This window comes from Runella sp. MFBS21 (assembly GCF_029433105.1).
Lineage (GTDB): Bacteria > Bacteroidota > Bacteroidia > Cytophagales > Spirosomataceae > Runella.
Genome location: NZ_JARNTW010000009.1, coordinates 173,014 through 272,748 on the forward strand (window position 1 = coordinate 173,014; position 99,735 = coordinate 272,748).

Consider the following 99,735-nt stretch of genomic DNA (forward strand, 5'->3'; position numbering starts at 1 on the left):
GGCTGGAAAAAGCACTAGAACTAAGAGCACTTTTTAAGGACAAATTTGGCACTCTTTCTAAAATTTTTCCAACTTCTTTTGCTATTGATGTAACGGATATTAATACTCTTTTAAGTTTGAATGGCGGGGAGGGCAGGCTAAGAATGTATCCAGTATACGAAGAACGCGTTGTTAATAGATCGGGCAGTCCAATTTTAAACAAATTTAGCTGGGCATTTGTGGCTGAAAATAAAAATAAGGAAATTATTACTACATCAGTAATTGATGTTTTAGAGCCTTGCCCTCCTGATTGCCCTGCTATTGACGTTTTAGCCTAATATTTAATATATATGGTAATCTATCGTATTGTATACTATATTATTATTGGGATAGGAATTATCACAGGACTTTATCGCTTTTTGAAATTGAATAAAAGTAGTAAAGTCCTTTGGTATTTACTTATAATGACGATATTTACAGAGCTATTGGCACTTTACGCAGGGAAGAAGTGGCGTAATAATTGGGCTATTTATGAAGTTTATCAATTGTTAAAGTATATATTAATTGTTTTTGTTTATTCACAAGAATTGCCACATTTTAGGAAATGGATACTATATAGTGCTGTAATTGTTGTTTCTGTTTTCGTAATAGAAATCTCCTATTATCAACAAAAATATGCTTTTATTTGTCAGACGATAGAAGGGGTATTTATTGTTTTATGGATGCTGATATTTTTTCGAGAGTTATTGAGAAGCAATACAGAGAACCCTTTTGTTAGTTATCCACTTTTTTGGATAAGTGTAGGTTATTTGATTTTTGAGGTGTCAGTGCTTTTTAATTTTAGTGCATTTAATTTTATTTTAAAATATGGGAAAGAATATTTGCCTATTCTAAAAAATATTAGAATAGCGGCTAATTATGCCTTATACAGTATGTATATCGTAGCTTTTATGACAAAGCAAAATAGTCTAAAATAGTGCTTTATAATGCATCCTGAAATTATTATATCATTTATTGCTTTTTCAATAGTATTTCTTCTTTTAGTAGGTTTTGTTGTTACTTTCGGATTGCTTTTCCAACGCCGCCAAACCCAAAACCGCCAAGAAAAAGCCGCCCTTCACGCCCAGTACCAGCAAGAAATCCTCCAAGCGCAGATTGAAATCCAGAATCAGACCCTAGCCCATGTGGGTAAAGAACTTCATGACAATATCGGTCAACTCCTCTCGGTGGCGCGGCTCCAACTCAATATCCTAGAATCAGAAGAAACACCTACACTTACTCAAGTAAAAGAAGTAAACGACGTAATAGCGCAGACTATTGATGAGCTACGCGCCCTCAGCAAAAGCCTTGACGGTGATTTTGTCAAAGATTTTGGCTTGGTCGAAAGCCTTTCGCATGAACTAGGAAGGATTCGGCAAACGGGGAAATATCACACCGAAATCATCCACCAAGGGGAGCCTTATCGCTTAGAAGGTAAAAAAGAAATGGTGATTTTTAGGGTAGTGCAAGAAATACTGAATAATATCCTCAAACATGCTGCCGCCAAAAATATCAAAGTACTGCTCCAATATCAGCCTGAAACGTTTGTGCTCATTGTACAGGACGACGGTCGGGGATTTGACAAAGCCCAAGTGCTAGACAAAACCTTGGAGGTGTCAGGTGCGGGTTTGCGCAATATACAACGCCGTACGGAGCTGCTAGGCGGCAATTGCCTGATTGAATCTACACCGGGACTAGGTACCAAAGTACAGTTGGTGCTGCCTTCTTCCAAACCAATACCGTAAAAATCCCCTGCTAAAAGGGGAGATTTCCCCTTGTGATTCAATGGGCTGTATTCTATTTTCGCTGTACCTAAAAAAGCTAGCTACTTTCACCTTTCTAGGGGCATTGTTTTGGCCACACCATTTTTTTGCATTTTACAAATTTCGCTAGTTTTTGAGTGTTTTGAAGTGCCCACTATCCGTTCATAATTTTAATTGATTTTTTCGTTATCAACACCCCAAAGAAAAGCGGTGGCTCATGCTACTTGGCTTTATTGTAGTATTTTATTAATATTGAAATACATTGTGAGACAGCAACTAAATCGTCGGCCGAAGAATATTATTCTGATGAACAATTTCCAGCAGGAAGTACTAGAGGCGCAAGTGGAAATACAAAAACAGGCCTTTGAGCGTGTAGGCGCAGAACTCTACGACAATATCGGGCAGATGTTGTCGGTGGCTAAGTTGTATTTATACGCACTTGAAGACAGTCCACTTGATGACCAACAGCAAACCTATGTAAAACAAACCAACGACATTGTAGGACAGTCGATTACAGATTTGAGATCATTGATTAGAAATTTGGAGTCTTACTTGGTTCAAGATTTTGATTTAAGTAGTAGCCTGGCATTAGAAATACAGCGCATCCGCAAAATAGACCGAAAAGAGATAGAATTGGTGGTCAAAGGAACTGTTTATTCTTTAGGGTATGATAAAGAAATTGTACTTTTTAGGAGTATTCAGCAATTGCTATTTATGGTTTGTGCCGCTTGTGAATTCGCTCCATTGGCGATTTTATTACATTATAAGCCAGCCAAGCTTGAGATTAGTATACAAGCTCAGCTTTGTGAAGGTGCGCAAATAGAAAATTCAAAAGAGTGGAGTCACATTCAAGAACGTTTGGGATTGATTGAGGGGGGATGTAAGTTCGAAAATGTTGACGCTAAATCAGCTCTATTAGAGATGAAGGTCTCGGTAGATGTTCTATAAAATCAACGAAGAAACAACTCATAACCATCAAAAAGCTATACTACACCCTTTACTCCTTATGAAAACCACTCTTGCTATTGTAGACGACCACGAACTAATGGCCAAAGCGCTATCGGGATTGATACAAAAATACGAGGACTATGATGTAATGTATGAAGTGACCAACGGTCGCGAATTGCTCAATCGTATCAAACTCAGAATGATACCAGAAATAGTGTTATTGGATATTAGCATGCCCGAAATGGACGGTTTTGAAACGGCTCTTTGGCTCAAAAACAATCATCCAGAAGTGCGAGTATTGGCACTTTCCATGAATGATAAGGAAGAATCAATCGTGGGGATGCTGCGCAATGGAGCGCGGGGCTATCTTTTGAAAGGCTGTAAACCCTTCGAACTCAAACAAGCATTGGATGCTATAGTTCAAAAAGGGTATTACTATACCGAATTTGTGACGGGACAATTGATTAAAAACTTAAATCCTGAACAAAACAGCAGCCCCGCAGCTAGCTTGGGTCTCAACGACCGTGAAATGGAGTTTATTAAGTGGGCCTGTAGTGAACTTACCTACCAAGAAATTGCGGATAAAATGTGTGTAAGTCCCCGCACGGTAGATGGCTATCGAGAGGCGGTATTTCAAAAAATGGGTGTGAAAAGTCGCGTAGGAATGGTGATAGTTGCAATACGCCTCAAATTGGTGGATTTGTAAAATAACCCTATTTTTTGTAAATTCGTAAAGTGAAAAAAAGAAGGAAAATAGAACTTGATTTTTTTTGATAAACTGACTAACTCAATTGAAAACCTTGTAACAGGCGAAGTTTTTGATACAGAAATTATCAGATTAACAGCTGTTGATGTTAAGCAGATCAAGAAAACAGAATGGCAATTCAATTGGCAGAAAGAACTCAAAGACAAAAGCAAAGAAGTTTACAACAGTTAACAATCCAATGATTATTCAAGGACTGTTAAGTATTGAAGATAAGAAAGATCATATTTTCATGCATTTGATTGAAAGCTCAAAGTTCAACAAAGGAAACAGAAAAGTTTATTTGGGCGTTCCAGCTAACTTGGTGGCTTATGCTTGTAAAGTTTCTGTTGACAAGGGTTACGAAGGCTTTCTTGCGTTTGATGCAAAATCTGTTTTAATCAAACATTACGAACAAACGCTTCATGCGACCCATTTTCGTGGACTTAGAATGTTTATTGAGACAAAGGCTGCATTAAGACTTATATCACAATATTTTAAAAGTTAGAGATATGGGACTAATAAAAGAACAGAAAGATATAGATTTATCAACTAAATCTGAACCATGGACAGAGCAAGAACTTGCTGACTTTCGGAAGCTAATGCAAGACATAAAAGCTAAAAATGCAAAGCGTAAAGAACGAATCCTACGGACAAACGCTAAACAGGAACAACTTGCCTGACAAAAAGAAAGGCAAAGGTATTTCTATAAATGCTTAACTGTAATGCTCAAAGCTAAACCTTTTGTTGTTTATCTATTTGATTAGTAAATGCATAGATAAAAGATTATTTTTTTCTTTGTTGAAAATAGCTTTCGATTTCGGTCAGTGAAAGGGCATTAAAAGTCATTGCCTTGGTCAGCCCTCCTTTGCGTGCTACTCCTACGCCATAGTGCATATCATAATACCCTTCTTTTTCGTGGGCATCAGGGTTGATACTCAGCATGACGCCTTTTTCCATACAATAACGTATCCAGCGCCAATCTAAATCCAACCGCCAAGGACTCGCATTGATTTCAATCACTACGCCGTATTGGGCACAGGCGTCGATGATTGTTTTGTGGTCGATAGGATAACCCTCTCGAGCTAGCAAGAGCCGCCCAGTAGGATGCCCCAAAATAGTGGTAAAGGGATTTTCGATAGCGGTAAGCAAGCGGCTTGTGGCTTTTTCGATACCCATATTGAGATTGCTATGTACCGAGGCCACTACATAGTCGAAGGTAGCAAGGATTTCTGAAGGATAATCGAGCGAACCATCTCCCAAAATATCCGATTCTATTCCTTTAAAAATCTTGAAAGGTGCAAGTGTTTGGTTGAGTTGGTCTATTTCTTCGTGTTGGATTCGGATGCGGTCTTCGCGTAGGCCATTGGCATAAGCCGCTGATTGAGAGTGGTCGGCAATACCTAAATACTCAAAACCAAGTTCTTTACAAAATCTTGCCATGGTTTCGAGGCTGTGTTTGCCGTCAGAGTAGGTACTATGGTTGTGCAAAATACCTTTCAAATCATTCCACGTAATAAGGTCGTCATTTTGATGTTGGGCGAGCCATTCTAATTCACCCCAGCCTTCGCGCATTTCGGGTACTACATAGGGTAGGTTGGCTTTTTGGTAAATCACCTCCACATTTTCTACGCTATCGCTATTGGCTATTTGGAAGAGTGTATGACCTGAAGAGGTGACAAGTGCCAAATGTGCTTCGCTACTTTCAAAAATAAAACGGTCGTTTTCAAATTTCTCAGGAGCTGTAAATATAATTTCAACGTGAGCCTCAATAGTCTTTTTTACTTCGATTTCTTCGCCCTGTGGGGGAAGTTCGTCAGTAGAGGCTGTGCGGTCTCGTAAGCTGCCTCGCCATACAAAAGGAGAAGATTCTTTAGGATGCTGCACCAGCCATCCAAGTTGGTTGATAGTACGCGCAGCAGCTACGGGCGACTCCGTCGCTACCAGCAGCTGAATGGTTTCGACAATTTCGTTTTTGCGGGCTACATCTCCCGTAATCGCCACTTTACTAAAATGTTTTTGCAATTCTTCTAAAACGATAGCCGCCAATGCTTCTCCTTTATCCATACGGAGCTTACCAGCTTGGCTTTCCATGAAGGCTAATGAATCCAATATTTTTTGCTGCGTACCTGCCCCAAATCCTTTTAGCTTGGCGATTTGGCCATTTTCACAAGCTTCTTTTAGGGCTTGAATAGACTCAATCCCCAAGTCGCGCCAAATGGTTCCAATTTTTTTTGGGCCAATGCCCTTAATTTTGAACATCTCAAGTACGCCTGTGGGGGTTTGGGCAATCAATTCATCTAACTCTGGCAAATGGCCTGTTTGTACCAATTGCACAATCTTCTGAGCCATGCTTTTGCCGACTCCTTGGATTTTTACCAACTCTTCAACTGGTAACTCAGCCAAATTGGCGGTTTTGAAGCGATCTAAATTGAAAGTGGCATTGGCAAGAGTGCGAGTTTTGAAAGTATCAGTATTATGAAGCTCCATAAGCTTCACGGTGAGTTCAAGGATTTCGACTATTTGGTCGTTTGACATGGCTTCTGACTCAAGTTATGATGGAAATAGCCGTGAAGTTACGTTACAAAAGTTTGCGTTTAAAATCTTTCGACAAGCTTATATCAAAAAAGCAGTGAGTTAAGCCATGGTAAGCAAACCCTAATTATACTAAATGAGATGGTGTTTGCTCGTTTTGGGAAAAAAGCTCTACATATTTATTGCTGACTCACTCCAAAATCACGGTGGAATAACTTTTTTTGAATAATGGCAGAACCATCCTAATTGATAATTTATACATGACTCATTGCTTTACTTTCTATTTAACTCATGTTTCACTAATCAAACAATTACAATTATGGAAAGCAACCAGCAAAACAAGGGCACATTCGCTTGGGTAGGATTGGTTATTATGACGTTGGCCGCGGGGGCTTTTGGCTTTATGTATTTCGATAAGAAAGAGCTAGCTGAGAGCAAAGAGGTAGTCATTTTGGAAAAAGCAAAAGAACTTGCTTTTACACAAACCAGATTAGATTCTGTCTCACGTTCTCTAGACGCTAAAATTGCAGAAGTTCAGCAACTAGGCGGTAACATCGAAGAGTTGACTAAGATGAAAGCCAAACTTGAAGCAGACAAAGCCTCTTTGCGCAAAAGTAATAAGTTTGAAATCGCCAAATACAACACAAAAATTAAAGAATATGAGCAGTTTTTGGCTGATAAAGACGTAGAAATTGCCAAGCTAAGAGAAGAAAACACGATGTTGGCTACTTCAAATCAAACTTTGACCAGCGAGAATACTACCCTAAAAACTGAGAAAGAGACATTGTCGCAAGAAAAACTTGCTTTAACCGATTCCGTAACGACTTATAATAGTCGTAACCGTGAATTGAGTGAAAAAGTGGCCATTGGAGCTGCTCTAAAAGCTGAAAACATTAAGGTTTTGGCCGTGACTCCTAAAGGCAAAGTGAAAAACAGTGATTCTTATCGTTCGAAAAGAGTAGATAAAATCAAATTGCAGTTTACGCTTCCCCCAAATCCACTCACTGTACCTGAAGAAAAAGAAATCATTGTTAGAGTTCTTGATCCAGAAGGAGCTGTTATTTCGGATGAAGCCATGGGCTCTGGTAAATTCTCATGGAAAGGACAAGAAATGGTGTTTACTACCAAAGATCGGGTAGCTTATCAAAACACCAACCAGACCGTAGAAATGACTTATGACAATGCTCAACGCTTCCGTCCTGGCAAATATAGCGTAGAAGTATATGCAGAAGGATTCCGGATTGGTTCAAGCAACTTCACCATTAAGTAGATAAAGTTGACTCTCCGATTTGGGGGATTCATCTATCAAAAAACGAACTCTATCAAAATGCGGTTGGGCATCCCCCAGCCGCATTTTATTTTTGAATCATCAAACAACAGCCTCCTTAATTGAATCACAACAAAACCCTAAACTATCTTACTCACATGGAAACACCACGCGATCCCCAGCTTTGGAAAATGGCCAAAAAAAGAGCCGCTTTCAAGACGCATTTACTCATTTATCTGTTAGTCAATACAGGGCTCTGGACACTCTGGGCCGTAGGCGTATACATGAGAGGCCAAAGCTCATATCCTTGGCCTATTTGGAGCTCGTTGGGGTGGGGAATCGGGCTAGTGTCTCACTACCTCAGTACTTACGCTCTCAACGAAAAAGAGATGATAGAGCGAGAATATCAGAAATTACTTAACAAACAATAAACCTAGGCACAAATATGGACTCTCGGGACGAAAAACTGTGGAAAATAGCCCGCCGTCGAGCGCATTTTCAGCGTGATTTGGTGTCTTATTTGTTTACAAATGCTATTTTGATTGTGATTTGGTATCTCACTAGTGGTTCTCATAGTTATTTTTGGCCAATCTGGGTTTTGGCTTTTTGGGGCATAGGAATACTGACTCAATACTACTGGGCCTATATTAAACCAAGCGATTTGAATCTGGCCGAAAGAGAATACCAAAAGCTAGTGAACCAACAAACCAGAGAACGAAATGGTCAGTAATGCTTCTTATTTCTCCAGGTTTTTACCATTCAATTTCGCTTAAGCCTTTGCTTCTTAGATAATTGTTGGTTTGACTAAAGTGTTTGTTACCAAACCAACCTCCAGCATTGGCCGACATAGGGGAGGGGTGCTTTGATTTTAAAACAAAGTGCTTTTTGGGATCTATGATGCGGCCTTTGTCTTGGGCATATTTTCCCCACAACAAAAAGACCAAACCTTCTTTTTTGTCATTTAATCGTTGAATGACCGCATCCGTAAATCGCTCCCAGCCGTGGCCTTGGTGTGAGCCGGGACTTGCTTCTCTCACAGTAAGGGTTGCGTTCAATAAAAGCACTCCTTGTTCGGCCCAGCGTTCAAGATTACCAGTTTTAGGAAAAGGTTTTTCAAGGTCATTCTGAATTTCTTTAAAAATATTGATAAGCGACGGCGGCATCGGGATACCATCGTTTACCGAAAAACACAAGCCATTGGCTTGACCGCGTCCATGATAGGGATCTTGGCCTAGTATTACCACTTTTACTTTATCAAAAGGACACTTGTCAAAGGCATTGAAGATAAGCTTCCCGGGAGGGTAAACCTGCTGAGTCTTATATTGTTGTTTGACAAAATCGATAAGTTCAGCAAAATAAGGCTGTTCAAATTCGGTTTGTAGCAGGGCTTTCCAAGAAGTTTCAATTTTAACGTCCATTTTTTCTATTTTTTGCGAAAAGTATTGGTTTTTTTAACTTATACAACCTAATTTTGGTTGTAAAGTTAGGAAAAGCCTTAGAAAACATGACATCAGCGATTACAGAAGGCGTAAGAGTAAGCGTATTAACGCAATATCAGCCCGAATATTCGAGCCCGATGCAGGCCCATTTTGTATTCACTTACCGTATCACCATCGAAAACCACAGCGAGCACACGATTCAGTTGTTGCGGCGGCATTGGTTTATTCATGATTCCAATGGCACTATGAGGGAAGTAGAAGGAGAAGGGGTTGTAGGTCAGCAGCCAATTCTGGAACCAGGCGAGGTGCATGAGTACGTATCGGGTTGTAATCTTCGAACTAGCATAGGAAAAATGGCAGGAACCTATCTCATGGAGCGAGTGATGGATGGTAAGCAGTTTAGAGTCACTATTCCTGAGTTTATGATGATTACGCCTTACCGTCTCAACTAAAATCCTTTCTTATTCATTTGTTATTGATCTTCCATTTTGCTTATTAGGTCTGCCTTCCGCTATTTTCTGAGTGCCCAAAACGAGCACGGTTTGCATTCTCCTTTTGTGTTCGATTTGTATCTGAATACTATCAAAAAAGATCCAATTAATGCCGAGTTTGAAGTGATTGAGTCGATTCGGCAGCAGATGCTTCAAAGCCGACAGCAGCTTCGTATTACTGATTATGGGGCTGGGTCTAAAGTCAATGTTTCGCCTATTAGGGAGGTAAGAGATATCGCCCAAAACTCCAAAAAATCGGCCAAATTAGGACGCTTGTTTTATCGACTAATAAAGCAATTTAACTACCAGCACATTTTTGATTTAGGTACGTCGTTAGGGTTAACTACGCTTTACATGGCAGCCGCTAATACTGATGCTCAGATTACTACATTTGAAGGCTGCCCCGAAACGGCAAAAGTAGCAGAACAAAATTTTCAGCGAGCACAAGAGACTTATCGGGCCATGAATCATGATATAGCCACGGATATTAGGACCATTACTGGAAATCTTGATTTATCACTTAGATCACAGGTGGAGGGTTGTTCTAAAATAGATTTCGCATTTTTTGATGCCAACCACCGCTATGAGCCTACAATAAAATACTTTGAAACCTGCCTCACCAAAGCACACGAAAATAGTCTGTTTGTTTTTGATGATATTCACTGGTCTACCGAAATGGAAGCGGCTTGGGAATACATCAAAGCTCATCCTTCGGTTACGGTCACTATCGACCTACTAGCGGTGGGTTTGGTTTTTTTTCGAAAAAAACAACCAAAACAAAATTTCATTTTGCGATGGGGATTTTGGCAATAGGTTTTGTTGCTTTTAAAAATCCTACGTTATTTTGTAAAACAATTATTAGCAGGCTAAAGCTTGCCATACAGCGACCCACATATTTACTAAACCAATGACACATCCTTCCGACTCTCGGGCATATTTTTTTAAGATTGATACTACTATCAAGAAAATCCGAAACGTTTTACAAAAGCGTTTCAATGAATCTGGCTTTGACTTAACGGTAGATCAATGGGTGCTTATTGACCATGTGGCTCGCAATCAGGGTATTAGTCAGAATACACTCGCAGAGCTTACTACCAAAGATGCACCTACTGTAACTCGTATTTTGGATTTACTGGTTAAAAAAGGCCTTGTTGAGCGCCGCATGTCGGAAGAAGACAGGCGTAAGTTTAATATTTACCTTCAGCCAGAAGGAGTTAAAACTTTTGAGACGGTATTGCCAGTAGTAAAAGAAATCCGCCGACAAGGCTGGGGCAGCCTCAATGAAGAAGACTACGCCCACTTTGTCAGAATTATGGATTCTATTTATCAAAACTTTAGTGAATACTAGGTGATTTTTCGGCTCAGTAGTAGCATCACGCTAAACAACCCTACCACAAAAAAAAGCGCAAACCGCAATCCTTGCCAATCTGCTAAAAAACCAATAACAGGCGGGCCAAACAAAAATCCAAAATAACCTAATGTAGTAACCATCGCTAGTCCTACTCCATTGGGAAGAGAAGGGTGATGACCTGCTTGACTATATACTACTGGGATGATAGTCGAAAGCCCTAATCCCACCGCAAAAAGCCCTACAATAACCCCCCAAACGGACGAAAATGCTAAGGCTACTATGAGTCCTAAGGTAGCAAGGAGGGAATTGAAAAAAATGAGTTTTCGATCGCCTAACCAAGTGCGTACTTTATCTCCGCCAAACCTACCGAGTGTCATGGCTGCTGAGAAGGACGACAAGCCTAAAGGAGCTAAAGCGTCGGTAGTATTGATGACGTTTTTGAGGTAGTTTGTACTCCAATCGGCCATGGCTCCTTCGCCCAGCATGGCACAAAAAGCAATAATTCCCATCAATAGGAGTGCCTTGCCGGGCCATACGAGTTTAAAACCTTCATCCGTAGGCTCAGCAGCATCTTTGACTAAATAAGGAATACACGCTATAGTGAGTATTAGACAGGCACCAGAGACAATAAAAAAATGCGAATAAATGTCGTATTGTACAAAGAATGAGCTTGTAAGGGCTCCTAACATCATCCCAATGCTAAAAATAGCATGAAACGACGACATCATAGGTTGAGTGGCACGTTGTTCTAAAGCCACTGCTTGAGCATTCATAGCTACATCTAATGCTCCCGTAAAAAAACCAACGATATAAAAGAAAATACTGAGTTGCCAAGTATTTTGGGCTAAGGGAAATAGAAACAATGTTCCACAAAACAATAATGCCGAGAGTGTAGTCGAAAATTTACTACCTCGTTGAGCCACGAGCCATCCTGTCAGGGGCATAGAAGTCAAAGACCCAATAGCGACACATAACAGTACAAGGCCTAGGGTGCTATTGGAAAGGTCAAATTGAGCTTGGATATGCGGCAGGCGGGTGCTCCAATTGGTATAAATATAACCACACACCAAAAAAATCAGACTAATTGCTAATCGGTGACGTATCATAGGTGATAATGAAAAAATGGAAACTGCATAATTGAGGGTAAATATACTTAGAGTTAGTGACTAGAAGGGAGCTTGGCACCGCGTAAAAACTCCTCAATACCCATTCTTTTTTTACCCTCAAGTTGTAAATCTTCAATGGCTAGCCAGCCGTCGGAGGTTTTGAAATGAAGAAAAGTCTTGTGGTCGGTTTTCCACGGGAGTTCAGAAGGCTCTGTAGATATCTCAGCCACAGTAGCTCGAAAAATCTTGCAAGTTTTACCATTGAGGTAAGTCCATGCCGCTGGATAAGGCGACAGCCCTCTGATAAAATTGCGGATAGCTTCAGTAGGTTGGTTCCAGTTGATTTCGCAGGTTTCTTTAAATATTTTAGGTGCATTTTTAATAACCTCTGAGTGAGGTTGGGGAATTTGGGGATAATCTCCCTCTTCGATGGCTTGCACGGTGCGTACTACCAACTCCCCGCCTTTGCGCATGAGTCGCTCGTAGAGCGTCCCCACATTGTCGTCAGGATGAATAGGCTCAATTTCTTGGAAAATGATTTTGCCAGTGTCAATCTCATGTTCAAGAAAAAAAGTAGTAACACCAGTTTGAGTTTCACCATTGATAATAGCCCAATTGATAGGGGCGGCCCCTCGGTATTGTGGGAGAAGTGATGCATGCAAATTGAAAGTGCCTTTGGTGGGCATATTCCACACTACCTCAGGTAGCATTCTGAATGCCACTACTACCTGCAAGTCAGCTTTATAACTTTTTAGTTCCTCCAAAAATTGAGGGTTTTTTAGGCGTTCGGGTTGGAGTATTGGAATCCCTTGTGAAAGGGCATAAGCCTTGACAGGTGAGGGAGTGAGTTGGAGGCCACGTCCAGCGGGTTTGTCGGGAGCAGTCACTACTGCTACTACATGGTAGCCCTTTTCAATAAGTTTTTGCAAGCTCTCGACAGCAAATTCGGGAGTCCCCATGAAAATAATTCTGAGTTTTGTCATGTTTATTAGATTATCGGGATGTTTTTTTGGACGTAACCGTTACGAGTATTGATTTCGATTGCAAATATTGCTATTTTTGTCTTTCAAATTTCGACCATGAACCGACACACAGAATACTTTTCGGTCTTAAGGAAGAAGTGACAGATTCTACAATCACTTTGGTAGAGCGGTCATTTCACCGTTCTTTTTTTTTGCCCTAAAGTGAAGAAAATATTGCTACTATTACATAAAACCATTAACAATTAACGTATAAGAAAGCAAAATGGCTAAGATACAGTACTACACCGAAGAAGGTCTGAACAAGCTTAAGGCTGAGTTGCAAGACTTAAAAACGCGAGGACGTCAGGAGATAGCAAGGGCAATAGCTGAAGCTCGCGATAAAGGTGATTTAAGCGAAAATGCTGAATATGATGCGGCCAAAGAAGCCCAAGGGTTGCATGAGGCAAAAATTGCGAAATTAGAGGAGATTTTGGGAAATGCACGAGTACTAGATGAGACATCAATAGACCTATCGCAAGTGTCGATTCTTTCAAAAGTAAAAATCAAAAACCGCAAAAATAATGCGGTAATGTCTTATATGTTGGTAGCAGAAGAAGAAGCCGACCTTAAACAAGGAAAGATTTCGGTAGGGTCTCCTATCGGAAAAGGTTTGCTCGGAAAAAAAGTAGGAGATGCCGCCCAAATCCAAGTTCCGGCGGGAATTATGGAGTTTGAGGTATTAGAAATCTCACGCTAAGATTAGATATATTTTGCAAAAAGTGGGTAGCTTCTTGGTTGAGGCTACCCACTTTTTATTTCATACTAAAATTGTTTTTATACGATAATTAGTTCTAAAAATGAGGAAGTGGAATGATTTTTTGGTGGATAAAGATTAAACACTATGCTGACGAGACCAATTATTTGTTATTGAAGGGCTTTTTGCTTAAACTTACTTTAAATGCAAACTATTGAACTGCTTCGAATAGTTAAATTTTTTATAAAAAAAATTATGAATTTTGATTTTAGATTGCAATTATTGTTAAAATTTTAGCGTTTTAAGTATAAATGCTAAGTATTCCAAAATCAGAACACTAGAAAAAATGAACTATCAACCAACTATATTTCTCACACCCCATCTTTATATGACCAACGAGGAGGTGGCCATAGTAGATGGGTTAATAGACCATGATGAAATGCCTCGTCAGTTTGATACCGACCGGGTTATATCGTATTTTGAGGGTCAAAATTTCTGCCTTGTGCTATATTTCTCTAATCAAAATGATAGAGGATTTCAGAAATATGTAGTCAACGATTTTTCGGTGAATATCGAAGAAATGTATATGCTCTCCAATTCTTTCAGTAAAATGATTGAACAAGGCTATAGCATTCATTTATTGAGTCAAGCCAAAAATCGTGTCGACCATGTCATTCACATGGCTGGAACATTCCGAGCTTTGTTTGGCAAAAAACAACCCGACGAAATGGCCCAGTGGTAAACGCAATAAAGGCTCAAAAATCTAAATTTTTGAGCCTTTATTGTAAATATTAATCTTAGTAGATTTAGACGTTGAAACGGAAGTGCATGATATCCCCGTCTTGGACTACGTATTCTTTTCCTTCTACCGAAATCTTCCCTGCTTCACGACAACCCGCTTCTGTTTTGTACTGAGCATAGTCGGTGAGCTTAATCACTTCTGCCCGAATAAATCCTCTTTCAAAATCGGTGTGAATGACCCCCGCCGCTTGTGGGGCTTTCCAGCCACGTTGGATTGTCCAAGCACGTACTTCTTTGACACCCGCCGTGAAGTAAGTAATCAAATTGAGAATGGCGTAAGAAGCTTTAATGAGTTTGTTGAGGCCAGACTCACTCAAACCATATTCCCCCAAAAACAAGGATCTTTCGTCGGGGTCTTCCATTTCGGCAATTTGAGATTCTATCGCCGCACACAATACGATTACTTGGGCACTTTCTTCGGCTATGGCAGCTTTGAGCTGCTCTACGTACTCATTTCCGGTGAGGATAGAATTTTCGTCGACATTGGCCACATAAATCACCGGTTTTATAGTGAGTAGTTGGAGGTCGGCGATGGTAGCTTTTTCTTCTTCCGAGAGTCCTACAGCTCTTACACTTTTGCCCTGTAGTAAGGCGCTCTTGACCCGATTCAGAATATCTAATTCGACTTTGGCTTTGGCATCGCCTACTCGTGCTGCTTTTTCGACACGGCTAAACTTCTTTTCGATAGATTCTAAATCTTTCAATTGAAGTTCCAAATCGATGATTTCTTTGTCACTTACAGGATTGACACGTCCTTCGACGTGAACGATGTTGTCGTCCGAGAAGCAGCGTACTACATGTATAATAGCATCTACCTCACGAATATTCGCTAAAAATTGATTACCTAGTCCTTGACCTTTGCTGGCACCTCTCACCAGCCCTGCGATATCTACGATTTCGACGATAGTAGGAACCAGTTTTTGAGGTTTTACTAAGCCCTCTAGTACCTGTAAGCGTTCGTCGGGCACCTCTACTACGCCTACGTTGGGTTCGATGGTGCAAAAGGGGTAATTGGCGGCCTCGGCTTTGGCACTAGATAAAGCACTAAAAAGGGTGGATTTGCCGACGTTGGGCAATCCCACAATACCACATTGAAGAGACATTTCTGGATTTAATAGTTTGGAATTTGAGGTTTATACAGATACCTCAAAAGAGTTATGGATGATTTTGATGAAGCAAGGTTGAGTATTGCTTCATCAAAACGCCCGCGAAATTACGATTTTTAGAGATAGCTACAAAATCGAAAGGCCTCTAGTAAGAACTAGAGGCAAGATATATAATTTAATAACCTAGGGATTATTCCCACTTCAAATCGCTCCCAGTGTAATCTTCTTCTTCGCGAACGGCATACTGAGAAAAGTCAACATGAGGCATCAACTCTGATTTGATGTGATCTACAGTTTCTTGGAGAGCATCTACAAACTTGTCAAAATCCTCTTTATAAAGAAACATCTTATGCTTTTCGTAAGCAAATCCGTCTCCTTGAGGAAAACGACGACTCTCTGTGATGGTTAGGTAGTAATCATTAGAACGTGTCGAACGCACATCAAAAAAGTAGGTTCTTTTGCCGGCTTTTACGCGCTTAGAGTAGATTTTTTCTCTGTCTTTATCTTCCACTATCCTTATAAGGTTTTAGGTGTATCCAAACGCTAAAGTACGGGTTTTGTTGCTTGCTATCAAAATTTTCTTAAAATAAAGTTATGGGTTTTTACGTTATTACTTTTACGCCTTTAAAAGCAAATTTGTAAAAAACATAGATTGTATAACTTTTTTGCTTAATTTTCAGCCCCAATTCCAAAAAGGGGTTGCATTTTTTTGAGTAGGCTTCGAGGGAAAAGCTCAGTGGGAAGACCATTAATTGTAGAATTAAACCCGAAAAAACCTATGTATTCGACTACATTTTACGTACTTTTATTGTTGTCGTTTTTGGGAAATAATCCAGCTTCGGCACAATTATTGGGTAAAGAAGAGCAAGGAACAGCATCTTTTTATGCCCAAATGTTTAATGGACGCAAGACCTCCTGCGGCGAAAAATTTAATCATAAAGAATTAACAGCTGCACATCGGTCGCTTCCTTTCAATACCATGATAGAAGTTACAAATCTATCAAACAATCGCTCGGTGATAGTACGAGTCAACGATCGAGGGCCTTATCATCATACAAGGCTGATTGATTTGACCCGTGCCGCTGCCGAACATATCGGTATCCTCAGGTCTGGAATCGCCAACATTAAATTGAGGGTAGTGGGTATGGAAGGCATGGTTTTGTTAGGCAAAAACGAAATCATCACTGATACGGGCGATATTATAGAAAAGGTGTTTTCGCATTAATAATCCTCCAACTAAATCGTTAATCAAAAAACGACTTAGTATTGCACCTTTCAACCTTAACATCTCATCATGAGCACCCGTAATTTAGACATCGCAAGCGTAAGACAATACGGAAATTTAGAGTTTTTGGCTCGACAGCTTGTCGAGGGTTTTATTACGGGGCTTCACAAATCCCCTTTTCATGGGTTTTCGGTAGAGTTTGCAGAGCATCGCCTGTACAATACTGGCGAAACTACCCGGCACATTGATTGGAAGGTATTTGCCAAAAGCGATCGCCTTTTTGTAAAACGCTACGAAGAAGAAACCAACTTGCGGTGTCATTTGCTAGTGGATACCTCCTCTTCGATGTATTATCCAGAGCCCAATCACGATAAAATCACCTTCAGCGTGATGGCTGCGGCGGGGATTGCCAATTTGTTGCAGAGGCAAAAAGATGCCGTCAGTCTCACTACTTTTTCGGAAGGAGTGGAGGTGCAAACCCCTGTCAAATCTACCCCATCGCATGTGCACAAAATATTTTTGGAGCTAGAACAAGTGCTTCAAAAACCTAAAACGCCACGTAAAACCACCGTAGCTGACGTACTGCACGAAATTGCCGAAAAAATCCATAAGCGCTCATTGGTAGTTATTTTTAGTGATATGTTTGAAGATGTCAATCAAGCTGACAAAATCTTTTCGGCGATGCAACATTTAAGACATAATCTCCACGAAGTACTTTTGTTTCATGTGACCGACCGCCGTACCGAAGAAGAGTTTGCTTTTGATGATCGTCCCTATGAATTTATTGATTTGGAATCGGGCGAACGGGTAAAGATTCAGCCCGGACAAGTCAAAAGACAGTACCAAGAAGCCGTCAAGAAGTATTATCAAGAGCTACGCCTCAAGTGTGGTCAGTATAAAATTGATTTTATTGAAGCTGATGTAGCCAAAGGCTATGATCAGATTTTATCTGCTTACTTAGTGAAGCGCAACAAAATGAGATAATGAGAAAATAGGCAGGAAATAAAAAGAGTTTGTATTTACCTTTAAATAAGAGAATATTGATTCTGTGATTAATAAAACTAGGATGTCTACCAATAGTTTTATTATTGTATCATATTACACTGAAATTTTACTCATTTTTTATGAAACATCCGTTTGTTCTGATTGCTTATGTTTTAATCTTTACTTTTATTGGGTGTAAGTCGGCCAAGAAAGCTTTTAAACGAGGAGACTATGAGGAGTCTGTCTTTAGAGCTGCCGAAAAACTTAGAGACAGCCCCAATAGCTCTTCATCTGCTGATATACTTAAACAAGCTTATCCTTTGGCTATTCAGCAAAATCTTGATGATGTCGCCAAATATCAAAATTCTTCTGAGCCTTTTCATTGGAAACCTGTTGTAAATGCCTACGACCGCCTCAACAAAATGTATGATGCCTTGCGGAGATGTCCTGCATGTGAGCGATTGGTCACGGTACGAAACTTCTCTAATGAAGAACGGGCTGCCCGCGACCAAGCTGCCGCCGACCGCTACGAAGCAGGAATGAAGGCCATGAGCAATAAAACTAATCGACAAATGGCCCGCGATGCTTACAATCACTTTGAGGTTTGTAATAGTTTAGTAGGAGGATTTAGGAATGTGCAGCAGCTGTTGGAGGAATCTTATGACTATGCTTCGTTTAAGGTGGTGGTAGAACAGGTGTTGGTTACCTCACGAATGTATCAGCTTAGTAATGAGTTTTTTCAGAATAAGATAAATGAATTTTTAAACACAAACCAACGTCTCAATAAATTTGTACGGTTTTATGCCCCTCAAGAGGCGTCTAGTATCAAACTCAAACCTGATCATGTGATTAAGTTAGAATTTGATGATTTTGTGGTAGGCCAAACCCTTGTACAATCGAATACTGAAGTAGTAACAAGCAAAGATTCGGTAAAAGTGGGAGAAACTACCGTGGGCGGAAAAAAAATCCCTGTTTACAACAAAGTAACGGCCAAATTGACCCGTACCCGTAAATCGGTACTTTCGTCAGGACTGTTGGACATGCAAATCATGAATTTTAATAGCAAGACAGTAGTGACGCAAGAGAAGTTTAGGGGAGATTTTAATTGGTTTTGTGAATGGGGTAATTTTAATGGTGATGAGAGGGCTCTTACAGCTGACCAAAAACGTATCTGTAATGTCCGAGAACTTAATCCTCCTCCTCCTCAGCAACTATTCATCGAATTTAGTAAACCTATCTATGATCGATTGACAAATAAGATTCGAGATTATTATAAAAACTATTAAAGACGAGTCATTCTGAATTTAGCTAATTCTTAAAAGACCTTTTGTTTACATTTGAGTAGGTACAGACTCTCAGACATAAACAGAAGGTCTTTTTATTATAAGCTGAGGTTTTTAGGGGCATCTATTTGACCACAAACCTTTGACACTTCTTAGATGCTGCCTGTTTTGCACTCACATCCTCAAAATGACAATGTTTTAGGATTGAACATTGTTATTTGGCAGAAAGGGTCTGTTCATGATAATCCAAAAAGCCTTCTAATTGCTCTACTGGAATACGGCGAGCGATAATTTTTTTGTTTTTGTCCAATACATAAATCATCGGAGTATTGTTGACGTCATAATCTTTGCGGAAGTTGATTCGGAAGCTATAGTCATAGCCGTGTACCCAACTTTGTACCCCAAAATCACGGATGTATTTTTTCCATTGTTCGGGAGCTCGTGCCACCGATGCCGCAAAGACTTGTAAATCTAAGGTAGTTTTATATTTTTCCTGCAAAGCTTTTAGGGCTGGAGTGGATTGTCGGCAATGACCGCAATCAGGGTCATAGAAAAACAAAATGACGTATTTGCTTTTTAAATCATTGAGTGAAATAGCTTTTCCAGCAGTATCGGTAAGGGAGAGAGCAGGCATTGTTTTGCCGACTAATACAGGCTTTATCGTGTTTACTTTTTCTCGGATGTTTTCGACGGTAGTGGGATCCGTAATAGGCATGAGTCCACCGAGGTAATATTTGTCGGCTAAATGCACAAAAACCGCATCTCCGCCAATGATAGTGGGGTTTTCGGCCTGATTGGTCAGGTACCAAATACAATAAGCTTGCATTTCTTTATTACCAGCCTTGAGGGCCTTTTCGATGATAAAGTCGGCTGACTGAATGAGCGAGTCGGTTTGTTGTAAAGTAAGCTCTTGCATGTAGCGGTCAATTTTGCGCTGAAGTATAGGAGTACGAACTAACCGCTCCTCCGAAAAATCAAAATTATCCCAAAAATGAGCTTTATAATAATGAAACAACCAGGCCGAATCGGGCTTGCCATCGGGGCGTTTGGGAGGAGTAGGTAATTCTACTTCGGCACCTGCCCGCATTATTTTTCCCGTAAGACTGTTGCTATTTTCTTGGGTAAATTGTTTGTAATACTCCATCAATTGACGCCGAAGGTTGTTGATTTTGGTCGTCGTCATGAGGTCCTGTCTGAATTGTAACTGTCTCTGTAGTAGGTTTATTTCAGAAGTGTATCCTGATACGTGCTGTTGATATTTATAATATAATTCGCTGTCAGGAGAACCTTTTACTTGCATATGTCCGATGACATTGGCCGTATCGGTACTAAAACTGAAGTGTTGCTCCGCACCAATGATGAGATCCATTACCCGTTTTTTGGAAGGCGAGAGAATCATATAAAGCCCTCCGGGGAGTGCTTGAGTCCCTTCAAAGACCAAGTTGCCATTGGCATCTGCTTGCGCAGTATCTTTGGTGATGTATTGGCTTGCACCAAAATAATGCGCCAAGGTAAACGCTTCTGGTTTGATGCCTTTGACATTGCCTTTGATATGATAGCCCGTTTGCCCCAAAGCTGCGAAGCTTATCCAAAAAGTCAATAGCGAAAAATAGAGTTTGTTCATGATGTAGCTTGGAGAAAAGTCTCCAAGATTTGTCTCTTTTTCAAATTTGAGAGACAAACCTCGTAAGAATGTTATTGACGACTAGCGGTTGAGGGTTTGCGTTCCATAGCTAATCGTTTTTTGTACACGTTCAAAAATGGTTCCAAATCTTCAACGCCAAGTCTACGGGCAATAATTTTTTTGTTTTTATCAAGTACATATACCGTGGGAGTAGAAAATACATCGTAATCATTGCGATATACTACCTGACGCGAAGCCACCATACCATAAGTATTGACAAGATTTTCGAGCTTGAATTCTTTGACAAATTTCCGCCATTCTTCTTCGCTGCCCTCAATAGCAATAGTCATAACTTCCACTCCTTGAGGTTTAAATTTATCATGGAATGTCTTGAGTTTGGGGGCTGATTCGCGACAGTGACCACAGGTAGGAGAATAAAAAAACACAACTTCGTATTCGGCTTTGGAACCATGAATATAATCAAGGCGGTCAGGGGCGCGGTAGCTCATTACGCCCAAGTCAGGGATGACTTTATTAACCAAAAGTGGTTTAAGCACTTTGACTCTCTCTTTGACGTTTTGGAGCGTAGAGCTATCAGAGACTGGCATGATACCCGTGAGATAATATTTTTCAGCCATGTGTACAAATACCCCGTCGGTACCTACGATTTTTGGGGTTTCGTACTGATTTGTGATAAACCAAATTGTATACGCGATGATGTCTTTTTGTTTTCCATTGATGGCTTTTGACACTACAAAATCAGCTTCTTTGACCAAAGAGTCTTCGACTTGCACCGTCAGGTCTTTGATGTATCTATCAAGTTTTTGGTGCAAAAAAGGCGTCATTAACATACGGGCGTCCGAAAAATCAAAATTGTCCCAAAAATGGCTTTTATAATAATTGAATATCCAGGCTGAGTCGATTTTGCCATTGGCTTGTTTGGGGGCTGGGGGGATTTCAGGATCGGCAGAGGCTTTGAAGAGTTTGACGGTAAATGTACCCTCGTTTTGCTTCATGAAATTGTCATAAAAAGTTTTGCGTTTGTCTTGAAGGTCTTTAAAACGCTGGTTTGTTTCGGGAATTTTTTGCGCTTTTAGTTGCTGGTATTCATCTTCCGTTTTTTTCATAAACTGCTGAAATTCATAGAAAATTTCATTGTCTCGGCTGCCCGTTACTTTGGTTTTGCCAATGATATCGGTAGTATCGGCAGAAAAACTAAAGTTTTGATCTTCCGTAATTAAGACCCGCAGCAGGGTTTTGCGGTCGGGTAATACAATTTCATAAATTCCTTGCGATAGAGGTTTATTGCCTTCAAATACAAATCGTCCGTTGGCGTCGGCTTGGGCGGTATCTTTAGCATAAATTTGGGTAGCATAATAATTGGCAAGGAAACAATTTCCACCACTAAGCCCTTTGATTTGTCCTTCGATGCGATAACCTGCTTGTGCAACTGCATCCGTATAGATAGCGACAATGAAGAAGAAAAGAAGAAATTTTAATTTCATCGTGTATTTAGTTTTACTCAACCCAAAATTAGAAGATTTATTTTTAGTCATTTAAACGAAAATTTTACGTTTTTAGCGTTCCGATTGAACCTTAATCAACTTTAGTTATCAAACACTTTCTATGTTTTTTATATTATCTAAGACCTTTGACGTGCTGATGATGCCGTTGACTATGGTATTTATGGCGATAATCTATGCGCTTATTACCAAAAACCGTGCCCGAAGTCGTAAGATAATCATAGGTGCTTTGATAGGGCTTTATTTAATGAGTAATGATGTATTGGTAAATGGTCTTTTAAAACGTTGGGAGCCTAAGCCTATTTTACCAGCAAAAACCTATGAAGTGGGAGTGATACTTTTGGGCGGAACGGTCAAAAAGTATGATACCTTATCACACAATCTATGGCTTGGAGAGAGTGGAGATCGGGGTATTCAAGCCTTGAATCTTTATAAATCAGGTAAGATAAAAAAGATTATCATCAGTGGGGGCGAAACTTCGCTCATTACGGGTCAGTTGCACTCTTCCGAAAACGAAGGAATACGTCACTTGCTTGTTTCTGCTGGGGTACCCGAAAGTGATATTATTCAGGAAGGAAGGTCTAAAAATACCCGCGAAAATGCGACTTTTTCAGCTCAAATTCTACAGCAGAAGTTTGGGCTAAAGCAGTGCGTCATCATCACATCGGCATTTCATATGCGGCGTGCTATTGGATGTTTTGAAAAAGCAGGATTGGAGGTAATTCCTTTTCCGGCTCACTACTTACAAACCAAATCTGAACCGTGGTTTGACCAGCTTTTTCCTTCCGAAAAGTCTCTCGCGATGTTTACGTTGGTTTGGCACGAGATGATAGGGTACGTAGTATACCGAGTAGTAGGTTATATTTAATACTTTCTAAGTCGACTGACTTAGAAAGTATTAAAAAACACACTAAGTACTCAATATTTTTACCATGCGTAGCATATCTTCGTTAATGGGTTTTGGCAATCGAATCGTATCTCTGAAAGGAGTATAAACGATTTCGTTGTTGATAAGCCCCACCATTACGTTTTTCTCACCATTCATGAGACCTTCTACTGCACCTAAACCTAGACGACTAGCCAAGATACGGTCGTAGGCGGTAGGGATTCCTCCGCGCTGAATGTGTCCAAGGGTAGTGACCCTAATGTCCATATCTACTTCCAAACGAGCCTTGATTTTATCGGCTACTTCGGCGGCGTTTCCTTCTTCGTCACCTTCGGCTACTACAATTATAGACGAAGATTTAGAGCGATTCCAGCCTTGTTTGAGGGTTTCGACTACTTCGGAGATAGGTGTTAAAACCTCGGGAACCATTACTATTTCGGCACCCCCTGCAATACCACATTGGATGGCGATATAACCTGAGTCACGGCCCATTACTTCAATAAAAAACACACGGTCGTGGGAGTCGGCGGTATCTCTGATTTTGTCGATAGCTTCGAGGGCTGTATTTACAGCGGTATCGTAGCCGATTGTATAGTCTGTTCCATAAAGGTCGTTGTCGATAGTGCCTGGAGCACCTACAGTCGGAATCCCAAATTCATCATAGAAGGTAGTGGCGCCCGTAAATGTTCCATTTCCGCCAATAGCTACTAAACCTTGGATTCCAAATTTTTGAAGTTGTTCGAACGCTTTCTGTCTGCCTTCTTTGGTCATAAATTCTTTGCTACGGGCCGACTTGAGAATGGTACCACCACGTTGAATTATATTACTGACCGAATGAGACGTCATCTGATAGATGTCACCAGCAATCATGCCATTATAACCACGGCGAATGCCAAAGACTTCGATGCCATAGTACATAGAAGTACGAACTACGGCGCGGATGCAAGCGTTCATACCGGGGGCGTCACCGCCAGAGGTAAAAACCGCAATTTTGTTGATCATAAGTTAGGTATTAAGGTGGTTTTTATTTTCATAGGGTACAGTAGAGAAACTACTGATTTCTACTTCAAACACACAAATTTATTTTCTATTTCGATGAAATACCGAATATTTTAAAATTTTCTTAAAAAAATAACCATACTTTAAAATAACACTAGGATAATAGGATAGGTGATTTGCTTCCTATATTTGCAATATGAAAATTGCTGTAAACTTACCAGTAGGTGAGAGATTTTATAATGCTATTGCTCTGACTATCAGTTTATTGGTGGTTGTTTTTTATGCCATTGTTTTGGCGATATATAGTTATAATTTCCCTTTTTATGATGATTATATCGCGGTATTGGAGGTGGTAGAAAAATGGCTTTCTTCTACTCGGGCCTCAGAAAAAATATCGGTCTTATTTGAACAACATAACGAACATCGCATTCTTTATATTCGACTTATCTCTCTTTTTGACTACTATCTACGGGGCAGTATTCACTTTACTGATTTGATATGGGTCGGAAATATCAGTTTGCTTGTTTGGTTGTATTTACTTTTCAAGAGTATTGATTTTTTTCAAAACAATCTAAAGTATTGGGTACTCATTCCGGTGGTTTTGTTAGTATTTCAGTTTCAATCTTGGGACAATACCTTCTGGAGTATGGCGTCATTGGCTAATTTTGGTATTCATGCTTGGGTAGCTTTGGCGATTTATGGGGCTGTTAGGTCGGGAAAGTGGGCTTGGTTAGGTACTGTCTTTAGTACCCTCATGGCTCTAGGAACGATAGGAAGTGGTCTTTTCTTGATACCCATTGTGTTGTCGGTTTGGGCGATTCAGAAGCGTTTTAGAGAGATTGCTTTTGGAGGTATTTTCATGGTTTTGGCGGTGTTAGGATATTTTTATGGGTATCATCAGCCGCCCAATTATCCTTCGATTGGGTATACCATAATGCACGCTCATTGGGGGCAATTGGCCTTGTTTTGGGCTGGTTTTTTGGGTTCTAATTTTTATCATCCAGCTATCCCTTTTGTAGCTCCTCTATTAGGAGGTACTGGGATTTTGTGGTTTTTGTTTTTGACTTACCAAAAATATTTTTTAAAAAAAACGTATTTATACGCTATTCTGGCATTTTTAGTGCTTACAGCGGTGGTAGTAGCACTCAATAGGTACGGAAGAGGCATAGAAGGTGCTTATCCATCGAGGTATCGCATGAATTCTTCTTTGTTTTTAGCGCTTTCGTTTCTGACGGTGGTAGATTGGGTAGCCACTCCTCTGAAAAAGTGGGTGATTGGTCTAGGTATTATTGGTACGGCGGGCCTTTATGCAATCTCTGTAGTAGTGTATCTGCCTCGTATCGAAAACAATAAAGAGCTCCGAGTTGCCGATAATTGGCTGTATCAGCATGGGTTGCCGATAGGGGGTAGTTATCGCTTAAAAGATGCCAATGACATGCTGATTAAGTCGGTAAAGGAAGGGCTTTTTTTGCCTCCAGCCTTGCCAAGCTTATTGTCTGAAAAAGAGAATTTAGCCCAGATAGAGAAGGGTATAAAAGTGAATGTTGACACGATTCTACAAAATAAGCTTGTAGAATATGATATAGATTGGCTTAAAAACGTTGATAATCAAACCGCTTTACGAGGTTGGGTGAAATTTAATCAACCTGGCGTGGTACTCAAAGAAGTGTGGGTGGTGAGTGGTAATAAAGTGGCTTATTCGACTTTATTCCAAAAACGGTACGATTTGTTTGAAAAACATCACAATGTACAATACCAAGATACGGGATTTTTAGGAGTTTTGCCTTCGGGTGTATCGCTATACTCGCCCAACCGCTGGTATTTAGTAGCTTTGGGGAGCAATGGGCAGCGTGTAATTTTGCCCCCTAAATGATTATTTTTGCCGTTATTGTGAAAATATTAAAAGATAAAAACTCTTAACAAAGTAATTTTATGACGGCGGCTTTTAAACCGCAGTTGAGCATCACCTAATCTGTAAATACCAATGAAAAAATCCTTTAATCTCAAAGCTTTATTGCCGCATTTGTTGGTGATTTTGGGCTTTGCAGTGCTTTCTTGGGGATATATGAGCCCCGTATTGAAAGGAAAAACGCTGATTCAGAATGACCCTTTGCAAGCCGCTGCGGCTTCTCATGAAGCGGCTGAGTATTATAAACAAACGGGTGAATGGACCGGCTGGACCAATAGCACTTTTGGGGGAATGCCTACGTATTTTATCTGGGGGCATCATTCAAAAGGGGCCTTGATTCCGCTCGGGACTTTCGTTAATAAATTTGGACAAGGAGGGTATATTTTCTTCTATCTTATTGGTATTTATGTTTTGTTGATGGCGCTAGAGTGTGGCTTGCTCACTAGTGTACTGGGCGCAATTGGCTTTGCCTTTTTTACATACAATATTCAAATCATTGAAGCGGGGCATATCTCTAAAGTGCATTCTTTGGGATTCGTCCCGATTATGTTGGCAGGTTTGATATGGGCTTATAAAGGTCGGATGTGGCTTGGAGCAGCGGTTTTCAGTGTGGGATTCGGTCTCAATCTATGGGCCAATCACACTCAAATTACGTACTATACGGGGCTTCTTATTGGGGTATTAGGAATTTTTGAATTGGTAAGAGCGATTCGCCAGAAACAAGCGGCTTCTTTTATAAAGGCAAGTGTACTTATTGGATTAATGGCCGTAGTGGTAGTAGCAAACGACTTGTCGGTGTTGTGGTCTACCTATGAATATAGCAAAGAAACCATCCGTGGCAAATCTGAACTTAGTCCTAAAGTAGGAGCAGGAGGCGAGAAAAAATCGAGCGGAGGGCTAGATCGCGATTATGCTTTTGGGTGGAGCAATGGCAAATTAGAATCGCTTACTCTGTTGATTCCGAACTTCGCGGGAGGAGCTTCGAATGGTGAATTAGATGAAAAATCGGAAGTATATAAAGCCCTTACCCAAAAATATAACATCCCTGGCGAAACCGCTTTTCAAGTGGCTCGTACTATGCCTTCTTACTGGGGTGATCAGCCTTTTGTAGGGGGCGGAGTGTATGCAGGTGCGATTATTTGTTTTTTGTTTGTGTTAGGGCTTTTTATTGCCGACAATCGATACAAGTACCCTTTTGCGCTGGGAGCACTGATTTTCTTGATTATTTCTTGGGGTAAAAACTTTAGTGTAGTCAACTATTTCTTGTTTGATTACTTCCCGATGTTTAATAAGTTTCGGGCGGTAAGTATGGCATTGTCACTTGTTCAACTTTGTGTAGTTGTAGTTGCGGGACTGGGACTCAAAAAAATCATCGAAGACCGACCCGATTGGAAAGTGCTACAGCGTCCATTTTTAATCAGCTTGGGGCTTACTGGCGGGGTAGCATTGCTATTCAGCTTAGTTCCGGGCGTTTTTGACTTTCGTTCTCCCAACGATGCCGCATTAGTTAATAACCTGACCCAACAGTTTGGCAATAATAGTGTCGCTGCCAATGATATTTACAATGCCTTGCTTTCTGATAGAGTGGGTATGTTGCGTAGCGATGCTTTTCGCACTTTGATATTTATTTTGCTGGGAGCGGGGCTTTTGTGGGCTTATGTTACCAACAAACTCAAAAACGGGTTGGTGGTAGTAGGAGGAATCGCCTTGTTGACTTTGGTAGATATGTGGACTGTCAACAAGCATTATCTCAATGCCGATAGCTTTCAGCCTAAATACTATAGTCACGATGATTTGTTTCAGCCGTCGGCAGTGGATCAACAGATTTTGCAAGACAAAGATCCTAATTATCGGGTGATTGATCTCACTACGAGTCCTTTCCAAGATGCGCGTATTTCTTATTTTCACAAATCACTTGGCGGATATCATGGTGCTACACTTCGCCGCTATCGTGAAGTAGTAGATGCGCATATGACCAAAAACAACATGGCTATTTTTAACATGTTGAATACGCGTTATTTTATTGTGCCTGGTCAAGACGGACAGCCTATGGTACAGCGCAATCCTGAGGCTTTGGGAAATGCCTGGTTTGTAAAAGAAGTGAAGATTGTAAATAATGCAGACGAAGAACTAAACGCATTGGAAAAATTTGACCCTCTTCAGACGGCTTTCGTAGATAAAAGATTTGCGGAACAATTACAGAATGTGAAGCCGCAGGCCGACTCAACCAATAAAATAAGATTGACCGATTACAAGCCTAATCATCTTACGTATGAGTCAGATGCGAAAACGCCGCAAATCGCTATTTTTTCGGAGATTTATTATCGGGGCGGTATCGATTGGAAAGCCTATGTTGATGGTCAAGAAACACCTCATTTCCGGGCCGATTATATCTTGAGAGGTATGGTAGTGCCTGCCGGAAAACACAAAATCGAATTTAAGTTTGATCCTCCAACCGTCAAAACAGGTCAACAAATTGACAGGATTGCAGCTATTGCTTGGGTGTTACTGTTGGTAGGTGCTGTATTTATGGAATATCGTCGTAAATCTTCCGAGTCTTAGTCAAAAAACATACATTATTTTATTCATAGAAATCGGCATCAAAGTGATTTGATGCCGATTTCTATTTTAGGTCTCTTTCTTCCTTTATAAAATATAAAATTGTCTTACAATCTATTGATTCTAAGGATGGCAGCGCCGCTTAAACTCTACAGGAGTAAAGCCCGTGATTCGTTTAAAATGACCAAAAAAATTAGAACGATTGTTGAAACCACATTCAAAACATACTGCTTCTGTAGTCACCGAACTATCTTCTACGAGCAGTCGTTGGGCATGACTGATACGGATTTCAATCAAGAAATCATGAAATGTCTTTTTAGTGACCATTTTGAAATAACGACAAAATGAGGTCACACTAAGATTGGCCACAGAGGCGATTTCTTCGAGAGTTAAGTCTTTTTTGTAGTGTGTTAAGGTATAATTATAGACTTTATTGAGACGATCAGTCTCTTCTTTATTGGGCTGATAGAGAGCGTCTTTGGTAGAAATAGGATACAATTCTTCACTTCTTGAAAGTGTTTCCAACATGGTAAGAATGAGAATCATTCGATTCAGACCAGTGGTTTTTGCGGATTTAAGCATAAGTGGAATGAGCGCTTCGCGCGTATGACCCGTAATGATTAATCCTGCTTTAGCTTTATCATACAAACTCAAAATGGCGTCTGCTTCTGATTTTTTTAAGAAATCATTTCCTACAAAATCAGGCAAAAATTGCACTACCACTGCTTCGGCGGAGATAGTGGGGTCTTGCCTGAAATATTCTTCATTGCAGCGCCACATATGAGGGAGGTTTTCGCCTAGCAGCAATAGCTCGCCCGCATTAAAATTGCTGACATTATCTCCTACAAATCGTACACCTTCACCACGCACAATATAGTGCAGTTCTAATTCGGGATGATAATGCCATACGGTACCGAAGTTGGGTAGGGTATGATGGCGTGATACGTGCGAACTTCGAATGTCTCTGGGGACTAAATAAAATTGCGGTTTCATGGAGCAATCAAGCTAAGTTTCCGAATTGTGTTAGCAAGTTTACTATAATTATATTTTACCTCAAAATACCACAAAAAAACCTGCTTTGTGCTAATAAGGATATTTTTTTGGTAATTATTGCGATTAGAGGTCATAAAAACGCACAATTAGGAATATGATAAAATTCCATTGAAAAGTGATATGATAATTTTAAGGACATAGTGGATAATTAATTGGACGGTGCTTAATGAGCTTTGGCTGAAATTTGCAACCACATCTGATTCTAGTTGTTCAAATCCAAACGAAGCTATGTTAAACCCTTTACAATCAAGAGTATTGCTTAAACCAACGCTAAGGATATGCACCTTATCGTTGCTTCTTCTCTGTTCTTTTATGGCTTCTGCTTCCGACCGCCTATTGCGCGGAACTGTACGAGATGCAGAAAACAATGCCGCTTTACCGGGTGTCAATCTTATCATCAAGGGTACACAACGGGGAGTTATTTCGGACGTCAATGGCAAGTATGAACTTCGTATTTCTGAGCAAGACGCTCAGTTGGTGGTGAGTTTTGTAGGCTATCTCACCCAAACCATTGAGATTGGTTCTAAGACAGAAATAGACATCAATCTGAAAGTGGATCAGAAAGCCTTAGACGAAGTGGTAGTGGTGGGCTATGGTACCCAATCGAAGCGTTTTGTGACGGGGGCTGTTACGAAGGTAGAAATGAAGCAAACCGAAAACTTGCCTAATACCAATGTAACCCAAGCTTTGCGCGGAAGAGTAGCGGGAGTACAGTTTACAGACAACGGCCGCCCAGGGCAGGGAGGCTCTATTTTGGTGCGTGGACCTCGGTCGTTGAGTGGGGGAAATAATCCGCTTATCGTATTAGACGGTATCTTTTTTAACGGAAATTTGGCTGACATCAACCCCACAGATATCGAATCTATGGAAGTGTTGAAAGATGCTAGTGCAGCGGCTATTTATGGTTCACGGGCGGCAAATGGGGTAATTTTGATTACTTCAAAGAAGGGCACAACCGAAAAACCTACTATTCGTTTTAATATGTTTAGTGGGGTTTCTGATTTTAGTTATAAAGTAAAACTTCTAACGCCAGAAAGATACCTTCAAAAGATATTAGATTATCGTCAAGCTGCGGGACTGACCCACGATCCAGCCCAAATCAAATCGTATTTGCAACCTTCTGAATTAGTAAATTACGAAAAAGGACAAACAATTGACCCATGGGATTTGGTATCTCAAAATGCAAAAATAAACTCTTACGATTTGAATATATCAGGCCGTACAAGTAATACCAACTATTATGTGTCGGCTTCATTAACAAACGAAAAAGGGTTGATGTTCAATGATAATCAGAAACGTTTATCATTCAGAACTAATATTGAAAATAACTTAACAAAATGGCTGACTATTGGGATGAATGCAACGTATGTGCGTCGTGATCTTTCAGGAAGAGAAGCTGATTCTCCGTATAGTGTCAGCCCTTATGGCACTCCTTTTTACGAAGACGGTGAGCCCACACAGTGGCTAGTGCCTGAAGACCAAATTTCTGGTAACCCTGTACGTAGTGCGCTCTTGACTACAAACGAAGAAATTTCTAACAACCTCTTTGCAAATTTTTATGTACTCTTTAGTATTCCCCAAGTGGATGGATTGACGTACCGAATTAATTATTCACCTAATTATAGATGGCAACATAATTATAATTTCTTTAGACAAGACAAGCATTTTGCTGGAAATACTACCTCGGCAAGCAAATTTAATCGGGAAGACTCTGATTGGGTGCTTGAGAATATTCTTGCTTATAATCACCGATTTAATGAGAACCATGCACTAGATGCGACATTACTTTATGGTCGAAATCACCTAGGTTTTGAATCAACTACTGCCAATGCTTCGCAATTGTCTTCGGATGCTCTTGGTTGGAACAATTTAGGGCTGGGTGGTATTCTGACCAATACCTCGTCGGCGGCCGCTTCTGATGGTGTATCGTCGATGTTTCGTTTGAATTATAGATTCAAAGATAAATACTTGCTTACGCTCACTGCTCGTCGTGATGGAAGCTCAGTCTTTGCTGCCAACAACAAATATGCTACTTTTCCTTCAGGTGCTTTTTCTTGGATTCTTTCAGAAGAAAAGTTCATGGAAAGTATTCCATTCATTGATATGATAAAGCTTAGAGCTTCTTACGGGGCTGTTGGTAACCAAGCTATAAGTCCTTATCAGTCACTTAGTCTCTCTGCTACTACTCGCTATGTGTTTGGAGACGGGGGAGCTTCTTCGCTAGGTGTTTATCCGTCTTCTATGGCCAATGCAGATTTGAAATGGGAAACTACCTACACCTCTAATGTAGCCGTTGATTTCGAGCTTTTTAAAGGACGATTGGGTGGTACCTTCGAGCTTTATAACATGAATACAAAGAATTTGCTTATGGAGCGCTCTTTACCTACAATGACTGGATATAATTCTGTTTGGACAAACTTGGGAGCTACCAACAACAGAGGCTTAGAAATTAGTCTCAATTCTACCAACTTCCGCAAAGGAAAATTTGAATGGAATACTAATGTAGTATTTTCTACCAACAAAAATAAGATTGTACACTTATATCAGTCAGATACCAATGGAGATGGTTTAGAAGATGATGACCTTGGCAATAAATGGTTTATTGGACAGCCTGTCAATGTGGCTTATGATTATGTCTTTGACGGCATTTATCAAGAAGGAGACCAAATTCCGTCTGGTTTTAAACCTGGCTATGTGAAGCTAAAAGATCTGAATGGTGATGGTAGAATAACAGCTGCTGATGACCGCACAATCATAGGACAAATGGGACAACCAAAGGTTCGGTGGGGAATCACCAATACATTTAATTATCATAACTTTTCTCTTTCGGTATTTGTCAATGCGATGCAAGGATGGATTGCTACACTCAACGAACTTGACATAGAATATTTTTTGTCAGGCTCAGGAAATTATCCTAATCGCCCCGTAAATCGTTTGGATGCTGGATGGTGGACTCCACAAAATAAATCTAATACCCGCCCTTCACTAGGCTATCCTAATCCATTTTTACACAACTATTATCTAAGTCGAAATTTTATACGAATTCAAGATGTGTCTTTGACGTATAATGTTCCGAAGTCGATTTTAAATAAAATAAAACTGGCCAATGCTAGAGTTTTTGCTAGTGGAAAAAACCTAGCCACGTTTACAGATTGGTTGGGTACAGATCCTGAAAGTGGTGGTACAGCCAGAGGGTTTCCTGTGCCTAGAAGCTGGACGCTTGGATTGAATGTTGGATTTTAATAGCTCTCAATAAAATGGAAGATAACATGAAAATTTTTTTGAATAGTCGGTGGAAAACACCTAGATTCTCTCTCTTTATCCTCTTCTTGGTAGGGCTTTCCCTCACTGCCTGTGAAGATAATTTCTTAAATGAAAAACCCTTAGCTTCGTTAAATTCGGAGATTGTGTTGACTTCAAAGGCAGGGTTTGAGACTTATATCACCGCATTGCATATGTCTGCTCGGGAAGAACTTGGGAAGTTTGATTCTTTTGGATGGTATATTAATCAACAAATGGGTACAGACATCGCCTGTAGTGGTGAGAATGCGGCTGCTAATTTTCGTAATTATGACACTTACCTCACACCCGCCACTTTGTGTGTACAACGATACTGGGATTGGGCTTATTCGGATATGCTCTTGAAAGCCAATACGATTATTGTCTATGCCAACAAACCTGAGTTAAGTAAAATTTGGACCAATGAGGCAGAAAAAAACGCTATTATAGCTGAAGCATGTTTTTTTAGAGCCTATACTCACAATTTTTTAGCAAATCTCTATGGTGGTGTACCTATTGTGGATACAATTTATTCGGGTCCTAAAACCGATTTTGTTAGAAATACTCGCACTGAAGTATATGAGTCGGCTAAAAAAGATTTGGAATTTGCTTCTAAGTGGCTACCAGCTACAGTCGCTAAAGCAAACGAAGGACGTGTAGTGAAAGCTGCTGCTGACCATTTACTCTCGGAGGTTTACATTAGTTTAAAAGAATATGACAAATCCATAACTAGTGCTTCGGAAGTAATTAACTCTGGACTTTATCAGCTAATGACAACGCGGTTTGGCACCGAAAAAGACTTGCCTGGAGATGTATATTCGGATTTGTTTAAAGACGGTAATCAAAATCGTAGCTCTGGAAATTTGGAGTCCATTTTTAACTGGCAATTTGAAGACCAAACCCCAGGAGGGCAGGGAGGAAATAGTGGCAACTACTTACTCAGGGCTTGGGCTCCTTTTTATATTAATGTGAGAGATCCTGACGGTAAGCCTGGTATGATCATCGTCGATAGTTTAGGCCGTGGTGTAGGCTGGGTAAGACCTACGAGTTACTTCTTATACGACTTATGGGCTAACAATTGGTCAAATGATATTCGTAATTCTAGGCATAATATTCGTCGTGACCATTATTATACAAATCCTGCGTCGGCTTATTTCCGCAAGATGGTAGAGAAAAGTCATTATGCCAAACTTGATACCTTCCAGATGCTTTATCCAACACTTAGAAAAGTAGAGGGGAAAGTTGGAAAGTCAGGAAATAATACTACTGGACGGACTTTTAAAGATTTTATGGTCTTTCGTTTAGCCGAGACGTATCTCCTTCGTGCTGAGGCATATATGTACAAAGGGGACTTGGTAAAAGCAGCCGCCGATATTAATAAAGTAAGAGAACGGGCTCAAGCTAAGCCAGTAGTCCCTGCCCAAGTTGATTTAGATTATATTTTAGATGAACGCGCCCGAGAACTGATTACAGAAGAGCCTCGTCACAGGACATTGGTAAGAACTGGGAAATTGGTCGAAAGAGTACGAAAGTACAATCTACGAGCTGATACTAGAGCTACTATTCAAGAAAAACACGCTTTTTGGCCTATTCCACAAAGTGCTATCGACGCCAACTTCAGCAAAAAATTAGAACAAAATCCAGGTTATTAGTAATGACGAATCATGATGATTAAGAATGACAAATTTTCGCAAAAAAAATATGGAGCATGGGTAGCCTTACTCATTGCGCTATGGTTTGGAAGGCCAATCGTAGCCCAAGAAATAGCCACTGTAGATGCTGCATTAATACCCCCCAAAATAAATACATCACCCCTGCCAATTTATGATTATGATAAGTTGGATTATGGAATGACTATTGGCGTCGAACGCACTCCTAAAGGACGTATATGGGCATGTTGGGTTGGTGGAGGAGACAATGATGATGCTTTTTTTGTTCTCAATACTAGCGATGACGACGGTCAAACATGGTCTAAACCAAAAATGGTAATTGACCCTCACAATCCTTCTCTGAAGGAAAAACGACGAACGGTCGTGGGGTGTTTATGGCTAGATCCTGATGGGAAACTATGGCTATTTTTTGACCAATCTATGACTATGTTTGATGGTCGGGATGGAAATTGGTATACTGTATGTGAAAATCCCGATGCCTCTAATCCTGTATGGTCTGCCCCTGTAAGAATTTCGGATGGATGTACTTTGAATAAACCTATCGTTTTGAGAGATGGCACTTGGCTATTGCCAGTATCGTTGTGGGATCGGACAAAAATTAAGGAGACTTATAAAGACGCTTTTCATGAGCTAGACTCTTTACGTATGGCCAATGTGTTTGCATCTAATGATCAAGGAAAAACATGGACTCGTCGGGGGGGAGTTCGTTATCCTCAACCTCAATTTGATGAACACCACATTATAGAACGTAAAGATGGCACATTGTGGATGACAGCACGAACAGGTAACGGGATGTGGGAAAGTGTGTCAACAGATAAGGGAAAAACGTGGTCAGAACCCCAAAAATACCTGGAACATATTGGTTCTAGGCATTTTATGCGACGTTTACAATCAGGCCGGATTTTGATGATACGACATGGGGCTATTGATGAAAAGACCAAGTTTCGTTCGAAGCTCACCGCTTATTTGTCAGAAGATGATGGAAAAACATGGATAGGAGGGTTGATGTTAGATGAGCGTCGAGGTATTTCATATCCAGATGGTTTTCAAGCCCCCGACGGCACCATTTATATTTCTTATGACCGTAATCGGGATTTCGATGGGGAAATATTGATGGCACGTTTTACCGAAAAAGACATTCTCGAAGGTCGATTTGGTGGGCGTAAGTCAAAAGCAAAAATAGTAATAAGCAGGCCTTTAGGGTTAGATAAATTAGTTGCTCCTTCCGAAATAGCTAAATAATGAATATATACAAATTTTCGGCAATAGGAGCGGGTATTTGCCTGTTTTGTACCCTTATCATGACTTTTCTATACGATAGCACTTCGGCTAGTCCTGCCCTTATTGCCTTCTTTTGCTTTCTCGCTTTTAGTTTCAGAGGCTATGAAGCACTAAAAAGCTACACCTATACGGTAATGATTTTGGGGGCGGTTACTATGGCTTTATACTATCCGCACTATTTTCGGGAGTGGGGTGATTTTAAGCTAACGAGTCTCATCACTCCCCTTATCCAGCTCATTATGTTTGGCATGGGAACGTCTATGAGCCTGCAAGATTTTGTTGGGGTAATCAAGATGCCTAAAGGGGTGTTGATTGGGGTCACAAGTCATTTCATTATTATGCCTTTGTTGGGTTTTACTCTCGCGCGATTGAGCCCTTTAGAACCCGAAATTGCGGCGGGTATCATCCTGATTGGCTGTTCGCCCAATGGTATGGCTTCTAATGTTATCTCTTATTTGGCCAAAGCCAATTTGGCTCTTTCAGTGACAATTACAGCGATTTCTACCTTACTATCTCCCTTTGTTACACCCGTATTGATGAATACTTTGGCAGGGGCTTTTGTCGAAATAGATGTATGGCATATGATGTGGGATATCATGAAAATGGTCATTTTGCCGATTGGTGCGGGGTTACTTTTCAATCGATTGTTTAGTGGCAAAATCCAATGGCTCGACGATGCTATGCCGCTTATCTCCATGTTTGGGATTGGTTTTTCGATTGTGGTCATTACCGCTGCGGGACGCGACAATCTGGTGAGTATTGGACCTATTTTATTGTTGTTGGTGCTGATTCACAATTTGACCGGCTATTTTCTTGGGTATTGGTCGGCTCGTTTATGTAAAATGAACGAACGCGATTGCCGTACCATTGCTATCGAAGTTGGAATGCAAAATGGCGGTTTGGCTTCGGGTATTGCTAAAGAAATGGGTAAAATAGCAACAGTAGGATTAGCGCCGGCCATTTTCGGACCATTGATGAACGTAACGGGGTCGCTATTGGCATCATGGTGGCACAAAAGAACTTCCTAATTCACGAGCATGACAAACCGACAGAGTATTTATTACTGGAAATGTGACCGTCCTTCTGCTTTTTTTGCATTGGAAGAGCGCGAAGATATTTTGGAAACAGCCGAAATAGAAACCTTATTACATCCTGTTTTAGCGAATTATTTTGGAAGTGAAAACGTACGTCTCCGTTCAGGTAATGGGCAAGGGAATCACTTGACATACGTGGCTGAATACAATGGTATACAACGATTTATTCGTATTGAAAATGGCCCCGAAGGCGATGATTTTATGGAAATTGAAGCACGTGTTTTGACAGAAATAAAATCCCTTGGTGTGCCTGCTCCTGTTGTGTATGCGGTAGATGCTACTCGTCACCATGTCCCTTTTGCATATCAAGTATTGGAATATTTACCCTATCCTGATTTAAACAAAATCCATAAAGCAGGTGAACTGAATCTTTTGGCGGTTGCCCAAAAAATCGGAGAGAATATAGCCCAATGGCAAGCTGTCGAATTAGAGGGTTTTGGGCCGTTTGACCCTATTGTATTGAGGAAAACAGGAAAACTCAAAGGTCTGCATCCTACTTACCGCGATTATTTCTTTTTGAATTGGAAAAAGCACCTAGATTTTTTAGTAGTACGCAAGTTTTTAAAAGCCTCCGAGTCGAACGAGATAGAGCAGCTAGTGCTTCAATATGAACAATTTCTCAGGGTACCACAGGGGTGTTTAGTACACAAAGACTTGGCCTTGTGGAATATCTTAGGAGAGCCTAATGAGATAAAAGCGTTTATTGATTGGGATGATACCGTTTCGGGCGATATCACCGACGATTTGTCGTTGTTGGCGTGTTTTCATACCGGAATAGTGGTTGTAGAGGCTATGAAGGGTTATGAGTCTATTAAGCCTTTACCACCTGATTTTTTGCCCCGCTTTTGGTTGCATTTACTTCGTAATATGGTGGTAAAAGCCGTGATTAGAGTAGGTGCTAACTATTTTGATAGAAAGTCAGACTTTTTTCTGATTGGGTCTGATTCAGACGGGGCTGCTTTGAAAACGTTTACACTACAACGTATCAAAATGGCGTGTCTTGGTTTACAAAACAAAATTCAAATCAAAGACTTATGAGTGATTCAAATGCAAAACTATTGAGTCTTGGTACTTGGTTGTCAATTGGTTCGCCCGTGATTGCAGAGCTGGCTTCAGAGTGTGGTTTTGATTGGTTGTTATTCGATTTAGAGCATGGTTGTATCACTGACGCGGAAGTGCTGGCCAATCTACAAGCGGCCAAACGTGAAGGTACTAAACTCATCGTGCGAGTAGGGAAACTAGATACGGCGTTGATTGCTAAGTTGTTGGATTGGGGTGCTTCGGGTATTATGCTACCTCATGTTTCTACTCCTGAGCAAGCCGAGGCTTGTGTCAATGCCATGAATTACCCACCTTTAGGACATCGAGGTTATTCAAGTTCGGCGCGTGTTTTTAAATATGGCCTTGATGTTCGAACTACTTTCGCTCCCTTGTTTTTATGCCAAATTGAAGATTACGAAGGGGTAACAAACGTTGAACACATCGCGGCTGTGAAGGGGGTTGATGTATTATTTGTGGGGCCTGCCGATTTGAAATTAGACCTTTCGACCCGGCATCCTCACCAAACTATGCCCTATGAAGAAGCTCTCAAGAAGGTAAGTAGCGCAGCTGATTTCCACCAAAAGCAAGCGGGAATTTTAATCCGCAATTTCTCCGATATTACGGTGCTGAAGCAAATGGGTTTTTCGTGTCTGGCTTTAGGGTCTGATTTAGGCTTGCTTAGAGAGGGTTTTATAGCTATAAAATCTAAGTTTTTATAAGAGGATTTTATTTATAAAATACGAGAGTTAGCCCAGATTGAGGTGATTCATAAAAAACCCTTCTGTTTGGTGTTTACTCAAACAGAAGGGTTTTTTATGCTTATTATTTGTTTTTTGTAGGCTATTAGCCACAAACCTTGTGCCTCTCCGAGGCAGAATATGAGAATGTTGTTGGAGAAGCTCAACCTTTGTAGCATAAGATTTTGATTTTTACACAAACTTATTACAAATCTTAAGCTTCTCTCTGGCATCTGTTATAGGCTAGCTATGCTCTACAATCTGTGGAATGACATATTAGTTTTATGTTTAAAAACCCAGACCTACCGTCATACCGTTAATCGTGGGATTGCCAGGAAGGGTGGCACCACCGGTAGCAGCACCCGTCGAAAGATTGATGGTATATACTCGAGTAGTACCACCAGAACGCAACAAGGCATAAGCGGTGCCGCTCGCTCCCCCAATATCAAATCCATTGGCGCTTTCGACCGTAATGCCTAACGAGCCTATTGCTACTAAAGTACCATTATTGGGTGGGTTTTGCATATATAGCATCGCATTGCTACCCGTTGGAGTTTCGATGTCATACAGAGTAGTAGTAGCTGTACCAGCAAAATTGTTGGTGTAAGCTGCTGCCGAAACCACGGCGGCTCCTGGGTTTAGATTGGGGTCGGTAGTAGTTACAGCACCCGTTACAGGACTTACACGTAAGTTTTGTTGAGCATTGCTTACTACTCTAATCAAGTCAGGAACGGGGTTGAAGTCAAACCCAAAATTGGTACCTGAAAGAGCGGGCGAAAAAGGTCCACTACCGAGTGCTGTAGCGGTGGCAGTAGTATTGTTGTTGACATTGATAGTATAGATTCGGCTCGTGCTTCCCAAAGCATACAATTGACCATTGACAGGCCGCATATCAATTCCTAAGAGGGTTTCGCTAGGTTGTAGCCCCATGATAGTCTTGGTAGTAAGAACTGGATTCATCGGGTTGAAAATATGCAAATTGTTGGAAGCATCGATGGCATACGCTACAGGTTCAGTAGGAATCGCTATGCCTATGATATTGCCAGAGAGTGTCCCTAATTTTTGAAGACGGCCTGTGTTTAAATCAATTTGATTCAACTCGGATTGACCAAATACCGTAACGGCTGCAATGGCATTTCCGTCGGGAGCAATGTCAAAGCCTCCAGCGGCAGTAATATCTAATCCTAGTGGACCGACATCTACCAATCCGCCATTGTTGGGCGGGTCTTGTTTGTAAAGACGGTCGGTGGCGGGGTCAATGTCATACAGCGTGGTAGTGGTCACTCCGGCGCGGTTGTTGGTATAGGCAACGGCTGTGATTGTGGCACCCGCAACGCCGTTGATGTTCCCGTCGGGGGCTACTACGGCGCCAGTTTCAGGGTGTAAGCGTAAGTTTTGGCCCGTATTGGTTACCAATCTAATTCTATCTACAGTAGGGTTGAAATCCAATGCCACCATTGTGCCATTGAGTGCTGGCGAAAAAGGGTTGCCAATGGCTCTTGCAGCACCAGTCATGGGATTGATGACATAAATGCGACTAGTACTACCTACTCCATATAGCTGCCCCGTAGCAGGACGAAAATCGATGGATAGCATTTGTTCGCCTTGTTGAAGGCCACTAATACTTACGGTAGCTTGTGCGCTGCTCAAGGAGCGAAGATTATAGCTTAAAAGTTGGTTACCATCGGTCAGTGCATAAAAGTTAGCATCAGGGAGCGTGGTGGGGTCGGGTGGAAGACGGTGGTCTGTGCAAGCATAGAATGTGGATAGTACTACTAAGAGCAATAGCCCTTTTAAAGAGAGTGTTTTCGCGTAAGACATGACGTTAGTTTTTTTAAAGTGATTCGTTGTGAGATACTTAAAAACTAGACGTATGTACGGAAAACAAAAGAGTTTTGGATTTGAGCAAAAAAGAATTATTTGAAGAAAAAATAAAAAGGCATCCAGCGTGCTTACACTTTGGATGCCTTTTAGTTTTAGTAAACTTCGATACTCGAAAGTACAGGAGATGCTTTCGACGCAGTGATGTTGACCCGAATCTTTGACGCCTCAGTGGGGGTGATTTTCAAGATTCTTTTGTAGCCAATGGTAGTAGCTTGGGCTACTTTTTGCCAAGCACCATTTTTCCAGATTTCTACATTAAAGCCCTTAACACGTTGGCCAAGTTTGATGTATTCTTTGAGCGTTATGTATTTGATAGTCTGTGTTTTACCTAGATCAATTTCAATGCTGCCCGTATTGGTGTCATCGTTGGTAGCCCAGTAGGTTTCTTTGTCTCCATCGGTAAGGTTGGAAGGAGCATAATTGACAGCCTTACCCCTATACGACGAAGCGGTAGTTTTGGCTTTAAGTGCCAAATTAGTCTTAAACTCACGGTCAATCATCGCTTTCCATCCTTTCAAAGATTGAATGTCGTTTTCGTGAATAAGTCCACGACGGTCGGGGGGCACATTTAGGAGCAATGTGGAGCCTCGTCCTACCGATGTAAGATAAATATCAAAAAGATTTTCGGGGGTTCTGACTTTACTGTCTTCTTTGGCGTGATAAAACCAGCCTGGTCTGATAGACACATCTACCTCCGCCGGAATCCAGTGAGTACCATCTTCCGAACCCGTATTCAAAAGTTTTTCGATACCAGCTTTACCTGCAAACAGCGTATCGGGCGTGATGATGTTCCAGTTGGTTTCACCAGCTACACCTCTTTCATTGCCTACCCATCTTACGCCCGGCCCTGCATCGCTAAAGAAAATGACGTCAGGTTCCATTTTACGTACAATGTCGAGCGTAGCAGGCCAATCATAGTATTTTGAGCCGTCGATACGGCGCTTTTCGCGCGCGCCTCCATAATAACCGTCGCCGCCGTTGGCACCGTCAAACCACATTTCAAAAGCAGGGCCGTAGTTGGTGAAGATTTCTTTGAGCTGATTGCGATAATATTCTACATAAGCAGGCTTGCCGTATTCGGGATGATTGCGATCCCAAGGCGAAAGATAAACGCCAAATTTGAGCCCGTGGCGTTTGCAGGCTTCTGCTACTTCTTTCACGATGTCGCCCTGACCATTTTTGTAAGGGCTATTTTTGATAGAATGTTCCGTATATTGGCTCGGAAACAGACAAAATCCGTCGTGATGTTTACAAGTGAGAATCGCACCTTTAAATCCAGCCTCCTTGAGCGTCCGTATCCATTGATCTACGTCTGTTTGAGTGGGGTTAAAAATCGAAGGTTTTTCGTCGCCATATCCCCATTCCAAATCAGTAAAAGTGTTGGTAGTGAAGTGAATAAAAGCATTTTGTTCCATTTCATGCCAAGCCATTTGAGCTTTGGAGGGAAGGGCACCTACTGCTTTGGGAGGCAATACATCAGGGATTCTCAGCACAACATGTTTTACATTTTTACGTAAATCGGTATAAGTAATGTGTACCAGTCCATCGCTCGTTTGAATCACAGCAGGATAGCTAAATTCACCTTTGGCTTCGTCTTCCAAGGTATATACATCTTGCCAATCGGTACCATTTTTAGAAACCGCTACCCGAAGTTTATTGCGACCATTTGACCACTCTTTTCCTTTCTGTAAAGGATTGTAAATCAGTACTTGAAGGCCATTTTTGAGCGTAACGGCATCGGTGCCCGAATTAGGGTTGGGGAGATTGATAGTACTCAATGGTCCCCATGTTTTTCCACCGTCGTTAGACCAAGTTTGTACTACGTAGTTTTGGCGGCTACGGCATAACATCTGCAAACGGCCATCAGCATAAGTAAGAATACTGGGCTGAATCACGCCAAATTCCCCGTTGTTGATTTCGATTTTTTGCCAATTATTGCCGTTTTTATCGGTTTTTTCGAGGTGCACGTGCCAAATATTGCCCGTTACGCTTTCGGTGCTAGTGGGGTGTAATATATCGCCATTAGGGAGCTGAAAAGATTTGTTTTTGATAGGACCGAGCATTCCGTTTGGAAGTTTTTCGGGCTTAGACCACGTTTTCCCGTTGTCGTTGGAGTTTCTCACCATACCCCACCATTCGCGAGGATTAGGGCCTACTTTGTAATAAAGCATTAATTTGCCCGCTTTGGTTTTAAACAATACAGGATTCCACGTCGGGTAGCGAGTATTGGCGTCTATAATACCATCGGCCATCTGCTTAGGGGCACTCCATTTTCCATTTTTGTATTCCGAAATCCAGATACACACATCGGGTTTTCCTTCGGCAGTCCCAGCAAACCACGTAGCCATCAGGTGCTGATTGCCTAGTTCTACAATGCTAGAAGCATGGCATGAATTAAAAGGTGGGTTTTGGAAGATATGCTCTTCTTTGACCAACAGCACCGCGGGTGTTTGGGCCCAAAGAGACACATACAACCACGACAACATTAAAATAAAAAGAGGTTTAAGATTCATAATGAAATCAGGTGTACAGATGTAAAAAAGATTGAATACCAAAATCACAAGCGAGCTTCGGTAAAAGAAGGCAGGCTTGTGATTGTAGTTTACAAAAGTAGGAGGTTCAGACTATGTTTTGAAACAAAAACCAAAAGGTTGTTATATAGTCTGGAAGAATAGTTTATTTTTTACCAGGAAATGGATAGGTAATGGGATACAAAATGGCCCCGTCAAACTCCCGGATGTAAGTTTTAAATTCACGTTTTCCTTCTTTTAATTCAATGATTCGAGCGCCGTGTTTGGTGCGCAAATAGGTGTTTTCGCTCCCCGAAAAACAGCCGTAAGTGAGAGCGATGCCATTGTAGTCAACTAGATAGTCGTTGACGTGGTCGTGGCCTACAAAAGTACCCATTACATCTCCTGATTCGAGCATTGCGGTATACATACCTGTATTGAGCTGAGGCGCACATTCATTTTCGTATCTTACACCTCGTCTTTTATTTTTGACGTCGTCAAACGCAATTTTGTATTCAGGTAGCGGAATATGAAAAAAAGCCAAGGCAGGCAAAGTGTCTTGGCGGCTTTCTTTGTAAGACGCGCTGGTTTTGCGGAACCATTCCACTTGGTTGTGACTAAACCATCCATAGCCACCTACTCTTTTGTTTTGCGAATAAGCCTGAGAATCCATCGCATACAAAATAGCAGCATTGGTACCGCTTTTTCCTTTGATAGCCACTGCGCCGTTGAGATAGCCATCAACGCCGCTGATAGAGGCGGTTTTGTTGAGCAAGTAAGGCTTGGTTACTACATAGGCAGCTACTTCGTGGCGTTTGAGTTCTTTTTCGTCGTCATGATTTCCAAAAGTGACTAAATAAGGGATTTTGCGAGAGATAACCACCTCCAATACTTCATCCCAACCTTTTTTGATAGGATTGCTTACGACCACATCGCCCGTGAAAACGACCAAATCGGGTTTTAGTTCGTCAAGGGTCGCTTGCATCATTGAGATAGATTTTTTGGAAGGCTCAGCTCCAGCTTTGTAGTGAATGTCGGTAAACTGTACAATGCGAAAAGTACTATCAGAACGAAAACGTAGTTCTTGGGCCATAGTGGCTGTACTTATCCATAAAAGCAACGCAAACAGTGAAAGTAGCTTGTTTTTCATAAGAATTTGTTAAATAAAACAAAGGGGTTTGGTGATATAAAGAATACTCATTGGAATGTAATGTGTCCTATCACGAGGATTTACTTTTTTTGCCCAAAAGTAAAAAAAGACATATTAAGCCAATATTATAAAATGTTTAGCATTGCTATACAAACAAACAAAAATACGGCTTGGTTGAAAATTAAGCGTGTTTTACCACTTTTTTTTGAGACCTAATAAAGCAGCGTAGGAATGAGGGAACAAATCTCCCTGGTCTAAGGCAAAGGAGGCATGGAGTGCGATACTCTGCAAGCGAGGTAGTTGCCACTTCGCACTAATCATACTTGAAAATTGAGAAATAGTAGGGGCATAGGGATTGCTAAATGAGCCTAAATTTTGGCTAAAAGAGCTGCGGGTGTGTAAACTCAAAGTACTAGAAAGCTGCCAAATCGTACCCAGATATATCATTCGCAATTGATTGTTGGGGAAGAAACCACCCGCTGGAATTTGGGCAAGAGCCGCAGAAAGCGTATGTCTAGGGGCAATAAAAGGGGTGCCTAACGTATGTCCTTGATATGACCACCCTTCTTTGTATTGCCCATGATTGAAGTAATTGTCGGTGCCTTGGTAGGTAGCTTGTGGGTCAAAAATTGCCCCGCTTTGGTTGGTAGTGCTAAGCCACTCAATGACCAAATGCCGTAGAGAGATTTTTTTTGCAGAGGCCCGACGAAGGAGGCGTAGCCCCGTAAGACCATCAAGGAAGTTTTGGAAGGCAAGCCCTGAAGCATCTTCATAGGGGTGTTGATGATATAATAACACATTCCAGTCCGAATGCTTCCATTCTATCCCAAAATCGTAGCTGCCTACGTGATTGCCGATGCGATTGGTCCCATCAAAGACTGTATAGCGGTCGTTGGATAAGTCGTCAGGGTAGTGTCCTGTCAGTAGAGAAAGATAATCACGAAATGTACTAGGAAGTTGGCCATTGACTGCAAAGTCGGTGCCAAGTAGATAATCGGCTTTCCCACCCCACTGTACTTGATGATTGAGACCTGCATAGATTTGGAGACGCCAATGCGGTTTGCCAAAACGAGCATATAGGGTTTTTTGGTGGAAAAAAGCATTTTCCATGTAAGGAACAGTAAACCACCCGTGGGCAAAGCTTCCCTTAAAAGCAATGATACTTTTGAGAAAAGTAAGGGGTATATATTCAATAGTTTGGAGCTGTATTTTGGGAAAAGGAATGGCATTGCCCGACCAAGCCACAAAGCCCGATGAAAGAGTGCTATCGCCAATACCGAAGAGTTCACGGCGTCTGCCCGCAAAGATTTCAAACTTTCCCCATTTACCTTTGACATATATCTCTGGCCAAAGGATTTCTTTTTGTTTGGTTGAAAAAACAACATTCAAAACACTCTGTACGCCAAATCCCCAATCTAGCTTTTTGGGAGAAGGGTGGCTACTATCTGCCGCAACATAATGCCGAAAAGCACCCGCGCGGGCTGTCACGAAACGCCCTTCTAAGGGGATGATACCGTATTGATTGGATCTGAGCCAAAAAGGAGTTTGGAGGCCATTCGCTACAGCGCCCGCTATTTCTACCTCTGTATCTATAGAGCGCCATTGTGCTACTCCTTTGAAGGATATTCCACATACCAAAAGAAATAGCCATGAGTAGCGCATTTGCATAAGTCAGGAGAAGGATTTCTTAAAGACACTGTACATACGCAAAAAAATAAAATTTGGACTTTGGCAGGGGCTAGAATTAATGTTTGGAAAAAGAGAGGTAGTAAAAATAAGAGATAGGATATTATCAAAATGTGAAATTTGTCTTGAGAGCGTATTTTCCCAAGCTATTATCCTTGCTTGGGAAAATACGAAGGAGTGGAGAATTAGACTAGAGTAGCCACCCCAAAACGCTCTTCAATCAGGTCTTTGTTGATAGAAGCACCCGCTTTTGTACCGGCAGCGACTGCGGCTGATACCGCCCTCATAAAAGAGGTATTGTCGCCGGCGGCATACACACCTTCTACGGTAGTATGTGCTAGTTCATCTACCTTGATATGTCCAGATTCGGTAAGTTCGCAGCCTAATTCTTGTGGAATAAGACAATGCTGTTCAAAAGGAACCCTCGCAAAAAGGGCTGATATATCCTGAATAGAGCCGTCATTGAAATGGATTTTTTCTAAACGGCCTTCGGTATGCTGCAACGAAAGGATAGGTTTTTCAATGATCTCAATATGAGCAGTTTGTAATTTTTGGAATTGTTGTTCAGTAAGAGTTGAAGGACCGTTAGTAAATAGAGTCAGCTTGGGCGACCAGTGATGTATCAATTTCGCGAATTCAAATCCCATATCACCATGTGCCAATACACCGAGAGCTTGGCCACTCACTTCGTAGCCGTGGCAATAAGGGCAATGGAGCACCGAGATTCCCCAGCATTCGGCAAAGCCCTCTATAGGGAGCAACTGATCTCTGATGCCTGTTGCAAAAAGCAGTTTATCAGCGGTATAGGGTACATTGGAAGCAGTCACTACTTTGAAGTAGTCAGCTTGGCGTTCGGCCTGTTGTACTTTATCATGCAGGAGCATGACCCCTGGATAACTCAACACTTGGTCTTTGGCTTTTTGCGCAATAGCGGCGGGAGTTTCGCCATCTTGCGTAATAAAATTGTGAGAATGAGGCGTTTGTTGATTGCAAGGCTGCCCGCTGTCAATAATCAAAATGTGACGCAAAGAGCGGCCTAAAGCCATCGCAGCTGAAAGTCCAGCATAACTCCCGCCGATGATAATAACGTCGAAATGTGTGTCGTTGCTCATGGTTTTTGAGTTTTTAAGTTGAGAAATAAAACATCACTTATACAAGGAAGTTTTATTGAAAATACCTCACTAAGAAGGAGAAAAATAGAAGACTTTATGATTTGCAACACAGTTGCAAATCATAAAAGTTCATTGTGATGTTTTTTGAGGGGATGAGAAATAGCGTGTTGGAATATGAAAACGTTGTATTATAGGAAGAAGCACCTAAATCAAGATTTTAATTTTGATATTGTCTTAGGTACGTTGATTTTTAGTGAATTAGACTTTGGAAAGTAATTTGAGAAAGTAAATAAATTTCGGAGCAAAGCGTTGAAAAGTTGTACTTTATAAATAAATACTTATCAAAAATAGACTTTCCAAGTTGGTAATTTCTTTGATTATCCAAGGTCCGGGCTTAAAACCGCGCGGCAGATCGTTTGGAAAGTATATTTTGCACCTTTAGTTAAGTAGTTAAGCAAAATTAAGCGAGTATAAAGCTAATTCTATTTTAACCCCACGCCTTTAGGCTGGGGTGGGTAAAAAAGACCACAACGTAGGGCTTTAGCCCTGATTTTTTTGACAAAAAGCGTAAAAATCAGGGCTAAAGCCCACGTAAAGCTCTCACATTGTATTCCCAGCCTAAAGGCGTGGGGTTAGAGGAGTCGCATATTGTTGATAATATCCAGTTTAATTTTGCTTAGTTACTTAAGTATTTGTGCAATAATAGACTTCCCAAGTTTTAGGCTCATACTATTGATAATCAGAAGAGTTATAAACTTGCCGCGGCGGCGGACCGCAAAGTCTCACCTAATTCTGCATAAGTACTTATTAGCTCTACAAAAGAATGTTATTGACGGGTTGAATCGCCGGCGGAACATTGGTTTCGTCGAGCATTTCGCGCAAATCTATCTCAATAGTGCGCGTCATAGCCGTGATAGGCACATCGTTAAAACTCCCTTCAAAAGGATTTTCACTGGTTTCACCTATTTGCTCCATGCTCGAAAATACCCACGATACCAGCATACTAAAAGGAATGGTGAGCCATACCATATGTTCGCCTAATTTTTCAAACTCTTTTAACATTCCGAAAGGCATGATGAAAACAAAAATCTGAATAAAATACAGGCTGATTGAAGCAAATTGACGAGGATAAGGGAAGTTTTTGATACGTTCACATTTTCCTTGTTGGTCATAAAAGTTCACCAACGTATTTTCAAGTTCTACATAATTGAGGGGGTCGATATACCCGGCTTCTTTAAGTTGGCGGAGTCGTTTTGATTGAAGACTAATGATATGAGTGGCGCGGTTTTTCTTGCTCAATACATACGCCAAATCTTCTCCCGAAATAAATTTACTGAGTTCTTCATCAAGTTTTTGCTCCTTTTCAGGTATGCTATAGAAGCGCTTGTAGTCTTTGTTATAATGCTTAGAGAGCGTTTCCCAGGCCCGTGGCTCTCGAAGCTGAAAACGCAACGCCGTAAGCCAACCGACATGTCTATAGAGCAGTTCTCGATGAATTTCTTTGGTTTCGGCCGCGCTGTTTGGATTTTTGATAAAATCTTTGACCAATATTCCCCACGCTCTGCTGCTGTTGATGATAGCGCCCCATATTTGGCGCGCTTCCCAGACTCGGTTGTAGGTTTGGGTGTTTTTGAAACCTACAATAAAAGCGGAGGCTGTACCTACAAGTGTGATAGGAACCCACGGAATCGCAATCCAATGCCAATCAAAAACTTGATATAATACCGTAGGGACAGTGGCGATGATGAGCAAAATAAAGATAGTACGGCGAGTCCAGAGAAGAATCTCAATGACTTTATAATGATTTCCTGCGTGCATTGTTGAGTAGAGTTTTTAGGGTGAGAATAGGTTGTTGAGTAATTATGATTGGTTAAGATTGTTTCGGAGAGTATAGTTATAGCACAAGCATGGGAGGCGGGGGCATAACAAAAAAGAGGCACCTATAGGAAGGAGCATCGGCCAAAAACATACAATAAAAAGTACGAAGAAAGAAGCAGGTTTAGGACTTGTTTTCTTCCAATTAATCACAACGTTAGTAAATGAGAGAATTTAAAATAACATCAAATTTGTTTATAAGTGTTTGATAATAAGCAAAATAAAAAGGTATTGATGATTGAAAATACCTGTGTTTTATTCGAGTACTTCGTAAGCCATCAAAGGATTAGCTTTGTTTTTTAAGGTTACTTCACCGATGGGCGCACACCTAAACGACTCTTTCACCAGTTCATAGGCGTGTTGTCCAATCACGATTTGGCCCGGTTTCGCAATTCCCTGAAATCTTTGGGCTACATTGACCGTATCTCCAATCACAGTGTAGTCGAGGCGGCGCAAGGATACAGAGCCGATATTGCCCGAAATCATCTCACCCGAATTGATCCCAATCGCCACCCTAGGCAAATAAGTAGTGTGGTCGAGTAAGTTTTCTTGGATAGATTCGATGTGGCTTCTCACGGCCAAAGCAGCCTCAATGGCATGGTCTAAGTGATAATCACCCCTAAAAACGGCCATCACGGCATCGCCCATAAACTTATCAACATGTCCACCTTGAGCGATGATTTCTTTGACCATGATGTCAAAATACTTGTTGATAAGCCGTACTACCGTATCGGGGTCGGAGTTTTCGGTGATGGCCGTAAAACTACAAATGTCCATAAACACCACCGTAGCTTCCACGGTTTCGTTGACCATGATAGCCGATTCAAACTCTTTGCGGCTCATAAAACTCAGCACATTTTCATCCACGTACATCCGCAAGATGTTGTTTTCTTTGATGGCTTGGAGGGTTTCGCGAAGTTGGTTGATGTGTTGGAGAGTCTTTTGGACGGTCAGTTCTAAATCTTCAAAATTGACTGGCTTACACACAAAATCAAAAGCACCGCGATTCATGGCTGTGCGGATATTTTCCATATCCCCATAAGCCGACACCATAATTACTTTGATAAGTGGGCTAAGCTCGCTGACCTTACTGAGTAGCGTAAGGCCATCCATCAGGGGCATATTGATGTCACTTAGTACAAGGTCGATATCGGGTTGTTGTTGAAGTAGTTGAAATGCTTCGACACCATTTGGAGCAAACACAAACTGGTATAAACCCTCGCGGATTTGTCGTCGAAATTTTTGTTTAATCAGCAATTCCAAATCGCTTTCGTCATCTACGACTAGCATTTTGGCTTTATTCATAATGAGTGGGTTAGTTTCTGTTTTAGAGTGGCAAAGTCAATAGGCTTGGTCAAAAAATCGTCAGCGCCGTATTTTTTTGCTTGATTAAAGTTTTCATCATCGTTGTAAGCCGTAATCATCATGACCGTAGGAGGGGCGCTGGGGCGGTCGGTACGTATGCGGCGTAGGAGCTCTATGCCACTCATCCCTGGCATGTTGATATCTGATAAAATCAACACAACTTCCGAAAAATGAGTTTCCAAGTATGAAAGAGCTTCTTCTCCAGAATGTGCAAAATCAAAATTTAGTTCACCATTTCTGATTTCACGCCGAAAACGTTGTTGAAACAAAGTTTTAATATCGAGTTCGTCATCGACGACTAAAATTTTCATGAGAAAAAAGGATTGATGAATGTTTTGGGAATGTAATAATACAAAAAATGTTAGAAACTAAAGTGTAATAAGAGGAGTTAGTCATCTAAAACTAACCTCATACAAAGTATTTATCATGAATAACTTCCAGTATCACAATCCTGTTCGGATTATTTTTGGTAAAGGGCAAATTGCCCAATTGCCGAAGCAAATTCCTGCCTCTGCCAAAGTTATGATGACTTATGGTGGCGGGAGTATTTTTAAAAATGGAGTCTATGAGCAAGTAAAATCTGCTTTGAAGGAGTATGACGTAATAGAGTTTGGTGGGATTGAACCTAATCCCACTTACGAAACCCTCATGAAAGCCGTGGAGATAGCTCGAAAAGAAGGGGTTGATTTTTTGTTATCGGTAGGAGGAGGCTCCGTATTAGATGGTACTAAGTTTGTAGCCGCCGCGATTCCTTTTGAAGGAGAAGAGCCGTGGCATATTTTGAGTCAGCGGGCTAAAATCAAGAAAGCAATTCCGCTAGGCGCGGTACTGACATTGCCAGCTACGGGTTCGGAAATGAATTATTATGCCGTAATCAGCCGCTCCGAAACCCAAGAAAAAAAGGGAATGGGCAATCCTTTGGTGTATCCTCAATTTTCGATTCTTGACCCCGAAACGACCTTTTCGTTGCCACCTCGTCAGATTGCCAATGGTATCGCTGATGCCTTTACGCACGTCATGGAGCAGTACATGACTTATCCCGTACATGCTGAAATGCAAGATCGCATGGCCGAAGCGGTATTGCTGACGCTTATTCAAGAAGGCCCTAAAATGATGATCAATCCCACTGACTACGATGCTGCCGCCAATGTGATGTGGGCGGCTACGATGGCGCTCAATGGGCTACTTGCCGCTGGAGTCCCCACCGACTGGGCTACGCATCAGATAGGGCATGAACTTACGGCTTTGCATGGTATCGACCACGCCCGAACGTTGGCGGTGGTATTGCCTCATTTGTTGGAATTTAAGAAAGACACCAAACGGCAAAAACTGGTTCGTTATGCCAAAAATGTATGGCAACTTTCGGGCAGTGAAGAGGAGTTAACAGAGAAGGCGATTCAAAAAACGGCGGATTTTTATGCGTCTTTAGGTATTCCTACCAAAGCAAGTGCCTATGAGATAGGAAAGGATACCGTCGAGAAGGTAGTGACGCGTTTTGTTGATAGAGGAATGAACTTTGGCGAGCATGCTGACATTACTCCTGAAGCAGTAGGGCAAATTTTGGCATTGAGCTTGGCGTAAGTTATATGATGTCAAAACTAGGAGAAAATGACTCATAACAAGTCACTTGCGTAGGTTTGATTTTTGATGGTCATTTATTAAATTTGAAAAAACTTATACACTAATGGAAGCATTGTCCATAAACAATACTGCGGAGACTCTCCAAATCACCCTAGATAAAAAATTTTTTGATGAAAATTTTTTACGTGAAACAATTGAATATCTACGTACAGAGTATTTAGCGCAAAAAATAGATTTTGCCGACTCTATAGAGGAAATAGGAGAAGAAATAAAACACAGTTGGTGGCAAAAAAATAAAGCTCTTTATATTAAAAGCGAATGAAGGTTATTGTAGATGCCAACATACTATTCTCTGCTCTACGTTCTTCAAATCGTATCTTTAGAAGGCAGTTATACTTCTCTGAATGCACTTTTTTTGCACCCAAATTTCTCATTGTAGAAATATTTGAGCATAAGGAGCGAATTTTAGAAAAATCTAAAGCCACACCTACTGAGGTGTACGAATATTTAGATAACGTTCTCCAAAAAATCACCTTTGTAAGCAATGATTATATTTCAATTGCAAATTATGTTGAAGCATATCGTTTGTGTAAAGATGTAGATGAAGATGATACTCCGTTTGTTGCATTAGCATTGGAGATGCAAGCATTTTTTTGGACTAGGGACGAAAAGCTCAAAAATCATCTCTATAGGATGGGATTCTCTCATTTTTTTGAACCTACTTAAAAGACGCTATTCTAACTTTTTGTAACTATTTTTGAAGCTTACCAATTTTGGTGAGCTTTTACTTTTTTTGATAATGAAGCCAATTCTATTCTTCCGAGCAGTCATTTTGCTTTTTTGTATCTCTACCTACCTCAACGCCCAACAATCGTGGATACGTATCAATCAGCTTGGCTACTTGCCACAATCCACAAAAGTGGCCGTTTGGGTAAACAAAGAAGAGGTAAAAGTGGCTGATTTCGAGCTATGTGACGCTCTTACCGACCGTGTGGTATTGAAGTCAAAAGCCGTTAAACCTTTCGGAGCTTATGCGGCTTTCAAATCAAGCTATCGGCTCAATTTCTCGAATTTTACCAAACCGGGGGGATATTATCTCAAAGCTGCGGGAGTACGTTCTCCTATTTTTAGGATTGGAGCAGATGTCTATGACGGAACGGCCGATTTTGTACTAAAATATATGCGTCAACAGCGGAGTGGTTACAATCCTTTTTTGAAAGATTCTTGTCACCGTCAAGATGGCTATGTGATTTATTATCCTGATTCTACCCAAAATGGCAAGTTCATGGATGCGTCGGGTGGGTGGCATGATGCTTCGGATTATCTTCAATATGTGACCACTTCGGCCAATGCGACTTATCAATTGCTTTTTGCTTATCAACAAAATCCCGAGGCATTTGGTGATAGCCACGATGCTGCTGGTCATCCTACGCCCAATGGTATTCCTGATATTTTGGATGAAGCCAAATGGGGCTTGGATTGGTTGGTAAAGATGAACCCCGCCAAGGATGTGATGTTTAACCAAATCGCCGATGACCGCGACCACGCGGGTATGCGCCTGCCCACCAAAGATTCGGTGGTGTACAATCGCCAATGGGGCTTGGGAAGGCCTGTTTACATGGTAACGGGGCAGCCACAGGGGCTTTTTAAATACAAAAACCGCACCACCGGCGTGGCTTCTACGGCCGGAAAATACGCTTCGGCTTTTGCCTTGGGAAGTCAACTTTTGTCGAAATATTACCCTGATTTTTCTAAGAAAATACTACAAAAAGCACTAGACGCTTATGATTTTGGAAAACGGTTTCCGGGAGTATGTCAAACAGCCCCGGGACGTGCTCCTTATTTTTATGAAGAAGACAATTATGTAGATGACATGGAGCTGGCGGCGGCGCAGTTGTACCAACTCAACTCATCGACCCCAACCTATCTCAATGATGCCGTTAATTTTGGGAAAGCCGAACCTACAACCCCGTGGATGGGTGCGGATACTGCCAAGCATTATCAATGGTATCCTTTTGTCAATTTGGGACATTATTTGTTGTCAAAAAATAATCCGACTTTTCGTCAATTCATGAAAGACGGAATTGAGAAAGTAAAAACGCGTGGACAAAACAATCCTTTCTTGAATGGGATACCTTTCATTTGGTGTTCCAACAACCTGACAGTAGGGATTTTGACTCAATTGCATTTGTACCGTTCCCTTACCAAAGACCGTCAGTATGAAGAATTAGAGGCGGCCATGCGTGATTGGCTTTTTGGCTGTAATCCGTGGGGTACAAGCATGATTTGTGGCCTTCCAGAAGGGGGCGATTGGCCTACAGACCCCCATTCGTCTTTTACACATTTGTATCAATATCGCATCGATGGGGGTTTGGTAGATGGTCCAATTTATGGGAGTATTTTTGGTAAACTTATTGGTATTACTTTATACAAGCCAGACGAATACGCTGATTTTCAGTCAAAACTGGTGGTGTATCATGATGATTATGGCGATTATTCTACCAACGAACCCACTATGGATGGTACGGCGAGTTTGAGTTATATCTTGTCGGCTTACCAAAAAGAAGGAAAAAGTTTACAGGCTAAGCATAAAAAAGAACAAACGGGAGCAATCATCCAAATGGATACCACTCAAAAGCGGGTGTTTCTCACTTTTACAGGGCATGAGTTTGCGGAAGGGACAACAACTATCTTAAAAACTCTCAAAGAGCAGAATATTAAAGCTTCATTTTTTCTGACGGGCGATTTTCTGCGAAATCCTGCTTATCAATCTTATGTGGAGCAAATGCACCGTGAGGGGCATTATGTAGGAATGCACTCCGACAAGCATTTGCTTTATTGTGACTGGAACAAACGCGATTCGTTGCTGATTAGCCAAGAGCAGTTTGAAAAGGATATCCAAGCCAATGCTGCCGAACTAAGTCGAGTGGGGATTGAGCCTGCAAAGGCGTCTATTTTTATGCCTCCTTATGAATGGTATAATGCTTCTATCAATGATTGGGCGCGAAATATGGGTTTGACACTCGTTAATTTTACCCCAAAGATTGGTACAAATGCCGATTATACTTGGCCCGAATTGCCCAATTATCGAAGTAGTGAGCAGCTACTCAAGCGTTTTTGGGAGTATGAACCCTCCTCACCTAATCATCTAAATGGGGCGATTGTATTGATTCACTTGGGTACTGACCCACGCCGCAAAGATAAATTTTATGACAAGCTGCCGCAGATTCTACAACAACTGAAGGCAAAAGGCTATCAGTTTGGCAGGTTTTGAAAAGGGGATTACTGGATAATGAAATCAGAAAACACAAATGGTTTTGAGTGGCTTCATATCACAAAGCGTACAAATTGGAAATATTGTATGCCGAAATCTAAAGATGAACAGTAAAAAATCCCCTCCTGCCTCTCCTCTTTAGATGCCCTCATCACGGCAGAAGCGGAGAAAATAGTACAATTGAAATTGCATAAAAAGGGATTGAGGAAGGAGTTGTAATAAAAATGAGTATAGCACTTGAAATAGCATAGGAGGTAAGTGATGCTAAGAAAAATATCATACTGATCTATTTTAGGTTTTGCCTTTCAGTATTTTATGGTGAAAAGCTTTGATTTTCCTCCCGACTTAAATAAAAGAGGCTGATTGCGTTAGGTGCAATCAGCCTCTTTTGTATGCCTTTTGGCTACGGTAATTAGACCATAAAAGCTGACGTAATTAATTTTTTGGCTTAGAAAAAACGAGGCCAAAAAGTAAAATCACTACATAACAAATGATAGGCATAAGGTATGATTGGGCTACATCAATATCGGCTACTTTTCCCATGATAGGAGGAAAAACGGCTCCACCTACTACCCCCATCACGATATAAGAAGAAGCTTGTGGTTTGAGAGGACCCAAGTTGCGTAAACCTAGACCAAAGATAGTTGGGAACATAATACTCATAAAGAAGTTGAGCATCATCAAAGCGATAAACGACGCCCAGCCCCAGGTTTGAGAAATAATCAAACACATCAGAATATTGGCACCTGCGAAAATGGCCAAAAGGATATTGGGCTTAACAAACCGCATCAAAAAAGTACCTACTGCACGGCCTGCCAAGAGTAATACCATGCTGAAAGCAAAATAGTATCCTGCTTTCTCGTCGGTCATATCGGGAATGTATTTGACGGCGTAATTGATAAAAAACGCCCAAGTTGCTCCTTGTGCTGCTACGTTGAAAAACTGCGCAATCGCCGCCCAAATAAAGTGACGGTGAGCAAACAAGCCTTTTTGAGGCGTACCCGAGGCTGACTCATCGCTGCCTGATGCTTCGGCTGTAAGCGGTGGTACTTTAATAAACGAAAAAGAAATCGCCACTGCGGCTACTACCGCGCCAATCACAATATAAAGGTATTTGACGGGGGCTAAATCGGCTACGACATCGCCCGTTGGTACATTGCGAAGCATAATATAAGAACCTACCACAGGTCCGATAATGGCTCCCACACCATTGAAAGTTTGTGAGAGATTGATACGTTGCTCAGAGGTCTCTTCATGACCGAGGGCTGCTGAGAAAGGGTGAGCGACGGTTTCGAGGGTAGCCAATCCACAGGCTAATACAAACAATGCCAAACGGAAGAAATCAAAAGATTGGGCTTCGGCGGCGGGGTAAAACATAAAAGCGCCGATGGCATATAAAGCCAATCCCAAAAGAACGCCGTTTTTATAACCATATTTTTTCATGAACAATCCTGCCGGAATCCCCATGACGAAATAAGCCCCAAAGATAGAAAATTGAACCAAACCCGAATCGGCAATGGAAACATTCAAGACCGTCTGAAACCGTCGGTTGAGCAAGTCACCCATGGTGATAGCAATACCCCATAGCAAAAAAAGACTAGTCACAAAGACGTAGGTGGGGACGTATTTGGCGGTAAGTAAAGGCGCTTTTTTCATTATCAAAATTGAAATTTGAAAGGTTTAGGGTTGATTGAAAAATAAGAGACACAAAGCTTTTCCAAGGTTTTAAGCCTTGGAAAAGAAGGCTAATGTTTGATAATAGACCTATCCAAGTGTACATATCCGCCATCTACGTGGATAAGCTGACCAGTGGTATGGCTCGATTTGCTAGAAAGTAAGAAAGTGACCATGTTGGCGATTTCGTCGGGAGAAGTCATGCGGTTTTCAAACGGAATCCGACTATTGATTTCGTTGAGGGTTTCTTCGGGATTGGGAAGGGTTTTAATCCACTTTTCGTAAAGAGGGGTCCAAGACTCGGCCACGATGAGGGCATTGACTCTGATACCATACTTGAGCAATTCGACGGCCCATTCACGGGTGAGGGCATTGCGAGCACCGTTTGAAGCCGCATAGGCAGAGGTATTTCCTTGGCCTGTTTCGGCTACTTTGGAGCTTACATTGACGATAGGGCCTTTGGTCTTGATGAGATAGGGCAGAGCGTGATGAGCCAACAAATAATAATGTACCACATTTTTGTGAAGCGAAGCCATGAAAGCCTCGTAGCTACCATTTTCGAGCCCTACGCCATCGTTGACACCTGCGTTGTTGACGAGGCCGTCGATTCTACCAAAACGCTCTACGGTAAGGCGCACGGCCTTTTCGCATTCGGCGGGGTCGGTAAGCTCGGCTTCGATGCCATAGGCTATACCGCCTAAGGCTTCGATTTTGTCGATAACGACTTGGTTGTCGGCTGCACTACGACCAATAATGACCGGAATCGCTTCTTCTACGGCCAACGTACGGGCAATCGCTTCGCCAATTCCTTTGGCACCACCCGTCACAATAATTACTTTTTCTCTAAGGTTTAGATTCACTTTTTCAGAAAATATATTGGTTTGAAAAATAACTGTGCTTTATAATTTTATGCCCATACTTGAGTGCCTTCGGTACAGTTTTTACACATTTCGATTTCAGACCGTGAGCGTATCAATGATTGTCTAAAATTGCGATAAGCTTCACTTTGCCAGAGGTGCTGAAAAGAGGTTTCGGAAACATCCCCCAAACGATAATGGGCGTCTTTGTCGAAACAGCAAGGGACCACTTTACCGTCCCAAGTAATCACGCACGAATGCCACATTTTCCAACAATGTCCGTCCATGCTATTTTTGATTTGATAGCTTCCGTCTGATTGTTGGGCGTAGCGAGAATATTTGTCAATGGTCGGAATGAGCGGGTCGCCTTGCTCATAATCATAGATTTGGGCGGTTTTGAGGCCAAGTTCATCTACTCCGATTTCGTTTGCCAATTTTTTTACATCCTCAATTTGGTGCTCATTGGGTCGAACCACCAAAAACTGAAATACCACGTGTGGCGTTTTTGATTTCAACAATCGCTTCCATTTGATGATATTGCGCGTCCCGTCGAGTACTTTTTCGAGTTTGCCACCTACTCTATATTGTTGATACACATCCTGTGTAGTACCATCGATTGAGACAATAAGTCGGTCGAGGCCACTTTCTACCGTGCGGCGCGCTATGGCATCGCTGAGGTAGTGGGCGTTGGTAGAAGTAGCAGTGTAGATTCCTTTTTGGGAAGCATATTTTACCAGTTCCAAAAACTTAGGATGTAGATAAGGCTCGCCTTGAAAATAAAAGATAAGGTACAACAACGAATCTGCTAACTCATTGATAGTTTTCTTGAAAAGTGTTTCTTCGAGCATACCCGTAGGTCGCGTAAAGGAGCGTAGTCCACTGGGGCATTCGGGACAGCGGAGGTTGCAGGAGGTGGTTGGCTCAAAAGAAATACTCATAGGTAGGCCACGATGAATGGCTTTACCCGTAAATTTTGATTCATAAAAACTATATATCACTTTGAGGGCATTCCAAATACGCTTGCGAGTGAGTTTGGAAAAAAAATTAAGCCCATCGTTAAAGTTTCGATTCATCGGCAGGAGTGGAAATAAAAACTTTCCGAAAGGTAACATATCTTTCGGAAAGTTGGTGATGAATAGGAGAGTTTAGCCCGTATGATTGTTGACCTATTGGCTATCCTAAGTATTGGCGGAGGTAGTTGCGACTGGTCAAAATCGCCGATTTTACATCTTCGATACTTCCTTCGTAAGCTTTGTCTTCTACTTCTATACATACTGGTCCGCGGTAGCGTACGTCGGTAAGAGCCGCAAAAAATTTACCCCAATTGACATCGCCCAGGCCCGGTAGTTTAGGGCTGTGGTATTCCAAAGGATTGGCCATGATACCTACGCGGTCGAGTTTGTCTTTATACACTTTGGCATCTTTGAGGTGGATATGATGCAAGCGGTCTTTGTAATCATAGATGGGTTTGGCTTCGTCCATCATCTGCCAAATCATGTGCGACGGGTCATAGTTGAGACCCAAAGCTCGGCTAGGGATGATTTCAAACATACGATCCCAAATAGCAGGTGTAGTGGCTAAGTTTTTGCCGCCGGGCCATTCATCATTGGTAAAAAACATGGGACAGTTTTCGATACCAATTTTGACATTGTGCTCTTCGGCTATTTTGATGATGCTAGGCCAAATCTCCCCAAAAGTCTTGAGGTTGTCGGTGATATTTTTGGAAGGGTCGCGACCAATAAAGGTATTGACATTGTGTAATCCCAAGCGAGCTGCTGCTTTGATGAGTTGCTTGATATGTTCTTGATAAAAACTCGCTTTATCAGTATCGGGGTCGAGAGGGTTAGGGTAATATCCTAATCCTGAGATGAAAACGCCTTTTTCTTTGGCATAATGCATTAGATAGTGAGCATAACTTGTATCCGTCAAAACGCGGTCTACGTCGATGTGAGTAACCCCTGCATACCGACGAGCATCGGCGTTGTTGGTAGGCCAGCACATGATTTCTACGCAAGAAAATCCATGATTGGCGGCAAAATCTATCACGTGTTCGTAGCCAAAATCGGCTAAAATGGCGCTTACAAATCCAAGTTTTAACATATCTAAGGTTGATTTTTGAATTGGGCTGCAACTTACTAAAAACCGTTTGGAGAAATTATAATATTCCCGAAAAAACGAAATAAGCGCAAGCATAGGGGAAAAAACAGCATAGATTGTCTTTGGTTTAAAACATACAAGCCATTAAAATAAAACCTATGAAAACAACTACAGCTGCTACGGCCACGGAGCGTTTATTGATAGTGGATGGTCTACGAGGATTTGCCCTTTTTGGAATTTTGATTGCTCATATCACGTATTGGTTCAATGCCGGGCCTATGCCGGATGGTGTTATTCAAAAATTTGACGGTATTCCTTTTCAAATTGCGGCGACTTTCGAAGGGATTTTTGTCTCGGGCAAATTCTACACATTTTTCTCTTTTTTGTTTGGCTTGAGCTTTGCTCTTCAAATGAAAAGCCGTGATTTTACGATAGCGCGTTTTGGGTGGCGACTGTGTTTGTTAGGGCTGATTGGGCTCATTCATAGTCTGCATTGGAGAGGTGATATTTTGAGTATATATTTTGTGGTAGGCCTGGTAATGATACCCCTGCGACGACTAACGGACAAATGGCTGGTAGTACTGGCTTTTTTGTTAATACTTAATCTCCCAAGCCGTATTCGAGAAGTATATCATTGGATAAAGCCTGTAGCTGAAGCAAGTCCTCAACAGCGAAAAATAGAAGAAGCCAATACCCGCCAATATTGGGATATGCTTAAAAGCGGAAATTATGTGGAGCTGATAAAATCCAATATTCCAGCGATTGCCACCAAGTTTGATTTTCAATTTGACAGTGGAAGGATATATATCACTTTAGGATATTTTTTGTTGGGGCTGTTAGCTGGGCGTCGCCGATGGTTTGCTGATTTGAGTGAAAATCGTTCTTTTTTGAGAAGATGGTTTAAAATAAGCGGTTGGGCTACACTCGGGATTATTGCCGTGGCGGTTCCGTTTGGACTGATGTTTGGACAAGGTCCGCCCAAACCTTGGTTCAACATAGTGATGGGCACCCTTTTTGACGCTCACAGTATGTTTTTGACATTTTTCTATATCACTGGCATGACGCACCTTTTGCAAAAGAAAAGTTGGGCGAGTTTGCTCCAACACTTCTCAGTGATTGGCAAACTCGCCCTTACTTCTTATTTAGGCCAAACCTTGATTGGAATTGTGCTTTTCTACGGCCTAGGTTTCAATCTTTTAGGGGAAATCAACCCGTGGATATGTTTGCTCTTGACTTTTCCAGTCTATGGTTTGCAAGTGGTGTTTAGTCATTGGTGGCTTTCCAAATTCTATTATGGCCCTGTCGAATGGCTCTGGCGGTCGCTTACTTATGGCCGCTGGCAGCCTATGAGACGGGTAATTATATCTTGATCTTTTTGACCGTGAAAGGAAAACAATGCTCTGTCGGACAGAAACACTCTTCAATCACGACGATAGGACAACAAGTTTCGGTAGGGCATTCCTTTTCGGCAATTTCGACGGTGTATTCACCAGGGATCGTTACTTCTAGAGAAGCACTGTTGGCATTTTCTATTCTTTCTCCATCTTTGAACCATTGGTAAGTATTGTATCCAGAGGGAGCTTGAATCAATACTTTTTCTTGCCGAGCAGTGCAAAGCGGAATCGGAATACTGACGCAGGCGGTTGCATAGTCATTTTCGGTTTTGGAAAAATTGCCTGGAGTAGAGTTGGGGTCATTGCCGAAAGCACTGATGATTTCGGCTTCATTACAGAGTAAACCATGGGCAAAGCCGCCGTTTCCGTTTATCTTAACCGTGAGGGTAAGAGTATCCTGCTGCCCTGATAGTAGTTTTAGAGGCCCCCAGAGATGGGTAGTGGGGTTGTAAGTACCTTGAGAAGCTAAGGCCGAGAGAAGCGTAAAGTTTTGTAACAAAGTATCCGCAACCATTACACTATCGGCGGTGCCTTCAAGGGCATCGTTCCGTACAATCAACTGAAATATTGCCGTATCTCCCAGGGCTCTTACACAATTACCCATAATGATTTTTTGTAGTCCCAAATCAATATCAGGAATTTCGAGGGCTTTTAATGTAAGACCAAAATCAAGACTGAAATTGGTTTGGGCATTATCTCCCGTAAAAATCTTTGCTACTATCTGCGACGAATCAGCGTTGTACTCAGCATCGGAGTCTCTTAAGTAGCTTAGGGCGTCGCCCTTTACTTTTAACGGAGCTACAGTGAGCGTATCTTTTAATTTGACAAAATAATTTGCAACGCTAAATGCTTTTAAAGTGGCTGTTGGCGGTGGTGGTGAAAGTAAAGAGGAAGGGATTTCTTGGTTAAGGTCAATCCTTACTTCATATGGATTATTTCTTTTAAGCCCCCCAGCTACGTTTTGGTCGTTGAAATAATACTGTCCTCCATTGGAAGTAGTATCGCGGGCTACCTCAATACCTTCGTTTTGCATATCGTGTAAGGTAATGATTACGTTGTCCAGTAGTCCTTCGTTGGCTTCTTGAATACCATCTCTGTTGGTATCATACCATAAGATATTGCCAATTTCGAGCGGCGCACTTTCACAGATTCCGGCCAAATCGCCCACTCCACCCGATTTGCCTAATGAACCAGGGCTGTTAGCATATACTGCAAAAGCTCTTTTACGTTTTCCTGTTTTGGTATCAAAAGCCACAAAGCCTGTCGCTAAATAAGTAGCATGTAGTGGGTCAAGGGCTGAAATGAGTACTTCTTGCTGTCCTGCAATTTTGAAAAGTCCGCCATTGGTAATTTCGGCATGACCTACATCTCCGTTGCCATTGAGCCAATAGTCTTCACAAAAAAATTCTCCTCCCCCTGGACCGGAGTCGCTGTCAACTCCACATCCAACGAGGGTTCCAGAATGTGCGTTGTTTTCGAGTTCGTAGGAACCATCACCTCGGCGTTGAGCACGTACCAAATCTCCACTCATAAATCCATAATAATGGAGCGTATCATCTACTGCAATACCTGGCTGAGCTTGACCCGTCTGTAATCCAAGCCTATCCATAAAAGCTAAAATAAGGGAACCATCATCATCAAATTCAATATCGGAAAGGATAGCTTGCGGATAAACGGCAAAAGCAGCCACAGGGTCAGGATTGCCATTGGGATAGTTGCACTGTTTAGGGAAAATATTGGTCCAAGGTTTCCAGGTCTTGATTGTATCACAGCCTTGTGTATTATCAATAGGTCCACGAGGATAACCCAAATCAAACTGGAATATATTTCTATAAGTAGTGGTTTTGGGGTTGAACTCATAGACAGCGGCTTTCAAATCTGCTATTTTTTGGGAAGTTTCGGCGGTACATACGACTCCTAAGTACAGCTTTCCACGGTAATATTTGAGCCCCCAAGGCACATATTCATTATTGGAGCAGTCGGGGTGAGGAATATTAAAAGAGGTAGTTTTGGCTTCCTCAGCACTTGCAGGTGCAGCGAGTGGCTTTCCTACCAAAAAACTGTAAAGCTTTTGGTCATAAAGATTGATTACATACAGGGTATCTTGATTAGCCGAAAATTGGGAGCCACCTATTCCTATTTTTCCTGCTTTATGAAAAGCCAATGAGTCGCGGCTAAATTCGGTTTTGTCAGCTGGTAAAATATTGACGCCAGTCGAATCAATATGAGGGTCAGGGCCAGTGTCAATACCAATAGTTTTGATATCTAAGAAATTAGAGACTTGATTGGTTTTAAGATCAATCGAATAGTACCCTCCTGTACCTAATGGGCCTAGTCCGACGTGTCTTCGAGTAATAGCTGCTACCAACAATAGATTTGAAGAACGCTGATAAGCTGCAATCCAAGTGGCACCGATGGTTTTGGCCGTGGCCAGTTTTTGCATCGACATGTCATCTTCTCCGGCCAAGCCCGATGCCGTATAATCAAATACCACTAGGGCAGGGTCTGGGCCTGCGGTGCCATCTTTGAGGGGATCTCCCATGGCATAGCAGGCAGTTACGATTTTGACTTCGCTGCCTGCACGACAAAATTCATCATCATTGAAAATACCAAGGTCAATCTGGGTAGCTGGAGCTTGTACAAACCTTACCTCTGTACCATTTTGAGGTCCTACGAGGGATACAAAAAAAGTAGGAGGAAAATCAGAGAATTCGATGCGGGCAAGGGTACCAGGAGGAACTTGAGTATCATCAAACTCATAATGCCCGCTAGAATCAGTGAAAGCGACGAGAGGAGTAGAATTGCCAACAATAAAGAGTTGGACTTTTACGTCCGAAATTCCCCTTTCAATTGGGTTTTCGAGGGTGCGGGTTCCGCTGGCGTCAAAATCGCCATAGACCATTCCAGAAACTTGAGCTTTGATAGAAAGGTGTAGCCCTAAAGAGAGAATGAACAAACATGTGCTAGCCCACACCTTTGGAGAGGCAGAGAGCCATTGTAGAGATAATCTCATTGCTTTAGATAATTAACGTTTGAGTAATAGGGTTAAGTGCCGCTGGCTAAAATGGCTGGATAGAGAGGTTATTTTTAACCAGTGCTAGTACTTTGAAAATTGGTAAAATTGATGAACTTTGGTTTATTGTAACTAAATGAAATACTAGGTCTGTATTGGTAGATACAAACCATTCTTATTCCTTCTTTGAAGAAGGAAGGTTCAAAAATTAAATGTTTATTAAGCCCTAAATTAACTATAAGTAGGGCAAACTAGCTTGAGAAGGATGATATCAGCACGTATAGATACAAGTCATCATTTCGTCAAGAACTTTAGCAAAATTTTTTCAATCTGTTAGGTTGCCTATTCGGCATATATTGAAAGTCAAATATCCTGCCACATACATTAAATAGTGAGGAATTGAAGTTGAAAAATTAAAGTAATTTGTATGTGCTTGATTTCTAGTGGTTTTGAAGGCGGGGTGTAAAGGGGGAGATATACTTATATTAAAATAAATATACTAAAATTTAAACAAATATGCTGTATTTTAGTTGTCTCAAAATCCCGCAAAAATGATGCCAATCGTGGTTTTAATGTATTGATTTTAAACAGAATAATAGAAATGAGTTTAGACTTGAAGCACTAAATGGAATTCATGAGAAATAAAATAAAAAACATAAATATACCATAAAGATACTACTGGTCTATTAGCTAGATATTATCTCTTTTAAGGATTTTATTGAAAATTGAAAAAGTTTTGATTGGTTCGATTATTAAACTAATGCTGACAAAATGAATATTCCAAAAGAATCTCACCGTACGTATAAAAGATGCCTAATTCGATAGTGTTTAATCTCCGTCGCTGGCAATCTGGCGATGAAGCCTCACTCGTAAAATATGCCAATAACTATGATATTTGGCGCAATGTGAGGGATGTATTTCCATATCCTTATACTTACGCAGATGCGCAAGATTGGATACATCTTTGTGAAAAAGAAAAACAGCCAACGGTATTTGCGATAGAGGTGGCGGGAGAGGCTGTGGGAGGTATAGGGATTGTGTTGGGCAAAGATATTTACCGTTGCAATGCTGAGATTGGATATTGGCTTGGACAGCCTTTTTGGGGGAAGGGTATCATGACACAAGCTGTCATAGAAGTGACCGCTTACGCTTTTAGACAGTTTCCCGTACAAAGGATATTTGCGGGTATATTTGACTATAATTTGGCTTCTATGAAGGTACTTCAAAAAGCTGGTTATGAAAGAGAGGCTATCTTGAAAAAATCTTTGTGTAAAGAGAAAAACTTATATGATGAGCATATCTATACTACTTTTAGACCAAAAAAGCCAAAGACCGAACCTACCTTGACTTCTCAATAGTTTCTGGAATTTAGTACCTTTGCAATCCTTTTGTGAACCTATTTCACCCAAAAACGTTCCCCTGTTTACCTGTAAACCAAGAAGGTAAGAAATGAGTAAAAAAATTAATATAAGTAATCGCCGCGCTTCTTTTGAGTACTTCTTTTTGGAGACTTATACGGCAGGCGTAGTATTGACAGGCACTGAAATCAAATCGATTCGTGAAGGAAAAGTTAATTTGACGGATGCCTACTGTATCTTCCAAGATGGGGAGTTGTTAGTGCATCATTTGCATATTTCCCCCTACGAAAAAGGTACCTATGCTAATCATAATCCGACTCGTGACCGAAAGCTTTTATTGCAAAAACGTGAACTCAAAAAACTCGCTTCTAAACTCAAAGACCAGGGGCTGACTATCGTTCCGACGCGTCTTTTTATCAATGACAAAGGCCTAGCCAAAATCGATATAGCCCTTGCCAAAGGTAAAAAGCTCTACGACAAACGCGAAACCATCAAAGAACGAGACATCAAACGTAGTCGTGACGAATCGTAGGGGCAGGCCTTGCGTCTGCCCCAATGTGCGTCTGCCCCAATTTGCGTTTGTCCTAATGTGTAATGTGCGTCTGCCCAAAAATGGTAATAAAATGTGTTTGGGTCAATGTGCGTCTGTCCAAAAATGGTAAAAAAAATTCGGTAGGGGCAGGCCTTGCGTCTGCCCAATTTGCGTCTGCCCTAATTTGCGTCTGCCCAATTTGCGTCCGCCCAATTTGCGTCTGCCCAATTTGCGTCCGCCCCAAAATGGCATTAAAATGCGTTTGGTCAATCCTTGCGTTTACCGGAAAATGGCAATAAAATGCGGTAGGGGCAGACATAACAATACATGTAGGGACAAATGCAAGGCCTGGAGCAGACGCAAGGGCAGACGCAAGGCCTGCCCCTACCTTGATTACATTATTTCTAATAAAATTTTCCATTCTCCATTCCCGTACTATTTTACTAATTTTGCCCCTCAAATTTGACAAAATACATCATGAGTAAAAGATACACCGTCACGGCGGCCTTGATTTATGCCAACGGACCTATTCATATTGGGCATTTGGCGGGATGTTATGTTCCTGCCGATATTTATGTACGGTATCTAAGAGCCAAAGGGGCAGAGGTTGCTTTTGTGAGTGGTACCGATGAGCACGGCGTCCCGATTACGATTCGTGCCAAAAAAGAAGGGCTTACCCCTCAAGCCGTAGTTGATAAATACTACACCCAAATCAAGCAGTCATTTGCTGATTTTGGGATTTCATTTGATGTATATTCACGCACTAGTTTGCCTGTTCATCATGAGACCTCTCAAGAGTTCTTCAAGACTATTTACGATAAAGAGGGTTTTGTAGAAGAAACAAGCGAGCAGTATTATGATGAAGTAGCGCAGCAGTTTTTGGCCGACCGCTACATCATCGGTACTTGCCCCGTCTGTGCTAATCCCAATGCCTATGGCGATCAATGTGAGCGCTGCGGTACGGCTCTTAGTCCGTTGGAATTGAAAGAACCACATTCGACGCTTTCAGGCTCAAAGCCTGTGTTGAAATCTACCAAAAACTGGTACTTGCCATTGGACAGAATGCAGCCTGAGATTGACAAATATGTAGGTAGCCATACCGAATGGAAAACCAACGTATTTGGCCAATGCCAATCGTGGCTCAAAGAAGGTTTGCGCCCTCGCGCCATGACACGTGACTTAGATTGGGGCATCAAAGTCCCCTTGCCCGACACCGACGGTAAAGTGCTATATGTCTGGTTTGAGGCGCCGATTGGCTATATTTCAGCTACCAAAGATTGGTTAATTCAGAAAAATGGCAGTGATGCGGGTTGGGAGACTTGGTGGAAAGACCAAGAAACGGAACTGGTACACTTTATCGGGAAAGACAATATCGTGTTCCATTGCATTATTTTCCCTGCCACGCTCGTGGCCGAAGGGAGTTATATTTTGCCCTCCAATGTACCCGCCAATGAGTTTATGAACTTGGAAGGAGATAAAATCTCTACCTCGCGCAATTGGGCGGTGTGGTTGCATGAATACCTGGAAGAACTTCCCGGCAAGCAAGATGTATTGCGCTATGTGCTCACCGCCAATGCCCCCGAAACCAAAGACAGTGAGTTTACGTGGAAAGATTTTCAGACCCGTAACAATAGTGAATTGGTGGCGATATACGGCAATTTTGTCAATCGGGCGGTGGTGTTGACTCATAAATACTGCGACGGTAAAGTGCCTGCACGTGGCGAATTGACGGAATTTGACCAAGAAACGCTCGCTAGCCTTGCTGATTTCCCTGCCAAAATCGCCGAGGCAGTCGAAAATTATCGTTTCCGTGAGGGGTTGGCAGTATTGATGGATTTGGCGCGCCTTGGCAACAAATATTTGGCCGAAACCCAACCTTGGCAAGTCATCAAAACCGATGCCGAACGTGTCAATACCATCATGAACATTGCTTTACAAATTGCGGCCAATTTGTCGATTGTTTCTGAACCATTTTTACCTTTTACTGCCGAAAAATTGCAGCAACAATTAGGTCTCAATGCCAATGACAAAGGCGTGTGGCAGAGCGCGGGCAGGGCTGATTTACTACCCGACGGAGCTGCGATTGGAGAAGCGTTTTTATTGTTTGAAAAAATTGAAGATTCTGTTATCGAAAAACAAATCCAGAAACTACACGACGCAAAAAAAATGAACGAATTAGCCACCAAGTCGGTACCTGCTTTGAAGCCTACTGTTCAGTTTGATGATTTTTCAAAGTTAGACTTACGTATCGGCACTATTTTGGAAGCTGAAAAAGTGCCTAAAAGTGATAAGTTGCTGAAGTTTTTGGTAGACGATGGCTTCGAAAAACGCACTATTTTGAGTGGCATCGCCAAGCATTTTACGCCCGAAGAGATGATTGGTCGTCAAGTGACGTTTATCGCCAATCTCGCCCCTCGCAAAATCATGGGGCAAGAATCCAACGGAATGATTCTGATGGCCGAAGACCGCGACGGAAGCCTGTCGCTCTTGCAGCCCCATAAGGAAGTATGGGCGGGTGCCTCGATTTCGTAAAGGGGAACATACTCTATATTAAAGTTTACATATACTAAAAAGGGAGATTGATTAAAAACCAATTTCCCTTTTTTTATTTCTTAAAAAAATTTATTAATTTGCTTGCGCAATGCAAAAGTTATCACTTTTAGTCTGAGCGATAGCTTCGTTGTTACCTGCATTCCAAACCCAATCTAAACTTTCAAACCTTTTTTTGCCACACATGAAAAATTTCCTAGAACGCCGTTCATTTCTGAAAGCAACGGCTGCGATTGGTTCTGCTTTAGGGCTGCCTTTTGTTTCTAACGCCCACAACAATTCTATTGAAGCCCAAATACAACGCGCCAACGAAGCCCCAAAACCAGCGGGAAAATCGGTAATCGGCCTTAAAACCGCCCCGATTCCACAAGTACGAGTGGCTTTTATTGGGGTTGGTAATCGGGGCTCGGGACACGTTAAGCTGGTACATGCCTGCGGTGCAAAGGCCAAAATCGTGGCCGTTTGCGATATTCAGGAGCGTTATACCAACCGTACCAAGCAGTGGCTTGAGTCAAAAGGTGTCAACGATGTGGCCTACTATCATTCCAAAGTAGATGCGTGGAAAGAAATGTGCCGCCGCGACGACATCGACCTTGTCATTATTGCCACGCCTTGGGAAGATCACGTACCGATGTGTGTCTATGCGATGCAGCAAGGCAAGCATACAGCTACCGAAGTACCTGCTGCTTATACACTCGAAGACTGTTGGAAACTAGTGAATACGGCCGAGCAAACCCAGAAAAACTGCATGATGCTCGAAAACGTCTGCTACGGCGATGAAGAATTATGGCTTCTTAACATGGCCCAACAAGGTGTGTTTGGGACACTTACTTACGCCGAATGCGGGTATATTCACGATTTGAGAGATTTGTTGTTTTCAAAAACTACTTATTATAACCAGTGGCGAATCCGTCATAATCTGACCCGTGACGGAAACCTCTACCCCATGCACGGTTTGGGGCCAGTGTCTCAGTACCTCAACATCGACCGTGGCGACCGCTTTAATCACCTAGTCTCGATGAGTAGCTTGGAAGCAAGCCTCAGCGAAGATTCTACTAGCATGACCGACCCTTCCAACGAATTTCATGGCAAGAAAGGCTTCAAGCACGGTGATATGAACAATACCCTCATCAAAACGCACCTCGGTCGTACGATATTGGTGCAGCATGATGTAGTTACGGCGCGTCCATACAGTCGTATCAATATGCTTGCAGGTACCAAAGCCTTCCATATGGGATATCCAAGCCAATTTTCGAAAAAAGGCCAAGGGCACGGTTTCTTGAAAGAAGATGAATACAAGGCTTTGAGGGAACAATATAAGCACCCAATTTGGAATAAAATGAAGGAAGAAATCGAGAAAAACGGTGGTCATGGCGGTATGGACTTCGTGTTGATTTATCGTCTTATCGATTGCTTCAATCGAGGTACTGCCCTTGACATGGATGTATATGATGCGGCCTCTTGGTCGTCGGTAACGCCACTTTCTGCTCTTTCTATTCAAGGCGGTAACGCACCCGTCAAATTCCCAGATTTTACTCGTGGACGCTGGAAAGAGGACCGTAAATTAGGAATTCTGGTAAATGTTTAACCTTTATAAAAGGTAAATTTGGTGATTTTCTGCGTTTTATAGTTAAATCACATTTGTATCGGTACACAATCTGAGGTGTCTATGGTGGTTCATAATTTTATCAACCTTCATAGGCACTTTGTGTTGATACCTTTTAGTGAGACACTCACACCTCCAAAATCATGACTTTCTTAAATAAAGCTTTATTTATAGCTGCCGCCGCTCTGGTTTTAGGGTATGGCTATCATACTTTGAGTGGAAATGAAGTGGATTTTAATACCCAAGTCAAGCCTATTATCAACAAAAAATGCATGGCTTGTCACGGTGGGGTCAAAAAAGCAGGAGGCTTTAGCCTGCTTTTTGAAGAAGAAGCCTTGGCCAAAACCAAATCAGGGAAACCTGCCATTGTACCTGGCGATGCGGATGCCTCAGCCTTTATCACTTGTCTTACCACCTCCGACCCCGACAAAAGAATGCCCAAAAAAGGCGATCCTCTGAGTAAAGAAGAGGTCGAAATCTTGACCGATTGGGTCAATCAAGGTGCAAAATGGGGTAAACATTGGGCATACGAAACCGTTCAAAAACAAGAAGTACCTAAGCCTTCTTGGTGGGAAAAGTTAACGGGTGATAGTATTTGGGCTAAAACGGATGTTGATTATTTTGTGGAACAAAAATCCAAAAAGGAAGGACTTAAACACGCTCCCGAAGCTGACCGTGCTACTTTATTACGAAGAGTGAGCCTAGATTTGACAGGACTTACCCCTACTGAGAAACAATACAAGCAATTTTTGAACGATAAGTCGCCGAAAGCCTATGAGACCTTCGTTGATTCGTTGCTCAAATCTCCTGCTTTTGGCGAAAAATGGGCGGCCATGTGGTTGGATTTGGCTCGTTATGCCGATTCAAAAGGCTATGAAAAAGACGATGCGCGTAATATTTGGCGCTACCGAGATTGGGTCATCAAGGCCTTTAACAATGATATGCCTTACGACCAATTTATCACCGAACAATTGGGGGGAGATTTGTTGCCCAAACCTACCGAAGACCAATTGATTGCGACGGCATTTCACCGCAATACCATGAACAATGACGAAGGTGGTACCGACGACGAAGAGTTTAGGGTGTCGGCGGTATTTGACCGGGTAAGTACCAATTGGGTAGCTTTCAATAGTACCACTTTTGCGTGTGTGCAGTGCCACAGTCATCCATACGACCCTTTCAAGCATGAGGAGTTTTATAAATACATGGCGTTTTTCAACAATACACGCGACGAAGATGTGATGGACGAGTCAGGGCATTTGCGTTTTTTTGAAGAAAATGACCAGAAAAAATTAGATGAACTCGCAGCGTGGCTTAAAACCAATGTTTCGGAAAAGAAATCTGAACAGGTGGTTCGTTTTCTACGAACCGTCGAGCCACGGATTTATGCGCACCATTTTGATAGTTTTCAGAAAGGCACTTCGGAGCCAAGCTCTTATATGGGAATGCAAAATGGCGGGAGCTGTCGGCTCAAAAACGCGCCCGTAGTAGGTAAAACCCGAATGCTGCTTTCGTACGTTACGGCCCAAAAAGGGGGAAGTATTGAAATCAAAACCGACAGTTTGAACGGCCCTACTTTGGCCGTAGTAAAACTTGATACGGCAAGAGGACGAAATTTTTGGAATGGCCTGACGCTTCTCAAATGGGTAAATCTCCCCACTTTTAATACGCGTAAAGACCTTCACTTTATTTTTCGTAATCCCAACTTAGAAACCGAAACCCAAGATGTATGTTTGATGAACTGGGTGATGTTTTTGGAGGAGGATTTAGCCGGAAAAGGCAAAGAAGGCTATCAGAAACAGCTGCAAAACTTCAATGATTTGCTGTTGGCTAAAACCGAAAATGTACCTATTATGCTCGAAAATCCGGCTGATTTGAAGCGCACTACGCGGATTTTTGAGCGAGGGAGTATGTTTTCGCCCACCAAAGCCGTGGAGCCTGACGTGCCTAAGTCATTGCATCCTTTTCCCAAAAATGCCCCGCGCAATCGACTAGGATTAGCGCAGTGGATTACGGACAAACAAAATCCTCTTACCGCCCGTACAATGGTGAATCGAGTATGGGAGCAACTGTTTGGGACGGGGCTAGTCGAAACCCTCGAAGACATGGGAACGCAAGGTTTTGCCCCCACCCATCAAGAATTGCTGGACTTTTTGTCGTATCAATTCATGAATGATTTTAAATGGCAACTCAAACCTTTGCTCAAAGAAATCGTCATGTCGGCGACTTACCGTCAAGATTCGCGGGTGAGTGATGAGCTACGCGCCAAAGACCCCGCCAATCGGTTTTTAGCACGAGGGCCTCGCGTACGTCTCTCTGGTGAACAAGTACGCGACCAAGCTCTAATTGTCAGCAACTTGCTCAGTCGTAAAATGTATGGTAAACCCGTAATGCCTTATCAGCCACAAGGTGTATGGCAGGCGGTATATAGCAGTGCTAAGTGGCAGCTTAGTTCAGGGGAAGATGCTTATCGTCGGGCGATTTATACCTACATCAGAAGGTCAAGCCCATATCCGAGTATGCTTACTTTTGATGGTTCTACACGCGATGTATGCTTGGCGCGGCGTATCCGTACCAACACTCCTTTGCAGGCATTGGTGACACTCAATGATTCGGCCTTTGTGGAAATATCGCAGCAATTTGCGCGTAGAATGGAGTTTGAAGGAGGAAAAACGCTTTCGTCGCGCTTACAAAAAGGCTATTGGTGGATGACAGGGCGCAGTTTGCCCCACTCAAAGCAACAGATTTTTGAAAAACTCTACCAAGAAGCCTTGGTACGATTCCGAAAAGACCCCAAAAAACAAGAAGATTGGATGTGTAATACGGACGCCGAAACGGCGGCTTTGGCTGTAGTAGCCAATATCATGCTCAACATGGATGAGTTTATTACGAAAGAATAAGCTCAACCCTGCCAACGTTTTTTTTCGGAACGTTGGCAGGGTTTTACGTTGGCGTTTATTGTGAAAGAATAAGCTCAACCCTGCCAACGTTTTTTTCGGAACGTTGGCAGGGTTTATTTCAACCTTTTAACACTAAGCCATTTTCACCAGCCCATTGAAACAAATCTTTTTTCTGAATAGCGGCTGCCATCAAATCAGGAAACATATCGGGCGTACAGGCAAAAACTGGAATCTCGTGTTTGGCGAAAAACTGGGCATTTTGTGCGTCAAAAGAAGGGCTTCCGTCGTCGTTGAGTGCCAACAAACAAATGACTTGCACCCCCGACTCCACCAAGGCCACGGCTCTTTTTCGCATTTCGGCGAGGTTGCCACCTTCGTACAGGTCGGTTATCAAAACTAAAATGGTATCGTCAGGCTGGCGAATGATTTGCTGGCAATATTGAAGGGCCAAATTGATGTCGGTTCCTCCGCCTAGTTGTACCCCAAAAAGCAAATCAACAGGGTCTTTGAGGTCTTCCGTAAGGTCGGCTACTTGGGTGTCAAACACCACCATCTGGGTTTTGACATTGGGCAAGGACGCCATCACTGCGCCAAAAATACCCGAATACACCACCGACGTTCCCATCGAGCCACTTTGGTCGAGGCAGAGCACAATATCTTTTAGCGACCGCCTTGATTTACGTCCATAGCCAATTCTTACTTCTGGGATAATGGTCTTATATTCAGGTTGATAGTGTTTTAGGTTTTTACGAATAGTAGTATTCCAGTCGATTTCGTTGTGACGCGGACGACGGTTCCTACTGGAGCGGTTCAAGGCTCCCGTGAGCGCGGCGATGGTTTTTTGCTCTAATTTAGCCATCAATTCTTCCACTACTTTTTCGACTACGCGTCGGGCGGTATCCTTGGTTTTTTCGGGGATGAGTTTTCCCAATTCCATCAGCGTAGCTACCAAATGTACGTCGGGCGTAGTTTGTTCCAAAATCTCGGGTTCTAGCATCAGTTTTCGTTGCAATTCGGGCTGTTTGAGCGCGTCGTTTTGCATTACTTGCACTACTGTGTTTGGAAAAAAATTGCGAATATCGCCTAACCACCGCGCTACGCTGGGACTGGAGGCTTCACTACCGCCTTGTTTTTTAGCATCTCCGTAATTAAACTGACGTTTTCGCTCAAAATCGTACAATACCGTCAACGCTTTGTCGATTTGAATATCTTTTTGAGTCAGATTGTAGCCTGTCCCGTCTGCTTCGTCACCGCCGAGGATGAGCCGCCACTTTCTGAGTTGCTCTTGGTCTTCGTTCATCTTAATCTTTCAATTGATTGTCTTTAAAAAACTGCATATCGGCCATCACTTCCGAATATACGATAGGAGGAAGTTCGCCAAATGGAACCAAACGGGGGTCGTTTGCATTGGAAGGTTCATCATAAACGTAGCTCCCAAAACTTACCTGATTGCGTTTGACAAACATTAATTCGCTCAGTTCGGCATGGGCACTTGGGTCTCCGACGCTCAATTCGCCTTGTTGGGTAATGATGGCGGTAATGTTAGCTTCGGCAAAATCTTTATAAAAACTTGATATCCAGCCTGCATCTACTACCGAGCCACGGTACCATCCTAGTTTTTCCATTTTACTCGTAAAACCATAACCGCCGTATTTAACTCCCTTGAATTCGTTAGAAATCACAAGCGGCTTATCGCCTTCGGGCAGGGGGATTACTTTACGATTAAGTTGCGGGAAAATAGGCTCAATATCAGCGTCGTACAGACTGCCGTTCCAATAGTCGATTAATGCTGGCGAAAGCGAAATCGGATGAACCATCCCAATATGTAGGTCTTCGTCCAATTCGGTCTCTTCTCCTTCGGCGTTGAGGAGGGTTTGGTCTTGCTCGCACCGAAAAGTAAATTTTAGGTGGCCGTCGGCATCATAGGCTCCCCAAATCAGCCGCACTGCATAGGCAAACATGACGGGGTTTTGGAGAAAAAAGGCTTGCCATTTTTCGGCTTCCCACTTTCGTTGAATCACTAGATATTGCTCCAATCGGCTAGACTGTGATTTAACAATATCCCGGATTTCTTTGGTAATTTCTTTAAACTCTTCGGCTAGTTCTTTGGAAATGCCTTTGGGGGGCGATTTCAGGAGGCGATTGTCTTCGTTCAGAAAAACCATTTTGAAATCGGTGTTGATAAAGGCCCGATAGGTTTCGCCATCCACCTCAAACTCCCGAAAAAGCCCCTCAAAACCGAAATCTGGAATGATAGAGTCGGCCAAATCGTAAGGTGAAATGCCGAGCTCTTCCGCCGCAATTCCGAAGGCTTCGTGGGCGGCGGCACCGATGTTTTTATACTTATTTTTATATTTTCGGGAGAAAAATTCTACTGCTCGCAGGGCTTTGTTGGAGCCTTGCAAGGCAAGGGCTTTTACGGCATATTCGGCCATTTTTCCGCGTCCGTTATCCGCCCAGTCGTTTACTTTGCGTTTGAGGAGCTCGCTGCTGTCGTCGTCGCCTAGTAAGCCGCCCAAAGTCAAACAAAACTTGTATTTGGCATCGCCACCGTTGTCAAAATACAGTTTGAGCAGTTTTTTGGCAAAATCCCCGCTGCTTTGGCGGTCGATAAGCGCGAGCAAAGGCTTGGCTTCGGGGTCGGTGCGGATGTCTCTGGCGCGACTCATGCGGTAACATAAAAAGCGAACCACTTCGCTATCAATGCTTTTTGGGGAATCTTGCCAATACAAGGCTGGGAGCTGGGTTTCGTCCAACCACCACTCCAAAGGTTTTTCTAATTTGCCCCTTGTTTTTGCCTTTGCTACTCTTTGCAAAACAGCTTCTTGGGTAGCTTGAGATGTCAACCATCCCACCACGCCTTCGAGCATGGTATCGCGAGCATCGTCGTTTTTTTCGGAATCGATGGCATTCATCAAAACCGCCTGCGCTTGCGCTGAATTGAGCAAGGTTAGAATCAATGCTGCCGTTTGGCGAATTTCAGCCTTCTTGTCGTTGAGTAGCTTTTCGGCCTCAGGAATGATGCGTTCACCTAGTTTGGAGAGGGTGACAGCGGCAAGCTCTCGGATTTTTTTTGATTTGTGACGTGTAAACTCCCAAACTTTATCTTCATAGGGTTGATAATTGAGGGTTTGTATAGTTTTTAAAAAAGTTGGGTGAAAATTAAAATAAGGATCTTTGTCTGGCGATATTAAGATTTCTTTTGAAAAAAGAATAGACAAAATAGCCTCTTTGTAGGCATTGACGATGATAGGGAGATATTTTTTTTTAAAAAATGGGTTCTTACATACTATCAACAAATCACATAAATACTCTTGGGCGTTTGGCGCGTCATGCTCAATGATATAATGCACAGAATGCTCTGCTTTATTAACGCATCGCCTTTCTTCCCAACCGTTATAATCATGATAATTTTCTGCCTTTAGCCGCATTTCATTTTTAATTCGATCAATATGAAGATAAGCATGTTCTAGGCGTTTGTTTTCATACTTTTGGGGTAAGTATTGGAGAAGAAGTTGGGAGAGCCCCCACATATTAATGGCGGACTCAATTTCTGGAATTTTCTCTATAATAAGGGGTTCGTATCTTTCTGGGTCTTTTTCTAATAAAATTTGAACCGTGTAAAGGCCGATACCTTTTCCTCCATCATATTCGCCTTCTACCGCTAAGAATTTAGGAAGAAGGCTTTCTGCATAATTGAAGTCGTGAATTAAAAGTAGTTTAAAAAGCAACGAACTTTTATAGCCCTCAAAATAAGAGTAAGCAAGTTCGAAATTTTCTTGTGATAACTTGAGTATATAATTCCCAAAAGCTCTCAAACAAGCATCTGAATTATACCAAGGTAGGTCTTTGTGAAAGGAAGAAGAAATGATTTTTTTTATTAATGTACTAGTGTCAAATGAAAATTCTTGCCAGTATCCTAGTAACGCATTGAAATTTTGATCTTCTACATCATTTAATACTTCAGGAATAAAATGACGATAAAAGCTTTCTTCAAAAAAATAAGAATAAGGCCTATGAATGGGATTTTTCCAATAGTGCGGTTGTGTAATTATTCTGATGATTCTTTTGTCAATTTCATTCCAGTTTTTTGGTTCATCTAGAATCTCCAAAAACTTTTTTAAGTAATAAGGAGAATCAGAGCCTTTAATAGGGAGGGAGGGGAGCAAAGAAGAATCACTCGTAATATAATTTAGAAACTCCTCCCCAACTATCTTAACTTCGGGGTACCAAGTACATTCTTCGATTACTTTTCTAAACGCCTCTATTTTCTCTGTTCTTTCTTGTAAAGTCATAGTTTCAGCAAGTTTATACATTCCCCATCAGCATCTTCAACACCGGTAAAATCTGCTCGGCGCGCTCGGTGTCTAGGAGGGAGGAGGAAGTGGTTATGTTTGTATTTGTATCAATAATTTGTCCTTTTTTTGCTTTTTCACCAATTTGGCGGCGCTCGGCGTATTCAAACTTGGAAAAAGTACGCCGTAAAATCGGCAACAATTCCATGAAAATTTCGGGTGTGAGAGACGCGACCCACTGATACACCAAATTCCAAAGCTTGTGGTCGTAGATTAATATCATACCACTCCCGCGCAAAAAACCTTCGAGCCAAGCGGCTACGTCGGTGGGAGTGTTGGCGATAGACAATGAGTACGACAAATGTCGATTGGCTTCTTCGTCAGAAAGATGTTGCGCATCGAGCAGTAGCCGACAAGTACAGCCCATAATAAGGGGCGAAATCCCCGTTTTTTCTAAGAGTTTTTTGAGCGTTTCGAGCCATAGTGCGGAGGTTTCGGCGATGTCATTGAGTAGTATTGCCTCGTTGACTTGACCTATTTTTACAAACATTTTATCGGCGTTGGCGTCGTCAAGGCCATAGCAGGCATTGGGCAAGCCGATGCAAATGCGGATGATAAGCCGCTCTACCAGCGTTTGCATTAAGCTAAGGTCGGTTTTACGGACGTTGCCATAGCGACTGATTTGTACCAAAGGAGGGTAGGCCGTCATCAAATCAATGACATCCGATGAGAGCGTGGCAAGGTCGTTGAGTTTGGTGAGAAGCAGCTCCATCACCCCAAACAATTCGGCCGGAATAGCCCGCTGAATCAACGTGGCGATGTTGCCTACCGATGTTTCGGTTTCGAGTTGCTGAATCACTACCTGCTGCGTGGCTATCTCGATGGTATTGCCGAGGTAAGCTTTCTCAATCAACGAAATCATCATTTCGGGCTCCCATTCTAGCGTCCAAGATTCCCGAAAAGTGCCTTTGCTACGGCTATCGGCGCGTTTGGGCCAAGTCATTCCTAGTAGTTCAAGGCGATGCAGGAAGATACTGCGTTGGAGATCATTCTCGTTTCTTAAATCCAAATCATACTGTTTGGCATTAGCCGTAAGGGGGAGCCGTAGGCTTTTGAGGCTACGCTCAAAATCCCCTTGCAGCGGTACTTTAGGGACATCGTCGGGTACTTTGCCCAGTTTTTTGCCTACAATCAGCTCTTCTCTCACCAAATTGAGCATGATGCCATCGCCCATGCACATCACGGCCAATACCGCTTCGTTGAGTTCTCCCAAATTGGGATGAGCTTGTTGGCGAAGGGCGGCCAAACTTTCTGCTAATCGACTTGCCTCAATGACATGCGCCGTGGAAATATCGACTTGTTTTTTGCGAAAAACCGACGCTACCTTGGTAAGCCAACGCAGGTCGTATTCGTGGGGTGTTTTCCAGAGATGTTCGGCCCAGCCTGGCGATTCAATACCCGCGCCGTAGCCCGAGGTTAGCGAGAGACGCTTGTTTGTCCACGGAATCCACGTGGCCATTGTTTTTATTTTTGTCTTGGGCAACGACCTCAGAATCTTACTATCTGCTTTGGCGGTTTTGTCGAGGTCGAGGAGGGCGGGTGCGTGCCATGCCCCACATACTATCACGATGTTTTGGTACAATTCATTTTGCGCTTTTCGCATCAGTTCGCGCATGTAAGCTTCCCGATAATGGTTTTCTTTTTCAAGGGCGGAAGGTATTTGCTCATCGCGCAGGGCGGTTATCGCAGTTGTTACTGCTTCAAAATGCTCTGTGGGATGAAGCGAGAAATGTTGTTTTTCAAAATAATGCTCCCAAAACTCAGACCCCGAGGTAAAGCCCGCGATGTCGGCAAGGTAGTGGAGTGGGTCGCGCACAGCGATTCCTTCCATAGGTTCCAAAACTTCCTCATTCTCCAGCGGTTCGTTGGGGTTTTCGGCTGCTTCGGAGGCTTCTTTTATTTCGTCATTAGCCATTTGAAAACCAATGGCTGCCGGCAAGTCGATGGCCCGAAGCGGAATGTTGTTTTGGTGGGCATAGGCCGCCGCCACCCATTCGGGCGAATATTCGGCAAAGGGATAAAACACCGATTGTTTGGGATTTTCGGTATTATAAACCATCACCGATACGGGTGGTTTGAGGTCAGCGTGGCCGATGCGTTGGAGGGCGTCGGTGATTTCGGGCGGGCCTTCTACCAAAATCATGTCAGGTTGCAGTAGTTTTAGCTGCTCACGTACATTTTTGGCCGACCCCACTCCGTGGTGACGAATTCCGAGAATATGAATAGGCATGATTTATTACAAAATTAAATACTCAATTCCCGACAAGCGCGGTAGATGTCTTTCCACTCTTCACGCGTTTTGACGACGGTTTCGAGGTATTCTTTCCATACTACTTTGTCTTGTACGGGGTCTTTGACTACGGCACCTACAAGGCCGGCGGCGAGGTCTTGGGCATTGAGCACACCATCTCCAAAATGAGCCGCTAACGCCAATCCATTGTTGACGACCGAAATCGCCTCGGCAGTACTCATGGTGCCGGTTGGGGTTTTGAGTTTTATTTTGCCGTCTTCGGTAGCACCGCTGCGCAATTCACGAAAAATCTTTACAATCCGCTGAATCTCGACCAAAGCAGGGGCTTGAGCGGGAAGGTCGAGGGTTTTGGCCATGCTTGCTACCCGACGACGTACAATATCGACTTCTTCGTCGGCGGAGTCAGGAACGGGCAGAATGACCGTATTGAAGCGACGTTTGAGCGCACCCGACAATTCGTTCACACCTTTGTCGCGGTTGTTGGCAGTGGCAATCACATTAAACCCTTTGATAGCTTGGACTTCGGTGCTGAGTTCGGGAATGGGCATTGATTTTTCGGAAAGAATCGTGATAAGCGTATCTTGCACATCGGCCGAAATCCGCGTCAATTCTTCAATACGGGCTATTTTTCCGTCTTTCATAGCGGTCATCATAGGAGTAGTGACTAGCGCACCTTCGGTGGGGCCTTCGGCGAGCAAGCGGGCGTAGTTCCACCCATACCGAATCGCTTCTTCGCCCGTGCCTGCCGTCCCTTGGATGAGCAAAGTCGAATCGCCCGACACAGCTGCCGCAAGGTGTTCAGACACCCACGATTTTGCCGTACCGGGCAAGCCGTACAGCAGCAAGGCGCGGTCGGTGGTGAGAGTAGCCACGGCAATTTCCATGAGTCGGCGGTCGCCGATGTATTTGGGGGAGACTTCAAAACCATTTTTTAGTTTCGCCCCCATCAAATAAGTGACAACGGCTTGGGGCGAAAGGTGCCAATTGGGCGGCAAGTGTCCCGAATCCTGTTTTTTTAGTTCTTCTATTTCTTCCGAAAATTGTACTTCGGCGTGTTGGCGTAATAAATTCATGAGGTCGTATTGGTTAGTTTTTTGAATCTTAGTCTTGATTAGCGAAGTTTTCGATGCGCGTGCTGAGGTCGATGCATCTGTAGAGGGGTTCTACAAACCATTTTTCCCAATGACTGATATAATAATAGTTGTTTGCTTGCGTAGGTGAAGCCTTCAAATTTTCTAAAAAAGGCAGTGCCGCAGGGTGTAAGTATCGGGTCATCAGCACCCCAATTTGTTCGGAGAGGTATTTGTTTTTGGTGGTACTTTCAAGAAATGCCTCTTGTAAAATATACTGAGAAAAATCGACTGACCACTTATTTTGGGAGTGACCAAAGCAGGCTTCGAGCCACTGGAGATTCAAGGCTTGTTTTTGTTGGATAAGGTAGCTTTCACAAAAATACGCGGGTAAAATCGTCAACAAACTTGGCCGCTCATTGAAATCAACCAATTTGAGAAGGGCTTCGGCTAAAGCAATATTTTTGAATTTTTGGGCATTGGTGATAAGACTTGTTTTCAAAATCGCCCTATTTTGTTTTTCTATTTTTACTATAAAAGGCTCAGAGAAAAAGTATTGAAGGCTTTCTTCCAAATTTTTGGCTAAGTGAGTTGTCCAAAATTCAAAAGGTAGAGTCTCTATCAAACACGCAAGCCAATAAAGGGCATTGGTTGGAAAAATAGCCGCATCGGGAGCAGTTTCAAAACCATAGACCGAAATCATTGCTTCGGCGTTCCAAAAGGCATCGTCCGACGAAGGAAGTTTGAGAGAAACGGCTTTTAGCCCAAATGCCAAACTTAAAAGACCTTTCCCTTTTTCGGTTTCAAAATAAGGCAGCAAACTTTGCTGGGTTTGGTGGAAAAACGCACTATTTGAGTCGCGCAACAACAGCCGCGCAATAATAGCGCGACATTCTTTTTGGCCTTTACGCTCTTTGGGTGTGAAATTAAATTCGGAGTAAATACCCTCCAGAAAAGCAATATCAGAAGGTTGAAATGAGGCTTCTATTACTTCCAAAAAAGCTTTTTTATCGCCCAATGACTCTTGAGTCCAAGTAGTTTGGAGAAGTTCAATCGCTTTTTGGGGATTGGTTTGGCGAAGATTATTAAAAAATACGCGCCGTTCGCTTAGTTTTCCTTCTTGCCATACAAGCTCCTCAGGAAGCGTTTGCCATGATTCAATATTGGTTTTGTAGGCCAAGATTTGTAGACCTTTCTTTCCGATGACTTTCAGGATTTTGGGCCTGAATTTTTGAGGTAGCGCACTTTCTAACATCACTAAAGAGACAAGTTGCGCAGGCTGGATAAGTTGCTGATTCGCAATAAGCTTATCAAACCAGAGGTCGAGCAAATGATTGCGATAGTAGGTATGCACTTCTATGATTTCATGGAGGAGAGCCGACAGTTTTGGGGGAGCTAAAACTTGCGTTTCTTCCTCAAAAACCGTTGGAAGTGTTCCCGTAAAACGTGGTGGTATTTTTCCACTTTCTTGATAAAAATGAACCACCGCAGCTGTTTTCAAAAAATGCCCTTCTTTGTCGTCCGAAGACAAATTGCTCAAAACTTGTTGTAAAGTTTCGGGTAAAAGATTTTCGTCAAAACTCAGCTTATCGGTGCCGAGCAGAGCGGTATGGATAATTTGTTCCCACATACTGTTTAGAGTAGGATGTATTTATTATGTTGAAAAAGACCTAATGGAAGGAAACCATTTTGACGATAAATGCCTGCAATGCTAACGGGTCGAAACCCCGAAAAAGCCATCAGGCTGAGGAGTTTGGTTTCGTCCCAGCCTGAAACAATGGAATGAAAAAAACCTTCTGCATCGCACAAAATCGGCTGCTGGTTTTCTACCACAAGACGCAGATTCCCAATTACAAAAGGCAGGTCATTGATAAAAGGAAACTGCTGTAAAAGCTGTGAGCGTTTGGTATAGACTTCGTGCCATCCCTTACAAAAACTAAGCTCAGAACTCAACTCCGACACAAAGCTTTTTTGGGCACCTAAAGCGGCACGTTGTGGCACTACTGCTGGGAAAAATACTAATTCAGCTTCAATGATAGTGCCGGGCAGGATGGTGTTTTCCAATGGCGAAAAGGGTGTGCCGAAATTGAGAATGAGGGCAGTACGAGTCGTAGCAGTTCCTAAAAGCCAATTGCGTTGGACTATAATTCCTTCGGTTTCTTCTTGGTGTTGTCCTAATACCACCCAAATATCCCTGATTCTTTCCGCTTCAGGATTTTGGAGTAATTCTTTGGGTGATTGACTCCAACCAATGAGGTTTTTGATAGAAAGTTGCCAAAGAGGAGGAAGCGAATCAAGGTTTTTAAAAGCTTCTAGGAGCAAAAATAACTCCGCCGTTATTTCGAGGGCTTTGCGTTGCCAATCGTTGTTTTGAATGTAATCCAAATCCCGAAGAACCCGCACTCTTCCCGCCAATCCCGACGCTTTGGCATCAATCATACGTGCCGCCGTTTGTTCAAAAAAACGTCTTTCTTTCGTCGGGAGTTGAATCAAGCCTGCTCTTACCAAATCCTTTACCCAAAGGCGCAGTTCTGCCACGCCACTTTCTACCTGTGAGAGGCGCTCATTTTGGCGTTTTTCTTTGCTTTTTTTCGCCTTCTCCTCGTCAGCCGGGACACTTTCTTTGGGGGCTTCGCTTTTCGCTTCGGCTTTTTGGGTGCGTTTTTCTATCCACTCTTTGACCCAATCAGGCTCGTCGTCGGTTTGGGTAAACGCTTCTTTTTGTTTGGCAAAAGCCAGCATCAAGCCTAGTCCATGCTTACATGGAAACTTAAACGAAGGGCAGGAGCATTTGAAGGCAATATTTTGTAAATCGACTTGGGTGCGGTAAGGTTTGGAGCCACTTCCTTTGATTTCGCCCCATAGCACGCGTTGGTTGTACGAAGTAGTGACCCAGCCAGCGGCGTTTGACAATGCTTTGCCTGCTTTTAGGGAAGCTGCGTCGGGGGCTAATGTTTCGACAGATTGTTCGGTTAAATTCAAAATAATGGTAGCTGTTGGTTTTGGAATTGAAAGAAAAGCATAGTCTATTATTTTTCCAAATAGTTTAGACTATAAAAAATTAAATACTTTGTAGGGAAATTTAAAGACAATACCCATCAAAATTTGCTAACTTGCTTTTTCAAAAACACATCGTTTTTTCTATTAAAACTGAATGAAACTTCAAGAAGAACTTCAAATAGAGTCGGCGTTGCTGGAAACACGGCGACATTTTCTAAAACAATGTACTTCAGGGCTAGGAATGATGGCCTTGGGGACGATTTTTAGCGGATGTGGGACAGAAAAAAAAGTAAGTGCACCCATTATTACCAATCCTTTAGATCCTAAAATAACGCAGTTTGCCGCCAAGGCCAAGGCCGTTATTTTCTTGCATATGTGCGGCTCACCTTCTCAATTGGAGCTGTGGGACTATAAACCCGAACTTGCCAAACTCGACGGTAAGCCCTGCCCGCCTTCTTTTTTGGAGGGGAAAAAATTTGCTTTTATTCGTGGAGTTCCTGATATGCTTGGGTCGGTGGGAGTGTTTAAGCAGCATGGTCAGTCGGGGGCGTGGATGTCTGATTATTTTACTCACTTGCCAAAAGTAGCCGACGAAATGTCGTTTTTGAAGGCCATGTACACCGATCAGTTTAATCATGCCCCCGCGCAGTTGTTTATGCATACAGGCAGTGCACGACTAGGACGCCCTTCTATGGGTTCGTGGGTGACGTATGGACTAGGCTCCGAAAACTCAAATTTGCCGGGTTTTGTGGTGCTTACTTCGGGCGGCAAAGCCCCCGATGCAGGCAAGTCGGTGTGGGGGAGTGGGTTTTTGCCTTCCGTGTATCAAGGTGTGCAATGCCGCTCCGAAGGCGACCCTGTGCTTTTTTTGAGTGACCCCGGCGGACTAGATCGCGATTTACGCAAAAAAGCCATTGATGCCTTGTCAGAAGTAAACCGACAGCAATATGAGGAATTCAAAGATCCCGAGACTTTGGCGCGAATTGCTCAGTACGAAATGGCCTTCAAAATGCAAGTATCGGTGCCCGAAGTGATGGATATAAGCAAAGAACCCGCTTACATTCATCAGTTATATGGCACAGAGCCTGGAAAAGCTTCTTTTGCCAACAACTGCTTATTGGCTCGTAAACTGGTAGAAAAAGGTGTACGTTTTGTACAACTATATGATTGGGGGTGGGATACCCACGGCGACGGAAAAGGAACTTCTTTGGAGTTTGGACTACGCGATAAAGTCAATCAAATCGACCAAGCCATGACGGCACTCTTATTTGATTTGAAACAACGTGGAATGCTCGACGAAACTCTGGTGGTATGGGGTACTGAGTTTGGCCGAACGCCTATGCAGGAAAATCGAAATGGCAAAAAAATGCCTTTCAAAGGCCGTGACCATCATACCGATGCTTTTACGTGCTGGATGGCAGGAGGAGGGGTAAAAAGAGGTTTTAGCATAGGCGAAAGTGACGAACTTGGCTACTTTGGGGTCAAGGATCGTACGCATATTCATGATTTACAAGCCACTATTTTGCACCAATTGGGTTTTGACCACGAAAAACTCATCTACGAATTTCAAGGCCGCAATTTCCGCCTTACAGATGTCTCTGGAAAGGTGATTAAAAATGTAATTGCTTGATTTTCTGGTCAAATTAAAAAAGCCTTCCTAAAAACTTAGGAAGGCTTTTTTAATGCTGATAGCCATTATTTTCGTAGTTGATTCAGGGTATAATAGATTGCGCGATTCATCAGCAGTTGCCCGTTGGGGGTTTTGAGTTCTCCCATTTTTAGGTCATATACATAGCCTGCTTTGAGTTCAGCCAGTTTTATGCTTACTTTTTTTCCGTCAGGCGACACCTTTACTTCTTTTACGGCTACATCAGCAATATCGGTTTTGGGTGAACCATAAGGACGATGATATTTATAATAATAGCGCTGAAATTTGTAAAGTGAAGGGTTGGATGCCACCGCAGCATCGACAGGTAGTGAGAAAGTCAGATCAAAACCGTCGCTGCTAAGGTTCATGGCCATGATGTCGAGCGGTACTTTGCCTTTCCAGTGAATACGAGACAGACCTTCATCTCCTACCCATCCGTGGTCATTGTGACCTACCCATAAGTCACCATTTTTATCAAAAACCAAGCGATTGTTTCCTTTCAACAGTCCGGTGCCATCGCCAAATGCAACACAAGCTCCTTGCATTTGGCCGTTGATTTCTTCAAACAAAAGTCTCACAAGGCGTGGATAATCCATTTCTCCAATGAACATTTGACCCGTAAAAGGTCCAAACTTACCACCCGTATTGTCTAGCAGAGGCTGGGTCACGGAATGGGCGATTTCGGTATGAGGAAAGGCAATTGCTTCACGAGTACGCATACTATCGAGCTTCTCTACCGGTAGTGAAAGGGGCTTGATACGAGGAAAATCTTTTTCCCAAATAAGACTCGCAACATGACCATAAAACTTGCCTTTTTCGACATGGTAAAGTGGGCTAGTTCCACGCCAGTCTCCTTGGTTGTCAGATACATACAGTCGCCCTTTGGCATCAAATCCTAGGCCATTAGGCGAGCGAAAACCCGAGGCATAAGGCTCTAGTTTTTGAGTTTTTACATTATATTTCATCACCCAGCCACGGTAAGGCACGCACGAATACATCCGACCTTCACGGCTTAGCGAATCGTAAGTGCCACGGATTTCGGGGCGTATGCCGGCGCCGTTGGAGGCTACATTGAGTGCAATGAAGTAATTGCCATCTCTATCTTTCAAAGGCCCAAACGCAAACTCATGGTAGTTGCCCGACATCCCGAAATCGTCCGTGACGGTTTCATAGACATCGGCTATGCCGTCACCGTTGGTATCTTTGATGCGGGTAAGCTCGGGCCGTTGCATCACCAAAATCTCGCTGTTGCTGACAGCTACTACGCCTAGTGGGTCATGAAGACCTTCGGCAAATTTTTTCCAAACTTTCGTTTTGGGATTATAAGTCATAACTTCTCCCAAATGAAAACAAGCTACTAAGCGCCCGTCGGGCATAAAATCCAAGCCGCCTGTTTCGGCACGGAGGCCCTTGGGAAGTTTTATTTGCTCAGTTTCGTAGTAATTCGTGATGGTATCACGTTGAGCTACAACAACGTAGGTCGATGCCGAAACAATAAAAAAAATAAGCAGAAAGTATCTAAGCAAAGAAATTGGTCGGGTCATTTTGAAAAAAATCTACAAATGAATGAGTCGAGCAAAAAATAAAAATCTAGTGATGATGAACCGAATGAGCTGCCGCTTGGCGCTTCATGGTGAGCGTAAGTTGAGTAGTGCCTTTCGGAATCGTCAGTACTCCATTGGTCCACTTGCCGGTAGATGATTTATAAACGATGCCGTCGTCGGTTTGTGTTACAAAATATAAAGTTTGTTGAGTGGGTTTCCCAAACGAAAATGTACGTGACAGACCGCTATCATCTATCAAGCTTTTTAAGGTTTCTTTGACTGCTATGCCGTCGAGGGTATAGCTAAAAACGGGCAAACGTTTTTGGAGTGAATATCCTTTAAAATGCACTTCGGGGAGCTTGTCAGCCTTTCCAATACGCAGGGGATAAGTGACTTTGTCTTTGAAATAAATGATTCCTTTGACAGCAGCAAGAGCGTTGCCGTTTCCTTTCCAGTGGGCAGTATTGTCCACAAATCCACCCGTCCAAGCATAGCGTAAATAACACTTGCCAGCATCGAAGCAATAAGAATGGTTGGGATTGATAGCCACCGCAATAGCGGCAGGACCACAGTCGGGCATGAAAGTGCGATAAATGAGAGGATACTCCAACGGAAACGGATGCGGCGAAACTATTTCGACGGGCGTGTCGATTTGACGCGTAGGAGGAATGTTGGAATCTTTGCTAAGAGGAGGCAATGCCTTAGTAGTGACATACATAGCGCCATACATGACATAGCCATGCCCTGGATATGTACATACATAAGGGTATACTCCTTCTTGAGAAGGAGCCACAAATGAAAATGTTTCGGTTGTATTAGGAATCAATATTTTGCTTGCCGCCAACACTTCGGTAGAAGCAGGAACATAGTTGGTAGCTTGGGCTTTATCTCCCATTTTGATGACTGTTTCTACTACAGAGAGGCGTTTGCCGGGCTGGGTAAAAACGAGGTTGTGAGCCATGTCGTCCACATTTTTGAACACAATAGTGACCTTTTGAGAAGGCTTGACTGCAAATCTGGCGAGGTCATATTGAAGCCCCGTAATGGCTTGGAGCGTAATGGTAGTGTCGGATTGAGCAAAGGTACAAGTAGCAATACAGAACATTAAAAATATAAGAACGCTTCGCATTGGATAAGGGTGGCAAGTGAATGAATACTGACAAATATAAATAGGTAATAAACTACAAATCTACTGATTCTGGATGCTAATTGTTGTGTTTGATAGAATTAACTTTGGTGAGGAACTATTTGTTGGCAAAGGATTAATTCCTTTAGATTTGATGTAAAACGTTTGAAAAAACTTTTATTTTTGCGCCCTGATTGCTAAAATTAACATCGCAAAAATCATTACTATCATATGGAATTGTTGAAAGAGATTGCCAATTTTTCGGGCAAAAGCGGTCTTTACCGCATTTTAAAACCTGGTCGTGGAGGTGTAATCGTCGAGAGCTTAGATGACAAACGTGACAAGTCAATGATGGGCGCTTCTGCTAGAGTGTCGGTGTTGAAAGATATTTCTATTTTTATGGCTGACGACCAAAAAGCCATTCCTTTAGCGGATGTGTTTTTGTCAATTCATGCCAAGTACAAAGATAAAACATTGGATGCAAAAGCCCTTTCAGACTATCAGTTGGTAGATTTTATGTCGGAGGTTTTGCCAGGCTACGATAGCGACAAAGTGTATTTGTCTGACATGCGTAAGATTATCAACTGGTACAATATCCTTTTGAAATATTTACCCGAGGTATTTGAGCCAGCTACCGAAACCAAAGAGGTAGAGGAAGAAAAATAGTACAACAAAAACACATGTAGTAGAGCCGTGGCCCCAAGTCATGGCTCTTTCTCTTTCTGAAGGAATGTGGGCTTTTTTTCAAATATTACGCAACATGGGGCCGCGTTATGCGTGGTTTCGCCTGTGGTATGAAGTACGTCGAAAAACAGGGCTACTTAAAGCGGCTTTTCCCACATCACCCCCTTTTGAAAGGTGGATTTCTGTAGAAAAATGGCGTGAGTTGCCAGTTTCTTTTTTTTTCGAAAGTAAAAACAGCCTTTTATCACTGTCAAAGGTAGAGTCTTCTCCTAAACTACAGCAGCAGATAGCCGAATATCAGTCGGGAAATATCCTGTTTTTTAGCGCAAAATATTATCAAGTTAAAGATTGGTTAGTAAATCCTTCCAATAGCTATCGCTACGACGCTACGCGGCATTGGACCCAAATCCCAGATTTTTCGTCTACAGCAGGAGACATCAAATACGTATGGGAAAAGTCCCGATTTGCGTTTTTATATCCCCTGATTCGTTATGACTTATATACTCAAACCGATTTTTCGGAAACTGTTTTTAGCGAGATTGATAGCTGGATTGCTGCCAATCCCGTCAATTGCGGCCCCAACTGGCGTTGCAGTCAAGAAATGTCGCTGCGGGTGCTCAATTGGACTTTTGCTCTCCATTATTATAAGCATAGCCCAGCGTTGACTACCGAGCGTTTTGAACGCATCATGCACATTATTTATTGGCAAATGCGGCATGTGGAAGCCAATATTGATTTTTCGCGGATTGCAGTTCGAAACAATCATGCCATTACCGAAACCCTCACGTTGTATTTAATAGGGTTATTATACCCTTATTTTCCTGAATCAAAACGCTGGAAGGCAAAAGGTAAAAAATGGTTTGAGGAAGAAATTGCCTATCAAATCTACGAAGACGGTACTTTTTTGCAGTTTTCGATGAATTATCATCGAGTGGTGGTACAATTGCTCACGTGGGGGATTCGTTTGGCATACCTCAATCAGGAGCGTTTCAGCGAAATAGTGTATGAAAGAGCTCAAAAGTCTTTAGCGTTTTTGGAATCATGCCAAGATGATATTACGGGTTGGCTGCCCAATTATGGCAATAATGACGGCGCGCTGTTTTTTCCACTTTCAGATGCTCATTTTCGTGATTATCGCCCTCAATTAGCGGCATTGGCAGCCGTACTCGGGCAACAGCGTGAAAATACCGAAGAAGCCTTTTGGTATGGAGTAAAAGCTTCCGAATTACCCAAAAACGATGCCCCCAAAATATTTCTGCAGCATTTTGATAATGGAGGGTATTATAGCTTTAAAGAAGAAAATGTACTGACTTTTATTCGGTGTGGAGCGTATAAAAATCGCCCTTTTCAAGCCGACAATTTGCATGTGGATATATGGGTGGAAGGTCAGAATATCTTGCGAGATGCAGGTTCGTATTTGTACAATACCGATGAGCAATGGATAAAGTATTTTGCCGGTACAGCCTCACACAACACCCTCATGCTAGATACTTACGACCACATGCAAAAGGGACCACGGTTTGTATGGTATCATTGGATCAAAAAAGCAAAGGGGCAATGGATCAGTACAGAAGGCTCGGTGGTAGTTTTTGAAGGATATATACGTGCTTTCGGGCAGTTGGGCAAAAATATCATTCACCGCCGGCGCGTTACCAAAACAAAAGGACAATTACGCTGGGTGATAGAAGATTGGTTGGAGAATGCACCTGTTGATTTGCCTATGCACCAGATTTGGCATCCCGTCCCCGATTTTTCGACCAAATTTTTGATGAAAGCTTTTGACGAAAAAGGACAAGAGGTCCGTTTAAGTTTGAGTGAAGGGTGGTATTCGAGTCATTATAGTGAAAAACATAAAGTGGAGAGATGGGTGTATACTACTTATGGACGATACTTGAAGACCGAGATTGTGGAAGTACCTAAAGTTTCAATACTTGACTAAATCAAATCTTTCATATTGAGTTCCTCTATTTTTTTGCGACCTTTGCCGAAATTTTGTGCCGTATACCACGGATAAACCTAACGCGTAACCAATTAAAAATGGAATTATACCTTGATTCAGCCGATTTAAAAGAAATCGAAAATGCTTTTCAACTCGGTTTTTTAGCGGGGCTTACTACTACCCCTACTTTCATGCACCGCGAAGGCGTTACCGACTTGGATGCCATGATTGTAAAGCTTTCCAAAATTGTTCCAGTACTTCAGATTGAGGCTCTTGGTGATACTGCCGAAGATATTCTCAAAGATGCAGAGCGTCAACTAGCGCTAGGGCTTGACCCCACCAAAACGGTTTTCAAAATTCCTGTTTCGCTTGAAGGCGTACGCGCTTGTAAGATGCTCCGCGACCGTGGTATGATGGTCAACGTACACCTTGTATATACCATTCAACAAGCCTATATGGCTCTGTGTGCGGGTGCTAGCTACATTTGCGTATTGGCTGGACGTATGCAAGACCAAGGCTATGATGCTATCAAACTTATTGGAGAGTGTGTAGAAATGGTAAATTTCTATGGCTCGGATTCTAAAGTGATGTTTTCGTCGGTACGAAATGCTGAACATGTACGCAATGCCATCGATTTGGGATGCCACACCATCACCGTGCCTTGGAAAATCATGAAGACTTTGACCGAGAATAACTTCACTGCCATTGGTACTCAGCAGTTTGTGGAACATACGCGTCTGATTACAGTATCGGTGGGCGAAGCCATCAACGGTATTAACCCTATCGTATCGGCGGATACTGTTTTGGCGGATGCTATTGTCAAAATGACTGAATTTGGTTTTGGCTGTGTAACCGTAGTCAATGCCGACGGAAGCGTAAAAGGAGTATTTACAGACGGAGATTTGCGTCGCAAGCTTTCAAGTGAGGGTCGTGATGTGTTGAGCAAAACAATAGGCGAGTTTGAGTACAAAATGCCTGTTTCGATTGAAGCCGATGCTCTTTTGGATGCCGCTGCCGCGTTGTTTAAAAAGACAAGCGTCGATACAATTCTAGTCACCGATGGAGGCAAGCCCGTCGGAATGTTGGATATTCAAGATTTAAAATAGTCAAGTCGTTCATTGACGCATAGAAGCGGATTATGGATCAATACAACAATTTTGTAGAGACGCCCCTGCAAAGGGCGTCTCTACCTGTAATGGAGGCCTTCTACACTTTGCAAGGAGAGGGATTTCACAGTGGCAAGGCGGCATATTTTATTCGCCTTGGAGGCTGCGATGTGGGCTGTGTATGGTGTGATGTCAAAGATTCGTGGGATGCAGAGGTTCACCCCAAACTCAGTGTTGATACTATTGTACAAGACGCTTTGCAATACCCTGCTCGTATGGCGGTGATTACGGGTGGGGAGCCACTGATGTATCCTTTAGATGAGCTTACAGAAGCTTTGAAAGTTGCTGGTTTTCAGGTCAATATCGAAACTTCGGGAGCGCACCCTATGTCGGGGAAGTGGGATTGGGTTTGTTTTTCTCCTAAAAAATTTAAAGCTCCCCACGAAAGTGTCTATGCACAAGCGCACGAATTAAAAGTAATCGTGTACAATAAGTCTGATTTTGAGTTTGCCGAAAAGCATGCTGCCTTGGTTAGTGATGATTGTATTTTACTTTTACAACCAGAATGGAGCCGTGTACAAGAAATGACGCCCCTTATCGTTGAGTATGTAAAACAGCATCCTCAATGGCGCATTTCATTACAAACTCACAAATACATGGATATTCCTTAGTGAGGGTTGTATTGTCAGGCTGTTTTTGCAAGTATTTTTTCTCTTTTTTCTTCATTTCGCAAGTTTTTGCTCAGTACAAAACCTCCCCCAAAGCATTAAGGCTTTATCAGTCGGCCGAAAGAACCCTCCCCTTTGATAGCAAACAAGCCTTGGCTTTATACCAAGAAGTGGTACAAGTAGATAGTAATTTTGCGGCGCCTTATATGCGCATTGGCCAAATATTATCCCATGAGTTAGATAAAGAAAAGGAGGTATTGAGGTGCTTTGAAAGAGCCGTCGCTCTTGATTCTAATGAAATAGCTTTTTCAAATATTTACAAAATACTAGGAGAGCACTATCTACGAGAAGGGTCTTATCAGATTGCCCAAAAGTATCTTCAAGGCTATCTTAGATTGCACCCTAATGCCTCCAATGCTACTTCAAGAAGTATCAAGCGAAGTTTAAAGCAAAGCTTATTTGCCCAAAAAGAGAGGGAAAAGACCCGCGTTTCGATTCAAAATTCGCCACTTCCTGTGTTTTTGAATGCAAAGCTTCATCAAAGCTATCCTGTGATGACGGCGGATTTAACTTCGTTGATATTTACGATAAATAACGGTGATGAGGATATTGTGATAAGTGAGCGAACCACATCAGGCTGGACTTCCCCTGTTTCTATCTCTACTAACATCAATTCTTCCCAAAATGAAGGTACCTGTGCAATCTCTGCCGATGGGCGTATGTTGATATTTACTGCCTGTGACCGTAGCGATGGTTATGGCAAATGCGATTTGTACGAAACTCGAAAAACAGGAACCCAATGGTCAATTCCTCGAAATTTAGGAAAAGTCATTAATTCGCCCCATTGGGAATCGCAACCTAGTCTTTCGGCTGATGGAAATACTTTGTATTTTTCATCAGACCGCCCTGGCGGCCAAGGAGGAAAGGATATTTGGGTAAGTGAAGCAGATGCGGAAGGTTTGTGGCAAACTCCCCAAAACCTAGGCTCTCTAATCAATACTGAATTTGATGAGATTTCTCCTTTTATTCATACCAACAATATATCGTTGTTTTTTTCTTCTGATGGGCGCGAAGGCATGGGTGGATTTGATGTATTTGTTTCTAAAAAAATAAATGCAAATTGGTCACGACCTGCTCATTTTGGTTACCCTCTCAATGATCATGCCCATCAAATAGGCTTTTATATTTCACCAGATTGCCAAGAAATGCTGTATTCTTACCAATATCAAGCTACAAAACGCATTTATCAAAATTTGCCGCAAACGGTGATTTGTCGTACACCATTGCCCGATTCCTTGGTAGCATGGTGCCCTGTGGTGATGTTTATAAAAGGTAAGATAAGAGATGGTCAGACATCCGAACCCTTGGGAGCTCGTATTACAATTCAGAGCATACATCACTCATCAAATCAAGTATCAAATTATACTTCTGATGGCTCCACGGGAAAATTTTTGTTTGTTTACCCCAAAAATGTGAAAGTAAACGTTTCTATTGAGAAAGAAGGATATTATCCCCTCCATTGGGAGTTGGAGCTGGATTCATTGTTGAAAAGTGCTTCGCCATCATTAGATGTAGTTTTGTGGAAATGGGAGCAAAATCGGAGTATGAGGATAAAAAATATTCTTTTTTTAAATAATAAAACCGATTTGGATGCTACGTCGTTAGGGGAGCTCAAACAATTGGCTGATTACTTATTGAAATATCCATATTTAAAAATACAGATTGAAGGCCATACCGATGACGTAGGCCAACAAGATAAAAACATGGATTTGTCGTTGAGAAGAGCGCTTACCGTTGTTGATTATCTACAACAAGCGGGAGTGATGCCAACTCGACTACAGGCCAAAGGTTTTGGAAATACCAAACCTTTAGTTGAAAATATATCAGACGAAAACCGCCGCCAAAATCGTAGGGTAGAGTGGCGTATTATTGATTGAAACCACGCATGAAAATAATCTTAGCTTTTGGTTTGTTTATAGTGATAAGCTGGGTACGTCCCTATTGCTGTCAGGCACAGGCTTCGGCTTATGTAAGTTCTTCTTCCAACAAAAAAGCACTTGAAGCTTTTGAAAAAAGTACTAAGTTTTTTAATGAGAAAGACTTTGGACGGGCAAGTCAGTGGGTAGATGAAGCCCTCAAATATGACTCTACGCTAGCCGAAGCCCATTTTCGTAAAGGACAGCTTTATGACGTATTTACACAGCCCGAATTGGCACTTCAATCTTACCGTAAAAGCGTGAATCTTCGGCCCGATGCGCCGCAGTTTGCGTCAGCGTATCAGAAGCTTATCGAATATCACCTTCGGGCAGGAGAATATGCACAAGCGAAAAAAGATTTAGAACACTATATCGTTTTTCTTAAACCCAATAGTATGGCATTAAAGCGTGCCCAACGACAGTTGGCCACCTGTATTTATGCCGAAAAAGAAATCCCAAACGCTTGGGTAATTCATCCTGAAGAGCTATCTGATACAGTCAATCAGTTTATTTTACAATATTTTCCAGCCCTTACTGCCGACGGTGAGACGATGGTTTTTACGGCGCTCAAGCCCGAAAACGACGAAGATTTGTTTGTGACATCTTATAAAGAAGGTAAATGGGGCATTCCAGTCTCTATTTCTGAAAAAATCAACACTGCCGACAATGAAGGCACCGCTACGCTCTCAGCTGATGGTAGAACACTGGTTTTTACGGCTTGCAATCGCAACGACGGCTACGGGAGCTGTGATTTGTACATAAGTCACAAATACGGAGAAGATTGGGAGAAGCCAACTAATTTGGGAATGGCTGTCAACTCTCATTATTGGGAGTCGCAGCCTACACTTTCGCCCGATGGCCGAATCCTCTATTTTATTTCAGACAGGCCGGGTGGAGTTGGCGGGCGAGATGTTTGGTTTAGCATGTTAAAGTCAAATAACCAATGGACACCCGCCCAAAATCTTGGAAAAGAAATCAACACATCGGCAGATGAAGCTTCTCCTTTTTTACATGCCAATGGTCACACACTGTTTTTTGCCTCGGAAGGGCACGAAGGTTTTGGCGGCTATGATTTATTCTTCTCTGATAGTACGGCTACGGGTTGGACTCCCCCTCGAAATCTAGGCTATCCTATCAATACTTCCGACAATCAAGTTGCTCTCGTGATTACTTCTGATGGCGCGTACGGGTATTATTCTTTAGATACCAAGCGATTGGGAAATCAGCGTGTTTCGAGATTGTATCGTTTCCAGCTACCAGAAGAACTCAAGAAACAGTTTAGTGTAGTCAATTTCTTGAAAGGTGCTGTAGCAGATGCCAAAACCCAAAAGCCAATCAAAGCCCTCATCGAATTGGTAGATTTGAAAACCAACAAAATCGTGCAGCGGTTTATGTCAGATGCAAGTACAGGACATTACCTTACTACTTTGCCCAATGGTTCTGAATGGGGAGTATATGTAAGTGCTCCGGGCTATTTTTACAAGAGTTTGTCTTTTGATTATAGCCAGAAAAGTAAAGCAGAAGGCTATCGATTAGATATTTCATTGGAATCTTTCAATCTAAACGCTTATGGAATATTAAGCAATATTTATTTTGAAACGGGCAAAGCTGATTTGCAAGACAAATCGCTTACTGAACTTAACAAGCTGATAGAGCAATTGAAACAACAGCCTACCCTAAGAATAGAAATAGCAGGTCATACCGACGACGTGGGAGATGCCAAGCAAAATCAGATACTATCACAAAAGCGCGCTCAGAGTGTTGTGGATTATTTGATAAATGGGGGAATTGGTCGGGAGCGTATCAAAGCGGTAGGATTTGGCGAAGAAAAACCCATGGTGCCTAATACCTCTGACGAAAATCGACAGCTTAATAGACGTATAGAATGGCGTATTTGGTAAACTTTGCTCGGGGAGAGGAAGAGGGCTTTGATATCAAAAAAAAAATTGCTTAATTTTGCAACCTGTTTGCAAAAACTTGCAGTAAAGTAATGAACGATTTTTAAGATTGGATTGTAAGATTTATTGAATAGCTATTTTAAACATTTCCAATCGAGCCGTTAAGGCAAAACGTTCGTACCTTATAAATATCAATTTCGTAATGTCTTCTGAAAAAGTATCTTGCTTGATTATTGGCTCGGGGCCTGCGGGTTATACCGCCGCCATTTATGCCTCACGTGCCGGATTAAATCCCGTTTTATATACAGGTGGTCAGCCGGGAGGTCAGCTTACCATTACCACAGATGTTGAAAACTATCCAGGATATCCAGAGGGAGTTCAGGGACCTCAAATGATGATGGACTTCGAAGCCCAAGCACGCCGCTTTGGAGCAGATATCCGTTATGGATTAGCAACAAAAGTAGATTTTTCTGATTCAACTCTTCATAAAGTTTGGATTGACGGAGAGCATTTGATTGAGTCTCCTGCGGTGATTATCGCAACGGGGGCCTCTGCCAAATGGCTCGGCCTAGAATCTGAGCAGCGTCTCAATGGACACGGTGTATCGGCTTGTGCAGTATGTGATGGTTTTTTCTTTAGAAACCAGGAAGTGGCGATTGTAGGAGGAGGCGATACAGCATGTGAAGAGGCAAGTTATTTAGCAAAATTGTGTAAAAAAGTATACATGATTGTGAGACGCGATGAACTTAGAGCCTCGGTGATTATGCAAGAGCGCGTCAAATCACTGCCTAATATCGAAATTCTGTGGAATACCGAAACAGAAGAAGTATTAGGAAATAATGAAGTAGTAGGTGTAAAAGTTAAAAATGTACAGACAGGGGAGTCTACTCAACTAGATGTAACTGGTTTTTTTGTGGCGATTGGTCATAAACCAAACACTGACATTTTTAAAGGATATATTGATATGGATGCGGCTGGGTATATCCAAACCGTAAAAGGAAGTACAAAAACAAATATCACTGGGGTATTTGCTTGTGGCGATGCGCAAGACAATATTTATCGCCAAGCAATCACGGCAGCAGGTACAGGCTGTATGGCTGCCCTCGACGCTGAGCGTTATTTAGCCGAAAAAGGATTACATTGATTTGAAAATTTGGGAATGAATCGTAACCTTTTTCGTGAAAAAAAGTATGATTCATTCCCAAATATATTCGGATTGGCACATCACGGGACTAACAGCCCGTTTTAATTTAAGTTTTATTCCCGGCGATTGAGTGGGCATGGATACGTTCCCCCCAGTCAATGGTCGGCTAAATCAACCACTGATGAAAGCCAAATTTTTTTATCTCTTAATGTTGTCCTCAATTTTTAGTTGGACTTCTACTCAAGCACAAGAAAAAGGATTGTTCAAGAAAAATCCTAAAATCAAAACCAACAAAACAGAAGAAGTAAGCACGCCGGTCATCAAACCTCAAAAAGATGAATTTGAAGAGTTTGAAACAACGACTCCTCAGATGCGTTTCTCCAGCCAATTTGAACCTGTCAAAGACATTAATCCTACCGTAGCAGACGACACCACTGGAACCATTGATGAAGGTGAAACGAGTGTGGCCGAAATCATTGATTCTGTACAAGTAGGAGATGATTGGGTACAGGTAGCAGATTATTATGCCATTTGGGATTCCCGTACTATCAATCCCTATAATTTGAGTCCGCTGGAGTTTGAAGACAACATCACCTTGCACTTGTATGATCCTAGCAAAGGGCATTTCTGGAATCTCCCTACCAGTGAAACCAAAATAACTTCAAAATTTGGACCTCGCTGGGGACGTTGGCATGAAGGAATGGACATTGATCTCAATACAGGTGACCCTGTTTATAGCACTTACGACGGAATCGTCCGCATCGTAGCTTACAATGGAGGCGGCTATGGAAGATTTGTTTTAGTGCGTCATTATAATGGCCTCGAAACTTTATATGGTCACCTTTCTAAAACGACAGTTGAAGTAGGACAATTGGTAAAAGCAGGAGACATGCTCGGCCTAGGAGGTAACACAGGGCGAAGCTACGGAGATCACTTACACTATGAAAATCGGTATGAAGGAAATGCTTTTAGTCCCGAATGGATTTGGGATTTTCCAAAGCAAACAATTCGCGCCGATCGGTTTGTGCTTTCATCGCGTGTTTGGGATCATTTAAGAGGTGGCAAACCCTATGAAAGTGAATTTGATATTGAATCTGCACCTGTAAAACGTACTGTACTGCATCGGGTAAGAAGAGGGGAAACACTTGATTCGATTGCCAATCGTTACGGAATATCTACTTCAGAATTGGCTCAAAAAAATCGACTACGTTTGAGCTCACGCCTAAAAATAGGGCAGCGTCTTCGAGTAAAATAAACAAAAAATATGAAACTTGATATATTGGCTATTGCAGCGCATCCTGACGACGTAGAACTAGGGTGTGCAGGAACGCTATTGTCTGCTATTGCCCAAGGACGCAAAGTAGGCATCCTAGATCTTACCAAAGGGGAACTCGGAACGCGGGGTACGGCAGACTTGAGGCTTCAAGAGGCCGCCGCTGCAGCGGAAGTATTAGGAGTAAGTAGTAGAGAAAATGCAGGACTGGCAGATGGCTTTTTTAGGAACGATACAGAAAACCAACTGGCGATTGTACCTTATATAAGAAAATACCAGCCAGATATTGTATTGGCGAATGCCATAGACGATCGTCATCCTGACCACGGAAAAGGGGCTGCACTTATATATGATGCTTGTTTTATGTCGGGGCTACGCCGTGTAGAGACCAAAAATGAAGAAGGTTTACTTCAAGCACCTTGGCGTCCAAAATATATATATCATTTTGTACAAGATAGATATATTAAGCCTGATTTTGTAGTAGATATTACACCTTATTGGGATAAGAAAGAAGCGGCTATTAGGGCTTTCAAGAGCCAATTCTATGATCCTAATAGTACAGAACCCAATAGTTACATTTCGTCCCCCGACTTTTTAAACTTCATCAAGGCTCGCGCTGAAGAATATGGTCATGCAGCAGGATTCAAATATGGAGAAGGATTTACAGTAAGAAAAATCATTGGAATCAAAGATTTGTGGGCTTTAGAATAATGCTTTTTAGTATATAATTGTACTATGTTTAGGAATACTTTGGGAATTTGAGGAACTTTTGTAAAAATGCTATTTTTTTTGGGTAATAACTTGTGCAGTATAAAGTGAACTACTACCTTTGCACTCCCAAACAACGAGAGAGGGGCACTGCAAAGAGAAAACTTCGAAAATAAATTTTTGAAAAATAAAAAAATCAAAAAAAAGTTTGGAAGTTAAAAATAAAAGTAAGACCTTTGCAACCCCAAACATAAAGGCAAGTCACAAAAGATGTGAAATAAAAGCCAAGTTTGGTTAGCTCTTTGAAATAATGAGTAAGTTAAGGTTCAATAGCGAGTCTTTGTGAATCAGTCAATTTTGATTTTTTAATATTTACGATGGAGAGTTTGATCCTGGCTCAGGATGAACGCTAGCGGCAGGCCTAATACATGCAAGGCGAAGGGGCAGCAATGTCACTGTCGTACGGGTGCGTAACACGTATGCAACCTACCTATCAC

At 42.2% G+C, this 99,735-nt stretch carries 77 protein-coding genes and 1 rRNA gene (1 of these 78 only partly in view); 47 read left to right on the plus strand and 31 right to left on the minus strand.

From position 1 onward, the window contains the following. From P1X15_RS18420 to P1X15_RS18445, 6 genes are all read left to right on the plus strand, one after another. On the plus strand, nucleotides 1-317 hold the 3' portion of the coding sequence (locus tag P1X15_RS18420; RefSeq protein ID WP_277339604.1) for a hypothetical protein. 178 nt of this gene lie to the left of the window's left edge; 317 of the gene's 495 nt are visible here — the last part of the coding sequence; the start codon falls outside the window, past its left edge; it ends in the stop codon at nucleotides 315-317. 12 nt (nucleotides 318-329) lie between these two features. Further along, a complete protein-coding gene (locus tag P1X15_RS18425; protein ID WP_277339605.1) occupies nucleotides 330-956 on the plus strand; it encodes a hypothetical protein in 627 nt (208 codons plus the stop codon). 9 nt (nucleotides 957-965) lie between these two features. Next, nucleotides 966-1,763, plus strand: a complete 798-nt coding sequence (locus P1X15_RS18430) for a sensor histidine kinase (protein ID WP_277339606.1) — start codon at nucleotides 966-968, stop codon at nucleotides 1,761-1,763. 324 nt (nucleotides 1,764-2,087) lie between these two features. Next, entirely contained in the window at nucleotides 2,088-2,729 is a 642-nt protein-coding gene (locus P1X15_RS18435; RefSeq protein WP_277339607.1) for a histidine kinase, read from the plus strand. Between the two features lie 58 nt (nucleotides 2,730-2,787). Further along, on the plus strand, nucleotides 2,788-3,435 hold the full coding sequence (locus tag P1X15_RS18440) for a response regulator transcription factor (RefSeq protein WP_277339608.1): 648 nt from the start codon (nucleotides 2,788-2,790) through the stop codon (nucleotides 3,433-3,435). Nucleotides 3,436-3,673: 238 nt separating this feature from the next. After that, a complete protein-coding gene (locus tag P1X15_RS18445) occupies nucleotides 3,674-3,979 on the plus strand; it encodes a hypothetical protein (protein ID WP_277339609.1) in 306 nt (101 codons plus the stop codon). Between the two features lie 278 nt (nucleotides 3,980-4,257). On the opposite strand, the gene P1X15_RS18450 is transcribed toward P1X15_RS18445, so the two are convergent. Continuing rightward, on the minus strand, nucleotides 4,258-6,009 hold the full coding sequence (locus tag P1X15_RS18450; protein ID WP_277339610.1) for a DNA polymerase/3'-5' exonuclease PolX: 1,752 nt from the start codon (nucleotides 6,007-6,009) through the stop codon (nucleotides 4,258-4,260). Nucleotides 6,010-6,325: 316 nt separating this feature from the next. Here P1X15_RS18450 and P1X15_RS18455 point away from each other — a divergent pair, with 316 nt between their 5' ends. The 3 genes from P1X15_RS18455 (at nucleotide 6,326) to P1X15_RS18465 (ending at nucleotide 8,003) form a co-directional block, all read left to right on the plus strand. Beyond that, nucleotides 6,326-7,276, plus strand: coding sequence for a hypothetical protein (locus P1X15_RS18455; protein ID WP_277339611.1), 951 nt, complete (start codon nucleotides 6,326-6,328; stop codon nucleotides 7,274-7,276). A gap of 155 nt (nucleotides 7,277-7,431) precedes the next feature. Further along, on the plus strand, nucleotides 7,432-7,704 hold the full coding sequence (locus P1X15_RS18460) for a 2TM domain-containing protein (protein WP_277339612.1): 273 nt from the start codon (nucleotides 7,432-7,434) through the stop codon (nucleotides 7,702-7,704). 14 nt (nucleotides 7,705-7,718) lie between these two features. Further along, nucleotides 7,719-8,003 (plus strand): 2TM domain-containing protein, encoded by a 285-nt coding sequence (locus tag P1X15_RS18465; protein WP_277339613.1) that lies wholly within the window; start codon nucleotides 7,719-7,721, stop codon nucleotides 8,001-8,003. A gap of 22 nt (nucleotides 8,004-8,025) precedes the next feature. On the opposite strand, the gene ung is transcribed toward P1X15_RS18465, so the two are convergent. Beyond that, nucleotides 8,026-8,691 (minus strand): uracil-DNA glycosylase, encoded by a 666-nt coding sequence (gene ung / locus P1X15_RS18470; protein ID WP_277339614.1) that lies wholly within the window; start codon nucleotides 8,689-8,691, stop codon nucleotides 8,026-8,028. 86 nt (nucleotides 8,692-8,777) lie between these two features. On the opposite strand from ung, the gene apaG reads away from it, so the two are divergent. The 3 genes from apaG to P1X15_RS18485 all read left to right on the plus strand — a co-directional run bounded on the left by apaG (nucleotide 8,778) and on the right by P1X15_RS18485 (nucleotide 10,551). Beyond that, the gene (gene apaG / locus P1X15_RS18475) at nucleotides 8,778-9,164 is read left to right on the plus strand and encodes a Co2+/Mg2+ efflux protein ApaG (RefSeq protein WP_028665846.1); all 387 of its coding nucleotides are present in this window, start codon (nucleotides 8,778-8,780) and stop codon (nucleotides 9,162-9,164) included. Nucleotides 9,165-9,254: 90 nt separating this feature from the next. Continuing rightward, nucleotides 9,255-10,016: an O-methyltransferase gene (locus P1X15_RS18480; RefSeq protein ID WP_277339615.1), complete on the plus strand. Its 762-nt coding sequence runs from the start codon at nucleotides 9,255-9,257 to the stop codon at nucleotides 10,014-10,016. Between the two features lie 94 nt (nucleotides 10,017-10,110). Continuing rightward, nucleotides 10,111-10,551, plus strand: a complete 441-nt coding sequence (locus P1X15_RS18485; protein WP_277339616.1) for a MarR family winged helix-turn-helix transcriptional regulator — start codon at nucleotides 10,111-10,113, stop codon at nucleotides 10,549-10,551. On the opposite strand, the gene P1X15_RS18490 is transcribed toward P1X15_RS18485, so the two are convergent. Then, nucleotides 10,548-11,660, minus strand: a complete 1,113-nt coding sequence (locus P1X15_RS18490; protein WP_277339617.1) for an MFS transporter — start codon at nucleotides 11,658-11,660, stop codon at nucleotides 10,548-10,550. The two genes, P1X15_RS18485 and P1X15_RS18490, sit on opposite strands and share 4 nt — an antisense overlap. Nucleotides 11,661-11,713: 53 nt before the next feature. Further along, nucleotides 11,714-12,619 (minus strand): methionyl-tRNA formyltransferase, encoded by a 906-nt coding sequence (fmt, locus tag P1X15_RS18495; RefSeq protein WP_409049694.1) that lies wholly within the window; start codon nucleotides 12,617-12,619, stop codon nucleotides 11,714-11,716. A 286-nt stretch (nucleotides 12,620-12,905) separates the two neighbouring features. Here fmt and greA point away from each other — a divergent pair, with 286 nt between their 5' ends. Then, nucleotides 12,906-13,379: a transcription elongation factor GreA gene (greA, locus tag P1X15_RS18500; protein ID WP_277339619.1), complete on the plus strand. Its 474-nt coding sequence runs from the start codon at nucleotides 12,906-12,908 to the stop codon at nucleotides 13,377-13,379. A 385-nt stretch (nucleotides 13,380-13,764) separates the two neighbouring features. Then, a complete protein-coding gene (locus P1X15_RS18505) occupies nucleotides 13,765-14,118 on the plus strand; it encodes a hypothetical protein (protein WP_277339620.1) in 354 nt (117 codons plus the stop codon). Nucleotides 14,119-14,182: 64 nt separating this feature from the next. Here P1X15_RS18505 and ychF read toward each other — a convergent pair whose 3' ends face one another. Together ychF and P1X15_RS18515 are read right to left on the minus strand one after the other, a co-directional pair. Next, nucleotides 14,183-15,280 carry a redox-regulated ATPase YchF gene (gene ychF, locus P1X15_RS18510; protein ID WP_277339621.1) on the minus strand — a complete coding sequence of 366 codons (1,098 nt, stop codon included), beginning with the start codon at nucleotides 15,278-15,280 and terminating at the stop codon, nucleotides 14,183-14,185. A 193-nt stretch (nucleotides 15,281-15,473) separates the two neighbouring features. Continuing rightward, nucleotides 15,474-15,794 carry a DUF3276 family protein gene (locus P1X15_RS18515; protein WP_028665839.1) on the minus strand — a complete coding sequence of 107 codons (321 nt, stop codon included), beginning with the start codon at nucleotides 15,792-15,794 and terminating at the stop codon, nucleotides 15,474-15,476. A gap of 267 nt (nucleotides 15,795-16,061) precedes the next feature. Between P1X15_RS18515 and P1X15_RS18520 the strand changes: the two genes are divergently transcribed. From P1X15_RS18520 to P1X15_RS18530, 3 genes are all read left to right on the plus strand, one after another. Next, nucleotides 16,062-16,508, plus strand: a complete 447-nt coding sequence (locus tag P1X15_RS18520) for a septal ring lytic transglycosylase RlpA family protein (RefSeq protein ID WP_028665838.1) — start codon at nucleotides 16,062-16,064, stop codon at nucleotides 16,506-16,508. 69 nt (nucleotides 16,509-16,577) lie between these two features. Then, nucleotides 16,578-17,492 carry a DUF58 domain-containing protein gene (locus tag P1X15_RS18525; protein ID WP_277339622.1) on the plus strand — a complete coding sequence of 305 codons (915 nt, stop codon included), beginning with the start codon at nucleotides 16,578-16,580 and terminating at the stop codon, nucleotides 17,490-17,492. A gap of 140 nt (nucleotides 17,493-17,632) precedes the next feature. Further along, a complete protein-coding gene (locus P1X15_RS18530) occupies nucleotides 17,633-18,778 on the plus strand; it encodes a hypothetical protein (protein ID WP_277339623.1) in 1,146 nt (381 codons plus the stop codon). 211 nt (nucleotides 18,779-18,989) lie between these two features. Here the strand turns inward: P1X15_RS18530 and P1X15_RS18535 are convergent, their stop codons facing one another. Next, nucleotides 18,990-20,399, minus strand: a complete 1,410-nt coding sequence (locus P1X15_RS18535) for a TlpA family protein disulfide reductase (protein ID WP_277339624.1) — start codon at nucleotides 20,397-20,399, stop codon at nucleotides 18,990-18,992. 71 nt (nucleotides 20,400-20,470) lie between these two features. Further along, entirely contained in the window at nucleotides 20,471-21,904 is a 1,434-nt protein-coding gene (locus P1X15_RS18540; protein WP_277339625.1) for a TlpA family protein disulfide reductase, read from the minus strand. Nucleotides 21,905-22,025: 121 nt separating this feature from the next. Between P1X15_RS18540 and P1X15_RS18545 the strand changes: the two genes are divergently transcribed. After that, the gene (locus P1X15_RS18545) at nucleotides 22,026-22,790 is read left to right on the plus strand and encodes a YdcF family protein (RefSeq protein WP_277339626.1); all 765 of its coding nucleotides are present in this window, start codon (nucleotides 22,026-22,028) and stop codon (nucleotides 22,788-22,790) included. Nucleotides 22,791-22,832: 42 nt separating this feature from the next. On the opposite strand, the gene pfkA is transcribed toward P1X15_RS18545, so the two are convergent. Then, a complete protein-coding gene (gene pfkA, locus P1X15_RS18550; protein WP_277339677.1) occupies nucleotides 22,833-23,807 on the minus strand; it encodes a 6-phosphofructokinase in 975 nt (324 codons plus the stop codon). A gap of 196 nt (nucleotides 23,808-24,003) precedes the next feature. On the opposite strand from pfkA, the gene P1X15_RS18555 reads away from it, so the two are divergent. Beyond that, nucleotides 24,004-25,680: a hypothetical protein gene (locus P1X15_RS18555; RefSeq protein ID WP_277339627.1), complete on the plus strand. Its 1,677-nt coding sequence runs from the start codon at nucleotides 24,004-24,006 to the stop codon at nucleotides 25,678-25,680. 111 nt (nucleotides 25,681-25,791) lie between these two features. Next, the gene (locus tag P1X15_RS18560) at nucleotides 25,792-28,278 is read left to right on the plus strand and encodes a YfhO family protein (RefSeq protein WP_277339628.1); all 2,487 of its coding nucleotides are present in this window, start codon (nucleotides 25,792-25,794) and stop codon (nucleotides 28,276-28,278) included. 120 nt (nucleotides 28,279-28,398) lie between these two features. On the opposite strand, the gene P1X15_RS18565 is transcribed toward P1X15_RS18560, so the two are convergent. Further along, the gene (locus P1X15_RS18565; RefSeq protein ID WP_277339629.1) at nucleotides 28,399-29,268 is read right to left on the minus strand and encodes an AraC family transcriptional regulator; all 870 of its coding nucleotides are present in this window, start codon (nucleotides 29,266-29,268) and stop codon (nucleotides 28,399-28,401) included. A gap of 288 nt (nucleotides 29,269-29,556) precedes the next feature. On the opposite strand from P1X15_RS18565, the gene P1X15_RS18570 reads away from it, so the two are divergent. The 6 genes from P1X15_RS18570 to P1X15_RS18595 are packed head-to-tail and all read left to right on the plus strand — an operon-like array spanning nucleotide 29,557 to nucleotide 38,412. Further along, entirely contained in the window at nucleotides 29,557-32,571 is a 3,015-nt protein-coding gene (locus P1X15_RS18570) for a TonB-dependent receptor (protein ID WP_277339630.1), read from the plus strand. A 26-nt stretch (nucleotides 32,572-32,597) separates the two neighbouring features. Then, entirely contained in the window at nucleotides 32,598-34,259 is a 1,662-nt protein-coding gene (locus P1X15_RS18575; RefSeq protein ID WP_277339631.1) for a RagB/SusD family nutrient uptake outer membrane protein, read from the plus strand. A gap of 12 nt (nucleotides 34,260-34,271) precedes the next feature. Further along, nucleotides 34,272-35,519: a sialidase family protein gene (locus tag P1X15_RS18580; protein ID WP_277339632.1), complete on the plus strand. Its 1,248-nt coding sequence runs from the start codon at nucleotides 34,272-34,274 to the stop codon at nucleotides 35,517-35,519. Beyond that, nucleotides 35,519-36,586, plus strand: a complete 1,068-nt coding sequence (locus P1X15_RS18585) for a bile acid:sodium symporter family protein (RefSeq protein ID WP_277339633.1) — start codon at nucleotides 35,519-35,521, stop codon at nucleotides 36,584-36,586. The genes P1X15_RS18580 and P1X15_RS18585 overlap by 1 nt, the downstream gene beginning before the upstream one ends. 9 nt (nucleotides 36,587-36,595) lie before the next feature. Next, the gene (locus P1X15_RS18590; RefSeq protein ID WP_277339634.1) at nucleotides 36,596-37,690 is read left to right on the plus strand and encodes a phosphotransferase family protein; all 1,095 of its coding nucleotides are present in this window, start codon (nucleotides 36,596-36,598) and stop codon (nucleotides 37,688-37,690) included. Further along, nucleotides 37,687-38,412, plus strand: a complete 726-nt coding sequence (locus P1X15_RS18595) for an HpcH/HpaI aldolase/citrate lyase family protein (RefSeq protein ID WP_277339635.1) — start codon at nucleotides 37,687-37,689, stop codon at nucleotides 38,410-38,412. The genes P1X15_RS18590 and P1X15_RS18595 overlap by 4 nt, the downstream gene beginning before the upstream one ends. A 306-nt stretch (nucleotides 38,413-38,718) precedes the next feature. On the opposite strand, the gene P1X15_RS18600 is transcribed toward P1X15_RS18595, so the two are convergent. The 8 genes from P1X15_RS18600 to P1X15_RS18635 all read right to left on the minus strand — a co-directional run bounded on the left by P1X15_RS18600 (nucleotide 38,719) and on the right by P1X15_RS18635 (nucleotide 50,323). Next, nucleotides 38,719-40,251, minus strand: coding sequence for a DUF4394 domain-containing protein (locus tag P1X15_RS18600; protein ID WP_277339636.1), 1,533 nt, complete (start codon nucleotides 40,249-40,251; stop codon nucleotides 38,719-38,721). A gap of 155 nt (nucleotides 40,252-40,406) precedes the next feature. Continuing rightward, nucleotides 40,407-42,827 (minus strand): exo-alpha-sialidase, encoded by a 2,421-nt coding sequence (locus P1X15_RS18605; protein WP_277339637.1) that lies wholly within the window; start codon nucleotides 42,825-42,827, stop codon nucleotides 40,407-40,409. A 163-nt stretch (nucleotides 42,828-42,990) separates the two neighbouring features. After that, nucleotides 42,991-43,974, minus strand: coding sequence for a metallophosphoesterase family protein (locus P1X15_RS18610; protein WP_277339638.1), 984 nt, complete (start codon nucleotides 43,972-43,974; stop codon nucleotides 42,991-42,993). Between the two features lie 192 nt (nucleotides 43,975-44,166). Next, nucleotides 44,167-45,642, minus strand: coding sequence for a capsule assembly Wzi family protein (locus P1X15_RS18615; protein ID WP_277339639.1), 1,476 nt, complete (start codon nucleotides 45,640-45,642; stop codon nucleotides 44,167-44,169). A gap of 203 nt (nucleotides 45,643-45,845) precedes the next feature. Further along, nucleotides 45,846-46,772, minus strand: coding sequence for an NAD(P)/FAD-dependent oxidoreductase (locus tag P1X15_RS18620; RefSeq protein WP_277339640.1), 927 nt, complete (start codon nucleotides 46,770-46,772; stop codon nucleotides 45,846-45,848). Nucleotides 46,773-47,585: 813 nt separating this feature from the next. Next, nucleotides 47,586-48,590, minus strand: a complete 1,005-nt coding sequence (locus tag P1X15_RS18625; RefSeq protein ID WP_277339641.1) for a bestrophin family protein — start codon at nucleotides 48,588-48,590, stop codon at nucleotides 47,586-47,588. A gap of 312 nt (nucleotides 48,591-48,902) precedes the next feature. Beyond that, nucleotides 48,903-49,952, minus strand: coding sequence for an adenylate/guanylate cyclase domain-containing protein (locus P1X15_RS18630; protein ID WP_277339642.1), 1,050 nt, complete (start codon nucleotides 49,950-49,952; stop codon nucleotides 48,903-48,905). Next, nucleotides 49,949-50,323 carry a response regulator gene (locus P1X15_RS18635; protein WP_277339643.1) on the minus strand — a complete coding sequence of 125 codons (375 nt, stop codon included), beginning with the start codon at nucleotides 50,321-50,323 and terminating at the stop codon, nucleotides 49,949-49,951. The genes P1X15_RS18630 and P1X15_RS18635 overlap by 4 nt, the downstream gene beginning before the upstream one ends. Nucleotides 50,324-50,438: 115 nt before the next feature. Here P1X15_RS18635 and P1X15_RS18640 point away from each other — a divergent pair, with 115 nt between their 5' ends. The 4 genes from P1X15_RS18640 (at nucleotide 50,439) to P1X15_RS18655 (ending at nucleotide 54,867) form a co-directional block, all read left to right on the plus strand. Beyond that, complete coding sequence (locus P1X15_RS18640) at nucleotides 50,439-51,593, plus strand: iron-containing alcohol dehydrogenase (RefSeq protein ID WP_277339644.1); 1,155 nt, start codon at nucleotides 50,439-50,441, stop codon at nucleotides 51,591-51,593. 103 nt (nucleotides 51,594-51,696) lie between these two features. Continuing rightward, complete coding sequence (locus P1X15_RS18645; protein ID WP_277339645.1) at nucleotides 51,697-51,915, plus strand: hypothetical protein; 219 nt, start codon at nucleotides 51,697-51,699, stop codon at nucleotides 51,913-51,915. Further along, nucleotides 51,912-52,319, plus strand: coding sequence for a PIN domain-containing protein (locus P1X15_RS18650; RefSeq protein ID WP_277339646.1), 408 nt, complete (start codon nucleotides 51,912-51,914; stop codon nucleotides 52,317-52,319). The genes P1X15_RS18645 and P1X15_RS18650 overlap by 4 nt, the downstream gene beginning before the upstream one ends. A gap of 73 nt (nucleotides 52,320-52,392) precedes the next feature. Continuing rightward, nucleotides 52,393-54,867 carry a glycoside hydrolase family 9 protein gene (locus P1X15_RS18655; RefSeq protein ID WP_277339647.1) on the plus strand — a complete coding sequence of 825 codons (2,475 nt, stop codon included), beginning with the start codon at nucleotides 52,393-52,395 and terminating at the stop codon, nucleotides 54,865-54,867. Nucleotides 54,868-55,302: 435 nt separating this feature from the next. Here P1X15_RS18655 and fucP read toward each other — a convergent pair whose 3' ends face one another. The 4 genes from fucP to P1X15_RS18675 form a co-directional block, all read right to left on the minus strand. Next, nucleotides 55,303-56,523 (minus strand): L-fucose:H+ symporter permease, encoded by a 1,221-nt coding sequence (gene fucP / locus P1X15_RS18660; protein WP_277339648.1) that lies wholly within the window; start codon nucleotides 56,521-56,523, stop codon nucleotides 55,303-55,305. Nucleotides 56,524-56,612: 89 nt separating this feature from the next. Further along, on the minus strand, nucleotides 56,613-57,401 hold the full coding sequence (locus P1X15_RS18665) for an SDR family oxidoreductase (RefSeq protein WP_277339649.1): 789 nt from the start codon (nucleotides 57,399-57,401) through the stop codon (nucleotides 56,613-56,615). Nucleotides 57,402-57,448: 47 nt separating this feature from the next. Continuing rightward, nucleotides 57,449-58,471: a radical SAM/SPASM domain-containing protein gene (locus tag P1X15_RS18670; protein WP_277339678.1), complete on the minus strand. Its 1,023-nt coding sequence runs from the start codon at nucleotides 58,469-58,471 to the stop codon at nucleotides 57,449-57,451. 100 nt (nucleotides 58,472-58,571) lie between these two features. Then, on the minus strand, nucleotides 58,572-59,498 hold the full coding sequence (locus tag P1X15_RS18675; protein WP_277339650.1) for a sugar phosphate isomerase/epimerase: 927 nt from the start codon (nucleotides 59,496-59,498) through the stop codon (nucleotides 58,572-58,574). A 155-nt stretch (nucleotides 59,499-59,653) separates the two neighbouring features. Here P1X15_RS18675 and P1X15_RS18680 point away from each other — a divergent pair, with 155 nt between their 5' ends. Beyond that, on the plus strand, nucleotides 59,654-60,865 hold the full coding sequence (locus P1X15_RS18680; protein ID WP_277339651.1) for a DUF418 domain-containing protein: 1,212 nt from the start codon (nucleotides 59,654-59,656) through the stop codon (nucleotides 60,863-60,865). Here the strand turns inward: P1X15_RS18680 and P1X15_RS18685 are convergent. Then, nucleotides 60,855-63,902 carry an SdrD B-like domain-containing protein gene (locus P1X15_RS18685; RefSeq protein WP_277339652.1) on the minus strand — a complete coding sequence of 1,016 codons (3,048 nt, stop codon included), beginning with the start codon at nucleotides 63,900-63,902 and terminating at the stop codon, nucleotides 60,855-60,857. The genes P1X15_RS18680 and P1X15_RS18685 overlap by 11 nt on opposite strands. Nucleotides 63,903-64,711: 809 nt before the next feature. Here P1X15_RS18685 and P1X15_RS18690 point away from each other — a divergent pair. From P1X15_RS18690 to P1X15_RS18710, 5 genes are all read left to right on the plus strand, one after another. Continuing rightward, complete coding sequence (locus P1X15_RS18690; protein WP_277339653.1) at nucleotides 64,712-65,260, plus strand: GNAT family N-acetyltransferase; 549 nt, start codon at nucleotides 64,712-64,714, stop codon at nucleotides 65,258-65,260. A gap of 91 nt (nucleotides 65,261-65,351) precedes the next feature. Continuing rightward, a complete protein-coding gene (gene smpB / locus P1X15_RS18695; protein ID WP_277339654.1) occupies nucleotides 65,352-65,792 on the plus strand; it encodes an SsrA-binding protein SmpB in 441 nt (146 codons plus the stop codon). A 477-nt stretch (nucleotides 65,793-66,269) separates the two neighbouring features. Further along, nucleotides 66,270-68,324 carry a methionine--tRNA ligase gene (metG, locus tag P1X15_RS18700; protein ID WP_277339655.1) on the plus strand — a complete coding sequence of 685 codons (2,055 nt, stop codon included), beginning with the start codon at nucleotides 66,270-66,272 and terminating at the stop codon, nucleotides 68,322-68,324. Nucleotides 68,325-68,526: 202 nt separating this feature from the next. Then, on the plus strand, nucleotides 68,527-69,930 hold the full coding sequence (locus P1X15_RS18705; protein ID WP_277339656.1) for a Gfo/Idh/MocA family protein: 1,404 nt from the start codon (nucleotides 68,527-68,529) through the stop codon (nucleotides 69,928-69,930). Between the two features lie 161 nt (nucleotides 69,931-70,091). Further along, nucleotides 70,092-72,848, plus strand: coding sequence for a DUF1553 domain-containing protein (locus tag P1X15_RS18710; RefSeq protein ID WP_277339657.1), 2,757 nt, complete (start codon nucleotides 70,092-70,094; stop codon nucleotides 72,846-72,848). A gap of 118 nt (nucleotides 72,849-72,966) precedes the next feature. Here P1X15_RS18710 and P1X15_RS18715 read toward each other — a convergent pair whose 3' ends face one another. From P1X15_RS18715 to P1X15_RS18740, 6 genes are read right to left on the minus strand one after another with little or no spacing between them, the layout of a single operon-like run. Further along, the gene (locus P1X15_RS18715) at nucleotides 72,967-74,148 is read right to left on the minus strand and encodes a VWA domain-containing protein (RefSeq protein WP_277339658.1); all 1,182 of its coding nucleotides are present in this window, start codon (nucleotides 74,146-74,148) and stop codon (nucleotides 72,967-72,969) included. A 1-nt stretch (nucleotide 74,149) separates the two neighbouring features. Beyond that, nucleotides 74,150-77,143, minus strand: coding sequence for a DUF4132 domain-containing protein (locus tag P1X15_RS18720; RefSeq protein ID WP_277339659.1), 2,994 nt, complete (start codon nucleotides 77,141-77,143; stop codon nucleotides 74,150-74,152). A gap of 13 nt (nucleotides 77,144-77,156) precedes the next feature. Next, nucleotides 77,157-79,433 (minus strand): DUF5682 family protein, encoded by a 2,277-nt coding sequence (locus P1X15_RS18725; RefSeq protein WP_277339660.1) that lies wholly within the window; start codon nucleotides 79,431-79,433, stop codon nucleotides 77,157-77,159. A gap of 14 nt (nucleotides 79,434-79,447) precedes the next feature. Continuing rightward, the gene (locus P1X15_RS18730; RefSeq protein ID WP_277339661.1) at nucleotides 79,448-80,527 is read right to left on the minus strand and encodes an AAA family ATPase; all 1,080 of its coding nucleotides are present in this window, start codon (nucleotides 80,525-80,527) and stop codon (nucleotides 79,448-79,450) included. Between the two features lie 28 nt (nucleotides 80,528-80,555). Beyond that, entirely contained in the window at nucleotides 80,556-82,154 is a 1,599-nt protein-coding gene (locus tag P1X15_RS18735) for a DUF5691 domain-containing protein (RefSeq protein ID WP_277339662.1), read from the minus strand. A 5-nt stretch (nucleotides 82,155-82,159) separates the two neighbouring features. Continuing rightward, nucleotides 82,160-83,506: an SWIM zinc finger domain-containing protein gene (locus tag P1X15_RS18740; RefSeq protein WP_277339663.1), complete on the minus strand. Its 1,347-nt coding sequence runs from the start codon at nucleotides 83,504-83,506 to the stop codon at nucleotides 82,160-82,162. 172 nt (nucleotides 83,507-83,678) lie between these two features. On the opposite strand from P1X15_RS18740, the gene P1X15_RS18745 reads away from it, so the two are divergent. Next, complete coding sequence (locus tag P1X15_RS18745; RefSeq protein ID WP_277339664.1) at nucleotides 83,679-85,154, plus strand: DUF1501 domain-containing protein; 1,476 nt, start codon at nucleotides 83,679-83,681, stop codon at nucleotides 85,152-85,154. Between the two features lie 65 nt (nucleotides 85,155-85,219). Here the strand turns inward: P1X15_RS18745 and P1X15_RS18750 are convergent, their stop codons facing one another. Beyond that, nucleotides 85,220-86,716 (minus strand): hypothetical protein, encoded by a 1,497-nt coding sequence (locus P1X15_RS18750; protein ID WP_277339665.1) that lies wholly within the window; start codon nucleotides 86,714-86,716, stop codon nucleotides 85,220-85,222. A 46-nt stretch (nucleotides 86,717-86,762) separates the two neighbouring features. Further along, nucleotides 86,763-87,845 carry a plastocyanin/azurin family copper-binding protein gene (locus P1X15_RS18755; RefSeq protein WP_277339666.1) on the minus strand — a complete coding sequence of 361 codons (1,083 nt, stop codon included), beginning with the start codon at nucleotides 87,843-87,845 and terminating at the stop codon, nucleotides 86,763-86,765. A gap of 228 nt (nucleotides 87,846-88,073) precedes the next feature. Between P1X15_RS18755 and P1X15_RS18760 the strand changes: the two genes are divergently transcribed. The 10 genes from P1X15_RS18760 to P1X15_RS18805 form a co-directional block, all read left to right on the plus strand. Further along, a complete protein-coding gene (locus P1X15_RS18760; RefSeq protein ID WP_277339667.1) occupies nucleotides 88,074-88,508 on the plus strand; it encodes a DUF5606 domain-containing protein in 435 nt (144 codons plus the stop codon). Between the two features lie 40 nt (nucleotides 88,509-88,548). Further along, nucleotides 88,549-90,465: an alginate lyase family protein gene (locus P1X15_RS18765; RefSeq protein WP_277339668.1), complete on the plus strand. Its 1,917-nt coding sequence runs from the start codon at nucleotides 88,549-88,551 to the stop codon at nucleotides 90,463-90,465. Between the two features lie 98 nt (nucleotides 90,466-90,563). Continuing rightward, entirely contained in the window at nucleotides 90,564-91,571 is a 1,008-nt protein-coding gene (locus P1X15_RS18770; RefSeq protein WP_277339669.1) for a transaldolase family protein, read from the plus strand. A 32-nt stretch (nucleotides 91,572-91,603) separates the two neighbouring features. Beyond that, complete coding sequence (locus P1X15_RS18775) at nucleotides 91,604-92,242, plus strand: 7-carboxy-7-deazaguanine synthase QueE (protein WP_277339670.1); 639 nt, start codon at nucleotides 91,604-91,606, stop codon at nucleotides 92,240-92,242. After that, complete coding sequence (locus P1X15_RS18780; protein ID WP_277339671.1) at nucleotides 92,197-94,176, plus strand: OmpA family protein; 1,980 nt, start codon at nucleotides 92,197-92,199, stop codon at nucleotides 94,174-94,176. The genes P1X15_RS18775 and P1X15_RS18780 overlap by 46 nt, the downstream gene beginning before the upstream one ends. An 8-nt stretch (nucleotides 94,177-94,184) precedes the next feature. Continuing rightward, the gene (locus P1X15_RS18785) at nucleotides 94,185-96,116 is read left to right on the plus strand and encodes an OmpA family protein (RefSeq protein ID WP_277339672.1); all 1,932 of its coding nucleotides are present in this window, start codon (nucleotides 94,185-94,187) and stop codon (nucleotides 96,114-96,116) included. A 199-nt stretch (nucleotides 96,117-96,315) separates the two neighbouring features. Beyond that, a complete protein-coding gene (trxB, locus tag P1X15_RS18790) occupies nucleotides 96,316-97,257 on the plus strand; it encodes a thioredoxin-disulfide reductase (protein ID WP_277339673.1) in 942 nt (313 codons plus the stop codon). 208 nt (nucleotides 97,258-97,465) lie between these two features. Then, nucleotides 97,466-98,512, plus strand: a complete 1,047-nt coding sequence (locus tag P1X15_RS18795; protein WP_277339674.1) for a M23 family metallopeptidase — start codon at nucleotides 97,466-97,468, stop codon at nucleotides 98,510-98,512. A gap of 9 nt (nucleotides 98,513-98,521) precedes the next feature. Then, nucleotides 98,522-99,241 (plus strand): bacillithiol biosynthesis deacetylase BshB1, encoded by a 720-nt coding sequence (gene bshB1 / locus P1X15_RS18800; protein WP_277339675.1) that lies wholly within the window; start codon nucleotides 98,522-98,524, stop codon nucleotides 99,239-99,241. 371 nt (nucleotides 99,242-99,612) lie between these two features. Next, nucleotides 99,613-99,735, plus strand: a 16S ribosomal RNA gene (locus P1X15_RS18805); the annotation flags it as partial.

Coding starts and splice junctions, on each gene's coding strand:
- ychF (WP_277339621.1), bottom strand. CDS start 15,280: ATGTCTCTTCAATGTGGTATTGTGGGATTGCCCAACGTCGGCAAATCC.
- P1X15_RS18630 (WP_277339642.1), bottom strand. CDS start 49,952: ATGAATAAAGCCAAAATGCTAGTCGTAGATGACGAAAGCGATTTGGAA.
- P1X15_RS18430 (WP_277339606.1), top strand. CDS start 966: ATGCATCCTGAAATTATTATATCATTTATTGCTTTTTCAATAGTATTT.
- P1X15_RS18595 (WP_277339635.1), top strand. CDS start 37,687: ATGAGTGATTCAAATGCAAAACTATTGAGTCTTGGTACTTGGTTGTCA.
- P1X15_RS18780 (WP_277339671.1), top strand. CDS start 92,197: ATGGCGCATTTCATTACAAACTCACAAATACATGGATATTCCTTAGTG.
- P1X15_RS18440 (WP_277339608.1), top strand. CDS start 2,788: ATGAAAACCACTCTTGCTATTGTAGACGACCACGAACTAATGGCCAAA.
- P1X15_RS18605 (WP_277339637.1), bottom strand. CDS start 42,827: ATGAATCTTAAACCTCTTTTTATTTTAATGTTGTCGTGGTTGTATGTG.
- P1X15_RS18670 (WP_277339678.1), bottom strand. CDS start 58,471: ATGAATCGAAACTTTAACGATGGGCTTAATTTTTTTTCCAAACTCACT.
- P1X15_RS18720 (WP_277339659.1), bottom strand. CDS start 77,143: ATGACTTTACAAGAAAGAACAGAGAAAATAGAGGCGTTTAGAAAAGTA.
- P1X15_RS18445 (WP_277339609.1), top strand. CDS start 3,674: ATGATTATTCAAGGACTGTTAAGTATTGAAGATAAGAAAGATCATATT.
- P1X15_RS18555 (WP_277339627.1), top strand. CDS start 24,004: ATGAAAATTGCTGTAAACTTACCAGTAGGTGAGAGATTTTATAATGCT.
- P1X15_RS18725 (WP_277339660.1), bottom strand. CDS start 79,433: ATGCCTATTCATATTCTCGGAATTCGTCACCACGGAGTGGGGTCGGCC.
- P1X15_RS18565 (WP_277339629.1), bottom strand. CDS start 29,268: ATGAAACCGCAATTTTATTTAGTCCCCAGAGACATTCGAAGTTCGCAC.
- P1X15_RS18525 (WP_277339622.1), top strand. CDS start 16,578: ATGAGCACCCGTAATTTAGACATCGCAAGCGTAAGACAATACGGAAAT.
- P1X15_RS18730 (WP_277339661.1), bottom strand. CDS start 80,527: ATGAATTTATTACGCCAACACGCCGAAGTACAATTTTCGGAAGAAATA.
- P1X15_RS18640 (WP_277339644.1), top strand. CDS start 50,439: ATGAATAACTTCCAGTATCACAATCCTGTTCGGATTATTTTTGGTAAA.
- fucP (WP_277339648.1), bottom strand. CDS start 56,523: ATGAAAAAAGCGCCTTTACTTACCGCCAAATACGTCCCCACCTACGTC.
- P1X15_RS18580 (WP_277339632.1), top strand. CDS start 34,272: ATGATGATTAAGAATGACAAATTTTCGCAAAAAAAATATGGAGCATGG.
- P1X15_RS18575 (WP_277339631.1), top strand. CDS start 32,598: ATGAAAATTTTTTTGAATAGTCGGTGGAAAACACCTAGATTCTCTCTC.
- apaG (WP_028665846.1), top strand. CDS start 8,778: ATGACATCAGCGATTACAGAAGGCGTAAGAGTAAGCGTATTAACGCAA.
- smpB (WP_277339654.1), top strand. CDS start 65,352: ATGAGTAAAAAAATTAATATAAGTAATCGCCGCGCTTCTTTTGAGTAC.
- P1X15_RS18785 (WP_277339672.1), top strand. CDS start 94,185: ATGAAAATAATCTTAGCTTTTGGTTTGTTTATAGTGATAAGCTGGGTA.
- P1X15_RS18505 (WP_277339620.1), top strand. CDS start 13,765: ATGACCAACGAGGAGGTGGCCATAGTAGATGGGTTAATAGACCATGAT.
- P1X15_RS18615 (WP_277339639.1), bottom strand. CDS start 45,642: ATGCAAATGCGCTACTCATGGCTATTTCTTTTGGTATGTGGAATATCC.
- trxB (WP_277339673.1), top strand. CDS start 96,316: ATGTCTTCTGAAAAAGTATCTTGCTTGATTATTGGCTCGGGGCCTGCG.
- metG (WP_277339655.1), top strand. CDS start 66,270: ATGAGTAAAAGATACACCGTCACGGCGGCCTTGATTTATGCCAACGGA.
- P1X15_RS18690 (WP_277339653.1), top strand. CDS start 64,712: ATGCCTAATTCGATAGTGTTTAATCTCCGTCGCTGGCAATCTGGCGAT.
- P1X15_RS18535 (WP_277339624.1), bottom strand. CDS start 20,399: ATGAACAAACTCTATTTTTCGCTATTGACTTTTTGGATAAGCTTCGCA.
- P1X15_RS18735 (WP_277339662.1), bottom strand. CDS start 82,154: ATGTGGGAACAAATTATCCATACCGCTCTGCTCGGCACCGATAAGCTG.
- P1X15_RS18770 (WP_277339669.1), top strand. CDS start 90,564: ATGGAATTATACCTTGATTCAGCCGATTTAAAAGAAATCGAAAATGCT.
- P1X15_RS18520 (WP_028665838.1), top strand. CDS start 16,062: ATGTATTCGACTACATTTTACGTACTTTTATTGTTGTCGTTTTTGGGA.
- P1X15_RS18490 (WP_277339617.1), bottom strand. CDS start 11,660: ATGATACGTCACCGATTAGCAATTAGTCTGATTTTTTTGGTGTGTGGT.
- P1X15_RS18715 (WP_277339658.1), bottom strand. CDS start 74,148: ATGAACGAAGACCAAGAGCAACTCAGAAAGTGGCGGCTCATCCTCGGC.
- P1X15_RS18655 (WP_277339647.1), top strand. CDS start 52,393: ATGAAGCCAATTCTATTCTTCCGAGCAGTCATTTTGCTTTTTTGTATC.
- P1X15_RS18685 (WP_277339652.1), bottom strand. CDS start 63,902: ATGAGATTATCTCTACAATGGCTCTCTGCCTCTCCAAAGGTGTGGGCT.
- P1X15_RS18760 (WP_277339667.1), top strand. CDS start 88,074: ATGGAATTGTTGAAAGAGATTGCCAATTTTTCGGGCAAAAGCGGTCTT.
- P1X15_RS18530 (WP_277339623.1), top strand. CDS start 17,633: ATGAAACATCCGTTTGTTCTGATTGCTTATGTTTTAATCTTTACTTTT.
- P1X15_RS18705 (WP_277339656.1), top strand. CDS start 68,527: ATGAAAAATTTCCTAGAACGCCGTTCATTTCTGAAAGCAACGGCTGCG.
- P1X15_RS18590 (WP_277339634.1), top strand. CDS start 36,596: ATGACAAACCGACAGAGTATTTATTACTGGAAATGTGACCGTCCTTCT.
- P1X15_RS18635 (WP_277339643.1), bottom strand. CDS start 50,323: ATGAAAATTTTAGTCGTCGATGACGAACTCGATATTAAAACTTTGTTT.
- P1X15_RS18600 (WP_277339636.1), bottom strand. CDS start 40,251: ATGTCTTACGCGAAAACACTCTCTTTAAAAGGGCTATTGCTCTTAGTA.
- P1X15_RS18455 (WP_277339611.1), top strand. CDS start 6,326: ATGGAAAGCAACCAGCAAAACAAGGGCACATTCGCTTGGGTAGGATTG.
- ung (WP_277339614.1), bottom strand. CDS start 8,691: ATGGACGTTAAAATTGAAACTTCTTGGAAAGCCCTGCTACAAACCGAA.
- bshB1 (WP_277339675.1), top strand. CDS start 98,522: ATGAAACTTGATATATTGGCTATTGCAGCGCATCCTGACGACGTAGAA.
- P1X15_RS18545 (WP_277339626.1), top strand. CDS start 22,026: ATGTTTTTTATATTATCTAAGACCTTTGACGTGCTGATGATGCCGTTG.
- P1X15_RS18570 (WP_277339630.1), top strand. CDS start 29,557: ATGTTAAACCCTTTACAATCAAGAGTATTGCTTAAACCAACGCTAAGG.
- P1X15_RS18795 (WP_277339674.1), top strand. CDS start 97,466: ATGTTGTCCTCAATTTTTAGTTGGACTTCTACTCAAGCACAAGAAAAA.
- P1X15_RS18680 (WP_277339651.1), top strand. CDS start 59,654: ATGAAAACAACTACAGCTGCTACGGCCACGGAGCGTTTATTGATAGTG.
- greA (WP_277339619.1), top strand. CDS start 12,906: ATGGCTAAGATACAGTACTACACCGAAGAAGGTCTGAACAAGCTTAAG.
- P1X15_RS18710 (WP_277339657.1), top strand. CDS start 70,092: ATGACTTTCTTAAATAAAGCTTTATTTATAGCTGCCGCCGCTCTGGTT.
- P1X15_RS18675 (WP_277339650.1), bottom strand. CDS start 59,498: ATGTTAAAACTTGGATTTGTAAGCGCCATTTTAGCCGATTTTGGCTAC.
- P1X15_RS18620 (WP_277339640.1), bottom strand. CDS start 46,772: ATGAGCAACGACACACATTTCGACGTTATTATCATCGGCGGGAGTTAT.
- P1X15_RS18585 (WP_277339633.1), top strand. CDS start 35,519: ATGAATATATACAAATTTTCGGCAATAGGAGCGGGTATTTGCCTGTTT.
- P1X15_RS18435 (WP_277339607.1), top strand. CDS start 2,088: ATGAACAATTTCCAGCAGGAAGTACTAGAGGCGCAAGTGGAAATACAA.
- P1X15_RS18775 (WP_277339670.1), top strand. CDS start 91,604: ATGGATCAATACAACAATTTTGTAGAGACGCCCCTGCAAAGGGCGTCT.
- P1X15_RS18650 (WP_277339646.1), top strand. CDS start 51,912: ATGAAGGTTATTGTAGATGCCAACATACTATTCTCTGCTCTACGTTCT.
- fmt (WP_409049694.1), bottom strand. CDS start 12,619: ATGGGGACTCCCGAATTTGCTGTCGAGAGCTTGCAAAAACTTATTGAA.
- P1X15_RS18745 (WP_277339664.1), top strand. CDS start 83,679: ATGAAACTTCAAGAAGAACTTCAAATAGAGTCGGCGTTGCTGGAAACA.
- P1X15_RS18645 (WP_277339645.1), top strand. CDS start 51,697: ATGGAAGCATTGTCCATAAACAATACTGCGGAGACTCTCCAAATCACC.
- P1X15_RS18755 (WP_277339666.1), bottom strand. CDS start 87,845: ATGCGAAGCGTTCTTATATTTTTAATGTTCTGTATTGCTACTTGTACC.
- P1X15_RS18465 (WP_277339613.1), top strand. CDS start 7,719: ATGGACTCTCGGGACGAAAAACTGTGGAAAATAGCCCGCCGTCGAGCG.
- P1X15_RS18560 (WP_277339628.1), top strand. CDS start 25,792: ATGAAAAAATCCTTTAATCTCAAAGCTTTATTGCCGCATTTGTTGGTG.
- P1X15_RS18610 (WP_277339638.1), bottom strand. CDS start 43,974: ATGAAAAACAAGCTACTTTCACTGTTTGCGTTGCTTTTATGGATAAGT.
- P1X15_RS18425 (WP_277339605.1), top strand. CDS start 330: ATGGTAATCTATCGTATTGTATACTATATTATTATTGGGATAGGAATT.
- P1X15_RS18765 (WP_277339668.1), top strand. CDS start 88,549: ATGGCTCTTTCTCTTTCTGAAGGAATGTGGGCTTTTTTTCAAATATTA.
- P1X15_RS18625 (WP_277339641.1), bottom strand. CDS start 48,590: ATGCACGCAGGAAATCATTATAAAGTCATTGAGATTCTTCTCTGGACT.
- P1X15_RS18485 (WP_277339616.1), top strand. CDS start 10,111: ATGACACATCCTTCCGACTCTCGGGCATATTTTTTTAAGATTGATACT.
- P1X15_RS18540 (WP_277339625.1), bottom strand. CDS start 21,904: ATGAAATTAAAATTTCTTCTTTTCTTCTTCATTGTCGCTATCTATACG.
- P1X15_RS18460 (WP_277339612.1), top strand. CDS start 7,432: ATGGAAACACCACGCGATCCCCAGCTTTGGAAAATGGCCAAAAAAAGA.
- P1X15_RS18450 (WP_277339610.1), bottom strand. CDS start 6,009: ATGTCAAACGACCAAATAGTCGAAATCCTTGAACTCACCGTGAAGCTT.
- P1X15_RS18750 (WP_277339665.1), bottom strand. CDS start 86,716: ATGACCCGACCAATTTCTTTGCTTAGATACTTTCTGCTTATTTTTTTT.